This window comes from Maridesulfovibrio sp. (genome assembly GCF_965230075.1).
Taxonomy (GTDB): domain Bacteria; phylum Desulfobacterota; class Desulfovibrionia; order Desulfovibrionales; family Desulfovibrionaceae; genus Maridesulfovibrio.
The window spans coordinates 3,320,857-3,422,500 of record NZ_OZ245945.1; the positions used below are offsets into that span (position 1 = coordinate 3,320,857).

Consider the following 101,644-nt stretch of genomic DNA (forward strand, 5'->3'; position numbering starts at 1 on the left):
GTGAGTGCTGATAGCCGAAACAGCTTCTTCTTTAAATTGGGTATCTCCTGAGACAAGAAGCTTATAAAACTCGCCCCAGGAACGACAATTGCGGGACTTATACAATGCCTTGAAACGATGCTGGATCAGGTATTCCTTACCCTCGGAAATAGTCAAACCGCACATGCGGTAAATCTGTTTACGCAACAACTCAAAATCATTCTTATCCAGCTTTAGATCTTCGCGGCTCACAATATTATCTTTATCCGTTCTTGCTCAGATTAATTTTCCCGTCCCATCAGGACAACCTCGTTGGCCCATTGCATAGCAGCCAGATGACTCCGTGCTACTGCAAGGGAGGAAAGATTATTGCCCATAATCAAACTCCCCAAGTTATCCCATTCAGCTTTCTCAAGGCACTTAACAAGATCAAGGTACAACGAAACTTTATTTTGTTTACCAACCAAAGCCAGCATAAGCTCTTTTTCCACGGGCAGTTCTTTCATCAGTTCTTCCATGGGTCTACCCAACAGAACATCAAGCAGGGAAAAAAGCCCCAACATGAACATTGATTCAGATGAGAGCGGGCAATGCTTAACTTCCAAGCATACCAACTCCAGGAATTTAGCCCTTTTGATGGACAAAAATGCAAGCTCGTTACCTGTCGGTCCCGAACTCATATCAGAGAGCAGAATCATACGCAGCCAGCCAGCCAACTTCCGGTACCCTATCAATGTAATGGCCTGCTTGATGGAATTAATTTCGTTAGGTAAACCAAAGGTAGGGGAATTCATGAATTTTAACAGGCGATAACTCACTGAAACATCAGAGTTAATGGCCTCAGTCAAATCATCAACATCAAAATCATCACCACTGATGGAGCTCAGTAACTGCATGCGGTTCAGATTACTGGTAGAAACTTTCTTCCCGGGAACAATCTCCGGACGACTGAAAAAAAAGCCCTGAAAAAGATCGAAACCTAATTCCTGACAACGGCGAAACATTTCATTATCTTCAACTTTTTCAGCCAGAAGCTTCACACCCAGTTGTTTAAGATTACCTACAACGTTGGTAAGTTCTTCAGGCGATAAATCAAGACAATCGACTTTGACTATATCCGCCAACTCAATGAAAGGCTCAAAACCTTCCTGTCCGATATAGTCATCAAGAGCGAGCACATAGCCCCGGTCTTTCAATCCCTCAAGGGATTCGAGGACATCCGGTTCAGGTTGAACATGCTCTAGAATCTCGACCACGCAAACTTCAGGTGGCAAAAAATCCGCAGCCCCTTCCAGCAGCATATTACGGGGAAAGTTGACCAGCAATCTCTGACCTTCTTCAATATCGTCCTGAATCAACCCGAAACCGTCAGCAATCACCTGTGATGTAGCGGCATCCTCATCACCGACATCAGCAACATTGGTCCCTTCAGAATTACGGAAAAGGAGTTCATAGCCCCAAATATTTTTTTCCGAATCAAAAACAGGCTGTCGGGCTACAAAGAAAGAATCCAGAAAGACATCACAACATTCCACCATATGTTCACATTCCCTAAAATCGGTTAAAAAAGGATACAGTCAAGCAGTTAAAACTATACCTCACCGGAACCCTAATATCAATTAGCATTAATTATAAAGATTCCGGTATTAGGGCATCATCGGGGCAAGTGACAAACCTCTCGTTTCCTCAAAACCAAGCATCAGGTTGGCGTTGGCAACAGCCTGACCGGATGCACCACGGCAGAGGTTATCGATAGCGGCAAGAAGGATCAGCCTTCCGGTCCTCTCGTCAGGAACAACGGCCACATCACAGAACATGGTACCGCGCACCCAGCGGGTTTCAGGCAGCTGGCCTTCGGGCAGGAAACGGATCATTTTCTCATCACCGTAAGCCTTTTCATAAGCAGCGCGGATATCTGCGGCTTTCACACCCGGCTTCAGCTTGGTGTAGATGGTGGAAAGAATACCGCGGTCAATGGGCAGCAGGTGGGTGTTAAAAGAGACGGTCATATCTTCACCGGATGCAACAGCAAGCTCCTGCTCAATTTCCGGGGTATGACGGTGGGTAGTCAAACCGTAAGCACGGAAGGAATCAGCAACTTCACAGAAAAGGGTTCCCACAGCAGCCTTGCGCCCTGCTCCACTGGTACCGGATTTGGCATCAATGACAATGTCAGAAGTCTCCACCAACCCTGCCCGCAAAGCCGGAGTCAGACCGACAATAACGGAAGTGGGATAGCAGCCGGGGTTGGCAACCAGCTTGGCGCCCTTGACCTGATCACGGTAAAATTCGGGCAAGCCGTAGACGGCCTCTGGAAGCAAATCTTCACGGGTATGAGCGACCTTGTACCATTCTTCATAGGTCTCACGGTCACGAATCCTGAAGTCAGCACTAAGGTCCACAACCTTGATCCCTTTATCGTAAAGCTGTCCGCCGATGTTCATGGCTGTCTTGTGCGGCACAGCGAGAAAAACAAGATCGCAGGCTTCAGCAAGGTCCTCAACATCAGGGGCGGTAATTTCAAGTCCGCCAAGCTCCATACCGTTAAGGAAAGGATAGATATCAGCCAGTTTTTTCCCGGCCTCGGCACGTGAAGTCACCCTAACAAGCTTCATGCCGTCATGATTGCTCAAAATACGGGTAAGTTCCATCCCGGTGTATCCGGTTACTCCTACAAGTCCTACAGGTACGGCACTCATAATTATCCATCCTTGCGATAAATATTTAAGAAAAGGGCGCGGCTGAGCGCGCCCGGAATGATCGGTATATAAAGGTGTGCCCGTTGAAAAGCACAAAAGAAATGTCGAAAAAGGCGGCTATTTCTGGGTCTTCTGCACGTATTTCATGCGCAGATTGTAAAGCATCTCACAGAGGAGTCGTTCTTCATCTTCGGTCATGCCATTCTTGATCTTGTCTTCAAGCACAGCCAGCACATCAATGGACTGCTTGGCAAGTACCGGAGAAAACTCAACCTTACCGGTTGAAGGGTCAGGAACTTCTCCAAGATGAACCATGGCGGAAGAACTCATGGACATGACAAATGTAGAGAAATTAACCTCGGGAATGGGCATATCCTTGGCATACTCACTGCCGCACCCGCACTTTTTATCATCAGACATAATTGAACTCCTTGAATAATCTGCCGGATTCTAAAAATATTAGCCGCAAGATTCAAGCTTTTTAAAAAAATAAACCTCTCAAAGCTGAGAGGTTTATCCAAATACGCGAAGCCTAATAAAAGTTTTTGGAATTCTTAAACCCTTTTGCAAAAGGGTTTAAGCCGCCGGAGGCACTAATGTGCTTGTGCCCAATTACGTCCCAAACCTAAATCGACCTTCAACGGAACAGCCAAAGTGGCAATAGTCTGCATATCCCGTTGCAAGAGCTTACCGATCTCCTCGATATTCTCTTCAGGGCCTTCAACTAAAAGTTCATCATGAATCTGCAGGATCAACCTGCCGCCGAGATGCTTAATTTCCGCATTATCTGCCACCTTGATCATGGCCATCTTGATGATATCCGCGGCACTGCCCTGAATAACGGTGTTGATAGCCTGCCTGCGAGCCTGCGAAAGAACCTGCGGGCTGGTGGAATGGAGCTCCGGCAACAAGCGACGGCGCCCGGAAAGAGTGGTTACGTAACCTTTCTCTCGTCCCTGCTCCACTACGGAATCGTAAAATTGTTTAAGCACATCCAGTTTTTCAAAATACTTGGCAATAAATTCCTTGGCCTCGTTAATCTTGATACCCAGCTCGCGGGAAAGCTTCTGCGGTCCCATGCCGTAGATCAGACCGAAGTTAATGGTCTTGGCGTTGCGGCGCTCATCGGAAGTAACATCCGCCGGATCACGGTCAAAAAGCAGTGCCGCAGTGCGGGAGTGAATATCTTCATCGTGCTCAAAAGCGGAAACAAGGGCCGGATCACCGGAGAAATGAGCCAGCACACGCAGCTCAACCTGTGAATAGTCTGCTGCAGCTAAACGCAAGCCCTCCCCGGCAGTAAAGCAGGCCCGCATACGCTTGCCCTGATCCCCGCGAATGGGGATATTCTGCAGGTTGGGCCCGGAGCTGGAAAGACGTCCGGTGGCAGTTGCCAACTGGTTAAAATTTGTATGAATGCGCCCATTGGCATTAACCAGCTTGGGCAACGGTTCAAGGTAGGTGGAGCGCAATTTTTCCATCTTCCGATACTCAAGAATATCGGTGATAATTTCATGCTGCCCACTCAACTTTTCGAGTACGGAGTTGGCAGTGGAAAGAGCGCCCTTGGGAGTCTTGCCACCCGGCTTAAGGCCGAGCGTATCAAAAAGAACTGTAGCCATCTGCTGACTGGAACGGATGTTAAACGGCTCCCCGGACCGCTCATGAATTGTACGGGTCAGCTCGTTGATGCGTTCGTTTACCTCGGAAAGGAAATCCGCAAAGGCATCCAGATCAATGGTGATTCCGGCTTTTTCCATATCAGCAAGAACCGGAATAAGCGGAATTTCAAGATTTGCGGTCAACTCATCAAGGCCTGCGGATTTAATACGCGGACCAAGCACATGCATAAGAGCCAGCGCGGCCAGCCCCTGTGCATCGGGATGGACCTCATCCACTGCATCAGGCAATTCCTCCCCGGCAAAAAGCATGGCCCGCAGACGATCCCACGCGTAATTGCGCTCTTCGGGATTGAGCAGATAAGCAGCGAGGCTTATATCAAACCAGCGGGAGAGCGGAATCTGCCCCCATGCCTCATCAGCGCGCAGAAAAGATTTTACATCTGCCACCACAATTGTCTTTGCTGATTGCAGTCCGGCAACAAGCTCAGCAGCAGTGACTTTACACATCCATTCGTCACCATCCAGCCCGATGAAGAATATATTGCCTTCACGGACCAAACCGACTTCCTTGCCTGTGAAGTCAGGCAGTTCGTCTGCGGAAGTAACTTTCTTTAGTTCAAGACGATTTTCAGGTGCAGCAGGAGCCGGAGTATCTTCGCCGAACAGGGAAAACTGTCCGCCCCCGGATGCTGATTTCTTGGACTTGGCAGCAGGAGCTGAAGCTTCTGCACCGAACAGAGAAGCCTGACCGGAAGCCGACTTCTTGGAATTACCGGCAGGAACCGCAGAACCGGAGGATGCAGAAAACAGAGATTTCACATCACGCACAAGTGAACGAAATTCGTAAGTGGCCATGAATTCCGCGGCCCGGTCACCATCCACAGAACGAAGCTCGCACTGCTTGAGGTCGCAATCGAGGCAGCTACCCAACCGCATGCGGGTCAGCTCACGATATACAAAAATATTTTCCAGCTCATCCTTCATCTTCTTCTGGATTGCCGGCTTGAGCTTGTCGTAGTTGTCGCGGATTTCTTCCAGAGTCGGGTATTCAGCCATTATCTTGGTGGCGGTAACCTTGCCCACTCCCGGTACACCGGGAATATTATCAGCGGAGTCGCCTACAAGGGCCTGAAAATCAGCCCATTGTTCCGGCTCCAGCTTGGTATCTTCACGGAAATCAGCCAGCGAGGTGATCTTTTCTTTCTTCCCTGCCGGGTCCCACATGAAAACATTATTATCAAGGCACTGTTTGAGGTCCTTATCCGCACCGAGAATTACCACCGGACGATCTGCTTTATAGCGGGCAGCCAGCGAGGCAATACAATCATCCGCCTCTTCGCCTTCGGAGACTATAAGCGGCACACCGAGAACATTGAGTGCTTCTTTGAGCGGCTCAATCTGGGAACGCAGGTCGTCGGGCATGGGCGGACGCTGGGCCTTGTACTGGTCGTAAAGTTCGTGGCGGAAGTTCTTACCCTTACCGTCAAGGATGAAGACCAGATATTTCGGCTTTTCCTCTTTGATAACCTTGAGCAAGGTCCGCAACACAAAAAACATGGCGTTGGTGGGCACACCGTCAGAACGCTTTAGGTCCGGGTAGGCGTGAAAACCACGATAAAAAAATGCTGAGCCGTCAATCAGGTACAGGGGATCGCCATCAAAATTCAATTTATCTCTGAGTGCCATTATATGCCTTCGGGTTCAAACCCTGCAATTATGTGATTGGGAAAGGATCAGATGCGCTTTACGGACTTTTTGCCCTTGGTCAGCTTCTTGAGCACAAAGGATTCCGGGTCGGCACCTTCAAGAGCTTCCAGCTTGATCTCAGCCCGCGCAGCAGCCTTATGACCACCAGCGGAACCGATTTCATTGAAAAGCTTGGACGCAAATTTGCCCATATCCTTGCGCATGCCGTCCCCACGGAAAATAACCACGAGGGTATCTTCGTAGATACCGGAAACAACATCCCACGAAACACCGTGAACGCGCATAAGAAAATCAGCAAGGATAACCAGTGTATCCGGGTTCTCCACCTTGCCGATATGAGAAAAAAGGCCGGGACCGATACGGCGCAAATTGTAAAAAGCGCGGGAGAAGTAGCGCAGCCAGTCAGGATGAATTTCACTACGAGTAATACGCTTGATGAGATCCATATCCGCATATTTTGTCAGATATCTGAAAGCCTTGACGTCATCATCAATAAAGGGACGCTCAAAGCTCTGGGTATCGGTCTTGATACCGTAGAGAAGTGCAGTGGCCAGCAGTTTGGCCGGACGGATATTCAGGTTGTAGAGATACTCGGTCATCATGGTGCAGTTGGCTGCATACTTGGGCCGGATATCCACATACTCCGCATGGGGGTATGGCTCTTCCGGCAGGGGATGATGGTCGATTATCACGGAAAATTTCAAATCCTCGAAATCGGGATGGTGATGCGGCTGGGAATCGAGAATCGCAAACCTGTCGTACTGGGCCACAAGGGTGGGAATCATCCGTTGAGCCGGAATACGCAGGTAATGCATCATAGCGAGGTTATCGAGACGCTTAACCTCGTTGATATGGGCGATGCCCACCTCAGCAACCCTGCGTCCGATAATGCGTTTGAATGCCATTGCCGAAGCCAATGAATCCGGGTCGGCATTAACCACTACCAGCCAACGCTCTTCCTTATTGCAAAGGGCGAGCAAATCCTGAAGCTGATCTTCAAGCTGTTTAAAATAAGCCATAGTTACTTCTTCAGGGTCAGGGGCAACCCTGCGGCCACAAGATATACTTCATCTGCGATTGCGGCCATTGTACGGTTGAGTGATCCGAGCCTGCGAACAAAACTGCGGACTTCGCGTGTCATTGCCAACGGGCCGAGTCCCACCTCACATGACACTAAAACAACATCCGGCCCTCTCCATTCAGATAAAAGCCGGACAACCTCCCCGATCTGCTGCTCCCCGTCCGCAACTTCGGAACAGGAAAACAGCCAAAAATCCAGACTGTCCACCAGCAGGTGGTCGTATTCTTCTCTAGCCCTGTTCAGCACCTGACGCAAGTCCGCACCGGCTTCAAGAACCGGGATAGACGGATCGCGCTCCAGTCGATGATCCATAATCTGCTGCCGGAAAGCCATGTCACGGGCTTTTCCGGTAGCAATAAAGCATTTTCGGCCGAAATATTCTGCAAACAGGTCGAGGGCGTAGTCTGATTTTCCCGACTTATTGCCCCCCAGCACAAATGTAATCAAGATTTCTCCTAGGTACATGAGTACAAAAGAACGGGAAAACTATCTTTACGTACTCTATTTCCAGCAAAGACTGCAACCACAAGAAAAATTTCACAAGGTTTTACTTTATTTTTCTTGAAGTACAATAATCACTCAATAATTGCAGAGATTTAAAAAAGGATTTTTCCTCAAACACCTCTACAGTTACCGTGCCGCCCTTGCTTAGCTTTTCAAATAAAATATCGAGGGTTTCAAACCCGTCCCGATCAAGATGCTCCAACCCCAGATGACGGCCTTTCGGCCCTGGAGCATTCAGGTGCAGCATACGAACCTGACCATCAAGACCGGATTCGCGCAAAAGATCATGTTGTGCGTAAGCCAGTATGTGACCTAGATCAAGGCATATTTTCATCCCGCAATCAGCAATGTTCCCAGTGAGCCCAAACAGAGAATTTTCTTTTATATTCTCAAAAAGGACTGTCTCAGGATCTATCCCGCTGCGGGAAATAACTGCCGCAAATTCCTGAATCACCCCGGCAGCTTCAGGCCCTGCTGGCGGAGGATGGACAACATGAGCGGAAGGATTCAGATGCTCAGCCTTTTCATTGAGCGCAAGCACTATTTCTGCCACCCTGCCCCCGCCTTTTTCCCAAGGCAGGTCAAGAGGATGATGAATATGAAAAGCCAGCCCGGTATAAGCCAGCTCTTGCGGCAAATCAGCATCCGTATAGGCGAGGCAGGACTCTGTTTCAAAAAAGAGTAATGCCACCTCATCCACTTTCCCGGCCAGAAATCGGCAATTTTCAGCTATTGTACCAGGAATTACCCATGAAGGCGCAGATATTTGAAAATGAAAATCAGTATTATTCAAAAAATTGGCCATTTTTGCCGCCTTTCATTCATTAAATCTATAATATGCATCTTACTGATTATCCCAACACACCGGACAGCAATTCCTTTTTATATACGGCATAAGTATTGCTAGAAAATGAGTAGATTCAATTATGTCGGGAGAAATAAAAATGAAACGGGTCAGGAACTTTTTCCAGCATCACTTCAACCCGTTGCACATCTTCTGTAGGCTTAGAGGCGCAGGTTTAAGCGCTATGGCCGCAAGAAGAATGTCAATGGTTTATGAAAAGGTGGTTTACAAGGTTTTTCTGTTGTAGCTCAGAAACCTTACCCACTCTTATTCATCAGCACGGAACGAAAAGAAACGCCTACATATCCAACAGGCTGATTTTCTTCTCCTTCTGAACCTTTCGTGCAACCATCGCCGACTTCTTCACTTCCTCAGGAAGATTTTTCAAAAACCGGGACACGGGCAACATCAAAGTCCTTCCATACAAGGGTCTCCTGACTGCATGGGACATATAAAGATTTTTCTTGGCCCGGGTCATCCCCACGTAAAGAAGCCTGCGCTCCTCTTCGGTGTCTTCCTGCACCAGCGGCCCGTCCCCGGAAATCTTCCCGGTCAGGATATCCGGTCCGGCAAAAGGCACAATGCCGTCATCAAGCCCAGCCAGAAATACGGCTTCAAACTCCAGCCCCTTTGCTGCGTGCATGGACATGATGCGCACTTTTTCAGCCTTGTTGCGCACCTGATCCAGATCGTTCTGCATATGTATCCAATTCAATAGGCCGGACCAGCCGCCGTGCTCCTTATATCCTTTAACCATATCCCGAAAAGGCTTGCTCTCCCAGAAAAGCTGGTCAAAGGGCGGCATGTCGCTCAGATAAGCGGAAAGCCCCAACGGTCCGCGGGCAATGACTTTCTCCGGAACTTCCGGCACTTCATCATCGGCGTCCTCGGCAAAACCGAGCATCCTGCGCGCAGCACCCAGCAGCACTTCCACCCGCGGGTCATGCCAGAAAGATTCTGCTTCCGGCACACTACAGGGGATACCCTGCCGTTTGAGCATAGCCTCAATGGGACCGATCAATGCTTTGAAGCGGACCAGCACGGCAATATCACCGGGACTTAAAGTTCCGTGTTCACCTGCATCCACAAGGCTGTGACTGGTGGCCCCGATAAGCTGCTTGATGCGCTCTCCGATCCACGAGGCCTCGCGTCCGCTATCAGGAGCGGAAAAAAGATGGATTTCAGCGTCATAATCACGATGCGCCTTAAGGTGCGACGGATTATCCAAGACCGAAGCAGAGGCATCCAGCACTCCCTGTGCTGAACGATAGTTATCCTCAAGAGTTATCTGGATCAGATTTTCCCAGAATGCGCGGAAACGGTTTGCCACATCCCCGGCAGCGCCACGGAAGCCATAAATAGACTGATCCGGGTCACCGATGGCAAAGAGCCCTTCCCCGTCATCCCCGGCCAGACGCTGGACAATTGCCAGCTGCAAGGGCGAAAGGTCCTGCACCTCATCCACCAGTACGTGGGTAAAGGTACGCACATACTTGTCGGACTTCAGCTCGGAAAGCCAGAATTCCAGCAGATCGGTATAATCGACCAGATTGTACTGGTCTTTCTGGCGGGTATAATTAGCTAAAATTTCGGCAGGTCCTTCACTCAAAGGCTCCATGGTCTCACGGGCAAGGCCGATGGATTCCCATGCAGACTTAAGCTTTGCACCGGTCAGCTCAAGATTGGCTCGCCCAAAGACCCTGCGCGCAGTCTCTTCATTAAGTATGATCGGGTCATGATCAAAAGCCGAAGCCCAGTATTCAAGAGCCAGAGCGTGCAACGTGTCGGCGCGGGGCAGAACTTCATCATCGCCGAGCATGTTACGCATGCGCTCATTCATTTCCTCGGCAGCCTTGCGGGTGAAAGTCAGTGAAAGGATACGCCTCGCCCGGGTTCCCCTTTCCAACAAATGTTTGATGCGCCCCATGAGGGTCTGGGTTTTGCCTGTTCCCGGTCCGGCAATGACCAACACAGGTTCAGGTCCGGCTTCCACCGCCTTTTTCTGGGCCTCGTTAAAACGGACCACCCCGCTTTCCTGTTCCGGTTTACTTGTTTTGCGGACCTCTGCCTCAGGTTTGGGATCATCAAGATCACCCTTGGGTTTGCGGACCACAACCAGCTTCACGCCGTTGACAATCTCATCCCGTTCCTGAGCGGAAAAAACAGAAATAGTTCCGTACTGCCCGTCAAAGCCGGGATTACGGATAACCTGTCCCTCGCGCATGCGACGGATGCCCTCGGCAAGGTGCACATTATGTTTGCGCAGATCTTCAACCGGGACCTGCTGCAGGATAGAAAATTCTGAGCCGAATTCCTTGATCAGCGGAGCATAGACCCCGAGAACCCTCTTGGTCTTAGGTCCTGTTCCCACAATCTCGGAAAGAATTTCCTTGAGCGGCACCAGAGAATCAAATCCGGGCTGTCCCTTGGGCTGCTGTGCCTCCTCACGGTCAGCCAGTTCCATGACCCTTGAGTAAACTCCCATGGTCAATGGTTTGCCGCAGACCGGGCAGATGCCGCCGCGCATCTTCGATTCATGGGGATCGAGCATGATTCCGCACTTACGGTGCCCGTCCATGTGGTATTTGCCCTCTTCGGGGAAAAATTCAATGGTACCCATGAATTTATGGCCCAGCCCTTCGCCGCGCAGGGCACGGTAAATGCCTTCATAAGACATGTTACCGCTGAAAATATTTGCTTCGCGACCCAAATTCTCACCGGAATGGGCATCTGAGTTGGAGACCATGCGGTATTTATCCAGTGCGGAAATAAACCAGTTCATTTCCGGGTCTGAGGAAAGCCCGGTTTCCATAGCAAAAATTTCTGAAGCAAGATCACCGTAACATTCTTCCACGGTATCAAAGCCGGATTTGGCGCCGAAAAGCGAGAACCACGGGGTCCAGATATGTGCGGGAATAAGAAAAGCTTTGTCGTGGGTTTCGAGAACGATTTCGAGAAGGTCTTTACTGTCCAGACCGAGGATTGGTCTGCCGTCTGAATTGAGGTTGCCGATGGTGTCCAGCTTGGCGTTGAATTTCTTAACCGATTCCAGGTCGGGCATGTAGACAAGATTGTGAACTTTGCGGGTTTTGCCGTATTTTTTATAGATGGAGCTGATTTCGGTCTGGAGCATAAAGCGGGTCTGTCCGGCAAATGGACCATCCACCCAGTCGATTGATTCCTCCAGCCCCTGCGGCTCACGCAGGGAGAGCAGCCCGGAGCCGTCCTCCACCAATTGCTCTTCGATCTCGGCCACCCATTCGGGGTGGGTAAAGTCCCCCGTACCGATAACGTCAATGCCCTTTACTCTCGCCCACGCAGCCAGAAGGCGTGGGTTCAAGGCTTTGCTGGTGGCACGTGAAAATCTGGAGTGGATATGCAGGTCGGCTATAAATCTTTCCATGGTCTACCGTTCTTCCCCGTCTTGATCATTTATTGATCAACTTATCTATCTGAGCAGCACAACATCCTGTCATAACTACACATTATCATATCATCATCGAATCATCACAACCCTTTGAAGGCTTACAGGGGACACTACATGCAGCCCCAAAAGATTGCAAGGCACCCTCCACTTTGATAGGGAATTTTTAACTTAAATGCCTCCGGCGGCTGGGGAAGGGAAAACTTTTGCAAAATTTTCCCTTCCCCAGACCCCATCCCTTTCAAAACCTTTTGATATGCTTCGCACTTAGCGCACTAAGACGATCCTCGAATAAAGAACAGGCGAAGCCTTGGTAAAACGCACAATGGAGTTCATGTGAGAAACGCTACCATATATGATATTTGTGATGGTCCAATCCTTAAATGCCAGAATCCCACTGTTCCGGGCCAGAACCTGCGTAAACTTTATAAAAAACTTTTCGGTAATCCGCTTTTCAAACATTTCATCCTGCGCTGGTGCTCACACCCGGCCATTTTTCAAAGCCAAATCAGGCCTTATCAGGAGATGATGGAAGCCGCCATGCAGGCCACTTATGAAAACTGGCAGGATAAGGAATGGATTAAAACCACCTTCGCCCCGCTGGCAAAACTGCTGGACCGCATTCAGGACCCGCAGTGGCGTATCCGTGAGAAGGCCGACACCAGGCCCCCACGCATGCGAGAGAAAGAAGTAAATGAAGTGCTGGATGCGGTACTTTCGGACATTATCAGAGTCTGGGACAAGAATCCCAAGGACCCGTTTTTCCCGGTTTCCGCACAGGTGATCATGCCCGGTGATTCCATCTGCAACGGTGAGAATTTCATGAACATCATGACCGGGCTGGGTTCGTATGAATTCCAGAACATCAACCTGCTCTTCGGGCTGATGCGCTGCTTCTTGCATTCCAATCCGCTAGCCCTGAAAATCTTCCGCCGTCCATGGAAAGGTATTGCCGAACCGCTCTCCATGCGAGTTTCATGGATCACCCACCGCACCGGATTTTACGACGATATTTTCTGGGAACAGATATACAACCTTTATATATTGGAAGAACTTCCGCAGGCCGAACAGAATAAACTCAAGGAGATGCTCGAATCCCTGCTTCATTTCCTGATCGTAACCAGCATGGAATGGCTAGTTGCACCCTCTTCCGGCATCAAACATCCGGCCATCACCTGCCTGCCCAAAGACGGCAACGGACAGCCGCTCTGCAACCTCAAACCCCGTGACTGGAAAGCCAAAAAAGAGCTTGGGTTTGACGATTACGTCCCCGATGTGGACACTACTTTTCTAGCGCTGGCAATGTCCCGCAAATGGCTGGATCTAGTGGAAGAAAAGAACCTGAACGCAAATCAGGAACTTCTGCGAGCAGCCGAAGTATTCCTTGATTTCCCATGGGTGGAAATCATCAACGATTACCAAATCGGCGGCGGCAATAAGACCAACCTGCCGACTATCACCATGACCCGTCCGCTGGATTACTTCGGCTCCGTGCCGCTCTGGTTCGACAAACCGTTCAAGAAAGACAAGGAGGACGGGCGCATTGTGCGCGAGACCTTGGGTAATGAAATATGCCCCGGTCACAACATGGATATTTTCGAATCCATCCTCGCCAACCGCTACCAGTGGAAAGCTCTAGAAGGAGAAAACCTTGCCACCCTGCAACGGTTCCTGACCTTCCATCACAATGCATTCATAAGCGGTAATTTCAAGGAAGACAGCGCAGTGCGCTTCTACCTGCCGGAAATATACGTCAGCTATGCCGGACGCCTTTACGACACATGGCTGACCATTCCCAAAGATGAACGACAACTTATCGATCCTGACGGTAAGGTTGATCAAATCCGGGCCGCTGCCATGGATTACTGCAAGTACTACATGCTCGGTGCAACCCTCAATCCCTTTGACGCCTCACTGGCAGTGGCAACACTCAGCCTGCTGCGCTACCCCAATCGCGGTGACGGACTTATCGAGCGGGGCATAAAAGTTTTACACGATCACCTCGGCGAGGGCTGCTTCAGGCATCCCTACAAAGCCTACGAATGGACCATGGTCCGCCACCCCACAAGGATCATCGTCGGCAGCGAAGTAACAACATCGCTCTTCGCCATGAATGCTATCGCTTGTTACAAGCATTATATGAACTAACTATTCCTACAAACAAGCTAATAACCTAAAATAGCACAACTATAATTCATAAGCTGTTATGTATTTACATGGCAGCTTTTTCTTTATTAAAACAATAAAAAAGGAAGTATAACAACTAAGAATCAGGAGCAAATTATGCTGGCAGCATTAGCAGACAGAAATGACAAAAAGAAAATATATGCGACTAACGCTTCAGCTTCAAACACATATTACTGTCCAAACTGCAAAGAAAGAGTCATCCCGCATTTAGGACGCAAGGTCGTTCACCACTACAAACATAAACCAGGATGTAGTTGTCAATATCAGGGAGAAAAGCGTGAACACATGCAAGCTAAGTACGCTGTCTACGACGCACTAAAGCAAAGAGGACTTAATGTTGAAATGGAAAAATTTGTACAGACACTATGCCCTGAAGGTAATAGATATGCAGATATATATGTTAAAAGCCCTACAGGTGTAAAAGTAGCGATTGAGCTCCAATACTCTAACATCACAGAAGGTAATATTCTTAAAAGAACTATTGCCTACAAAAATGCAAACACATGTGTGCTATGGGTTCAAATTGCTCCTAAAAGAATCACTGACAAGCTAGAATCTAGACAAAAAAATTGTTTTGTAAGTAAACTATCCCCCACCCCACTCATGCGGTGGCTTGATGTTGTGCGCCCTACAGCATGGCTATATGAGCCAATCTCCTCCACTTTTTGGAATTTTGAATTAACCAAACACCAATTATACAAAACAGATAGAGAAGGATTTGAATATCCGTACTCATCAAAACGTTGGGTCGATACTTCTTTCACCGGGCCTTTTGATGTTACAGATCTGCTTATCCATCCAAGTTTCAATATAAAATATGAAGATAAGCAATACCATCTAGCTGAATTCAACGAAAAGTCCATACTGTAATGATTCTATAACAGGGGAAAAAAAATTAATTTGATCACTTTTCCGAATAACCACATATCTATTTTAACATACTACCATTTGATAAACGGCGGCCCATTCTTGGTTATATCCATATTGATAACCTTGTAGGCATCACGGGTCTCTTCACCCGGCCTTTTAATATTAATGATGACCGGTGCAGCTCCCAGCCCCACGGTGGTGAACTCGAACCGCCAACGCCCGAAGTCTCCCAGCAGACCGGAATCAGGTTTGATTATCTTAAATTTGTCCAGACTGACCAGTTCGGGATCAAAGGAAACCCCATCAAATTGATAGCCCCCTGAGCCGGGATTACGCATTTCGAAAGCAAGCTGTTCACCGGGCATTAATTCGAGATTAATCTCATGCTTTCCATCCATATCGTATTCGGCAACTGAGTCAGCAAAAGGGTTCAGCGATGAGCATCCGGAAACAATAAAAGTCAAAAACAGTATCGGAATCAGCCTTTTAACCGAATTAAATTTCATTATTCTCATATTTTCTGCTTTTTTGATGTGTATTTAATGTGTTCATTTTGACACTAGTGTTAATAAAATATTTTTTGTAAACAATTTCAGCAAGTTAAAAATTTGAGAAAAAACCGATTCAAGTGTAATAATATTAACCGTCTACGGCAAGGGTAAGCCGTAGAGCATAACTGTTTTTCCAGTTATAATTCTCATTTCGATGTGTGCCTAATCCAGGAATGTTCCTGTTTTTTCGGGCGCTTGGTGCTTTTATTACTGTTTTTACCTTTTTTAAGGAGTGTGAGGATGAAACGTTCATTACTGTTTCTTGCGCTAGTTGCTATTCTGAGTCTCGGCCTCGCCGGATGCAGCGCGGAAAAAAAAGAAGAGGCCCCAGCCAAAAAAGAAACCACTGAAGCAGCTCCCGCTGCCGCAGCCGGTAAAACCCTGAAACTGGCCATGGATGCCGACCCTGTCTCCCTTGACCCTCATGTACAGCTTTCCGGTGGTATGCTTCAGTACTCCCACATGGTTTTCGACCCTCTCGTACGCTGGGCCAAAGACGGTTCTTTCGAACCCCGCCTTGCTGAAAAATGGGAACGCATTGATGACAAAACCATGCGCTTTCACCTGCGCAAAGGTGTAAAATTTCACTCCGGCAACCCCTTCACCGCTGAAGATGTTGTCTGGACCATCGAACGCCTCAAGAAGAGCGTCGACTACAAAGGTCTGTTCGAACCTTTCGCTCCCGCAAAAGTTGTTGATGCCAACACCGTTGATATTATCACCAAGGAGCCTTACGGCCTGCTCCTGAACATGGCTACCTACATCTTCCCCATGGATAAAAAATTCTATGCAGGTAAAGATGAATCCGGCCAGCCCAAAGACGCTATTGTTAAAACCGGACCCTCCTTTGCAAACGTAAACGAGTCCGGTACCGGTAAATACATGGTTGCCGAACGCGAACAGGGCGTACGTGTAGTCTTCAAAGCCTTCCCCGAATACTGGGACAAATCAGGTAACGTTGACACCATCATCCTGACCCCCATTAAAAATGACGCTACCCGTGTAGCAGCCCTGCTTTCCGGCGATGTTGATTTCATCATGCCCGTTCCCCCGCAGGATCTGAAGCGCGTTGAGTCCACTGAAGGCCTGCAGCTGGTCACCATGTCCGGTTCCCGCATCATCACCTTCCAGCTGAACCAGAAACGCCAGAAGCCTTTCCAGAACCCCAAAGTTCGTCAGGCTATCGTATATGCAACCGACAACACCGGTATCGTAAACAAAGTAATGAAGGGCTTCGCTACTGTTGCCTGCCAGCAGGGTCCCGAAGGCTTTGCAGGCTACAATGCTGAACTCAAGCCTCGCTACGACCTTGAAAAAGCAAAGCAGCTCATGAAAGAAGCTGGTTACGAAAACGGTTTCGAGTGCACCATGATCGCACCTAACAACCGTTACGTTAACGATGAAAAAATCGCGGAAGCTTTCGTTTCTATGCTCGGCAAAATCGGCATCAAGGTTAACCTGAAGACCATGCCTAAAGCCCAGTACTGGGATCAGTTCGACGCACAGGTTGCTGACATCCAGATGATCGGCTGGCACCCTGACACCGAAGACTCCGCTAACTACACTGAATTCCTGCTCATGTGCATCAACAAGGAAACCGGTTACGGTCAGTACAACAGCGGTAACTACTGCAACCAGGAAGTTGATTCCCTCGTAATCGGCTCCCAGACCGAAACCGACCTTGCCAAGCGCAACGCAATGCTCCAGAAAGTAGAAAAAATCCTCTACGACGAAGCAGCATTCGTCCCCCTGCACTGGCAGAACCTGTCCTGGGCTTCCAAGGACGGTATGAACACCGAAGAAATCGTAAACGTACAGAACTTCCCCTACTTCGGCGACCTCGTCATCAAGTAGTGGAGATCACTGCATAAAACTACATTCAAAGGGAACTCCGATCCGGGGTTCCCTTTGATGCGTCTGAAACACAAGTAATTTTCAAAAAATCAATCCCGTGATCGGGATTCCAAAGGTAGTTGCTCCTTTGGCCGCCGGAGGCGAAATCACTCGCCCAAAGCGTAAAGCGCCTCAACTGTTTTCCGTCTGGAGTTAAATAAAAAATGTTTGCTTTTATAGTCCGAAGGATCGCGCAGGCGATCATTGTAATGCTGATCATCAGCTTCATCGGCTTTGCCATCAAGCAGAGTTTCGGTGACCCGGTCAGGGAGATTACGGGTGTTTCCGTATCTGCTGCTGAAAGGGAAAAAATCAGGGACGAACTCGGCCTTAATGATCCGTTCATGGTCCAGTTCGGCCGCTTCATGCAGGGGGCGGTCAAGGGTGATATCGGTAGATCTTTCTTCTACAAAAAATCTGCTCTTGATGTAATTTTAAGCAAGGCTCCAGCGACCCTGGAACTGGTTATCTGTTCCGCCCTGATCATTGTAATTTTCTCCGTACCGCTGGGTATCTATTCGGCTATCAGGCCCAAGGCCCTGTTCTCGCGGTTTGTCATGGGCGGGTCTATTGTCGGGGTATCAATCCCGGTATTTCTGACCGCGATCCTCATGATTTATGTTTTTTCAGTGGAACTACACTGGCTGCCATCCTACGGACGTGGCGAAACAGTAGACTTAGGCGGCTGGCGCACCGGTTTTCTGACAGCAGACGGATGGCTGCACCTGGTTATGCCTTCCATCGCCCTTTCTTCCATCATGCTTCCGCTCTTCATTCGACTCATTCGTTCCGAAATGATGGAAGTTCTTGAAAACGACTATATCAAATACGCATGGGCCAAGGGCTTGATGCCCAGACGTGTCTGGATTGTCCACGCTTTCAAAAACACCCTGCTCCCGGTTATCACCGTGGGTGGTGTTCAGCTGGGAACAATGATCGCCTTCACAATCCTCACAGAAACAGTATTCCAGTGGCAGGGCATGGGCTTCATGTTCATCGAAGCTGTTGAGCGTGGCGATGCTCCACTCATGGTGGCCTACCTTATGGTAGTTGGTCTTATCTTCGTAGTTGTTAACACCGTGGTTGACGTCATTTATGGACTGGTCAACCCGCAGGTCAGAATCACGGGGCAAAAATAAATGAAAACCAGATCACGCTGGCAGAGATTCAAAGAATCATATTTTCTGCACGATTTTCTGCACGACAAAGTTGCCCTGACGAGCTTCTGTATTTTGGTCGTGCTCCTGTTTATGGGTTTTGCGGCTCCCCTTGTCGCACCTTTCAACCCTTATGATGCTAACAACATCAACATTATGAACGCGGAAATTCCGCCTTCATGGCTTCCCGGCGGGGATACAACCTTCCTGCTCGGAACCGATGCACAGGGCCGCGACCTTTATTCCACCATGCTTTACGGCATGCGCGTTTCCCTGATCATCGGTATTGGTGCCGTTTGCCTTCAGGCATTCTTAGGTATTATGGTCGGACTGGTTGCCGGTTTCATGGGCAAAAGGGTGGAATCCATCCTCATGCGTGTTGCCGACGTACAGCTATCCTTCTCCACCTACATGGTAGCTATCTTCATTTCAGCCATCTTTCAGGCTGTATTCGGGGTCGCCAAGTACGAAGAAATCGCAGTTCCCTTGCTGATTCTGGTCATCGGCTTTGCTGAATGGCCGCAGTATGCGCGTACCGTACGTGCCTCCGTACTGGCAGAGAAGAAAAAGGAATACGTAGAAGCGGCAAAGGTCATCGGCCTTTCCCAAAAGAGGATTATGTGGCGCCACGTGCTGCCCAACACCCTTTCTCCTGTCTTCGTTATCTCCACTATCCAGGTTGCAAACGCTATTATGAGTGAAGCCGCCCTTTCCTTCGTCGGACTGGGTATGCCCGTGACCCAGCCTTCACTGGGCTCACTGATCAACGTAGGATTTGAGTATATCTTCAGTGGGTCATGGTGGATCACCATGTTCCCCGGTATCGTCCTTGTTTTGCTCATTCTGGTCATCAACCTGCTCGGTGACTGGGTGCGCGACTTCCTCAACCCGAAACTCTACAAGGGGTAAACAATGCAACCGCTTCTTGATGTTAAGAATTTAAGTGTCGAGTTCGCATTGCGCCAAGGCCCCCTTGAAGCAGTGAAGAACGTCAGCTTCTCCCTTAATAAGGGTGAAAGACTCGGACTGGTTGGTGAATCCGGAGCCGGTAAATCTGTGACCGGTTTCTCCATCATCAACCTCATTTCCAAGCCCGGATATATCTCCAACGGGTCGATCATGTTTGAAGGGCAGGATCTTGCGAAAATGCCTTTTGATAAAATGCGCGGAGTTCGCGGCAACCGCATTTCCATGATCTTTCAGGACCCCATGATGACCCTGAACCCGGTTCTGACCATCGGTACCCAGATGATCGAAACCGTGCTGGCCCACATGGATGTCACCCGCAAGGAAGCTGAAGAGATTGCGCTGGAAAAACTGCGCAAGGTCTACATTCCTTCCCCGCGCAAACGTTTGGATCAGTACCCGCATGAATTCTCCGGCGGTATGCGTCAGCGCATCGTCATCGCTATTTCACTTTTGACCGATCCGTCACTGATCATCGCCGACGAACCGACCACCGCTCTGGACGTCACCATTCAGGCCGAGATCATGGACCTGCTGCTGGAACTCTGTGAAACTGACAACATGGGCCTGATCCTGATCACCCATGACTTAGCTGTTGTATCGGAAGTCACCCAGCGCATCGCGGTCATGTATGCTGGCGGTATAGTGGAAACTGGTTCCACCCGTCAGGTTACCGAGACCCCGGGCCATCCATACACTCAGGGACTGATCGCCGCACTGCCCCAGTCCGGTGCAGCAGGCGACCGCCTGACCCAGATTCCCGGTGCCATGCCCTCGCTCATGAATATGCCCGCAGGCTGTCCCTTCAACCCCAGATGCCCACACTGTACTGACATCTGTAAGCAGGAACTGCCTACACTTAAAGAAAATAAATCCGGTATTTTGGTGGCCTGTCACCATGCCGACAAAGTATAGAGATTCGTCATGCCAACCGATTCCCTCGTAAAAATCAAAAATCTGGTCAAGCACTTCGACATTTCCGGCGGGCTGCTCGACCAGCTGCAAATGGAAAACGGACGCATCACACGCAAACAAACCGTCGTCAAAGCGGTCAACAATGTCAGCTTTGAGATTAAAAAAGGTGAAACCTTAAGCGTGGTCGGCGAATCCGGTTGTGGTAAATCAACCCTTGCAAGAACCGTGATGGGCCTCTATCCGCCCAACTCCGGTGAAGTGCACTATGGCGGTGAGCGCATCGACAACCTGCCTCACGCGCAGATGCTGCCCTACCGCACAAAAATGCAAATGGTCTTTCAGGACCCCTATGCCTCGCTTAACCCGCGTATGACCGTACGCCAGATCATTGAGGAGCCCATCTATTTTCACAACAAGGGCATCTCAAGGGGCGAAGCAAAGGACAAGCTGCATAGAGTAATGCGCAATGTAGGTCTTGATCCTGAATGGGCCGGAAACTACCCCCATGAATTCTCCGGTGGACAGCGCCAGCGCATCAGCATTGCGCGCGCTCTGGCTGTCGAACCTGAATTCATTGTGGCCGATGAACCCATCGCCGCACTGGACGTTTCCATTCAGGCCCAAATTCTGAACCTGCTCATGGATGCACAGGAAGAACGCAACCTGACCTACCTGTTCATCAGCCACGACCTTTCCGTTGTTGAACACATCTCCACCCGCGTGGCGGTTATGTATCTGGGCAGCCTTTGCGAACTGGGTACAGCCAAGGAAATCTTTGCCAATCCGCAACACCCTTACACAAGGGCACTGCTCTCGGCCATTCCGACTCTTGGCGGTGAGAAGAAAAAGCACATCCACCTTTCCGGTGACGTGCCCACTCCCATCAACCTGCCCACAGGCTGTGTCTTCCATGGTCGCTGCACCTTTGCAAATGATCGCTGCCGGGAGGAAGTTCCCCGCGCACGCAATCTGGAAAACGGCACTCTCTGCGCCTGTCACGCTGTGGAAGAAGGAAGGCTGTAGCCCACTAATCCGCCTTCACAGCTGACCTATACTTACAAAAGAAAAGCCCGTTAATAAAAGACGGGCTTTTTCATTATATGCTATACTGCCTGTACAAGTTTAGATTCAAATTCCTGCAGGACAACAGTATGAGCCAAGAAATGAAAGTGCTGGGGGTCTACTCTCAAAATATCAAGACCAGAATCGGAGCCGGCACGACTTCACAAAAATCCGAGCATAAAACTTACCATTACGTAATTCGTGTAGGCTACAGTAAATACCATGTGCAGCCATTGAATGAACAGGATATTCCTTCAGGTATGGTTACGGTTATCTCGGAAAAAGATTTCATAGCTCAGTTCAGCCCTGAATTATATTACTATCAGCGCAAAACTCTGCCTGCCCTGAAAACACTGCAAGCCAAAATTGCGAAAGGGGAAGAGGCTTTTGAAAACGGCAATCTTGATGATGCTGAACATGCCTTTGCCGGGGCTCTGATCCTTGCCCCGGAAAACCCTAAAGCGAATCTGGGCATGGGAACAGTCCAGTGCACAAAAGAGAATTTCGACAAACTCACAGAAATCATCCAAGTCTTGCTGAATCTGGATGCTGTTTTTCTTGAGGAACAACGTCAGGAATTCAACCTCTTCGCCATAGTACTGCGCAAAAGCAAACGGTATAATGAAGCCCTGACTTTCTATAAAAAAGCGCTCGAAATTTATCCTGAAGACGAGAACCTCCATTTCAACATTGCCCGTGCATATTTTGATACAGAAGACAAAGACAAGGCCCTTTCTCACATAGAAAAAGCACTCGAAATAAATCCTGAGCTTGAATCAGCCATGCTTTTCAAAAAATACTTGCTCAAAAAAAAGAAAAAAAAGACTAAGCCACCAACTTCAAAGCAGAAGCCCACCAATTATGACTCAGCAGAACAATGAGAAGCCGTCATTCCTAAATGTGAAACCATTGCTAAACAAAGTTCTAATCGACATTTTTTAAAAGCCTGCTTATAAACAGCAGGCTTTTAGTTTAAAACAGAGAAGAATATATTTAAAAAAAGCACTCAGCTTACTTGATATGCGTCTATTTGGGGAGACTGTTGATGGGAGATATTTTTCAGGTACTTGGTGTTTATTCCAAAAACATCAAAGATTACACCGGAGCCGGAACGACAATGCAGCGGGCCGAAAGCAAGACATATTATTATGTCACGCGGTCAGGTGTGGATAAGTTTCAGGTTCAGCCCCTCAATGATCAAAACATTCCCTCAGGTGTGGTCACCACCTTAAACAAAAAAGAATTCATCACCCAGTACGCGCCAGAGATAAAATACTACGAAAAAAAGACACTCCCTGCTCTGAAATCCCTCAGGGCCAAAATCGAAAAAGGTGAACAGAATTTTCTAAACGGCAACCTTGATGAAGCAGAGCAATCCTTTGCCAAAGCTCTTTTTCTGGACCCAGAGCACCCCAAAGCCAATCTGGGAATGGGGTCTGTGCAATGCACCAAGAAAAATTTCAAAAAGCTCTCCGGAATCATAGATAGACTTTTAAATAAAGACGAAATTTTCATGGAGAGCCAGAGGCAGGAATTCAACCTCTTTGCCATCAGCCTGCGCAAACAATCTCTTTTTGATGAGGCCATCACATTTTATGACCGGGCCATACAGATCAATCCCAATGACGAAAACCTGCACTTCAATACTGCCAGAGCTCATTTCGACGCCGGAAACAATGATATGGCGTTAAATCATCTGGACAAAGCACTTGAAATTGCACCTACACTTGAAGTAGCCTCCATGTTCAAGAAGTACATCGTCAAACGGAAAAAGAAATGATCTCGCAAAAGGAAAAACTTAAGGCTGCCTGCACTCCCGGGCTAAAAATCACCATCGAGTTAGGCGGCCTGAGCGACAAAGCACCGACAATAGTGGTCGGAGGGGATTTCATAAAATCCCTTATTGTTAAAGAGCCGATGGTCCACCATGCGGATAAATCCCTGTGGGCCGAATATATGTACCCCGGCAACGAAGCAACTGTCCGCTATATTCATGAAGGCATAGCCTCCGGGTACAAAACCGAAGTGATCAGAATGATCAGCTCTCCGGACAGGCTCCTTTTCCTGAAATACCCAAAGCGAATCGAATCATACAATCTCAGGAGACACAAAAGGGTTTCCTGCTTCATGGAAGCACAGATTGAACTCGGTGAAAAAAAGAATGTGGCCGTGCTGGAAGACCTGAGCACTAGCGGTTGCTGCATCAGCTACATAACAGACAAAAACTACTCTGACCCTGAAATCGGGGATGAAATGAAGATCTACTGTCCTTATTTCACGGAAAACGGAACCACCTTCATTCCCTGCAAAGTGCAACGCTGCACCAAGGATTCACGGAAAACAATTCTGGGCATGACCTTTGAAAAGCCCTCCCCGGAAATCCTCATCAAGATACAGGATTACGTAGCCACCATCCTTTACCACTCCTAAAAATTTCATAAAAAAAAGCCCTGCAGATCAACTTCAGCAGGGCTTTTTTTATTTGTATGAACAGATAATTACTTTTTAGTCCGGACCATCAGTCCCAAATCTTCAAGCATGGTCAGGTCATGATCAATGCCCTGACCGGATACGGTCAGGAAATCACCGACCATCAGCCCGTTACATCCGGCATGGAAAATAAATGATTGCAGGGAACGCAGAGCGGCCCTACCAGCAGCCATGCGCACTTCCGCATGAGGGTTGACCAAACGGAACATGGCAATAGTCAGCAGAATTTCCAGAGGCTGCAACGGCTCTACATCTTCCAGCGGAGTTCCCGGTATGGGAATCAGAAAATTAAGAGGGATAGAATCCACTTCCAGCTCCGCAAGAGCAAGAGCCAGCTCCACCCGCTGCTGATGACTTTCGCCAAGGCCCAGCAGACCGCCGCAACAGACTTCAAGCCCTGCCTTTTTGGCATCGCGTACCGTACGCACCCGCTCATCATAACTGTGGGTAGTGCAGACATTAGGGAAATAGCTCTCCGCCGCCTCAAGGTTATGATGGTAACGGACTACACCGGATTCATGCAATTTTTTCAAGGACTCAAAATCAAGGCAGCCCAGCGAAGCGCAATGGTTGAAACTCTTTTCGCGCATACCGTCAACAGCTTCGCAGACATGATCAAGGGATTTACCCTTAAGCGCCCTGCCGCTGGTCACGTAGCTAAAAAATTCAAGAGGTGACTGCCCTGCTTTATCAGCACAGTCCCGGATTTCCTCCACTGACATAAGCGGATAGGCCGGAGCCGGGGTGCCTTTAAAATGGCTGGACTGGGCACAAAAAGTACAGTCTTCGGAACAGTTTCCACTACGCACATTGGCAATGGAACAAAGGCTGACCTCACGGCCGAAACGGCGAGTGGTCATGGTATGTGCGGCGTGAAGGATTTCCGCCAGTTCTCCGTGGGAAGCACCGAGCACCGAAACCGCAGTATGTTCATCAATGGCACCGCCGCCGTGAACGGCATTCCACAAAGCCTGTTTCTCGTTTCTATCCAAAATATTACCCCTGAAGGCCGACGACTTCACAAATAGCGGAAGTCAGAGCCTCAAGTTCAAGATTTGAAATTACATAGGGTGGCATCACATAAACCAGTTTTCCGAAAGGACGAACCCAGACGCCGCGTTTAACAAATTCCCGCTGGATGGAATCCATATCCACGGGTACTTTCAGCTCAACAACCCCAATAGCTCCAAGGCAACGCACATCCGCCACCGCATTGGACTTAGCACAGGGAGCAAGCCCGGAACACAGCAGCCCGGTGATTTCCGCTACCCGTTCCCTCCAGTTGCTATTCAGCAAAAGATCTATAGAGGCATTAGCCACAGCACAAGCCAACGGATTGCCCATAAAGGTCGGACCGTGCATGAAGACCCCGCCCTTAGAAGAAATACCCTCGGCAACTTCCTTGGTGGCAAGGGTTGCGGCCAGAGTCATCATTCCACCGGTAATGGCCTTACCCACGCACATGATGTCCGGGCTGATCCCGGCCATTTCACTGGCAAACATGGTTCCGGCGCGACCGAATCCGGTGGCGATCTCATCGCAGATGAGCAGCACACCATGTTCGTCGCAAGCCTCGCGGACCCGTTTCAGGTATTCCGGGGAATAAAAACGCATACCCCCGGCCCCCTGAACCACAGGCTCAAGGATTACCGCCGCCAGTTCGTGGGCGTGCTTTTCAATTTTCGCTTTAAAATCAGCAAAATCTTCATCCGTGCATCTGGCGTCAAATCCGCACTGCGGGGCCTCGGCAAAAACATGTTCCGGCAGTACTGAGGTAAACATGGAATGCATGCCGTTGACCGGATCACAGACCGACATGCAGCCGATGGTGTCGCCATGATAGCCGTTGCGAATGGTCATCAGCCTGTTTTTCTCAGGCTTATCCATGGCATACCAGTATTGGATAGCCATTTTGATGGCCACCTCAACTGAAACCGAACCGGAATCAGCCAGAAAGACCTGCTGCAAAGGCTCAGGAGAAATCTGCACCAGCTTGCGAGCCAGTTCAACAGCAGGCTCATGGGTCAGTCCGCCAAACATCACATGGGGCATGGTCTCAGCCTGATCGCACAAGGCCTTAACCAAAACCGGATTATTATAGCCATGGATGGCGCACCACCAAGAAGCCATGCCGTCGATGAGTTCGGTATCATCCTCAAGGATGATCTTAACGCCCTCGGTACGCTTGGCCTGAAATGCAGTCAGAGGATTAGTAGCAGATGTATAAGGATGCCAAAGATGTTCTCTATCGAATTCGAGTATGGACATGTGAGCCTCCGGCGGCCCTGCCGGGGGCCTTAAACCCTTTTTGTAAAAAGGGTTTAAGAATCCCAAAAACTTTTATTAGGGCTTCGCCGTGTTATTTATAAAAAATCAGGAATCAAGCGCCTTATCAACTTGCTCCCAACATTTGGGATCATTGTAATCCCAATTTTCGATATATGGAATGGAAGCGATTACTTTTACTTCGGAGATTTTTTCGATGAAACGGATGTTTTCCTCAGCCATGCCGTACTCTTCGGGCGCAGGCTGGTTAGGCGAGGTCATAACCAGTCCGGAAATTTCAAGTCCGGACTGCTGCAGGGCAGCAATGGAAAGCAGGGCTTCATTGATACAGCCAAGCTTATTTTCGATGACCAGAATTACCGGATAACCAAGCTCTTTCATAAGATTAAGCATAGAAGATTCATCGCTCAGGGGAACCATTATGCCCCCGGCCCCTTCCACAAGAAGAAAATCGTCTCCTTCAAGTTCACGGACTTTCGCAGCAATCTCGACATAATCAAGCTCCACCCCGGCCAGTTTTGCGGCCAGATGCGGAGAGGTGGGCGGCTCAAAAATATACGGGCACTGCCTCTTGATATCCCAGACCGCTCCGGCAGCCTTATAGACATCTCCGTCCGGAGAATCCATGGAACCGTCAGGCAGGATTATAGCTCCGGACTGCACAGGCTTGACTGGAAGTATGGACCGTCCTGATTTCATGAAGAACCGGGCAAGGGCTGCGGTTACCACAGTCTTGCCAACGTCCGTACCTGTTCCGGTAATAAAAAAGCCGGCAGACAATTTATTCCACCTCGCCGGATTCGATTACTTCCAGCGGATCGCGATCACTTGTTTCGGCAAAAAAAAGCTCCTTGTCGTAAGGACCGAAATGGCCTTCGTCACCCACGAGAGTGAAAAATTCAATACGTGAATAGCGGCGGCAACGCTCCTCGCTGACCCGGTTGCTTACGTAGTAATTGAATTTATCCATGGAATGGGTGGACTGTCCCAGATCGATTACCCGGTCTGCGAACTCACACCACGCATGGGCCACCCACTTATCATCTTTAAAAATCCAGCCGTGGACAACTTCGACTTCATTATTCTCACTGGCAGGTTCAAGGCAATATTCATATGCGGAAGGTTGATTTCTACTCATTACAGCTATCCTTTTTCTTGGTATCAAGAGCCATTTTAATCGCGCCCAGTGCGTTACCAACTTCATGGTGAGAGGGGAAAACAGCTTCGGTATGCAGCTTTTCGGCAACTTCCGGCAGCAGTTTATGCGCGGCAGCACCAATACCCACGATGGGCAGATTTAATGAAGCGTCGAAGCTGACCAGCGAACTTGCAGCGCGCCCGGCAATGAATCCGGCCATGTTACCGCCGATCTCCTTGCGCACAATATGTTCAAGCATGGCATTTTCAATCTTGACCCTTGTCTCGGAAAGAACCATGGCTGCAAAGCCTGCTCCATCGAGATCAAATTCTTTGCCCAGAAGAACTGCAGCGGCTTCGGAAACAGACTTGTCGCCGATGTCCAGCTGTCCTTGTACATGTAGAGCATCAGTGGGAGTAAAGCCCACTTCTTCCACCAGCTGTTCGCGCACAAGTTTCTGGACCTTGCCGCCAAGGCCGATTTCACCGAGGCCGGTTCCGGACATGATCTGCCCGAAGGTGGAGGGACCGTTTTCAAAAAGATATTTCAGGACAACGTCATCAGAACCTTGCTCCGCAGAAGGGCCGACCTTAAGCAAGTGGGATTCGTGCCCTTTGCCGATCCATTTTTCCGGTGCGGGGATATCCCCAGCCATGCACAGAGGCACAACCCTGCCCGGACCGACTTCAAAATTACCGGAGCGATTGATGCGGGCAAAACTGTCTCCGCCAACACCCACGGTGAACATTTCCACCGCTTCGACATGGGTTTCCCAATCGCCGATAATGGAGCCGGATTCCTGAATTGTAGGCTGGGAATTACGGATCAGGGTAACGTCGGTTGTGGTACCGCCCACGTCAACGATGAGGGCGTCTTTTGCTGGGGAATAAATAGAACCGTAATATGCGGTTGATGCCGGACCGCTGGCAAAAGTTTCAGCAGCGCGCTGCACAGCATCTTCCATGCTCATGGGAGTAGCGTTACCACGCACAACAACGACAGAAGATCCGAGACCGCGCTCATCAAGGGCCTTGCCTACTCCGGAGAGAAATTCTTTCATTACCGGCATGAGACGGGCATTGAGTACCGCTGTGGCGGCACGTTCGGCCTGTCCGGCGCGAGTACTGATGGTATGGGAGCAAAAAACAGGTTGAGGATCAGTAAGTGAAATAGCTTTTTCTGCAATGAGTTCGTGAGCGGGATTCTTGATACTCATGGCTGAGCAGACAGCATAAACGTCCACATGTCCGGCCATATCCTGAATACCGTCCACAAGGGATTCAATATCAAGCGGATCTTCTTCCGCCCCGGTGATCTTGTGACCGCCCTTGACGTAACGCAGGGTCACCACAGGCAGCTTGAGCGCCTTGGTGGTGCCAATCATGAACAGACCGACCCGGGCGCCCTTATTCTCAACAACGGCGTTGGTGGCCAGAGTGGTGGAAACAGAAACAAGCTTGACCTCATCAGGGCTGATCCCGCTCTCCGCCATAGCCTTATCCAGAGAGGATGCCAGACCGAGGCTCAGGTCATGATGGGTGGTGGGAGACTTGGCCGTAGCCACCACGCTTGAGTCTTCGCATTTTACAACAACAGTGTCAGTGTAGGTTCCGCCTGTATCAATACCAATTGCATAACCGCTCTCAAAACTCATTGCACATATATCCTTCGCCCGCAGGAGGCATTATTATTTGCTCACAGGCCGCCCATAGCAGGCCTGACCAGTACAAATAATGCCGCTTTTGCCGATTGGCAAGGGTTAGGATATAATTACTCCGGCATAGGCTACCACTCTTTCATAATCCCCGGTTGCCTGACCTGAATTTGTATACTGCACAAGCTTGCCGGAAGTGGCACCCAGCTTTTTAACAGCAAACATACCCATAGTCATGGGCAGGACCCCGCACATGCTGATCTGGTTGGATGAAACAATGGAATAAAGATCGGAAGGGTCCATGCGAATGATCGCTTCAAGTGCCATGGAATCGAGTTTCTTAGCCTGATCTGCGGAAATAAAATGACTCATATCGGAACTGACAACGATTGAAATGGGCTCCGGGTGATTCTCCATAATATCCGCAATGGCTTCGCCCGCCTTACGCAAATTTGACGGAGAAGCTTCGGAAACGCAGACCGGAACAATCTTGATCGCCGGATTGAGGTGATGCAGAAAAGGTACAATAACTTCAAGGGAATGCTCCCGCGAATGGGCCTTTTCATTTGAAACAAACCCTGCTCCACTTTCAATAAGCTTTGCAGCCAGCTCCTCATCTACATCCAGATTGCCACCGGGGAATTCCCAACTGCCCGTATCCCAGACAGATAAAGGAGACCCCAGCCCGGTATGGTTGGGACCGAGCAGGAAAACAGTATCAGCCAGTTTGCTCTGGGCAAGTGTTTTGCCACAGGGTTCACCGGAAAACATATACCCGGCATGGGGAACCATGATCAGACGGTCAACCGGACGGTCCCCATCCACATCCGGGGTTCCCGAATACATCTCAAGTTCCTTACGAAGCTGATCAGGACTGTCCGGATAAAAACGTCCGGCAACTACGGGCTGTCTGTTCATGTTTACCTGCCTTAAAAATTATTGAAATACCGGGTCCGGTTGAAACTTGGATGCATCCTGTTCAATCTTATGGGTCGCCAGCGCGGAAGTTGCCAGACGTCCATAGAGATCACCCGGCTTCTTCTTTGCCACTTCTTCCATCAGCTTCTTCCATTCAGCAGTAGCCCCGGCCTTTTCGTAAAGCTGGGCCAGACGGAAACGGGATGATGCCCATTCCGGGTCGGAAAGCGGAATATACTTGTCGTACTCCGCTGCCCACTTAAGAGCTTCCCGGTAACGTCCGGAACTCTCCGCCGCAAAAATTGTCATCAGGATGCAATCCTTGATCTTTTCCCGGTCTCCCCCGGTTTCAAGAAGCATGGAAAGGGCTTCCTGCGCATAGACAAAAACCTTCTTCAAATCCTTCTTCTTCATGGAAGACTTAGCCATATAGTACATAGCATAAGCCCTTGAAGATTCAGGCAGAAGCAAATTAGAAGCCAGACCGGCCCAGAGCGGAGTACTGCGTTCAGTCTCGCCAAGATTTTCGTAAGCCATAGCCTGTGCGTATTCTATATGAACCTTCTGCTTTGGATCAAGTTTCCACTTATCCTTGGCAAGATTGACCAGCTCGGTGACCTTGCTCCAAGCCTGTTCATCCACATAGATGCCAAGAGCCATATCAAGGGCCATGGCTGAATACTTGGGAATTTCATCGCCCTGCAAATAACGCTCGATTAATTCCAGAGCCCTTGCAGGCTGCTCTTTTTTCCAGAAGCTGAGTGCCACACCAAGTCTGGTTTCATCATTGACATCTTTACCTTCATTATTCTTCTTGGCGTACTTGTTCCAATAACTGACTACCCGGCCATAGTTCTCGTCCTTGACCAGTTCCGGCACAGCTTTATCAAAAACCCTTGTACCAAGTTCACTGGCCCGTTCCCGTAACCCGCTACGCGGATACTTATCCAAAAAGGCCTGAACAGCCCCAAGGCAATCCCCGTACTTCTTGTTCCAGTAGTACCACATGCCCAGCTTGAGCTGGGCCAGCGGAGCAAGGGGGCTGTCCGGGAACTTCTCAATAATATGGGTATAAATTTTCTGCGGTCTAAGGTTGTAAGGGCGGTCAAAAACCTTATCCATCTGGCTCATGCTGGGATCATCATAAATACCTTCCTCAGCAAGACGCATCATGGAGACCAATCCGCCTTCTTTGTCAGGAAAATCTTTGGCGGCCTTTTCGTAAATTTCCTTGGCTGCAGTTTTCTGCCCGGTCTTTAAATAAATATCACCGATACGGGCCAAAACAATATCCGCTTCCGGGGCTTCCGGGGCAAGGTTGTAGTAAGCCCAATAATTTTCTCGGGCTTGCTCAATCTTGCCCAGCCTGTTCTGGGTATTGGCCGACATGAGTAGGAATCGCAGATCTTCAATATAAAAACGGGGCCAGCGTTTATCAATATAGTCAATAATTTGAAAGGCCTGTTCGTCATAGCCGAGGGCATCAAGAGCCTGGGCAAGACCAAGTGCAGCATCGCGGACAATCTTGCTGTCCGGATACATCTGAACCAGATACTGGAACTGATCCGCAGCCTTTTCATATTCTTTCATACCGAGGTAATACTCACCCCAATAGTAACTGATATAAGGAATGTTAGGATCGTTGGGATACTGGGACTTAAGCAGATTAAAATAGGCCTTGGCCTCGGGCATATTGCCTACTTTAAGGTTAAGCAAACCCAGATTAAGCAGAGCCATAGGAACATTCGGTGACTTGGTGTCCGCGTTCATGGCTTCCATCCACGCACTGGATATTTCTCCGAAATTGTCAGCCATGGCTTCGCGGTGCAGCTCAGTCAGGGCTTCGGCTTTTCCGTAAAGGGCACGTAAGCGCAAGTCCTGCGGCAATTCTTTCATCAGGGAAACTTCGGTAAAACCGGCAATAGCGGCTTCAATCTCACCCTCATCCAAAGCACCTTCCGCGGCAAGAAGAACGCCTTTGGCAATCTTGATCCGGTCCTCAGGACTCAGCTCCTTCTCGCCTTCAACTGCTTCCCCATCTTCTCCGCCTTCATCAAGCTGCTCAGAGTCCTCCACGGGATAGGCATCAGAATCAGATACATCCTGTTCACCCTCAACCGCTTCATCACGACCATCTGTTACATTACCGGTCTCAGGCACATCTTCCACAGTTTCCACAGCTCCCTCATCTTCAAGAGGAGGATACTCTGTGGCCTCGAAAGAATCTTCATCTTGCGGGGGAGGAGTCACTTGACCGGATGCAGAGGAATCGGGCGGTGCAATCCTGCCTGAAACCTGACCGGAAGTCTGTCCTTCATCCTGCGAAGGAGGCGGGGCAATCCTGCCGGACGCACTGCTTCCGGATTTCTGCGGCGGGGTGACTGAACCGGATGCACCTTCACCTTCGGGAAAATCTTCTTCGTACGCAACATCCTCAACAGCTGCACCTTCATCAACTGCTTCGTCAAAACCTTCGTCGACAGGTTCATCAGAAGGAGGCGGAACAATAGAACCACCTGCCGAACCTCCGGAACTGTCCGGCTCTATACGTCCGGCAACCTGTCCCCCAGCTTCTCCATTATCAGAAACACGACGGGCACTGCCCCCGGCCCTTGCAGGAAGCACGGAAGTATCAACAGGCGTGGCCTGCCCCGGACCAACCTTGGCTACAAGCGCACGATAAGTGTAGGGGACGGAATAAAATGGACGTTTTACAGGCTGTGGCGGAACCTGCTCTACCGAAGTATCTTCTGCCGCCTGCTCCAGTTCCTGTTTGAGTTGCGGAGACTCTTCGTCATCAGGCAGGTCGATCTCGTCGATAACTGGAGGTTGAGGAGGCTTTGACTCTGCCTTTGCAGCAGCTTTTTGGGCCGCGGCCTTGCGGGCAGCTTCGGCTTTTGCCTTTTTATCTGCTGCGGCCTTTTTTTGGGCAGCAGCCTTCTTTCGAGCAGCTTTTTTACGCTCGGCATCACGGCGAGCCTTTTCTTTAGGCGAACGCCATTTGGAGCCAATGGGGTCACGGAAAAACTGAATCAACATCTGGCCGTTACCCGCAGGCATGCGGATAAAACCAAAAGCACTGGTCCGGGTTCCGATGGTAATGGAACTCGATCCCACATCCAGGGATTTTACAATACGCAGGGAAGAAAGCGGAGCCGGAGTCGGCTGTTTTTCGCCCTTAAGAGCATTTTTAGGGAAGGAAATGGTAATCTGCTGCCGCCCGGTACGGGCAACTTTTCCAGAAAGATTTTTTTGGTCAAAGACAAGACGTATGGCATCCATGTCAGCCTTCGTATCAATAAAATACTCCAAGGCATGACCCGGATTAGGGCAGGCGAGCCAAAAAACGGCCGCCATAAAAAGGGTCCGGAAAACTCCGGTAAGTCGGCTAAGCGTCACAATCAACTATCTTTGCAATATTCCTGCCTACCCCTCACAAAATCCACACTTTTTTTAAAATTACTAAATTTCCAGATTCCTCTTCTTGATCTTTTCAATGAGCGTCGTGCGTTTTACCCCGAGCAGCTCTGCGGCCTTATTTTTAACGCCCCCGGCTTTTTCAAGAGCCTCAATCATGAGGCGGTCTTCGACCTTCTCCAGAAAGTCCTTAAGCCCTTTGGCTCCCTGCTCTTCCATATCCGTCAGAGTAGGCCAGTTGAATCCAACAGGCTGCATAAGCTCGGCAACCTTTTTCTTGGGTTCCTTGCCCACATCCTTCCAGATTTTTTCCGGCAGGTCATCGGGAACGATTTCGTTCTCATCGCAGAGAATGCACATGCGTTCCATGAAGTTTTCAAGTTCACGGACATTACCGGGCCAAGTATAGGAAACAAGCATATCCGCAGCATCAGGCTGAATACCGAGCTGCTCCATGTCCTTGTCTTCGCAGAAACGGCCAAGAAAATGTTTTGCCAGCAAAAGCACATCGCCGCCACGCTCGCGGAGCGGAGGCAGATGCATGGGAATTACATTGAGACGGTAAAAAAGGTCCTCACGAAATCTTCCTGCGGCAACCTCAGCTTCAAGATCGCGGTTGGTTGCAGCAACGATACGTACATCGACTTTCTTAATAGAAGTACCGCCGACCCGCTCAATTTCCTTTTCCTGCAAGACCCTCAGGATCTTAACCTGCAGGCTCAAATCCATCTCACCGATTTCATCAAGAAAAATAGTTCCGCCGTCAGCCAGCTCAAAACGGCCCGGACGGGAACGCACGGCATGGGTAAAAGCCCCCTTTTCGTGCCCGAAAAGCTCCGATTCCAGCAACTCTTTGGGGATAGCCCCGCAGTTTACCGGAACAAAAGGCTTTTCCTTTCGTTTACTGTTGCGGTGCAAAGCACGCACAAGCAGTTCCTTCCCCGTGCCGGACTCCCCGGTAACCAACACGGTACTGTCTGTGGGCGCTACCTTTGCGAGAATCGCAAAGACCTCCTTAAGCGCAGGACTGTTTCCAATTATTCCACCCAAATTAAGAGCCATTCGGCCTCCAAAATTATTCTAGTCCGGGGAACTTTTTAGCTCTGTTCCGCCTTGTGCGGATTACTCCATCATATAAAATGGCTAACCCTACACATTCACTGTCAATGAAATGACGCAAAGTCAATATGCAATTGAATTTTTCTTGTAAAAATCAAATAAAAAACAGTCGAATATCCCAATTTTAAGCTCCGCTAAAGGATAATCACTCCATATCCTCAAGTTCCCTGCCCTTGGTCTCCCGAACCATAAAGAGAACAAAGAAAAATGAGATGGCCGCAAAAAAGGCATAAATGGAATAAGTAACGCCCAGCCCGGCCCAATGTACAAGTGAAGGAAAGGATGCGGAAACAATGAAGTTAGCCACCCACTGTGCCCCGGCCCCCAACGCAAGTGCAGAGGCACGGATGCGGTTATTGAACATCTCACCAAGCAACACCCAGACCACAGGCCCCCACGAGAATCCAAAACAGAAGACATAAAGATTGGCCGAATAAAGAGCGATTGTGGCAGATGCTCCCTGCAAAACCGGATTTCCGGTAACATCAATGGGTGCATGACCGAACAGGTAGGCCAAGACGCCAAGGGTGATCAGCATCCCCGCAGATCCTACCAAGAGCAAAGGCTTACGCCCCACCCGGTCAATGAGCATGATAGCGACCAGCGTGGTCACGATGTTCACTACTCCGGTGATCACCGTAATCCATAGAGAACTTTCCTCGGAAAAACCAACACTGCGCCAGAGCATCGAGCCGTAATAAAAAATTACGTTAATACCCACAAACTGCTGCAGAACAGAAAGCCCAAGCCCAATCCAGACCACAGGATGAAGCCCCCCTTCACACCTTAGAACAGCAAATGAGGGAGCGCATTCTATCTTAAGGCTGTCCTTGATTTCCTCAATTTTCTCCAGAGTCTTATCACCAAGAACCTTTGCCAGAATCCCCTCAGCCTCTTTCTCTCTTCTGGAGGCTATTAGGTAACGGGGAGACTCAGGGATCATCAAGGCGGCGAATCCATAGAGCAATGCAGGCGGTACCTCAGCCCAGAACATCCAGCGCCAAGTCTCAAAACCGAACCAAAGTTCATTATCCGCAGATCCTCCGGCAAAACCCACCAGCATATAATTACTGAGCATAGCCACGAAAATACCGACCACAATAGCCAACTGCTGCAAAGAACCGAAGCTGCCGCGCAGGTTGGCCGGAGAAATCTCCGCGATGTAAGCGGGAGTAATAGCGCTGGCAAGGCCGATGCCCACTCCTCCGAGAAATCGCCAGAAAATAAAATCCCAGACAGTAACCGGAAGTCCGGCACCAATTCCACTGATGGTAAACAGAAAAGCCGAAAGAAGCATGGGCTTGATGCGCCCATAACGATCAGAAACCGGACCGGAAAGCAGGGCCCCGACCGCAGAACCAATCAGCGCAAGGGAAACGGACATTCCCACCAAGACCGGGCCGACCTTGAAATAATCGCCCAGCGCAACCACCGCGCCGTTAATAACCGCAGTATCAAAACCGAAAAGAAAACCGCCAAGGGCTGCGGCAGCGGAAATGAGCAGAACAAAAATGACAGAAGCAGATTGCTTGGACTCAGGGGGGGAACTTGCAGACATGCTCACCTTCTTGAAGTTGGGTAAATTACAGTTGAACAACAGTAACAAACAATACAAGCTGTTACCACACTCTCCATAGCAATGTCATCACAACTTCAAGGCAACCGACATGAAAACAAAAAAGGGAGACACCGACTGAAGCCAGTGTCTCCCATTCTTTCATCTAAAACGCGATAGCGTATCTTTATTTCTGTGTTCTCTTGGCAATCTCTTTAGCGGGAAGAATTCCGGTAGCAGCTGCGGAAACAATGTTTCCTGCAACACCGGGACCGTCACCGGCCACAAAGAGACCTTCCAACGCGGTTTCAAGCTGATCACTGGTTTCCACCTGAGTGGAGAAGAACTTGATTTCCGGTGCGTAGAGCAGGGTTTCCTCGTTGGCTACACCGGGCACTACGTCGTTAAGTTTTTCAAGACCTTCGATGAGGTTACGCACGATACGCTCAGGGAGAGCCATAGCGATATCACCGCAGGTAACGTTCTTCATGGTCGGCTCAACAAAGCTGTTGCGTACGCGGTTCCATGTGGAACGGCGACCGCGCTTGAGGTCACCGAAACGCTGAAGGATGGGCTTGCCGCCGCCGATGATGGTGGCGAGCTTACCGATGGATTCACCATAAGCCTGGTTATCGGTAACAGGCTCTTCAAGCACAACCTTGGAAAGGAAAGCGAAGTTGGTGTTCTCGGATTTCTTATCCATGTATGCGTGGCCGTTTACGCAGACAAAATCCTGATAGTTTTCAAGAGCTACGAATCCGCCCTGGTTGGTACAGAAAGTACGGACCTGATCATCGTAGGTGTTGGTGCGGATGAAGAAAGTGGGGTCGTAGATCACGGAACAAAGGTCACGCATGATGTCGCCGTGCACTTCAACACGCACACCAACCTCAATACCACGCTGAGTGATAGCGAGATCGTGTTTCTTGGCAACATTACCCATCCACTCGGAACCGACACGGCCCGGAGCAAGGATAACATTCTTGGCTCTGTACTCATTCTTCTTGGTAACAACACCGGCCAACTCGCCGTTCTCGATAAGAATGTCTTCAACATGCTCACCAGTGCGGAAAGTTACACCTCTTTCCATGCAATAATCAGCCATTCCGGCAATATGTCCGGGCAGGTTGTCACTGCCTAGGTGCTTCTGTTTGATCAGCAGCAGGTCGATACCGTTTTTAAGGGCATCTTTGCGGATGTTCTTGGCTTCATCCATGTTGGTGGGGTAAACCTGACCGTCCATGTTGAAACGGTTGAAAATATTTTCTGTTTCGTCGATGAGTTTTTTTGCCTCGGAAACAGACATAAACTGGGTAAGGTCAGTCTTGCCGAGCTTGTGAATATAGTTGAGCTTGCCGTCGGAAAAAAGGCCAGCCCCGCCCACACCGGAAAGGATGTTGCAGGGTTTGCATTTAATGCATTCCTGATCCCCGGTTATGGGACAATGTCGTTTAAGGGACGCCTTTCCCTTTTCGATGACCAGAACATCAAGGTCGGTATTCTCGCCAAGGTAATAGGCTGCGAAAAGTCCCGCAGGACCGCCGCCGACAATAATTACATCAAACTCTTTCTTCCCGTTATCTTTCGGGCTCATAATATTCTCCAGTATTGGTCTTTTTCGCCTGCTTTGCGCAACCCGCGCAGGCATGCCAATATACGCTTTTACCCAGAGAATTTCAAAATTGCAACCTTTTATTATTATTTTTCAAACACAACAAAAACCATATGGAATCAACTACTTACCACAGACAACCCAAATAATCGGTTACTGTCAAAGCAATCCCTCTTGACCCGGAGCAATTACTTTTCTACATGGATTAGTAAACCCAAAAGGAAAATTCATGAGACTGACAACAAGAAGCAGATACGGAACCCGAATGATACTGGACATCGCCACACACTGCACAGCAGGCCCGGTCCGTATTAGTGACATTGCCAGCCGTCAGGGACTTTCAACAAAATACCTTGAAAAGCTCATCCGCGAACTGAAGAAAGCCGGATTTATCGCCAGTAAACGCGGCCCCGGCGGAGGACACACACTTGCAATGGCCCCCGAAGACATCACAGTCGGCGCAGTAGTTAGAAGCCTTGAGGGCGATGCCGGACTGGTTGAATGCCTCGATAATGACGACCTTTGCAAACGGATCGACAATTGCCCTACCCGAGAAGTATGGGTGAAAGCCAGCAAGGCCATGTATGCAGCCTTGGATGAAATCTCAATTGCCGACCTGCTGAAAGAAGGCTCCTTCTGTATCAAAACCAATCCATACTAAATAACTAAAACATAAGATTTCTACCCCTGATCCGCATCCGCGCTTCAGGGGTTCTTTCTTTTTTACGTCCAAACGATTCAGCCCCCACCGAATTTCACTATACATCTTTAATTTCCCTTGCAAATAAGCCAAACAATATCCTACTCTCAATTTTATGATTTACAAACTAACCGCACTCATTGGCATTATCTGCGCTGCCGGTCTTTTTACTGCTGCCCACTTTTCCTCCCCACCGGAAAATCTGGGAATGAACGGAGGCAATCTCTCGCCGTGCCCGAACAGTCCTAATTGCGTTTCCTCACAGGAAACAGATGCGAGCCACACTACTCAAGCATTCAAAGCCGACGGTACCAATAAAGAAGTCATGAAAAAACTTAGGTCCTGCATCAAAAAGATGGGCGGTAAAATCATTACCCGCAGCGGCCCATACCTGCATGCAGAATTCAGGAGCAAATGGTTTCGTTTTGTAGATGACCTTGAATGCATATATGACGAGGCGGAAGGTAAAATTAATGTTCGCTCCGCATCACGCCTCGGCTATTCCGATTTCGGAGTAAACAAAAAACGGATAGCAGAATTGCGCATGATTTTTGAGAAAGAATAAAATTTTGCTGCAAAAGCTATTATCGAGAGTCAGAATACCATCTATCACCAACTATCAGTTTTAAATATTCGACGAATTCTCCTGCCTGAGTTTAAAAATTGAGGCTAAACCACTATCAGGAGGAGAAACAAATGAATTTCAACAAGAAGATGATGGTAATGCTCGGGTTGGCAGCTCTGCTTATGTGCATCGCAGGCAATGCCTTTGCCATGAAAGACAGCTACAATTACATGAGCCCTGCTGCTTTACAGAACGCCATCGACACCAAGGCAGATGTTGCCATTGTAGACATTCAGGTTGCCGACGAATTTAAATCACATCACATCAAGGGTGCAATCGAGACCTGCGCTTATCCGGTAAAAACAGTTGCCGACACTGAAAAACTCAACCCTGCTCTGAACGATCTTAAAAGCTCAACCCAGCCCATTGTAATCATCTGCCCGCGCGGAAAAGGCGGCGCAGAAAGAACCGTCAACTACTTCGCCAAACAGGGAATCGCTCCCTACCGTTTATTCATCCTCACCAACGGTCAGGACGGCTGGCCTTACGCGGTTAAATCTAATTAAGAACAAATCATAAAGACTTACAAAATCCCCTTCTGCCAACATTCCGGCAGGAGGGGATTTTATTTTGTAATGAACAAGCGAAGCTGTATTCCGAATATCGGATAAATTGTTGACTACACCGGAGAACTATTGTGTATTAGCACCGTAATAAGACAACTCTAATTAACGAGGAAAACAGTATGATAAAACTCGGCACAACCTACCTAATGGCAATAGCCTTTCTCCTTGCATCAGCAACAACGGCAGCAACTGCTGCTGAATGGAGATTCCCCGGAGAATTTGAAAAACAGGAAAGGGTTTACCTCGGTTGGCTGAGCAAAGAGTACGTAAAAGGGTACCACACCGACGATGTCCTACTGGAAATAGCTGAAAATCTCGCTCCATATACCGACATAACCATCTGCATCCCTGAAGAGAGCCAACGCAAACACGTGCAGTCCCTGCTGGAAAAAACTAAGCTGCCCATGAACAAAATTTCATTCCAGACCATCCCCTTCACCATGCTTTACTGGCGGGATTTCGGTCCTATCTTCACAACAGATAAGCAAGGCCGCAAAAGCATTGCCGACTTCGGTTTCAATTGCTGGGGCTACTTCCCGCAATCGGACACTCAGTCCCGGATAATGGAACGCGTTGACCGCGACATTGCCAAGCAACGCAGAATCCCTTCCAGAATGACCCGTCTGGTCAGTGAAGGCGGTGACCGGGAGCTGAACGGAAAAGGAACCATACTGGTCACTGAAGCCTGTGAATTCCAACGTAACCCCAACCTTTCACGCGCAGACATTGAAGCGGAACTAAAAGAAATACTGGGCGTCACCAACGTTATCTGGCTGAAACAAGGAACCGTTGATGACGATGCATACAATGTAAGCACCCTGCCCGGCCCGAACGGCAAGGGAGTAGCCTACCGCAGTGCCGCAGCCAACAACCACATGGACGAGTACTGCCGCTTTGTATCCCCGGACACAATCCTGCTGGCTGAAGTGAGTAAAGAAGAAGCAGCCCAAGGTCCTGTTGAAGCGGAAAACCACCGCCGCATGGAAGAAAACCTTCGCATCCTGCAAAACGCTGTTGATCAGGACGGTAAACCTTTCAACATCATCCGCATCCCCATGCCGGAAACCCTCTACTTCGAAGTAACACCTCAGGATGAAGCATATTTCGGACTGGTGTCATATCCCCGTTTTTCAGACGGCACAGCTTTCCCCGTAGGACAGTCAGTACAGGTTGTTCCGGCACAGAGCTATTGCAATTTCCTGATTTCCAACGGCGTGGTTCTGGCACAGAAATACTGGCATAAAGGCCTGCCTGAAAAAGTAAAAGAGCGCGATGCCGAAGCACTGGCGGTCCTGAAGACAGCCTTTCCCAAACACAAAGTGGTGTCCATCAACACCCTTGGAATCAACTTCGGGGGCGGCGGCATTCACTGCTCAACGCAACAGGAACCGTATACGGGTAAATAACAAAAAAACTCCCCTCGGGATTACCCGAGGGGAGTTTTTTGTTATCCAAAGTGTCGCCGCAATCGCTCTATCCTTTCGGTAAGCAACTGCGGCTGTCGGCGGAGATCAGGTGGGGAAGATTCCCCTCTGCCTCCTTACATATAATAGTAAGCACTTATTCCGACTTGGCAACACCTGAAAAGCAACTTATTGCTAATTACTGCATGTTTTTCATAAAACACTTCAAAATTTATAATTTTAAATAATATTTTCAACACAATAAAAACTTTGCATTCCGCATCAAAAATAAAAAAACTCCCACCGAAAGTTTCGGCAGGAGTTTTCTATTATCCAAAGTGTCGCCGCAATCGCTCTATCCATTCGGTAAGCAACTGCGGCTGTCGGCGGAGATCAGGTGGGGATAATCCCCTCTGCCTCCTTACAAACAAAGTAAGCACTTATTCCGGCTTGGCAATACTTGCAAAGGCACAATGATTGTGGATTGATTCAAAACTTTCCACATCAACTTGGTACCAGAGAATTTTAGGGTGTTTTTCCAGACCCATAGCCGCATTGCGAACCACATCCTCAACAAAAGTAGGATTTGCAAAACTTTTTTCCGTTACGTGTTTTTCGTCTTCCCTTTTGAGCAGTGAAAACACTTCACAGGAACCTGAAGCTTCAGCAATCTCTACCAGATCCTCAATCCAGACAAAACCCTTGGACTTGGTCTTGATGTGCACCACGGCCCTCTGGCTGTGAGCACCCTCATCACTGATGGCCTTAGAGCAGGGGCAAACAGTCATAACCGGAACTTTCACCCCGAGGGTAAACTCCAGATTATCACCGACCATCTCACCTTCCACTGTGCACTCATAGCTCATGATCCCTTTACGTCCACTGACCGGGGATTTCTTTTGCAGGCAATAAGGAAAGCTGAGTTCTGCGTGGGCGCGCTCAGCCTCAAGACGGCGCAGGATATCGCTGAGCAGATTGTAAAAGCTCTGGTAATCCAATTCTTCTGACCAATCTTCCAAAGCTTCCACAAAACGGCTCATGTGGGTGCCCTTAAAATGCGCGGGCAGGTCTACGGACAAAGCAACTTTAGCCATGGTGCTCTGGCTGCCGGACTCCCGGTCTCGCACCACAAGGGGGAGGGTCAAATCCCGCACGCCGACCCTGTCAATGGACATGGCTACTTTCGCGGGACTGTTCTGTACATCTTCCATTTTAAACGAGTTCCTCGCCGGTAGTGGTCAGGCCAAGCTTGCCGTGCTTCACACCTTTGGTAGAGATAAGGCGGTGAGCCAGTTCCTTGATCTGCTTACCATCACCTTTCAGGACCATGACTTCAAGACAGTTGTCATGGTCAAGATGCACATGCAGAGTGGACATGATCAGATCATGGCTGTCGTGCTGCAGCTCGGTCAAACGCTGGGAAAGACCGCTCTGGTGATGGTCATAGACGAGAGAAAGGGTTCCGGCCATCTGACCTTCAGCCTCATCCCATTCTTTTTCCACCAGCATATTGCGGATCAGGTCACGAATAGCCTCGGAACGGGTCTGGTAACTTTTCTCGTCACAAAGCTTGTCAAATTTCTCAAGAAGATCGGAATCAAGGGAAACCCCGAAACGTATAGTTTTACCCATTTCAAACCTCCGTAAAAATCATATGGATTTGCCGGGAACAACTTCCCGGATATTAACTGTCATTTCCGCATTGCAGCAGGCAGCCTTCTCGGTCAGCGGCAGCGCTGTTTTCCAGCCTAAAGATTCAAGTTTTTCCCAGACCGGAACTGAAACATCACGCACCGGCTCAGCCATCCAGATGGTACCGCCCGGTTTAAGCACCCGCCGGAAAAGCTTTTCCAACGGATCAAAAAATCTTTTTTCGTAGAGGATATCCCCGCCCCAGATAAAATCAAATGAATTTTCGGCAAGGGATGGTTCCCGCCAATCCATCTGCAGCCAGAGTGGCTGGACAGTTTCACTGTCCTCACTGCTGTTGATAATCGCATTGTCTTTGGCAAAATAGAGCGGCGGCAATTCATAATCAAAAGCCACAACATCCGCCCCGAGAGATTGCCCGATAACGGCGGTCAGTCCCAGTCCGCAGCCGAGATCAAGGCACTTGCGCCCTTTGATCAAATCCACATTGCGGAAGAGCCATTCTCCGAGTAAAACACTGGCCGGCCAGAGTTCCGCCCAGTACGGAAGCCGTTCATCATCACCAAATTCATCTTCACCGATTTCGTCCCAAAGGGTTTCCAGATCGGCTGTACGCTCTATCTTCCAGACCCTTCCGGCGGTCTCTACTTCTATTAATTCCCGTTCACCGGAAACATAATCTTTCAACAGGTAGTCTCCTTAATTACGCCGCAGATGGTGCTTTATCAACCGTCTGCGTATGCTTTTTTTCGCCAAAAGACAACCTTCGGTAACACGAATTATTACCCCGCAAAATTATAAAATCATTCAATTTTAATTTATGGATAATTTTACAGAATATTTTTCTGCAAATTAGCCCTGTAGAAGCCTTTTATTTCTTAAGCAGGAATGCTATCAGGGGCGAGTTATCCATATAGACACGGTCAGGAAACATAAAAATTCAGTATTCATAGAAGGAGGCCCCATGATTCCGCAGGAACTTCTTTACGCCAAATCTCACGAATGGCTCAAGGTTGACGGTGAAAACGGTGTTATCGGTATCACCCACTTTGCTCAGGAACAACTCGGCGACCTTACTTTCGTCGAACTCCCGCAGGAAGGCGATACTTTCGCAGCAGGCGACGAATTCGGTTCCATTGAATCCGTAAAAGCAGCCAGCGAAATGTACGCTCCGGTTGATTGCGAAGTAGTCGCAGTTAACGAAGCACTGGAAGACGCTCCCGAAAAAGTCAACGAAGATCCTTACGGTGAAGGCTGGCTCGTCAAAATAAAAATCACCGGCCCCACTGACGCTCTTCTCGATGCCGCAGCTTATGAAAAGGTAACTGAAGAAGAAGCTCACTAATCTGGAGCCGCTCTTTATATTAGTACACAAAATTCCCCGCCGACCGCTCACGTCAGCGGGGATTTATTTTTTATACCGGAGGACATAATGCCTTACGTACCCCATTCCCCGGAAGAAATCCGGGAAATGCTCGATATTATCGGCGTGAACTCCGTGGATGACCTCTTTGCCGAAATCCCGGCTGAACTGCGCCCCAAAAGCTTTGACCTGCCTAAAGGAAAAAGCGAAATGGCAGTTCTGCAGCAGCTGGAAAAGATGGCTGCAAAGAACACCACGGACCTGACCAGCTTCCTCGGAGCAGGTTTCTACGACCACTTCATCCCCGCAGCGGTTGATGCCCTTTCCTCCCGCAGCGAATTCTACACCGCCTACACCCCTTACCAGCCTGAATCTTCTCAGGGTACCCTGCAGGCGATCTTCGAATACCAGACTGCCATGGCCCGTCTCATGGATATGGACTACGCCAACGCCTCTGTTTACGACGGCGGTTCCGCACTCTACGAAGCGACCCTCATGGCAGTGCGCAAGACCAGACGCAGGAAAATCATCGTCAGTGAAGCACTGAATCCTATTTACCGGGTTATGCTTGACTCATACACCACCAACCTGAACCTTGAACTTGTCACAGTGCCCCACAACCATGGCCGCACCAACGTCAAGTCCATTATCGCAGCAGTAGACAAAGACACCGCAGCGGTTATCGTTCAGAACCCCAACTTTTTCGGTTCGGTGAACGATTTCACTGAAATGTTTGAAAAAGTGCATGAGCACAAGGCTCTGGCAATCATGTCCACCTACCCGGTCATGCAGTCCGTGCTGAAGACTCCCGGCCAGATGGGTGCGGACATTGCCGTCGCAGACGGACAGTCCATCGGCCAGCCCCTTTCCTTCGGCGGTCCCTACCTCGGGATCATGACTTGCACCAAAGCGCTGGTCCGCCAGATGCCCGGACGTATTGCCGGACGCACCGAAGATGAAGACGGTAAGACCGGTTACGTTCTGACCATTCAGGCCCGTGAGCAGCACATCCGCCGCCAGAAGGCGACCTCAAATATCTGCTCCAACCAGGCCCTCTGCGCCCTGCGTACATTGATCCACCTCTGCCTGCTGGGCGAGGAAGGTCTGCGCCGCACCGCAGTTCTGTCTGTTGAACGTGCCCACTATGCAGCTGAACGCCTCACCGCCATCGACGGTGTGGAAATGTTCACCAAAGGCCCCTTCGGCAACGAATTCGCAGTATCCCTCCCGGTCAACGCTTTCGAAGTAATCGACAAGCTAACCGAGCGCGGCATCATCCCCGGCTTCCCTGTGGGACGTTACTACGAAGGAATGGAAAACGTACTGCTGGTGGCCTGCACTGAAAAGACCACTGAAGAACAGATCGGCATCTTTGCTGAAATTCTGCGGGGGACAATCTAATGAAGACAGTATTTGAAAAATCCGTTCCCGGTCGCGAAGGCTGCTGGCCTGAAGAACCCAAGTCCAAAATTGAGGACTTCATTCCCGCAGAACTCCTGCGCGAAGAAGCGGGTATGCCTTCCCTTTCCGAGCTGGACGTGGTCCGCCACTTCACCCAGCTTTCCCAGAAAAACTTCGGTGTGGATTCCAACTTTTACCCTCTTGGTTCCTGCACCATGAAATACAACCCCAAGTTCACCGAACAGGTGGCTGCCATGCCCGGATTCGCCAAGCTGCACCCGGTCATTCCCCAGCTCAAGGGAGCAGGCCACCATTGTCAGGGTGCACTTGAGGTTATCCACGAAACCGAATCCCTGCTCAGCGAACTGACCGGTATGGCCGCATTCACCATGCACCCCATGGCCGGTGCCCACGGTGAGCTGACCGGGGTTATGCTCATGGCCGCCTACCACCGCGACAAGGGCAACAAGAAGACCAAGATCGTCTGCCCCGACTCCGCTCACGGAACCAACCCCGCATCCGCAGCTGTAGCCGGATACGATGTTGTTTCTGTTGAATCCAAGGACGGCATCATCACTCCTGAAGCTCTGGCTGAAGTGCTTGATGATGAAGTTGCTGGCGTAATGATGACCTGCCCCAACACCCTCGGTCTTTTCGAAACCCACCTGCAGGAACTGGTGGAAATGATCCACGAGAAAGACGCCCTGCTCTACTATGACGGCGCAAACATGAACGCCATCATGGGTAAACTGCGTGTCGGTGATGCCGGATTCGACATCGTACACCTCAACCTGCACAAGACCCTTGGTACCCCGCACGGCGGCGGTGGCCCCGGTTCCGGTCCAGTTGGTGTAAGCGAAAGAGTTAAGCCCTTCCTGCCCATTTCCCGAGTGGAAAAACTGGAAGACGGCCAGTACTACCTTTCCTACGATGAGCCCAAATCCATCGGCTACGTTGCCCCCTTCTACGGCAACTTCGGCGTATACCTGAAGGCATACGCATACATGCTCCGCCTTGGCGGTGAAGGTCTGACCCGCGCCACCGAAGGTGCGGTCCTCAGCGCAAACTACATGCGCAAACGTCTCGAAAACCATTACGAGATTCCCTACAACCGCATCTGCATGCACGAATTTGTTGCATCCGCAGTTGAGCAGGCCAAGAACGGCGTACGCGCTCTCGACGTAGCCAAGGCCCTGCTGGATAAGGGGCATCACGCGCCGACCATCTACTTCCCGCTCATCGTTAAGGAATGTTTGATGATCGAACCCACAGAGACTGAAAATAAAGAAACCATCGATCGCTTTGTAGACGATCTCATCGAGATCGCTGAAATGGCGGAAAAGAACCCCAAAGCGCTGCAGGCAGCTCCTCTGACCACCTCTGTAAAGAGACTGGACGAAACCAAGGCTGCACGCTCCATGGTGATTACTGATGACGTCAAATAGTTTCCCCACCGAAACACGCTCCTACGACCTCGTGGTCGTAGGAGCCGGTCCGGGCGGTTTTGACGCAGCCCTCGAAGCTGCGGAAGAAGGCATCAAAGTCGCGCTGGTTGAAAAAGACCTGCTCGGCGGAACCTGCCTCAATGTGGGCTGTATTCCCACCAAAATGTACCTCGGTGCAACCTCTCCGGTGGAAGAGCTTGCGGCCCAGTCCAAGGCCCGTGTTGCAAAAGGTGAAATTGAAATAGATTTCAAGGCCCTGTGCACCAAGAAGGACCGCTTTATCGCAGCTACACGCAAGGCCATGGCCCAGAAAGCCAAAAAGCTGGGTATCGATATCTATCCTGCAGTAGCCAAGGTAATTGAACCGGGTAAAGTGGAAGTTTACCACCCCGAAGAAAAGGCTGTACTTGAGTATAAAAACCTGATCCTCGCCACCGGTTCCCACCCCACTGTATTTCCCGGACTGGAGCCGGACAACGAGACCATTCTCGATAACACCGGATTCCTCGCCCTTGAAGAAATGCCCACCTCGCTGCTGGTCATCGGAGCGGGCTTCATCGGCCTTGAAATGGCTCAGATCGCGCACCGCACCGGCTGCAAGATCACCGTGGTGGATGCCCTTGACCGCATTGCTGTCTATGAGGACCCGGAAGTATCCAAAGCATTGCAAGGGGTATTCAAGCGCCACAAGTGGAAATTCAATCTCGGCGTAAAGGTTAAATCCGTTACTGCTGAAAACGGACAGGCCGTATTGCGCACTGAAGATGGAGAAGAATTCACTGCCGACAAGGCGCTCATTGCCATCGGACGCCGGCCCAATTCCGCCGGAATCGGACTTGAAGAGCTGGGTGTGGAAACCGCCGGTCCCGGTTTCGTCAAGGTCAACGAGAACCTTGAAGCCGCAGACAACGTCTACGCCATCGGTGACCTGAACGGTAAAGTCCTGCTCGCCCACGCCGCAAGCCATCAGGCAGGGTACGTGGTCCGCCGCATTTCCGGAAAAGCAGAAGGCCCCTACGAGCACGGACCTATCCCGTCCATTCTCTACGGTTCCCCTGAGACCATGCGTGTTGGCCTCATGCCCGCCGATCTTGAAGGCAAGGGCGAAGTCAAAGCTTCATCCTTCCCGCTGGTAGCCAACCCCATTGCACAGGCCTATGCCTCAACGCAGGGCTTTGTAAAAGTGGTCTGGCTGGACGGCAAAGTTGCCGGAATCACCGCGGTGGGACACCATGTCTCGGGATTTACCACCGCAGCAGCCATGATCGTGCAGGAAGCTTGGACCAAGGATGACATCCACAAGGTTGTCTTCCCACATCCATCTCTGGACGAAGCACTGCTCGGCGCACTTAAAGCAGATCAGGTTGATCCCAAATAAATCAACCGCCACAGAGACAAAAGAAAGACCTCTGCTCATTTTGAGTAGAGGTCTTTTTTATGCTTCATTTGCTACTACTATTTGCACATGCTAATATGGTTACTAGTAATCCTCTTCTCTAGCTATGGAGGGACAATGACCAGACTATTTTCCATTTTGGCGTTACTGCTTATCGCAGCATTCCCAACCAGTTCTGCGGCACGCTTAGCTATTACCTTCGCCACCCAAGACTTCTATCCATTCTCATACCAAGAGAACGGAGAAATCAAAGGTCCAGGAGCTGACATAGTTAGGGAGGTATGCAATGAGATTGGTGTAGATTATACCATAGAACTCTTTCCGTGGCGCAGAGCAATTTCCATGGCCAATAAGGGACAAGTCCAAGCACTGTTCATGGTTGGAAAAAATAGAGAACGAGATCAAGACTTCGACTTCAGCCCGCCTTTGATTGCAACTGAATACGGATTTTTCGAACGTACAGATAGGCCAATAAAATATGAAGGAATTGACAGCCTTAATAACATGACCATTGGAACTTACGGCCCATCAAACACATCCTACAACCTTGAAAAATTAGTAATATGTCCCGCTAGTAACATAAATATCGATATAACCCCGGATGACCTGACCCAGTTTAAAAAGCTGGCCAGAGGCAGAATAGATGCAGTTTACTCGAACAAAGATGTCGGAATGGCAGCTATTGAGAGGCTGAAACTCAGAAACATTGCCTATGCGGGAACTGAAAAAAAACTGAATTACTACATAGCCTTTTCCACAAACAACACACCGTCTGTACTCATAAGAAAATTTAATCTTTCCCTATCTCTAATGAAACAATCAGGTCGGTTGCAGCAGATATTGCTGAAGTATAATCTACGGGCTGCAAAATGAACCTCAAACAAAAAATTTTCATCATAATTGCTGCATGCTTGATGCTCTTACTTTCCTGCGGACCTGCAAAAGCCGGGTCAGTAGTAAGCTTTGCAACTCAAGACTTTTACCCCTTTTCATATAAAAAGGATGGTAAAATTGTCGGTCCCGGAGCAGAAATAATTCGTACCACTTGCAAAAACATAAACACTGATTGCACTCTTTGCATCCAACCATGGCGCAGATCTGTGGCAATGGCCCAAAAAGGGCTGACCCATGCCATATTCATGGTCGGCTGGAATAAAGAACGAACAGAATGGCTGACTTTCTCTCCAGCGATAATAAAAACGGAATATGGCTTTTTTGAATGCAGCGACGTTCCATTAACTTATACTGGCCCCAAGAGCCTGATCGGAAAAACAATCGGGGTCTACGGCCCTTCCAACACCTCACACCAACTTGAGCAACTGGCAAAAGAGGCAGGCGGACATGTGCGTATAACCCTGACCCCGGATGCCCTCACCCAATTCAAAAGGCTTTCCCGCTGCCGGGTTGACGCAGTCTATTCCAACCGTGAAGTCGGACAGGCTCTCATCAGGGAGATCAAAGCTAAAAACATTAAGTACAACAGCCAGAAGAAACTGAATTACTACATAGCTTTTCCCAAAAAATATGTATCGACTGGATTCGTAAAAAAATTCAGCCGGGAAATCAAACGCATGAAAGAATCCGGCGAACTCAAAAAAATTCTGGACAAATATCATATGCAGATGGCCGATTAATTAAAATCAGCCTCCCAGCACAAATCGCTCAATTTCATCAATGCGCTCCAGATATTCCTGCGTATAGATCGGGCCGTTGGCAGTGAAAGCGGCGGCGGCATTGCGGTGAACCTGACACCAATGAGCTAAAACCGGATTGGGCCAGATTCGGGAATATGTTTTGATCATATGCAGGGTATTATGGCAGACCGGGGTAAATTCTGCTGTCCGGGCCAGAAGCTCGGTATAATCCTTACCGAGATCGAGAAAAAAAGATCCGATTGCTCGTGCGCATTGATAGTTTGCGCCGGATGAAAGCATTTCCAGCAACTTACTTTCATCAAATTTCTCAGGTTGCCACGGGCGCAGCCACTCATCCGGAACAACCTCTTCTTCCGAGTAATCGATACACCCTTCTTTCAGGAACTGCTCCACTTTTCCGGCCAGCACCGACCACATGGAACCGATATGTTCCACATCACGACTGGCATGCAGCCCGGTTATGGTATTGTTTTCCTCGGTAAGTTCGAATTTAAGAAACGGGCAGTGAGCTTCAATCTTTTTTTCTGATCCAGCCCAGATTCCGGCAAAAATACGATCCAACTCAACCACAGTCAGATTATCGATTTCACTTTCCCAGCTTCTAAGAACAGGTCTGGCAGTACGCCAAAGATCAGCCCAACCATCAAGATAGGAATAAGGATCAGGACCGAAAGCCGGATAGTGCGAAAGACGGGAAACAACTATGATGGGAACCTGCGGAAAACGTTCACGCACATTACCGAGCATTTCCCGGTAACGTTTCAGATAACTGCCCGGTTTGGCCTGAACCACCCCGCAATTATCCTTCATCCATGCTTCGAATTCGGGATGATTCTGCCATGCGGCGGGATTGACGAAAAAGATATATTTGGATTCCCCATGCACAAAAAGCGGGCTGTTTTCGTGAAAAAGATTAATCACGATAAGCTGCGGCTGGGGATCTTCAGGCGTGATCATCTGGAACTGGTGCAGCAGTTTGCGGTCATGGTAATATTTTTCCAGACCGAATTTTTTATCCATAGCTGCCAATTCTTCGGGAATGATCCCCGGAGAACTGTTATACGTAAACGGAGAAGCCAGAACCCGGTAGGTGCAGGGATAACCTGACTGTTTCAGCTCCCTGCCGAGGAAATCCATTTGACAGTTTCCCAAAAAGTAAAGCATTCTGATTCCTTGATGATTGTTGGTTGACTATCAGGATTTCACTCTATTGCAGACTTTCAGTCAAGCCCCTGAAGAATGAAAGAAATAAAGATCGAAACATTTGTACTCGGTCCCCTTGAGACCAATTCCTACCTGCTCACCGCCGGGTCTGATGCCGTAGTCATTGACTGCGGGATGGAGCCCGCTCCTATGCTGCAGGCCATCCGCGAACGGCAACTCAATGTTCATTCCATTTATCTGACCCATATGCATCTCGATCATGTAGGGGGAGTATTGGAATTGCAAAAACAGACCGGAGCCGCAATCTACGGCAACCACAAGGATTTCTTTCTAAACGACATTCCGGTCAATAAAGGCGGCTCTCTCGAATATAAGGATCTGCTTGATTTTGAAGTCACTGACTTGAAACAGGGACGCAAGACCATCCTTGATAATCCGGTAATGATCTTTGAAACCCCGGGGCACACCCCCGGCAGCCTGTCCTACTTCTTTCCCGCACAAGGCTGCATCTTCGTGGGCGATCTACTTTTCATGATTTCTGTCGGGCGCACCGATCTGCCCGGAGGCAACAGCGACGAACTGCTCAGTTCCATCAGCAATAGAATTTTCATCCTGCCTGGTGAAACCAAAGTTTTCTCAGGGCACGGCCCCATGACCACCGTCAAACACGAAATGCGCAACAATCCTTTATTTGTTTAGGATTTTGATGCGCTGCGCGCTTTTTGACTAAAAGATTTCGCCTCCGGCGGCTTAAACCCTTTTGAAAAAGGGTTTGTTCCACTGTCGCTATCCCTAAGACTCGAAGCAAAACTTCTTGCCTAAGGGCTAGTGCAAGAATCCCAAAAACTTTTAGTAAGCTTCGCTGCCTTAACCTCACAAAATTACCAGCTATAAAAAAAAGAGAAACAACCCTCAGGTCGTTTCTCCTTTTCATTTAAATTAATTCCTAAGTAAAAATCTAATACTTCAAACCCAGCTGCTTTTTCAGGTAGGTGAAATCGATATGCTTTTCCACCAGATCAACGCCATGTTTGATCTTGGCTGATTCACGCAGCTTGTGACGGGAAAGGATATCTTCCATCTTCTTGGCCACGGTAAATGTGTCGTCACGGACCACGATGATGGGCGTTTCCAGCACCTCTGAACGGGTCAGAATGATGTCATTGGGGTAGAGGTTACCGGTCAGCACCAGACAGGGACACTCCCCTTCAAGGGCCACCAGTTGGACATCGGAACGGTCACCACCAACAATAACTGCAGAATTACGGTGCCTGCGGAAGTGGGTCATGAAGTTTTCCACCTGCATGGTACCGATAAGAAAACTTTCCACGGGCTGGTCGGTGCGGTTATGAGCGGTAATAATCTTTCCGCCGAGACGGTCGGCAAGATCGCCTACTTTAATTGTGCCCATGAGTGGGTCCTTGGGAATCACGCCGAGGACTTTGACGCCTTTACGTTCAAGGAACGGCTTAATCAGGGTGGTGATCTCATCCATGAAGGTCGGCGGGATGTCGTTGAGCACAACCCCGGCCAGATTATCGCCAAGGGCTTCTTTGAGGACCACCAGATAATCATAATTGAGTTCCTTCTGAAAACGGTCGATGACTACACATTTAATGCCCAGTTTCTTGACCAGATGGATACCATCCACCCCGCAATATTTACCGGAATACATGGAACCGGACCCGGCAACGAGGGTCAAGTCCTTTCCTGCACTGATCTTGGCATAGCCGTCAACAATGGGCTGCACATGGTCCTCAACCTTACCGTTAAAAGCCTGCACCTTAAAATCGTGGGTAACAACCACCGGGGTAACAACATTCGGAGGATTGGAAACGCCGAGCACATCCTGAATGAAATAAGCATCCTCATCACCCAGCCTGCCATCCACCTCAGTAGGAATAGCACCCACAGGTTTCATATAACCAAGGCTGACGCCCTGCTTTTGAAAATGCAATCCCAACCCCATGACAATCATGTTCTTACCGGAATATCCGCTTGTAGAACCAATATATAAACCGGACATAATGTCCTCCTTGTAACTAACTTACTGTCATCCGCATATTGGCGACAACTGCCCCGTCCGGGCCTGCTATTACCGGATTAAACTCAGCTTCCTGAATCTCCGGAAGATCCGAGGCCATCTGGGAAACCATGAGCAGCACATCCTCCAGCGCACCGAGATTTACCGCCGCACCGGAGCGTACCCCCCGTAAAATGGGATACGCCTTAATCTCACGGATCATTTCCTGCGCATCATTAAGAGCCAACGGAGCCAGTCGTGATGATACATCACCAAGCAGGTCCACGTGAAGGCCTGCAAGGGAAAAATTTATGAGCGGCCCGAACTGCGGATCACGCTTGAAACTGACCACAATTTCATGGGAATCCTTCGGTCCCATGGCCTGCACCAGACACCCGGTAATATAGGCATCCTTGCACCTTCTGGTCGCCCGGGTGGTAATTTCCATAAACGCCTTGCGCAAAGCCTGCGGAGTCTGGATATCGGTGATAACCAGGCCAAGCTCCTGCTTGCGGGAAATCTGGGGCGAAGCCACCTTAAGCGCCACAGGATACCCAATCCTCTTGGCGGCCTTGGCAGCCTGATTGGAAGTGCGGGCCAAAACGGTCTCTGGAACCGGAAGTTCATAAGCGGAAGCCAACTGCTGGGCATCCAATTCTACAAGTTCGGTAAGTCCGGTCTTGCGGCAGTTTTCTACAATGGACTTGGCCTTGGAGTAATCGCGCCTGAAGCAGACATCAATGGGCCAGTCTTTTTTCTGCCAGCGGTAACACCGGGTCATGGCGTCAAGAGAACGGACCGCAGCTTCAGGAAATTCATAGCAGGGAATTCCGGCAGCTCGAAGCATCCGGCGTGCCTTTCTGGTCGAATGATCCCCCATAAAACAGGTGATGATGGGCTTGTCACATTCTTTTTCCAACTCAATAATATCTGCGGCAGCTTTTTCCACGTCTTCAAGAATATTGGCAGCCGGAGTCAGGATAACCAGAATGGAATGAAAAACATCATCTTCAGCTACAGCCCGAAGTACTTTGTGATATGTATCCGCATTTGCATCCCCAAGCATATCGATGGGGTTGTACAACGAAGCATAACGGGGAAGGATTTCCTTCATTTTATCAAGAGTAGCCGAAGACGGACGGGAAATATTTAAAGTGCCCTTCTCTGCCATATCCGTGGCAAGAATCCCGGGACCGCCGGAATTGGTGACAATCGCCACATTGGAACCGCTGGGCAAAGGCTGACAGGAGAATGCATGGGCAAGGTTGAACATATCTTCAATGTCCACGGCCTGCATAACCCCGGTCTGGTTGAACGCTGCATTGTATGCGGTGGTGGCTCCGGTCAAATGTCCGGCATGGGCAGATGCTGCCCGCGCCCCGGAAGGAGTTTCCCCAGCCCGCAGCAGGATGAGCGGTTTTTTGAAAGTGGTGTCGTAGGCTGTACGCAGAAAATCCTGTCCATCTTTAAGAGTTTCACAATAGCCGACAATTACCTTGGTATCTTCATCGTTGGCGAGATAGTTGAACATGGTTGCTTCGCCAAGAACGGCCTTGTTACCAAGACTGATGAACTTTGAAAAACCGACCCCTTCGCTGTTGGCCCAGTCAAGAGCAGTGCTGCACATGGCACCGGACTGGGAAAGAAAAGCAATATTCCCCTTAAGGGTAAAATCCGGATCAAGGCTGGCATTCATACCAAGAGCGGAATTCATGAGCCCCATACAATTGGGCCCCAGAATAATCATATCATGGTTCTTGGCTGTTCTTGCCAATTGGCGTTCCAGACGATAACCTTCCCGTCCGGTCTCGCCGTAGCCTCCACTGGTGACAACTGCAGCCCGGACTAAAATTTCTGAAAGTTCGTCCACAGCCTGAATGGCATCCGCCGGAGGCAGGCATATCAAGGCCAGATCGATTCCGCGGGGTAATTGGGAAACAGAAGAAAATGAGCTAAGTCCGTGAACTTCAGCTCCTTCCCCATTGACGAGGAATATTTTTCCCTTATATCCAGAAGCAAGAAGGTTGGCAGTAATAATGCTGGCCTTATCCTGAGGATCGGCAGTAACTCCGATTACGGCTATCGCTTTTGGCTCAAACAAGGCCTTTAAACATGAATATGAGTACATTCGTTAATATAAATTCAAGCAGGTTTGTATGGTAGAAGATTTTTCTCGCCTCCAGCAAGGTATCCACTATCGATTTTCTCAAGTCAAGCATTTAGCCACGGCACTTACCCACAGTTCCTGGGCAAATGAACAACCTGAGCCTGTTGAAGACAACGAAAGACTGGAATTTTTAGGCGACGCAGTACTGGAACTCTGCGTTACAGAAGAGCTGTTTAAGCGCTTTAAAGACGCTCATGAGGGCCAGCTGACCAAGATCAGATCCAAGCTGGTCAAAGAAAAAAGTCTGGCCACCATTGCCCGTGAGCTGGACATCAACTTATTTTTGAAACTGGGAAGGGGAGAAGAAGCACAGGGTGGGCGCAACCGCTCTTCCCTGCTGGCCGATGCCATGGAAGCAGTTATCGGGGCCGTATTTCTGGATGGAGGTTATGCCGAAGCACAGAAATTCATAATGCGCATATTTGAAGATAAATGGCCTGAAACTTTCAAGATAGAAAGTTCCAAGGACTTCAAGAGCAAATTGCAGGAAGTAACCCAGGCCAGATTCAAAGAACGCCCGACCTACGTGCTGACCGGAACCAAGGGCCCGGAACATGAAAAAGTATTTATGGTGAATCTGAATCTCCCGGACGGGAAATCATTTGATTCGGAAGGTTCCAGCTTGAAAAAAGCCGAGCAAACCGCTGCGGCCAAGGCTCTGGACTATCTCGCTGAAAACGAAAGCCCATCTTAAAAAACTCATTCTCTTCAAGCTATTCTTTCCTCTAAAATGTTCAAGGACTGGGAGGCGGTGATCAATCGCCTCCACAGTCCTTAATCTTCACCCGATTATCTCAAGCGGTTTTAACCGCCAATGAGCTGCATTGCCATCTTCGGCAGTGAGTTAGCCTGCGAGAGCATCGCTACCGCGGACTGAGTGAGAATCTGGTTACGTACGAATTCGGTCATTTCAGTTGCTACGTCCACGTCGGAGATACGGGATTCAGCAGCCTGAACATTTTCTGCCTGAATGGAAAGGTTGGTAATGGTGTTTTCCAACCTGTTCTGCATGGCACCAAGGTTCGCACGAATCTTATCTTTTGAAATAATTGCCTGCTGGAGCTTATCCAGAGCCTGCTGCGCCAGAGCCTGTGTGGAGATGGAAGTCTGCACACCAAGGGCTGAAGCTGTAGAAGTACCAATTGCGATGTAATAGTAGTCTTCTGCGGAATCGTTACCTGTTCCGAAGTGAACCTTAAGCGGGCCGGTGGAATGGAGTCCGTTACCGTTATGGGTACCGGTACCACCAGAAAGGTTACCGTTGAGCAGGTGGATACCGTTGAAGTCGGTAGCATTTGCGATACGGGTAATTTCCGAGGCCATGGCCTGGAATTCAGAATCGATGATAAGACGCTGGTCGGAGTTGTAGGTACCGGTGGATGCCTGGGTTGCCAGCTCTTTCATGCGGATGAGCTTTTCATCGATTACCTGCAGCGCTCCGTCTGCGGTCTGAATCATGGAAATCGCGTCGTTGGCGTTTCTCATACCCTGGTTAAGGGATTTAACGTCAGCGCGCATAAGTTCACGAATTGCGAGACCAGCAGCATCGTCAGCTGCGGTGCCGACTCTCAAACCTGAGGAGAGGCGACGGGTTGAAGTGCCGAGGTTGCCATACGCTTCCTGCAGGTTGCGCGAGGCATGCATTGCCATAAGGTTGTGGTTAATGACTAAGGACATATCTGAACCTCCTTGTAGTTCACAAAATTCCGTTTTTGTTAACCAACCTTAAGCAGAGCGTGTGCCAAAAACATTTTTTGCATAAAATTCAATAACTTAAACATATAAATAAAGTCTAGACTTCTTTATATTCAGTTGAATAGTCAATTTTTTCCCGCCCCTTCGGGCTTTTGACTGTCATTTTTTAGAACAACGGGAAAAGCCGTCCCCACCACCGCCTAATCAACTGTTATTTATAACCTTTACCCACCAGAGTTCACAACGACTAGGCATTTACTGCCGTTGCAGGCACCTACGAAGACAAAGAGGAACATCAAGAAACACAAATGGATTAATATGACGGAAATATTTCTTTAGATAAGGAGAAATGGAATAAAAAAATGGAAACCCCGCTTCCGAAACGGCATATTCGGCAGCGGGGTTTCCGGGTACCTGTGCAGTCGGGGGAGTCAGTCCCGTCTGCGGAGGTTGTAGAAGGAGTTTCCTATATATTCAGCATCATCAGGATACCTTATTCACTTTAGCGCTTGAGCTGGATAAGCTCGCCCATCATCGAGTCTGTGGTGGTAATTACCTTGGAGTTCGCCTGAAAACCACGCTGGGTGGTGATCATGTTTACAAACTCAACCGCAAGGTCCACGTTAGACATTTCAAGAGAGTTGGAGGCGATGGAACCTTTACCACTGCTATTGGGCAACCCGGTCAAAGCATCACCTGATTCCCTTGTCTGAGTGAAGAGGTTACCGCCTTCACGGCGCAGCCCCCAGTCATTATTGAACGAGGCAATGGTCAGAACGTAAAGTTCCTGAATCTGACCATTTGAGTAACGTCCGGTCAGAACTCCGTCCCTGCTGACAGAAGTACTCTGCAAGAATCCTGCGGTGTAACCGTCCTGAGACTGGAACAGAGTGGTGGAACCTGAGCTGTAACTGGTTGTAGAGAGTGCGCTCTTCTCAGCATCACCGAAGTTAGGGATATTACTTATGTCAGTAATATTCGTACCAAGCAGACTGGCGTTTGAAACGGTTGTGGTTCCCCAACCTTTAGTGGTTCCGGCTCCCGAAAGATCCTTGTTGTTTAATCCGAAGTTCATCTCAACTGTTACCGGATCATTGCTGGCATCAGTAAAACTTGCGTTGGACCTTGACAGGAAGTTGGCAGTCAGAACAGGCAGGCCGTCCTGTGAGAACTCAGCCAGAGTCCATTCATCAGAATTTCTAAGGTCAGCAGCAGCGGTACCGGCATTACTTTTGAGGGTAAATGCAGAGACACCGGTCAGGTCACCGGCTGCGTTGAAAGTCATAGTACCGGTCATGAGCAGACCTGCTGCAGAAGTTCCGGCGAAGTTAACACCGTCATCGGAGATACGGCCGTCTTCATCCGGGTTGCAGGTTACGATGAATTCCCAGACCTTCTTACCACCAGCGTTACTGAGGGTAACCTGGTCAAAATAAGTGGTCACGTTATGTGCAGAACCGTTGGCATCATAAACCTTGATAGTAGACTGGTAGCCGTAGAGAGAATCACCCAAGGGCGGTTCAGCAGAGCCATCCCATGCGTTGAAAAGAGAGAGGTAAGGAGCAGTGCTGTCAGTTGAGCGGCTGGCTTCCTGTGAATCAAGGTTGGTGATCATATTAATAGTAGTTGTGGCCTTAGGTGCGGACTGGAAGTTCTCCAACCTGATGTCAGTAGGAACACCGATGGTACGTACAGCATTACTGGTATTCACGCTGGTACCAGTGGCAACCTGTGAATTACTTTCATCCTGTACCTGCCAGCCCTGCAGCACATAACCGTGCGGGTCGGTAAGGTAACCGTCTTTGTCAAAACGGAAGTTACCCGCTCTGGTGTAGTAGGAAGTCTCTTCCTCCTTGGGAGAGACTATGAAAAATCCGTCACCACCGATAGCGAGGTCGGTGGACTCAGAGGTAGTTTCAAAAGACCCCTGAGCGAAGTCGGCATAAATTGCCCCAACCTGAACGCCTCGACCTACCTGTGCAATACCGGTAGCAGTGGACATGTCCTGACTGATGGCATCTTCAAAGTGCATTTTGGCACTTTTAAAACCGACTGTGTTTACGTTTGCGATGTTGTTACCAAGCACGGACATCTTGTCACCGTGTGCCTGTAAACCTGTGATTCCTGAGAATAATGATGCTGATAAACCCATTAGAACCTCCTAAAGTCCTGTTGACTCGCGAATGCTTTCCTATCTCTTAAGCCGGGCCATGCCGTTGGCCTGATTAGCTTGAAGATGATTCGGAAGATTCACCTGACTCACCAGATGAATCGGACACATCCGTCGGACTTACTACTTCTCTGATGTTGAGGAAGTTGATGTAGCGACCGTCTTTAAGGTGCAGATATTGCTGCCCGCCTTCGGAAACAACTCCGGAGACTTCGCCACTGACTTCCGTCTTAACCATTACCGGACTGCCTTCAGCGTCTTCCGCTGCCATGGCGATGGAATAAACTCCGTCCGGAACATCCTTGCCTGCCCAGTTCTTTCCATCCCATTCGAACTCAAAGGTCCCTTCAGCCTTTGAACCGAGTTGAACAGTGCGGACAAGGTTTTTATTGTTATCGTAAATATTGATGAACGCATTTGCCACAGGCTCGCCGAGACCGTAGAAGACCTTACTTATCTTGCCGTTGTCACGGCTGATGGAATAACCTTCCGCTTTTACTTCTTTGCCGATGAAGCCAACTGCGGAGACCATCTGGTCCTGAGTGTTGTTATCGATCATAGTCTTGATGTTGCTGTTCACCTGAGTGAGCTGTTCAAGACTGGAGAACTGTGCCATCTGCGCCATGTATTCTTTATCTTCCATGGGGTTGGCCGGGTCCTGGTTCTGCATCTGGGTAAGGAGAAGCTTCAGGAAGTCATCCTGTCCCAGCTGACTTTTATGTGTTGGCTGATTGCTTGCTGCCATGTCGGCTTCTGCTCTGCCAAGTATGTTACTGAACCCTACGTATCCCATGACTACACCTCTTAATTTTTACTAAGCGGGCCTAAATTTATATTAAGCCACTATGTAAAGCCCGCTCTGGGAAATTTGTGCCTTCTGTTGTACAGTTTGCATTTCCTGGGCCAAAGAGGTTCCTTCTTGTCTTAAAGTCTGCCAACGCTTACGCATTTCAGACATCATTTCCTGATATTGCGCGGCGTTATGATCCTCAGCATTTTTCCAGGAAGAATCTGTCTGACCGTCTGAAATACCAGTCTGGACTTCAAGTTTTTCCACCTTGAGGCCCTGCTCTTCCAAAGCCTGCTTCACAACTTCCAGCTGCTCGGCAATAACTTTCGCTGTGTCTGGATTTTCCGCCCTGATTGTAGCCTGAACATCCTTGTTCTTGACCTGCAGCATTACGTTGACGGTGCCGAGATCATGGGGATTAAGCTGCAACGTCAGCTGCTTGCGTCCCTGACCGAGATTCTTGAAAACACCTTCCTGAATCTGCTCCAAGATGTTTGAACGGGCAGTTTTTTCCCACATAGTATCGGTCTTACCGGCCTGAGCAGACTTAACTGCATTCTGCAGAGTACCGACTCCGTTACCGAAAAGATTTCCGGTAAGAGTTCCCTCACCCTTCACAAGGGATTCATCGGAAAGCTTGCCGAAAAAATCGTTCCAACTGTCCTGATCATCAGAATCGGAAAGAAGCTGTTCCAGCCAGTGACGGTTGGAATTCTTATCATCAGCCTGTCCGGCATTCTGCTTTCCGGCATTGGTATCGCCTTTAAGGTCAGCGCCATTTTTTGAGGGATTGTTATCCTTCTGGGCAGGATTTTCTCCATTCTGCCCGTCCTGCTTAACGCTCTCGCTAACCTCTTTAGCTGCCCCCATGGAATCACTGATAACTTCAGCAGAGGCCATGCGCACAGCACTGGGAGACTGGTCAGAAGCTTTTTCCATGGCAGAGTGCAGGGAATCGGCTACAGTCTTGACCAGCTTGAGATCCTTTCCATCCTGCTCAGCCTGCTGCTGGGCAAGAGCCGACTTGAGAACAGAAAAACCTTTCTTAAAATCACCGACGGTAGCACCTTCTGTGGTGAGCAACTGGGTAACCTTTTTACCCGCATCGCCGCTGAGCTTGAACAGATCGGTCAGAGTCTTGGTTTCATCTTCAGAAAGCTGAAGCTTTTCGGAGTCAGACATGGATGCCAGCTTAGCCTGCATTTTCTCGACTACATTACCAAGCTTGCCCTGACGAATAGAGGCCAAGAGCCCCTTGGATTCATCCGGGGTAAAACCAAGCTGTGAAAATATGGAATTCAGATTCTGTTCCTGAACAGGACTGAGCGAGATCCCCTTCATGCCCTTCATCATGCCGGAGAGCTCGGAAACCAGCTGACCGTAAGTAATGCCGTTTTCGCTCATTACCTTCTCTTCAAGGTCGGCGATATCTTTCTTATCGAGGCCGTACTCTTCGAGCTCTTCCTTGATTTCATTCCAGTCTTCCCGGCTTACCGTAAGATCCTGAGGCTGCTCTTCAACAGACTGCATAGCTACATTTTCGGCAGCTTCATCAATATATTCAGCTGCGGCTTCAGGCTCGGCGTGGGAAGTTGCTTCTTCATATACAGAAGCGGCCTCATTCACGAGATTCTGAACCGGCTGGTACGCTGCCTGAGCCTCGGACTGGCTGGAATAAAGGAAATTGTCGAACATAGATGAGCGAAAAGACTCCTCAGACAGTGATGTTCTGTCCAGAAGACTGCTCAAGCCCTGATTAGTTTGTTCGTGATGTGGAAGTATTTTCATATTCTGACTCCTCGACTTAGTTGTATTCACGAGGCGTGCCAAAAATAAAAACACTTTATTTCAGCTATTTAAAAGAAAAAGACGTCCAGCTAAGATGGAACATTCTTCCCTTTTAAGGAAAATAATTCAGTGCTGTTCAGCTTTTGCTGATAATCGTAGCAAGCTGTTCATAGTAGGAAAGGACTCTGATCCACGATTCGCGACTGTAATCGTTATTTTGCAGAAAAAGTTGTATAAAACCGGTAAATTGTCGCAAGATTAGAGGGCAGGAATTCCAAAATGAATCATCCAGCGGAGCACTCCGGGCCAACCCACGACTGAACTCTTTACCCAGACGCGGCAGATGTGCCCCCATTTTAGCTGCAAGCCCCGGTTTCTGAGCAGCAAATTCTGCCCATGCCTGCTCAGGACCATCAGTGGCCCACAAGCCGAACACCGCACCAAAATACTGCTGCCAGAACTGTCCCAATGAATCCCCTGCCTGCGCCCTGCTGCCGCTCAACTGTTTTAAATCATATAAACCATTAATATTTCGCGCAGTTAGAAACATACGCAATCCGGGCATATTGATTTTCTGCAAACTGGCCCGATCTTCAACAATCATACGCTTTGCGGCCACGGCTATACGGGAAGGAGTAAAAGGAGAATGGCAATACAGTTCATCGCGGGTGCATGACCAACACCCCAGAGCGCAACTCATGGTGGAACGCAAAACAAAATGGTCGTTCTGATAAGGCCCGGTTTCCCAAGGATTCACATTACCCATAGAAAGATTGAGTACTTTCAACCCCGACCATGCAGCCAGATGCATTGGCCCGGTATCCGGGGTGATAAAAAGTTGCAGGGACTGCCCCACGGCAATCAATTCCCCAAGCTTCAGTTTGCCGGACATATCCAGAATAGGCCCTTTGCACAGACGGGCTACCTCCTGCCCCATTCCCTGCTCCATGGGGCCGCCGAACAGTACCGGTCGCAGCCCCTTAGCCAGTAGTTCTGAGCACAAATCTGCCCAAAATCGAACCGAAGGACGCTTGACCTCTTCACTTGCCCCCAAAAAAAGACCGATACGATTGGAATCCTTATGCAGGGTGCGCGGCAGAGGCCATCGAGTACTGGCAAGGTTGCTCAGGGGAACACAATCCAAGGCATTCAAATCCGCCCAATGAAAAAGGTTATGGCGGTTATTCTCAACAACACTGGCCCGGTAAAGCTGCCAATTACCCAAAATATGGGTTACCCCTTCCTTGGATGCCACCGGACCGAGTTTGACTTCAGCCTGTAGCTCCCCGGCAAGATCTGCGGCCTGACTGCGAATACTCAGGTTAACAATCATCTCATACTTGTTCTGACGCAGAACCTGTACACCTTCCCAAGGGAAATAGGTGACTCTGGGACTGATTGGCATAAGTGGACGGAAAAATTTTTCCTCGGCCACCACCCATATAGGATGGCCGGGATAGGTTCTCTCCAACCAGAGAAAGAGCGGAAATGAGAGAATCAAATCCCCCATGCGCTGCATCTGAAGAACAAGTATCGGACGTTTGGACATGGGCGCAGCTTACAGTAATATTTTATAAAATTCTATGGGCAGACACACAGCAGAAAACCCGGAACTCCATACTGAGTTCCGGGTTTTTAAATCAAAAACAATTCCCGAAAACTACTTGGTCAGCTTTGCCCAGTCCGCATTAAATGCAGCAAGCCCCTTATCAGTCAGGGGGTGTGCGGCAAGCTGGCTGATTACACTATATGGAATGGTAGCTACGTCCGCGCCGATAAGAGCAGAATCAAGCACGTGCATGGGATGCCGGATTGAAGCCACCAGAATCTTGGTAGGAAAATCATAATTATCAAAGATAGTACGGATCTGCCGGATAAGTTCCATTCCGTCGTGGGCAATTCCATCCAGACGGCCCACAAAAGGACTTACATAAGTAGCCCCGGCCTTGGCAGCCAGCAGGGCCTGCAAAGGAGAGAAAACAAGGGTCACGTTGGTCTTCACACCCTTACGGTAAAGGCTTTCAGTAACCACCAGACCTTCATTGGTCATGGGTACCTTGATAACCACGTTATCACCGAATGAAGCAAGATCTTCGGCCTCACGAATCATTTCCTCGGCACTCTCGCCCACAACTTCAAGACTAACCGGTCCTTCCACTTCCGCACAGATGGCTTCGGCCTGCTTACGCCAGTCCCCACCCTCGCGGGAAAGCAAGGTAGGATTGGTGGTTACACCATCCATCAGCCCCTGAGCCTTAGCCTTCATGATTTCCTCAAGATTCGCAGTATCCAGAAAGAATTCCATGCACACACCTCACAATTAACTTCAAACATTATTAATACTTACCCATCGAAACTGCATCTTTTCACAGTAGATATTGTCTCCAGCATAGCCCATTTTTCATTTGATAAAAAGAGCTATATTTAAAAATAACCAAGACTTAACCGGGATAAATATAAAATAAGCTTCGCAAAATACTCCCTGTTGACAACTCTTGAGGAGCGGGGTAAACACTTTCTCACTATGAACGTTTCTTACTCCAACTTTACCCTTTATTTTTGGTGGTGGCGCAGCTAATGCGTCGCGGTAGGTTACGTTCAAAAAACAGGTAACAAATAAAAGTTTTATAGAACCGCGACAGTGCAAACTGATCGCGGTTTTTTTATGCCTGCACAGCACTGTCGTAGAAAAAATTCAGGAGAGAAAAATGACTGACAACACAACTATCAATGCAGATGGCTTTTTTGGTGAATACGGCGGACAGTACGTTCCCGAACAGCTTCTTCCTATCCTGAACGAGCTGGCGGCAACATACGAAAAATTTAGAAAAGAACCTGAATTCATCAAAGAATTCCAGTATTATCTGGCAAAATATTCCGGACGCCCCACTCCTCTCTACCTCTGCTCTAACCTCACCGAAGAGCTCGGCGGTGCTAAAATCTACCTCAAGCGCGAAGATCTCAACCATCTCGGCGCGCATAAAGTAAACAACACCATCGGCCAGATTCTGCTTGCAAAGCGCATGGGCAAGAAAAAAATCATCGCTGAGACAGGTGCCGGACAGCATGGTGTAGCCACTGCCGCTACCTGCGCACTCATGGGTATAAAATGCACCATCGTCATGGGCGAAGTGGACATGGAACGGCAAAAACTGAACGTTTTCCGTATGCGCATGATGGGTGCGGATGTTGTTGCTGCAAAATCCGGTCAGAAAACCCTTAAAGAGGCTGTTGACGAAGCCCTTGCCGCATGGATCGGTGATGCAGAGAACACCTTCTACCTGCTCGGTTCCGCTGTAGGTCCCCACCCCTACCCGATGATGGTCCGCGACTTCCAGTCCGTGATCAGTAAAGAAGCCAAGCAGCAGTGCCTTGAAGACGAAGGACGCCTGCCTGATTACTGCATCGCCTGCGTGGGCGGCGGTTCCAACGCCATCGGCATGTTCGCAGATTTCATCGCAGATGAATCCGTCAAGCTCATCGGTGTTGAACCTTCCGGACGCGGCCTTGAACCGGGTGAGCACGCAGCCACCCTCTGCCTTGGTGAACCTGGCGTAATGCACGGCTTCAACTCCTACATGCTCAAGGATGAGAAAGGCGAGCCTGCTCCGGTCTACTCTATCTCCGCAGGTCTGGACTACCCTAGCGTAGGTCCCGAGCATTCCCATCTCAAGGACCTCGGCCGTGCTGAATACGTCCATGCATCCGACAAGGAAGCCACCGACGCATTCTTCAAGCTTTCACAGACCGAAGGTATCATCCCAGCACTTGAGTCCTCCCACGCACTGGCCCACGCCCTCAAGCTGGCACCGCAGCTCGACAAGGACAAAATCATCATCGTCAACCTCTCCGGTCGCGGCGACAAAGACGTTGCCCAGATCGAAGACATGATCAGCAAAGGCGAACTTACTTTACCTTAAAAGGCAGGCCTCCGGCGGCTCTTCGATGGCCAAAGAAACTTTTTGAAAAAAGTTTCTCTGGACTCTTCAAAAACTTTTAGTAAGGTTTCGCCGCTCCGCATTTTAAATTTGCCATAGATAAAGGCCGTAATATCTTCCGAGATATTACGGCCTTCTTATTTGAAATAATTTTAACGCATTACATGCGAAGCTTATTAAAACGTTTTGGGATTCTTGCACTAGCCCTTAGGCAAGAAGCTTTGCTTCGAGTCTTAGGGATAGCGACAGTGGAACAAACCCTTTTGAAAAAGGGTTTAAGGCCCCCGGCAGGGTCCCCGAAGGGCTTACATTTGGCCGTTTAATTTTTCGCCTAAGAGCCACTTAGTATACGTAGATTCAAAATCGGTCAGGATCTGAGCTATCATAGGCATGAATGATCCAATGCCGCCCTCAATACTAAATCCAGCAAGGTAGGCTTGCTGTCCGGTAAAGACCAGATCCTTCTGGACCATGATCAACGCATTCTGCGGAACCGTGACTTTATTTTTCATATTGAAACTTTTTTTACAAGCCTCAAGATCAGTTGAAATCCAGTTACGACAGAGAATGGGCCGTACTTCATAGATAGAGCAGCGGTTGTCCTTTAAAAATGGACAGGGCTGAAAATAGTTTTGTGCAAACTCCTTAAGCTGGCCGGGAACAAAATCCCCGGCAGCGGCCATACATTCCTCGGTCAACCGCACAAATTCATCTTCAGAACAATTCGCCGCCAGATGCAGCGCAATACGGAAAGCTTCTTGCGGGGTGAGTGTGATGTGGGAGGAACAGCAATAAGAGCATCCGTCTGAACAAGCGACCTTGAATTCAGGGTCCAAACTCTCCACCTGTCCCAGCATGGCACTGAAATTAGCACCAAACAGGGCAAACGCCTTTTCAGCCAGTAAAACAGGGAATTGCGGCATTTCGGGAGTAATACTTGCGCAATCAGCACACACTGCCATGCTCATATCCCGCAACAGCTTGATCATTTCCGGGTGATCTTCAAAAAAAGGAAAAGCATGAGCAAGGCCGCTGTCGATGATTTCATCAAGACTGTTTTTCATCACTCTCTCCAGAAGAAATTACTCGGTTACGGTTAGCGAGCAATATCCCCGAAATATTATGCCAGAGGCTGAACAAAGCCCCGGGCAATGCGCTCGCAATACCAAAATATTTAGTCGCCAGAGCCACGCCAAGACCGGAATTCTGCATCCCCACCTCGATAGCGAGAGTAACGCTGTCACGATGAGTGAATCCGGCCAGCCTGCCGACCCCGTACCCGGCCCCCAGTCCACCAGCATTGTGCAGGATAACTGCGACGAAAACAAGAAGCGGAAAAGAAGCCAGCATATCATGGTTCAAACCGATAATGCAGGCAATCAACATAGAGATCACAATGATGGATATAGAAGGAAAAATATGCAGCAAGGGGTCCAGTCTGCTCCGTAAAACCCTGCGCAGGACCAGACCGTCCACCAACGGAAAGATGACAATCCAAAATACGGATTTTACCATGGGCAGGAATGGGATTTCAATCTGCTGGTTAAAAATGGCATAGATAATCAGTGGGGTCAGCAGCGGAGCAAGGCAGGTGGAGACGAGAGTCATGGTCACCGAGAGAGCCACATTGGCCTTTGCCAGATGAGCAATTACATTTGAAGCCGTCCCACCGGGGCAGGCCCCGACCACCACCATTCCGATCAAAGCTTCCTTAGGCAATCCGCATAGAGAAGAAAGCCCCACTGCTAAGGCAGGCATGACCGTATACTGTAACAGCACACCCAGCCCAACCGCTTTATAATTTCGTACCGCCGCCGCAAAATCACTGAACTCAAGAGTCAGTCCCATACCAAACATGATAATGCCCAGACTGAGGGCAATATGCGGCTTCATCCAAGTAAACAGAGCCGGCTCCAGAAAAGCAATGCAGCTCAAAACCACTGCCAGCAAAAGAAAATGTTTTTCTACAGCACGACATAAAGTACTAATCATCTTCACTCCTGCGGAAACCTAATTGCAAACTTTTAGTTGCTGTAGAGCATAATCCTCCACCCTGCAAGCAAGTACATGCATACATCTTGAACATGAATATGATTTTGATATATAATAAGGTGTACACTTTTAGCATTAACCGGTTAGCTATGAATTTACACAAATCAACACAATTTCGTTTTTTGCACAGTAATGATCCGGAATGTGCACCGACACTGCTGCCTTATCTGAAAATTCACGGCAACAGATGCATGTCCTATTCGACAACACAACCGGGATTGAATCATGCTCTGCTGGGATCCAACGGTTACATTTCATGGTTGGAGGTCAACACCCTCCTACACGGAAAAAACGCGGTAGTTCTTACCGAACCGGTCGCAGCTCCAGCCCAACAATTATCCCTTATAAAAAAACTTGAGCAGCATTTGGGCAAAATTACTCTTATCCAGATCGGGGAAGATTTAGCGAAGACACTTTTTAATGAAGGATACAGCGTTTATCAAATCGGGATAGAAACCGAACTGGACATCCAAACATATTCCTTAAGCGGAAAACATAAAAGTTCACTTCGCCGATGGCACAACAAAGGACAAAAATCAGGACTTGTCGTTGAAGAAAAGAAACTTGCAGGAATGGACCAGCAGGAAGTAGCCAAACTCTGTCAGGAGTGGCTCAGTAACAGGGGAGGCAAGGAGTATTCATTTCTGACCCGCCCCATGCCTAAAATCAATGAAGAGGGAGTCCGTTTTTTCTGGACCAGAAAAAACGGAGAACTGCAGGCTCTTGCCGGGTTTGACCCCATATATTCCCAAGGCAAAACCGTGGGCTATTACCATAACTTTGACCGGATATGTTCAGGAGCGGTAAACGGAATTTCTGCATTCACACTTTTACAGGCTATGGAAAAATTCCGCTCCGAAGGCAGGGAAATCCTAAGCTTGGGCCTCTCCCCGTTATCCGGTATGGAGCAGGGCTACAGCCTTTCCGGGCCGTTACAAAGGCTTGCCCGACTCTTCTATGAATTCGGAGAAAAAGTATATCCGTTCAAAGGAAACGACAGACACAAATCTAAATTCTGCGGTAGAAGACAAAAAGTATATATCGCGAGCAATGCAAGCTGGTTCAGGACAATGATGGCGGCAGCGACAGCGTGTGGACTGGAAGTAGTGTGAACGAAACAGAAATCTGGTCAGCTGACCTGAACTTTCAACTCATCAAGATAATAACGGTATTTTTTTACTAAAGGCTTGAGGGCATCTTCCAGCCCAAGCTTGGAAACGTCCTGAATAGCCATACCAAGACGGGAAAGGGGATCAAGACAAAAATTGGCGGCTGCACCTTTAAGGCTGTGCCCCAACCGTCCAACTTCTTTCAGGTCTCCTTGCTCAAGGCTGGTTTCCATCTGATGTAATTCGTCAAACTGATGGACCACAAAATGCGGGATCAATTCCCTGAGATCATCATTGATGATAAACAAGTCTTGTCCTGCGTTCTCTCCAGAAATCATTTCTTACTCCAGAATAGTAATATCTTCGGGAAGACCACCTTTTGCGGCGACTGCCGAAACAGTGGATCTTATAGTATCCCATTTAACCGGTTTGGATATAAATCCGTCACATCCTGCTTGTGCCGAATCCTTCCGGTTAGAACTGTACGCTCTGGCGGCAAGAGCTACAATTATAGTTTTTTTCCTTTCGCTACCTGATTCGAACTCGCGCATCTGCTTCACAGCAGAGATCCCGTCCATTACCGGCAGTTCCAGATCCATGAACACAAGGTCATAACTGTTATCGGTAAAAAGCTGCACAGCCTGCAAGCCATCCACCGCAACAGTAATGTCCGCTCCGGTATCAAGGATGAAAAGTTCAAGAATCTTACGGTGGTCTTCATTGTCTTCCACCAGCAGAACATTGAGTCCATGCCCGGCCCTATGCCTGTCCTTGGAAGAATCACCCACAGAAGCCAGACAACGGATCAGGTCCGCATCAAAAACAGGCTTGATCAATGTATAATCAGCTCCGACAAGCCGAGCATTCTGCCTGTCTTCTTCTGTACACCCAGCCGAGAACATCATTGCTACGCGTCCGGGAAGCAAACCTTTCTGCTGCGCTTTTGAAAGGAAGTCAACCCCCGGCATATCAGGCATCTCGCTATCAACGAGCAGCAGATCATAAGCTTTATCAGGGTCTGCCGCAGCCGCGAGATAATCAAGCCCCTCCGGCCCACTGGAGGCCATAACCGCATCAATTCCGAATGATTGCATCCTCCGGGCCAGCACCTCACGCACAGTATAATTGTCGTCAACAAGCAGTACCCGCGTGCCGGAAAAATCCGCCACGCTACGCAACGGTTCATACACGGATTTTTTAAAAGGGATGGAAAAATAAAAAATGCTGCCCTTACCGCTTTCACTCTCAAAACGGATTTCACCATCCATGAGGACTGCCAGACGTGAAGCTGCGGCCAGCCCCAATCCGACTCCACCGTACTCTCGGGAAGTTGAACCGTCCGCTTGAACGAAACTGTCGAAAATACTTTCCCGCCGGCCTTCGGGAATACCGATCCCGGTATCACGGACTGTGAAAAGCAAACGTTCAAAATCATCACCGGACTCTTCAATACTCAGGCGAACTTCAACCTCACCGCTGGAGGTAAACTTTACGGCATTGGAAACAATATTCAGCAGAATTTGACGAACACGAACCGGGTCACCCACAACCTGTGCCGGGACCCCCTGATCAACATCACAAATAACTTCAATATCTCTAGCATTTGCGGAATGGGCCACACTCTTACATACACTCTGCACATCCCGGGAAGGGTCAAACGGAACCGGAACCAGCTCTATCTGGCCGGATTCAATCTGCACAAAATCAAGAATATCATTGATAATCTTGAGCAACAGTTCTCCGGACCCTCTGAAAATTTCAACATATCCCAACTGTTCAGGATCAAGTTCAGTCTCAAGCAACAAATCTCCCATACCAAGTATGGCATTCATGGGAGTTCTGATCTCATGACTGATCATGGCTAAAAACTGACTCTTGAACTGGCTGGCTTTTTCTGATTTATCCTTCGATTTCTCAAGCTCGCGAACAGTAAAGGAAAGCTCCTCCAGAGCAGCACTCAAATCCTTTTCAGCCCTGCGGCGGACTTCAACCTCATCACGAAGCTTATGGTTAATTTCGCTAAGAGTTTCAGTACGTTCAACAACTTTTTGATCAAGTTCAAATTGAATTTGTGCAAGCTTGGCAGCAAGACGCTCAAGGGAACCACCAAGGCTTCCGATTTCATCATCCCTGTCCAGCCCTTCAAAAACAACCACTTCTCCCTGCTCAGCGCGCTTTGCCTGCTCCGCAAGTCTTACCACAGGAGAGACAACAGTCCTGCCGATGAACAAACGCAGTCCTAAGCCTCCCAACAATGCCGCACCAAAAAGCAAAGGCAAAATACAGGTCAAGACAAAAGAAACATTGTTGGCATGGTCATCATTCAGAATTCCAACACGGACATACCCCAAATATTCTCCATCCTTGAGAATTCGTCTTTCAACATAAAGGACATTTTCAACTCCCTGCCCTTCTTCAACCTCCTGAAATCGGCTGAAAACAGCCCCATCCTGATTAAATACGGCACAAGAGACAATGCCCTTATCTGCGCAGGCATTTTTGACCAACTCTTCCAGTTTGTAATTCTGAAAATTGAGAATTGCCTCACTGCTTGAAAAAGCCAGCAAATTAGCTACAGAACGCCCCTTGGACTCAATGGAGCTTTTCATTTTTGCCTGGTGGAATTCGCTGAAAGCATACCCAAGCGACAATAGAATTGCCGCCAGTATCCCCACAAGCCCCAAGGTAATCCTGCGCTTTATCCTGAAAAAATTAGCCATCAAAAAAATCCCGTTTTACTCAGCTGAAGGTTCCACTTTGACGTTCCCCGAAATCAGATCGTTCCTCAATTTTTCGAGCTTATCAAGAACTTCAGGAGCAACCAGATGCTTACTATATTTCATTTCAGTCAACCCGACACCCTCGTTGCCCAGATTATAAACTTTGCACCCCGGCGCAAAAGTTCCTGTCAGGATAGAACGCACTTCTTTATAAACAGCCACATCAAGTCTTTTCATCATACTGGTCAGAACAACCCCTTTGGCCATGTGATCCTGATTTGAATCGACCCCGACAACCTGATTACCTGTTTTGCGGGCGGCCTGAATTACACCGTTTCCGGCGAGTCCTGCCACGGCATAAATGATATCCACCCCTGAATTGTACATCCCCATGGCCAAGGCATTAGCCTGTTTCGGGTCCTCAAAACCTTTTTCGGAATTTCCCCTGCGCACGAACTTTACATCAACTTCAATATCCCTTCCGGAGAACCTTACTCCCTGAAGGAAACCATTCAAAAACCCCTTGATGACAGGCATCTCGTTGCCGCCGATAAAACCGACCTTGCCTGTTTTGGTCTGCCATGCGCAAAGAGCTCCAACCAAGTATGACCCCATCTCCTGAGCGTAGTCGATTGAAACAACGTTTGGATATCCTTCAATATTACAATCATTAAGAACAAAAACTACATTGGGATAATCAAGTGCTATTTCTGCGAACCGCCCCTCGACTGTGGCGCTGTTGGTGACGATTATTCTGACATTCTCTTTTAGAAGAGAAAGGATAGCCTGCCTAACCGACTCAACAACGTACCCACCGCTGCGAACCAACACTTCAACCTGAAAATCCCTCTGCAACCTGCGCAAACCGGCAATGGTCATGCCGTTAAAAGAATTATCGTTTACAGCATTCCCGGCAGTGACAAAGCCAATTCTCACAACCTCAGCACGGCAAATAGAATTGTTCCCAAAAATGGAAACCAATATAAACAGGAAGACCATCATCCCAATATATACTTTTGCCCTGATCATGGAATTCACCTAAGAGAATCAAGCTTCTTCAGTTTCGTCCGGATCAAGCAAACCGCCAAGATCGGCTCCCAGAACCCGGCCGGGCCATTTGTAAAAACAATATCCGTGTTCTTCTACAAACTTCCTGATCTTCTGCTGCCCACCACGGGCGAAGGGCAATGAGGCAAAACCGATATGTTCCTTGGTCACCTCAATATCCCCGAACAGATACATCAGATTGAACGGGACCGCTTTTTCAGGATGTATCTCGGCTGGAACAACCAGATGCATAGCCTGTGAGTTGCTTCCCCGGAATACATTAATCTTCCCGGTCAATTCCTTACGTTCTTCAACCTCATCTTTGAAGAAAGGCTCAATCAAACGCTTTAGGGTTCCATCCACTTTCGCAACGGCAAGGCCGTAGTTGGTGATGGGAACCTGCTGACGGTCACAATCCCTGATCCGCCTGAGCATATCAGCCCGCTCAGCCATGCAGGCCCCGCAATGGACCACAAGCTGGTACTCAGAAAGGTCGAGAGGCAAACCGCACCCGGTTTTGGATTCAAAAATAATATTGCGGTTTGTATATCCGGCAATCCTTGCAGGAATCATCTCTTTACCAAGGTCCTCAGCTTTAGGATGGTGAGGGCAGGCCTCGACAATAAGCACCTTATCCCCGTCCTGAAGATTATCAATGGCGTTAGCACCCTGAACAAGCTGCTCCAGATTACCCTTATGACGGGCAAAAAGAATGGGAAATGTGGTCAAAGAGACATCACGCGGAATAATATCCATGACCTTCTTGATCGGTTCGGAATCAGCAATCACAAGAGCCGGACGCCGCTTATGCCCGGAAATGGTCTGGTAAAGCTCTCCTTCCTTCACAATAACTGCGATTCCCCCGGCATCAAGGATTTCACGCAGCACCTGCGACTTGGGAAGCCCCAACCTGCCTTTGGGGGAAACCGGGTCTTCGGAAACCACACAGACTACGAAATCCCCCCGGCCCATGAGGTCACGAGCCAACACGGGATCAAGCATATTTTCTTCCGGTGCAAGGGCCATGATAGACTTCTTGAGCCGCTCAATGCCTCGGCCGTCAACGGTGGAGGTAGCCACAAAGCGGACTCCGCGCGAACCGCAGAATTCCATATCAGCAAGGCTGGGCCTCCTGATATCCGCCTTATTGAAAACCATCACACAGGGAATGCCGCGATCCCGTAACAGATTGGTTAATTCCCGCTCTTCATCAAGAATACCGGAATCATCGGTAACAATAACCGCCACATCAACACTATACAGGGCATCTTTGATAGCCCGGGCTCGGTCATCGCCGGGGAGATGGGCATCAGTATCATAAATGGTCACCGGCCCCAGCGGATGAATCTCCGCCCTTGTCAGGGGATACATTTCATCTTCACTGGCCACAGGGCTGACTTCATCACTCTCAATCCCAGAAAGGGCACGTATTATCGAAGATTTACCAACATTACTTCTTCCGGCAATGGCTATGGCAAGCTTGGAACCGCTTTCAATTTCAGCAGTCATTCTTCAACCTCCGGTTCATATCTCTATCAATCTAAACAACAGTTCGAAATTCAGTATTATTAATTACTCAAGAAATAGCACTTTATGCAAAACATTTCACCCCAATTATCCCGCACCTAATTTATGCCGAAATAATTGTGCCGATGCAAAAAAAATGCGGGACCCCCTTAAGGACCCCGCAAAATATTACCCACACCCGCGAGGGTACGGTATTACTTTTTCTGATTCTTGGCAATTTTCTTCCAGGAGTCACGCAGAGTGACTGTTCTGTTGAAAACAGGCTTGTTCGGTTTGGAATCCGGATCAGCGCAAAAATAGCCGATCCTTTCAAACTGGCAGCGGAAACCGGGCTCCACATCTATAAGGGAAGGCTCTACGTAAGCGGTACGTACCTCAAGGGAATCAGGGTTGATATGGTCCTTGAAATCAGAGCCGTCCTTGTTACTCATGGGATTCTCTTTGGTGAAGAGATGGTTATAGAGACGGACCTCAGCCTCGACTGCATGTTCTGCAGAAACCCAATGGATAGTACCTTTGACCTTACGGCCGTCATCGGACCAGCCGCCACGGGTTTTAGGATCGTAAGTGCAGCGGAGTTCCACAACTTCGCCGTTCTCATCTTTAATCACATCAGTACAGGTAACGTAGTAAGCCGCACGCAGACGGACTTCGCGACCAACGGAAAGCCTGAAGAATTTCTTGGGAGCATCTTCCATGAAGTCGTCACGTTCAATGTACAGGGTCTTGGAGAAGGGAATCTTGCGGCTTCCGGCGGATTCATCTTCAGGATTGTTCTGTACTTCGAATTCCTCAACCTGACCTTCAGGATAGTTGTCAATAACCAGCTTGATGGGATTGACTACACCCATAACCCGGTTGGAATGGGCATTGAGGTCTTCACGTACGGAGAACTCAAGCAGAGCGAAGTCAACCATGTTGGCAGCCTTTGCCACTCCGATGCGTTCGCAGAAATTACGTATGGAAGCCGGAGAATAACCACGTCTTCTCATACCGGAAATTGTGGGCATACGCGGATCATCCCAGCCGGAGACATGTCCCTCTTCAACCAGCTGAATCAGACGACGCTTACTCATTACAGTATAGCTCAGGTTGAGCCTTGCAAATTCAATCTGCTGCGGACGGTAAACCCCGAGGGTTTCAAGGGTCCAATCGTAAAGGGCACGGTTATTTTCAAATTCAAGGGTGCAGATGGAGTGGGTAATCTTCTCCAATGAATCGGAAATACAATGGGTGAAATCGTACATGGGATAAATGCACCACTTATCACCGGTACGGTGGTGGTGGGCCTTCCTGATACGGTAGATGGTGGGATCGCGCAGGATCACATTGGGAGAAGCCATGTCGATCTTGGCGCGGAGAACGTGCTCACCATCTTCAAATTCACCGTTTTTCATGCGCTCGAAAAGATCAAGGTTCTCTTCAATAGAGCGGTCACGATAAGGGCTGTTCTTGCCCGGCTCAGTAAGTGAACCACGGTATTCACGGATTTCCTCAGCGCTGAGACTGTCCACGTAAGCCTTGCCATCATTGATCAGCTGGACGGCAAAAGCATAAAGCTTGTCAAAATAGTCAGAGGAATAGTGCAATCTTTCTTCCCAGTCGAAGCCGAGCCAACGGACATCCTTCTCAATGGACTCCACATATTCGGTATCTTCCTTGACCGGGTTGGTGTCGTCGAAACGCAGGTTGCAGGTACCGCTGTAATCTCTGGCAAGACCGAAATTCAGGCAGATGGATTTTGCGTGGCCGATATGCAGGTAACCGTTAGGTTCGGGAGGAAAACGGGTAGCCACTCTTCCTTCGTATTTTCCTGTTTCATTATCTTTATCAATAATCGCGGTAATAAAATTTTTACCTACATTGGACTCGGTTTTATTCTCTGACATTTATCTATATTCCTTGATTTTTTATCTTTCAGCTGCCCGGATCAAGTTTCTGCAGGCAAGCATCATTCACTAAGAATCTTATCTAAATACGAGAATTTATGCCTATGGTCAAATATCATAGAGCATACAACAGACCTCATTTTGTCCTATGCGGCAATGTTTGCAAGTGCTGAGTGAAACAATTTAAAAAATAATGTCAAAATACTGAAAGCACTCTTAAAAAAATTGTTCATGATCTTTTTTTCTGTTAAGGTGCTGAAAGCGCAACCGCATCGGATTAATTCATGATCAAAGACATGAAACAAAGGGTAAGCCCGGAACCATAGGGGAAAATTTTCTTCCGGCCTACCGCGCAAACATATATGCCAACTTTTTTTAAGGAGTCGCTATAATGAATGTAGAATTGGCCAAACCTTTTATCAAGGCAACCTCGGACATCCTTACGATGATGGCCATGATTACGCCTACAGCGGGTAAACCGTTTGTGAAGAAAGGTAATGTCGCCAACGGAGATGTAACGGGTATAGTCGGCTTTACAGGGTCAGTAAACGGAAGTATTTCAATCACTTTTGAAAAGGCCTGCGCCGCTCAAATAGTTAAGAATATGCTCGGCGACGACATTCAGGACATCATTCAGGATGTAAAAGACGCTGTTGGTGAAATCACCAACATGGTTTCCGGACAGGCAAGAGCAGGACTCACTGAAATGGGGTACAAACTTCAAGGCTCTACCCCCACAGTCATCATGGGCGACAATCATACCATTGCCCACGTAACAGCCGGACCGGTCATGGCAATTCCATTCACCACAGACCACGGCAATTTTACCATCGAATTCGGCTTCGATTAAAAATTCAGCCCGGAAGCGAAAGCTTCCGGGCTTCTTAATTATATCATCCCTCTGACGAACCATCCAAAGTCAACTGCACCTTAACCTGATTACGTCCAGCCTCCTTAGCCGCATATAAACCGATATCCGCAGCTTTAAGTAAGTGTTCCAGAGTCTTTGTCTGTTCACTATATGTTGCCACACCAATACTTACAGTAATATTCAATCCCCCGGAACGGGTATTCATTTTCGTGGCTTCAATTTCCGAACGCAATCTCTCTGCGACCAGAGTCGCCCCTTCAAGTCCGGTATCGGGGAGCAAAATAGAAAATTCCTCTCCACCAATCCTTCCGAAGACATCAATATTACGCAGTATTTTAAGCCCTGTTTTTGAAAGGCCTTTCAACACATCATCACCCGCATCATGGCCGTACATATCATTGACCGTCTTGAAATAATCAATATCCATCATTAATAGAGACAACTCACGCCCGTACCTGCGGGTTCTCTCAAGGGCATCTTCCGCACTCTCCATGAAGAAGCGACGATTACTAAGCCCGGTCAGGGAATCAGTGGTAGCTAACTTACGCAGCTTGTCCTCTGCTTCCTTGCGCTCGGTAACATCCCTGAAGGTTCCTACCACCCACCACTGCTCATCCTTACGCAAAGGAGAAAGAAGGACTTCAGCCGGAAAGACATCACCTCCCTTACGGCGCACGTTCACGGTGAAAGAACCGTAACTTGAGAGCAGGCCGTCAATATAATTATCACCATCTCCGGAAGTATCCGGCGAAAGATTATCCTCTGCAAAGAAACAGCATTGCAAACTTTCTCCGAGCATTTCATCAGCCCTGTATCCGAAAATTTTCTCCGCTGCCGGATTCCAGAAATGAACCAATCCTTTTTCATCCATCAGCACCAAAGCATCCTGCACTGAATCACTTATACTCTGAAGCATATCTTCACGGTCCTGCAAGTCCTGCAGGGCTTTTTTCTGAGTACTGATATCGGAAGTCGCCCCGCGGAAACCGGTTACAACACCTGCAGCATCAAAAACCGGAACTCCGTTGAATTCAAGCCAGATCTTACGTCCGTCACGATTGACAAACTTAAAAACCAGCCCATTAAAGCTATGCCCGAACTGGGCCGCGTCGAGAAATTCCTTGCGCACATCCCATGAAGATTCCTCATCCACAAAATCAAAAGGCGAACGCCCGATAAGCTCTTCAGCACTATATCCAAGGACATCTTCGGCCCTGCCGGTGACAAAAACAAAGCTCCCGTCAGGTCCGGTCTCCCAGATAAATTCCCCGGCAGCATCAGCAACGTCCATGAATCTTTTCTCGCTATCCTCCAGAGCCATGCGAATATCTTCACTGGCAACAGTCATGGAAGTCTGCCTCCAGAACAGGTAACCAAGCATAAAAATGAGAAAAGCCAACAGAACAAGCATGATATTGCGACGCGGTACCACTAAAGCTTCATCAGGGACCCGGGAAATAACTTTCCACCCCTCGCTGAACACAACATCCTGCCGCAAAACATAATGGAAAGATTTGCTGCTCAAAGAATCAAAGGTATAGACACCGTCAGGACCTGCAAACTGTCCATCGTTCTGCCCTTTGATATTGCTCCAAACTTCAGGAAATTCTTGCTCAAGCAGCCCTTCTTTAGGTTTGAAAAGAAATCTCCAACTATATGTTTCATCCGGGCCGACAATCCACCCGCCATCATCATTGACCAGAAATAAACCGCCGAATGACTCAGCACCAGCTTCATTAAAAATCTTAAAAAGCATATCCCCGGAAAAATTGAGAACAAGATACCCCGGCTTCATACCGTCTGTATGAACCTTTTTTATCATTCTGATTACCGGGGTGTAAGGAATGACTACCTTCCCGAATTCCATATTCAAGTCAAAACGGGAGATATAGACTTCATCTTTCAGCTTTGCTGCTTCCTTTAAGTATGGACGGTCACTTTTGTCTTGAAGATAATTTCCTGAAACGCGAAGCGGTCTCCCGGCATCGATATTAACCCTGACCAACTCCATCCCCTGCGAAGAAAGGTAGCGAAGCTGAACACACCCCTTGCACTGCGAGCCGAATACGGAAAACAGCTCTGCTATGCGTTCACGTTTCACATAAAAATCGCCCGGACCTGCCAATATTTCCTCGACAAGCCCGCCAAGGATAGCAGTATATTCTATGTCCGATTCAAGCCATGAATTAAATGCAGAAATATTACTCTTAACCAGATCAACCTCATGATTCTCAACAATATTGAGATACTGGGTCCGCTGAGTAAGCAGGGCCCATGCTGAAACTGCAAGAATAAGAACAGCTACCAAGGAAAACCGCTTGATAAAATAGAAGAATACACTGCTTGATTTTTTTGTTTTCATAAAAATAGGTATCCCGGACGGAAGTTCATTGCGAGCATAACACAAACCGATCAAATATTTCTCAATTGGAAATACACTGCCACAATAAAATATTACATTATTTCGGAATCACGTTCAACGTAATTGGCAAAACTACGAATCCTCTGGGCTGTACGCACTGAAATACCGAACCGCTCAGCCACTTGCGCCGGAGTAGCTCCCCGATCATATGCCTTGAGAATACGTTCCCGCAATCTAAGCTTCTGCAACTCATCCAGATCCGGCACAGAAACTCTCGTACCGCCCCAACAATACATCAACCTCTCTGCAGCCTCCCTGCCCAGCACACTGATCAAACCTTCGGCAGACATTGCCCGCCGCCCATCCATATCAGGAAAAATTCCAGAACCAGAAACAGTCTCCCCCCCCATCTGCATACTCCTTTACGTTTTTAAATTCACGACAAAAGAAACAATGACGGGACACTTACTATTACCAAAAAACATCATTTGCAAGCCATTTTATAAATTTATAATACCAAATGGTAAAACTTAGCAAAATACAGAAACTTATTAAGGACATTTTTATTAAAAAAAGATACATATCATTACCAAGGAGGACACATGGGTTTCTATAATGATTTAGTAGAAGGGTTGCGGAACATGATTGGTCAGAATCGCAAGTACGCCAACCCGACACAAATGGCCAAGGCGTGTGGCGTAGCTCCCAACCAGATAATCCGCTACATTAAACAGGAGCGGGGCAAGCATATTCAGGTACTGGCCCGGGTCCTTGATGAAATTGGCGCCCGAATTATTTTTCCTGAAGACAACGCTTCAAGCGGGAACGATTTCTGTAATCCCCCGAAGGCTCTTGCCCGCGCTGACCGGGATGGCGAGAAGTTAAATATTGACGAAGAGGCTCAGGGGCTGCTGGCATTCAGCATCAATTGGATGGCAGAAAAAGGGAACCCGGACTCCATGAAACTGCTCACTGTTACCGGCAATGCCATGGCCCCGCGCATTGAAGACGGCAACCATGTGCTGGTGGACGAATCACAAAAAGATTTCTTTGAAGGACGTATCTACGCAGTGCGCATTGACGAAGAAATTCTGGTGCGAAGAGTGGCAAGAGAACCGGGCAAAATCCTGCTTCTTTCCGAAAATCAGGAAATCTCCCCCGGGCCGATAGTGCTTGAAAGCAACAATCCGGCACACAACTGGGCCCCCATAGGCAGGGTAGTTTTTGTAGCCAAGGACCTTCTCTAAAAGTCACAATTTCATGATTTTCAAAAAAAAAGCTATCACGCTGTTGACAGTTTTTAATAATGACTTACTTTCATTCAATCCCTGCGGCAGGATTCTTTTTCCTACTAGCTCATGAAAGGTCGCAGTGAGTCACAGGCCAAGAGCCTGAAAGCAAAAAATAGTATCGAAATATTGGAGGAAAACTGATGAAACTTAAGCCGTTAGCAGACCGTATTCTGGTCAGACGCCTTGAAGTGGAAGAAAAAACCGTTGGCGGAATCATTATCCCCGACTCCGCAAAAGAAAAGCCCCTCAAAGGTGAAGTTATCGCAGCCGGCCCCGGCAAGGTGGATGACAATGGCTCCAGGGTCGCTTTGGGCGTAAAAGAAGGCGACGCTGTTCTTTTCGCTAAATACGCAGGCACTGAAATCAGCATCGAAGGTGTAGATCACCTGATCATGCGTGAAGACGACATCCTCGCTGTTGTCGAATAGTCAGACTGCTCCAGCAATCGCACATACGAACAGCCCAAGGGCTGCATAATTGAATACATTTCTTTATTTTAAGGAGATAACACCAAATGGCTAAACAGATTCTTTTCGACGCCAAAGCTCGTGAAAAACTGAAACTCGGCGTAGACAAGCTCGCCAACGCTGTAAAAGTAACCCTCGGCCCCAAAGGCCGTAACGTTGTTATGGATAAATCCTTCGGTTCCCCGGTCATCACCAAGGACGGTGTTTCCGTAGCCAAGGAAATCGAACTGGAAGACAAGTTCGAAAACATGGGCGCACAGATGGTTAAGGAAGTTGCTTCCAAAACCTCCGACATCGCTGGTGACGGTACCACCACCGCTACCATCCTTGCTCAGGCTGTTTTCACCGAAGGTGTAAAACTCGTTGCAGCTGGCCGTAACCCCATGGCTATCAAACGCGGTATCGACAAAGCTGTTGAAGCAATCATCGACCACCTCGAAACTCTTGCCAAGCCCACCCGCGACCAGAAAGAAATCGCTCAGGTTGGTACCATCTCCGCTAACAACGACGTAACCATTGGTAACATCATTGCCGAAGCCATGAACAAGGTCGGTAAAGAAGGCGTTATCACTGTTGAAGAAGCAAAAGGCCTCGACACCACCCTCGATGTTGTTGAAGGTATGCAGTTCGACCGCGGTTACCTCTCCCCCTATTTCGTATCCAACGCAGAAAAAATGATCTGCGAAATGGATGAGCCCCTGATCCTCATCAGCGAAAAGAAAGTAACCAGCATGAAAGAACTCCTGCCCGTTCTCGAGCAGGTTGCTAAAATGAGCAAGCCTCTGGTTATCATCGCTGAAGACATCGAAGGTGAAGCTCTGGCTACCCTCGTAGTTAACAAACTGCGCGGTACCCTCAATGTTGTTGCTGTTAAGGCTCCCGGTTTCGGTGACCGCCGCAAGGCAATGCTCGCTGACATCGCAGCCCTCACCGGCGGTGCAGTTGTCTCCGATGACATCGGTCTCAACCTCGAAGCAGTTTCCCTCGAGCACCTCGGTTCCGCAAAACGCGTTGTAATCGACAAAGAAAACACCACTCTCGTAGACGGCGCCGGAGAAGGCGAACTGATCAAAGCCCGTATCGGCCAGATCCGCAACGAAATCGAACTCTCCACTTCCGACTACGACCGTGAAAAGCTTCAGGAACGCCTCGCCAAGATCGTTGGCGGTGTAGCAGTAATCAACGTTGGTGCTGCAACTGAAACTGAAATGAAAGAAAAGAAAGCACGCGTGGAAGATGCTCTCAACGCTACCCGCGCTGCTGTTGAAGAAGGTATCGTTCCCGGCGGTGGTACTGCACTCATCCGCTGCATCGCTGCACTGGAAAACGTAACCTCCTCCGACGATGACGAATCCGCAGGTATCGACATCATCCGTCGCGCCATCGAAGAGCCCCTCCGCCAGATCGCTGGCAACGCCGGCCTCGAAGGTTCCATCGTTGTTGAGAAAGTAAAAGAAGCAAAAGACGGTAACGGCTTCAACGCTGCTATCGGCGAATACGAAGACCTGATCAAGGCCGGTGTTATCGACCCCAAAAAGGTTACCCGTATCGCTATCCAGAACGCAGCTTCCGTTGCAGGCCTCCTGCTGACCACCGAATGCGCTATCGCTGAAAAGCCCGAGAAAGCAGCTGACATGCCCGCAGGCATGCCCGGCGGCATGGGCGGCGGTATGCCCGGCATGGGTGGCATGGGCGGTATGGGTGGCATGGGCGGCATGTACTAAGCCAGCCTTTCCATCCGGCTCACAAAGCCAATTAAAAATCCCCGGCAGCCACAACGGTTGCCGGGGATTTTCGTTTTGCTCTCTATTTAGGAGGATATGAGAACTTATTTTTTCAGCCCTGCAAAAAGGGCCGCATTGTATGAAGAACGAACAAGAGGAGCGCTGTACATGTGCGGGACACCCTTGCCTTTGCCGTAGCGGGCATATTCTTCAAAAACATCAGGATGGACATAGCGCAGCACTTCGGGATGCTTAAGTGAAGGTCGCATATACTGCCCGATAGTTACAATGTCACAACCGATGTCTGCAAGGTCGTCAATCACCCCTTGCACTTCCTCATCATTTTCACCTAAGCCCACCATCAGCCCGGACTTGGCGATGGCCCCGGCAGACTTGACTCGCTCAATGAGTTCAAGACTCTGCTTGTAGTCGGCCTGCGGACGGATATCCTTATAATGCATAGGAGGAGTTTCCACATTGTGGTTGATGATATCCGGCTGGGCTTCAATGACAAAATTCAAAGCATCTTCATCCCCTTGAAAATCCGGGATGAGCACCTCAATAGAGGATTCGAGCAACTCTGTCCTGACCGCACGGATGGTGGCTGCAAAATGCGCTGCCCCGCCGTCGGCAAGATCATCACGGGTCACCGAGGTAATGACCACATGCTTAAGTCCCAACCGCTTGGAGGCTTCAGCAACCCGCGCAGGCTCAGTAGGATCGAGAGGCGGAATGTCGCCACTTTCTATATTGCAAAAGGCGCAGTTGCGGGTACAGGTATTGCCCATAATCAGGAAAGTTGCCGTATGCTCGGAAAAACATTCAAACATATTTGGACACTTGGCACTCTGGCAGACAGTGTTCAGGCTTAGGTCTTTAACCAGTTCCCGGGTAGCACTGTAAGTCTTGTTGCAGGGGATTTTGACCCTAAGCCACGGTGGAATGCGCAGATACGGTTTAGAAGGATCTTTGGAGCACATAGCAGGCCTCCTGATATTTGTAGAGCGGCCCGCACAATTGCAGACCGCTCTTAGGTATAAGCTCCGTCAAAGGAGTGGACGTCCCGGATATGGGGTCCGGAACAGGTGGCTTACTTGATTTTTGCTGCGTAATCTTCGTGATTCAGCAGCTGGCTTTTATCTGCGTCAGCATCAAGGGAGATGCGCAGCATCCAGCCGTCTTTATAGGGTGAAGTGTTCACATCTTCAGGAGCGTCTTCAAGACCTTCGTTGATTTCCTCAACAGTGCCGGAAATGGGCATGTACAAGCTGCTGACAGCTTTAATGGATTCAACTGTACCGAACTCTTCACCTGCGTCGAAATGGTCACCTGCGGAGGGCAGGTCAACAAATGCAACTTCACCGAGCTGGTCCTGAGCAAAGTCGGTGATGCCGACAACTGCGGTGTTGTCATCGTTGATGAGAACCCAAGTGTGCTCGGGATGGTAAAGGACGTCTGCGGGATAGGTAAGTTCACTCATGATTATCTCCAAAAAGTTTTTTATTCTGAAAAGTTAAGGTAATGATTAGCAACCGCGAAGCCACGCTTCACAACACTCGTAAAGGCCTTCGGCGAGGGTCGGGTGGGCATGGATAGTGTGAGCCACATCAGCAGCGGTAAGCCCTTTTTCAATGGCAAGACCTGCTTCAGCAATGAGGTCGGTGGCGTGTGCCCCGGCAATGTGGGCACCAAGAATCTTTCCGCTTTCTTTCTCGCAGATGATCTTGAACATGCCTGCGAGTTCGCCCATGGCCTGCGCCTTACCCAGTTCACGGAACTGGAAAACCTGTGAGCGGACTTCAATGCCCTTCTCAATGGCTTCTTCCTCAGAAAGACCGACAGTACCGATCTCGGGGGAGGTAAAAATACCGGAAGGAATCACGGAATAATCAAGGGCGCGTTCTTTACCGAAACAGTTATCCACCGCGCAAAGGCCTTCGTGTGATGCAACATGGGCCAACATCACCCGGGAAGGTCCGAGAATATCACCGATGGCATAAATACCCTCAGCGGAAGTGCGCATGTTCTGGTCAGCCTTGATCCAGCCGCGCTCGTCGGTTTCAACACCGGCTTCAGCCAACTTAAGACCGTCGGTGTTGGGGATTCGGCCAACAGCTACCAGCACTACATCAACTTCAATGGTGGTCTCGCCACCTTTTGCATTTTCAACAAAAGGAGAAGGTCCGAGAACACACTGAACTTTGCCATCCACAACTTCAGCGCTCTTAACGGTCTTGGCAACCTGCACCTTGATGCGATGTTTCTTGGCCTCACGCTGCAGGAGCTTGCTAATATCCTTGTCAACAGAAGGAACGGGCAGCAGGCGGTCCATGCCTTCCACGATGGTCACCTCAGAACCGAAAGCACGGTAGATAAAGGCCAGTTCACAGCCGATTACTCCACCACCGACGATAACCATTTTCGCGGGAACATGATCCAGATTAAGGGCATCATCACTATTAATGATGTGCTTGTGATCCACGGGCAGGGAAGGCAGGTCGAGAATGGATGAACCGGTGGCGATGATCACGTTATCGCTTTTGATTTCCTCGGTACCTTCTTCAGTGTGGACGAGCACAGTCTTATCGGAGCCAAGTTCTGCAGTGCCGCGCACAACACGGATCTTCAAGGATGCACAGGTCTTTTCCAGACCGCCGCAAAGCACCTTACGGACCCTTTCTTTACGTGCAACCACAGCTTCCATGTCTGCCTTAAAGCTTACAGCCTCTTCTCCGCCTTCAACTGCGATGCCGAAGGTGTTGAGCTTTCCGGCAGTCTCAAAGGCTTCAGCAGAAGATTTGAGAGTCTTGGTCGGAATGCAACCCCAGTTCAGGCAGGTTCCGCCAATCTCCGCTTTTTCAATCAGAGTAACATCAGCTCCCCGGCGAGCGGCTTCAAAAGCAGCAATATGACCGCCAGGACCTGATCCGATAATAGTGATGGATGGCATGCTTTCTCCTGTTGTGAAAATTATTACAATTCTTCGAGCTGAAGGTTGTAGGTCATGGGAAAAGCTTCATGCAGGGAAGCAGTAATCAGGCAACCCTTGCGCATGATTTTTTCCACACGATCAAAGATAAAACCGTAATCTTCATCCATGTGTACGGTCACATCAAGAGTGATGCCGGTTACACGGGCACGCTTCTTTTCATCCATACCGGTTTCAAGGGTGGCAGTTGCGGTGATGCGTTCGTACTCAGCGCCGCGGGTCTCCAGAGCCTTGGCAAGAGCGCCACAGAAACAATGCAGGGTGGAAGCTGCGAGAAGCTGCTTGGCAGTACCGCCACGCTGGTCTTCAGGAATCTGGGCATAATCAATTGAGATTTCGCCAAGAACCTGTGAATTTGTATCGATAACCTGCTTACCACCTGCACGCTCATATGAAACGGAAAGTTCAGCCATTTATATTCTCCTTTGTGATTTTTCAGACAAACTTATGTGTCGCCCCAAAGCTCTATTCGTGCCAACACAAATAAAATACATATTTTCGAATACTTACTAACAAAAATATACCCCGGACGACAGAATAGACAGTTATATTCATGAATTTTACGACAAGGATGTCGCATTGATTCAGCAAACAATCTAGGTATTCCCTTAAACTCAACGACATCCTAAAAACGACAACTATGTCGTGCGTCAACGTATAAATTCTGCAGTACTCCCATTCTCCCTGTAAAACCGCAATCTATACCCGAAAAGTATACTTTCTTAACACAACGACACATTTGTCGCGCACAAAACTGAATTACCTGCTGTAAATAAAAAAGGCCGCATAAGCGGCCTCATAAAAAAAATGGAGTAAGGTAAAAGATAAGTTGATCTTAAAAATCCAGCTTGATTGCTTTGGAAGCTGCAGGCTTTTTAGCAGGAGCTTTTTTCTTGGCAGCTTTCTCTTTCTTTCCACCAGATGAACCGCCGTCGAGGTTAAAGGACATGCTATCCTTTTTCCCTTTAGCTCCACCGGCTGAAGACTTCCCTTTCATATCACTAGCTGTTGCTCCGGGTGTGTATCCGCGCCCGAAAATCTTGGGACCCAATTTGTCTGATATCTTCTTGGCCTCACGGTTGAGGGGATTCGCTTTAAGTGCTGCGGCTGCGGCATCGTATGCTTCTGTGTACATGCGCTTGGCAAGGAACAGTTTGGCCTGACGGATATAAATACTCTCGTTAGCTCCGAAACGGCGCACAATATCCTTAATCACAGCAAGAGCCTTGTCCTGTTCAGTCATCATTTCGTAGGCCAAAAGAAGTGAAATATAGGGTCTGCTGTCAGAAGGAGTCTTCTCAATTGCCCGCTCAAGATACTCTACACCGTCAGCCGGAAAACCGGATTTAACAAGCCTGCCGCCAACGTCCTGCAACAGTCCCCTTTCCTCCGGAAAGGCCTCGGTAATTTTACGGAAATATTTCTTGGCTTCCTTGACGTTCTTTTCCATCAAGAACTTCTGCCCGGCCAAAACAAATTTATCGATCTGATTTTTCTGTTTGCGGACCTTCTCAACTGCAGCCTTTTCAAGAGCATTTTTGATGGTGTCATGAATCTTCATCAACATGGCAGCCAGTTTTTTCTCCTGCCCTTTGACATATTTCATACCCCGGGGAAGTACGCGTTTGAGTTCTTCCATAGCCAGAAGCTGCCGAAACACTTCATCAATGAGAATGCCGATTTCAAATTTCTCACGCCCGAAAACCTGACTTGATGCAAGCTCATCAAGAGACAGGCTCAACGCATGCAGACAGCGCATGTAATCCTTCCGCTGTCCGTAAGACTTAGCGCGGGCAATATTTTCTTTAATGCTCTTTGGCGAACTCATTCAGTAAAACTCCCTCTCAAACCATCATCTGCAAAAAACAGTACAGATCCGACAAACATAAAAAACTAATTTCTTAATTTTAATATATAATTGTTGACTCTATACCGTTTATTGTCAAGCACAGAGCTTTTTTTGAATTTAATAATAAATTATATCCCCGACAGGCTGCATTGACGAGGTCAAGCCCAAGAGGTAGTTATACGCCGTAACATGTTAAGGCCCGCTATCTCAGCATTACCAGATTTTAACACTCCAAAAGCGCGACACTTAAATGAACATATACCTATTCATTATCATATTTTCCCTTGCCGGGGCATGCCTGCTGGGTATTTTTGCCCGCCAGCTCAATCGCAAGGCTCTCTCCCCCGAACTTCCCGCTGAATTCAGCACCACCTTTGATGCAAACGAATACCGTAAGTCTCAGGATTATACCAAAGCAGGAATCGGCTTTGAGAACATCTCAAGCTCATTCAACACCCTGATCACCATCCTATTCATCCTTTTAGGCGGCTTCAACGCCGTTGACCTCTGGGCAAATGGTTTCGGCTATGGAAGTATTGTAACCGGGCTGATTTTTTATGCCGGACTGGCTATCCTCAGCGACCTCGTCTCCCTGCCGTTCTCCCTCTACAGCACATTTGTCATAGAAGAAAAATTCGGGTTCAATAAAACAACCCTCAAGACTTTTTTCATGGACAAACTCAAAGGCTACCTGCTGGGCGGTATCATCGGCGGAGCAATTCTCAGCGGAGTTCTTCTTTTCTTCAATGCTGCCGGATCGCTGGCTTGGCTCTGGTGCTGGCTGTTCACCGTGCTGATTACCCTCGGCGTGCAATACATTGCCCCTACATGGATTCTGCCTCTGTTTAATAAGTTCACCCCCCTTGAGGATGGCGAACTGAAAGAAAAGATCGAACAATTTGCCGCAGAAAACGGTTTCGAACTTTCCGGCATTTTCATGATTGACGGTTCCAAGCGCTCCACCAAGGCCAACGCCTATTTTACCGGGTTCGGCAAGAAGAAACGCATCGCCCTTTTCGACACACTGATCAACAATCTCTCAACCGATGAAATCGTGGCCGTGCTGGCTCATGAAATCGGGCACAGCAAGCTCGGACATATCCGCAAAATGATGACCATGAGCATTATCAATACCGGGGTAATATTCCTGCTCATGTCTTTTTTCCTCGGCAATAAGGAGCTCTTCGCCGCCTTCGGCATGCAGAATATTTCCGTACATGCCGGCCTGATCTTCTTTGCCCTGCTCTACACTCCGGTATCAATCGTACTCTCCATCTTCAGCAACATCCGCTCCCGGAAACACGAATTTGAAGCGGACGCTTTTGCAGCGGAAACCACCCGAACCCCGGAAGCACTGGTCGAAGCACTCAAGAAGCTATCGGTAAGCAACCTTGCCAACCTCACTCCGCATCCCTTTTACGTCTGGCTGGAATACAGCCATCCTCCTGTGTTAAAGAGGATTGAGGCACTTCGTAATTAGATTTGATGCGCTACGCGCTTTTGGAAAATAAGATTTTGCCTCCAGCGGCTCTCCGAGGTCCAGAGAAACTTTTTGAAAAAAGTTTCTCTGGACACTTCAAAAACTTTTAGTTTGGCTTCGCCTCTTCGTATGGAAAATTGATATGCTGCTCAGAAAAGAAAAAGAATTAGTAGTTGAGTATGGAAAAAAGCTCCTTGAATCAGGTCTGACAACCGGGACTGGCGGCAACCTGAGTGTATTTAACCGTGAACAGGGCTTGGTGGCTATCAGCCCCAGCGGATTGGATTACCGTCTTTCCACCCCGGAAGATATTGTGGTTATCGATCTGGACGGCAATATTAAGGATTCCGAGCGCAAACCTTCCAGTGAATACGGTTTCCATACTATCCTGTACAAGGAAAGAGCGGACGTAAACGCAGTGGTTCACACCCATTCAGTCTATGCCACAACTGTGGCCTGCCTGAACATGGAACTCCCTGCTGTGCACTATCTGGTAGGTTTTGCGGGCAAAAAAGTTCCCCTCGCCCCTTACGCCACTTTCGGCACTCCGGAACTGGCAGAGAATGTGATCAAGACCATCGGCAATTACAATGCCGTGCTGCTCGCCAACCACGGACTGATTACAGTAGGCAGAGCCATGGGTAATGCCTTTGATGCTGCTGAGGAACTGGAACTGGTTGCCAGAATCTACATTCAAGCACTTTCGGTTGGTAAACCCGTTATTGTCCCTGACGATGAGATGGACAAAGTTATCGATAAATTTTCCACTTACGGACAAGCCGGAGGCAAGGACTAACTATGGAAACAGGACAGCTCAGCACAATTTTCGAGATCGCATTTCCTCTTTTCCTGATCATGGACCCTCTGGGTAACCTGCCGGTATGCCTGTCCATGCTCCGAGAATACTCTCCTGCCCGTCAGCGACGGATTTTGCTCCGGGAACTCTTCTTTGCGCTGGGGATCATTATCCTGTTCATGTACTTGGGTGCCGGACTGATGAAAATGCTCAACATCCACCAGTCCACCCTACGCATTGCTGGCGGGGTGATCCTGTTCATCATTTCCATGAAGATGATTTTCCCAAAACCTGAAAGCGCTGCCGATGACACAGAAAAAGATCCGTTCATCGTGCCCATTGCGGTACCGCTCTTTGCCGGACCATCCCTGCTGGCGGCTGTAATGGTCTATGGTTCAAAAGGAGATGCCGGGGTAAATGTACTTTCCGGGGTGCTGATTGCATGGGCCATGAGTTTCATAATTATGATGACCGGACCGACTATGGCCCGGATACTGGGCAAAAGAGGACTCAGGGCCTGCGAAAGGCTTATGGGCTTAATTCTTATTCTTTTATCAGTACAGATGCTGGAAGACGGGATAGCCTATTACATTACCAATGTCCTTACCAACTAAGCGGACGGTAACTATAGCCGTCCCAGAGCGCTAAGACGTTCAAGGGCTTTTTCCAGCTCCCCGGAGCTGACTGGCTTTGCAATATAATCATCTACGCCCAAATCGGACATCCGCTTAAAATCGCTTTCCTGACCATATGCACTCATAACTATGATGGGGATTTCCCGTATCTGGGAAGTCCCCTTTCTAATTGAAGCGATAGCGTCAAAACCGTTCATCTCAGGCATCTGCAAATCCATAAGCACCAGATCGAATTCTTCATTTTCCATATGATTCAAAACTTCGACCCCGGTACTCGCAGTCCGAACTAAATGTCCCCAGCCCTCAAGCTTTTTACGCATGAAAACCTGACTGCTTATATCGTCTTCTGCAAGTATGATTCGCAAACTCTGCATGGGCGCAGATTCCTGGGCAGCAGGCCCTTTGCCCGCAGGGACTTTAATCCTGAAGCCTAACTCAGTAGTGGCCCCTTCTTCAAAATACAGCTCACCATTAATAATTTTTGCATTCTGCTCAAGGCAACCGGAATAAGAACCTCCGCTTAATGGCGGAGCACAATCATTTCCGGCAACATAAAAAGAAATCAACGCGTAATCGCCAGCTAAAGAGCACTTTATTCCGGCGGTGATATCTGATTCAGGAAAAACCTCCAGACCGCTATTTATCAAGCAAAACAGTGTCTGATTAAGAATCTTACGGTTGCAGATAATGGCATCAGGCAGCCCCGAACCTATGGTCAGATTAATTTTCCTGTTCTGAATAGCTGCGGCCGGCAGAAAAAGCTCCACGGACCTTTTAAGACAAGCAACAGGGTCTAGTGATTCAAACTTTTGTGGATCAAAATTACCGGCCAGCCCGTTCAGTGAATTATTGACAACTTCTTTGAAGCGTTCAGCTGAAACCACACATTTATGTACATACTCCCTGGCTTCAGGAGCAAGTTCCATATGATCAAGGACATGGAGACTGCCGATAATTCCGGCTAAGGGGGTTCTCATCTCATGACAAAGGGCCTGCATCAAAGCTTCGTCCCCTTCACTACTTGCAGGTTCAATAGCAACGGTTTCTTTGTCAATTCTTCGGGCACAACCAACTATGGCTTCCGGCTCATCCTGCTCATTTCGGACAAGAAAATGGCGCACATCAAGATGCAGTCTCTCACCACGCGAATTAATGGCAGGAACCTTCATGACAAGCTCACTTCCACCGGCTGCAATATCTTTAAGTCTTTCTAAAAATTGATCTGCAATCTGAGGTGCCAGATAATCGTAAATACTTGTCCCAATGCACAATTCCGGGGCAATTCCGGCAAATTCAGCAAACTTTTTACTTACTTTGAGAAAATTGCCTTCAAGATCATGGATGAACATGGTCTCAGGGGCACTATCCAAAGTTGCCTCCAGATAACGCTGTCCCCTAGCCGCTTCTTCCTGAACTCGCTCCTGTACGGAAATGTCACGGACAGTACCGGCAAATCCGCTGACATTGCCATCAGCACTATAAGTATTCTGCAGGACATGACTTAGCCTTACTTGCTTCCCATCAGCAGCCGTCAGGTCCACTTCAAATCTATAAACACCATCACCGGAAGATATTCCCGTGAGATTATTCTCCACCCCTTGCTCAGACTGAAAATGTTGCAACAGGCTTGAGAGCTCATCATCTTCTACTTTTCCGGAAATACTCTTCTCAAGATCACGGCAGCCGTCATCGCTAAATATCAGCCTGCCATTTATATCAGTGGTATAAAAACAAGCACCGCTATTCCTCAATATCAGGGAAGTCTGTTGAATCTGCCTGAACTGCTCTTCGACATAAAAAGTTTTGATTTTCCAGGCAGCAAGAGCCAGCACTCCCAGTCCGCAGGAGAAAAGTCCTAATTTCGCCCCCCAATATGAACCGGATAAAAAAACTCCGGAACCCAAAAAAAGAACAGCTACGCTACCATATAATAAAATAAATCTTATATTCTTGGACATAACCATTCCTGATCAGCCTCATTGTGGTTAAAGATGGCCTCAAAACATAGGCCACAGTTAAGATAGGAAGCATAGGCTTACTAATATTTTCAAAACATCACAACTAATGTCTCAATAATGTGACTTCACACCATTTTAGAAAACAAATTTTCCCATTTGCTAGAATATATCAAGGCTCCACCCCCCTTCGCATTATTATTGAGAAAACAAAAGTAAAGCCCGCTTCCAATCAATAGAAGCGGGCTCCGCGTAATCCTAATTCTCGGGCAGATCAAATCCACCCCGCAGCAGAGTTTACAAACTCAAAGTCATCCCCTGATCGGGATTAACTTCCGGTGCTGTCTCGGGGGAGGGAGAATCCTGCTGCACACTCTTGAGCATGGCCAGCTCTTCTACGGATAAAATTTTGTTAATATCAAGAATGATAACAAATTCATCATCCTGCTTACCCATACCCCGGATGAATTCAGTCTTGATTGTAGTACCCATTCTGGGCGGCTCTTCAATCATATTTTCGGTCAGCTCAATTACTTCCCGGACTGAATCTGCCAGCGCCCCCATTACCGTACTTTCGCCGTCAAAAGAGACCTCAACAATAATGATGCATGTGTTAATGGTATCCTCTGTCCGGCTCATTCCAAATTTAAGGCGCATATCAACAACAGGAACCGCGTGCCCCCTCAAGTTGATAACCCCCCGCATAAACTTGGGCGTTCTGGGGATTCTGGTTATGGGGGTAAGTTCCAAGACTTCCCGTACACTGGCTATATCCAACGCATAAATATCCTTGTTCAAGGTAAACGTCAGATACTGGTTAGTCGTACTATTTATCTCAGCGTTCATTATTCCACCTGCCTCAAATTTGATCATCCCTGTACATAAAAACACTACCTAATTGCTACAAGTATATATCAAGCTAGCAAAAACAACCAGTGCTTATCAGAATTTTTCAAAGTCATTGTCTGAAAAATCACTGCCCATGTCCAGAGAAACACCGCTGACATTCTCAGGCTCAGACTGGGGCTGAACCTTCGGGGCAGAAACTTCCTTAACCCGGGCCACTGGAGCAGAGACCTTAGGAGCGGGATTAGACTTTACCATAGTCCTCGCTGCGGGTAGAGCCTGCACTCTGGATCTAGGCTGGTTTCTAACCCTGAAGAAGCTCATAACCTGCTGCAATTGTTCAGCCTGACTGGACAATTCTTCCGAAGTGGAGGCCATTTCCTCTGAAGCTGAAGCATTCTGCTGTGTAACCTGATCAAGCTGCTGCACAGCCTTATTGATCTGCTCCGCACCGGAAAGCTGTTCACTACTTCCAGCAGCAATTTCCTGTACAAGCTCAGCGGTCTTCTTAATATCCGGAACAAGCTGGGTCAGCATTTCACCGGCCTTTTCAGCTACACTGACAGTACTTGAAGAAAGTTCACCTATCTCTCCAGCAGCAGCACCGCTTCGTTCAGCAAGTTTACGGACTTCAGCAGCAACAACCGCAAACCCCTTACCGTGTTCTCCGGCACGGGCAGCTTCAATTGCTGCGTTCAGGGCAAGAAGATTGGTCTGACGGGCAATTTCCTCAATAATGGAAATCTTCTCAGCAATATTTTTCATTGCATCGACAGCCTTGGTGACCGCATCTCCACCCTCTTCTGCCTGCTGAGATGATTGCAGGGCTATCTGCTCAGTCTCATGCGCATTCTCTGCATTCTGCCTGATGTTGGCAGTCATCTCTTCCATGGAAGCGGAAACCTCTTCAACACTGGCTGCCTGCTCTGTGGAAGCCTGTGACAGGTTCTCCGCAGTAGCGGAAAGTTCTTCACTGCCGGATGCGACATTCTCTGATGAAATACCAACTTCACCCACAACTGCGGATAACTTGACCACCATATCGTTCAATGATGCTGCCAGAATTCCGATCTCGTCACGCTGCTTAATGTCCAAAGTTCTGGTAAAATCACCCTGAGCCATATGCTCAGCAAAAGAAACACCTTCGCGAATAGGCCCGGTAATTATACGGGTCACAGTAATCGAAATTACAGCGCCCATGACAAGGGCAAGTGCAAGCCCCCCCAGAATCATGGAGAAGGAAGAGGTAATGACATCCTGTGCCGAGACCTGCTGTTCATCCATCAGGACCTGACTGAGATTCAAGGCATCTGCTCCAACTTCAGCCATACCCTTCAACTCTGTTCCTTGAAGATCAACTTTCTTAACAATAGAATTGAACCCGTCAAGATAGTCACGGGCTGCACTTTCAAGCTCGCCTACATTCAGATCAGAATTGGAAGCAACCCAGCTATTTCCACGAAAGGCATCGCATTCATTAATTACTGAATTGAGCAAGGAGCGAGTCTGGCTTACATACTCATCCTTACCTGTGCGCAGGTAATTTGAAAAAGTAAATCGGCTGGTTATAAATTTCTTCTCAAGGTCTGAAATAGTAGAGTAGGCTTCAAAAACATTCGCCATATCGAGACCGACAGAGGTTCCGTCCATTCCCACTTCCATGGCTTTCCTTGCACGCTCCTCAATTCTGGAGACTGCTGAATCTAGCTTGCCAACAGCTGCAACACAATTGCTTATCGCTTCCGTCTTTTCATGCTCATACTGAGCATATCGATCAAAGATTTCACCATACTTTGCGGCCTTAGCCGCAACTCCGGTTACGTCATTAAGACCTTTACCGGAAAAAATGGCTTTATTGGCAGATATATTTTTCCCAATCTCACCAATAGAACTGTGAAACTTATCTTCAAACTCAGCAGTTCCCCGCAAGGTATAATAGAGAACCATCAATCTGGAATTATACATGTCAGTGACTGCTTTGCTAACAACATCGGTTCGCTTGGCTTCGTCTGCAACCTTAGACAGTCCGTACCAGCCAACAACTCCAACAACTGCTGTCAGCAACAGAACTACAACAAAACCCCCGCCAATCTTCCATCCAAGTTTCAAATTCTTGAACATCTGATGTCTCCTATTTGCCAGACACAACTACAACTCAATTGCGATTAACAAAATAACAACACTACCAACATTCTACAAACAGCCGCATGTTCCACATTACATTCTGTTTACAGCACAAATTTGACATTTAAGATACAATTTGCATTATATTCACGAAACAACATTCAGCTCAAGCACTACTTTCCAAGATGTTCCTTAACAGCTCCTAAAACCGCTTCAAGTTCCATGTAAACTTTAGGCATTAATTGTCTGGCCCTGTCCAAATCACCTTTCCGTGAAGCCATCTCTATTCTTTCAGCCAGCAGAGCAATAGCATTAGCCCTTATCGTTGCGGAAATTCCTTTCAATGCATGCGAATATTTCACAACAAGAGCTTGATCGCCGTTTCTAACAGCTTCAGCTAAGGATTCAGTCCTCGCAGGTGCGTCTACCATATATACTTTTAATATCTCGCTCCCTAGTTCACGATCTCCACCAAGATGACTGTAGAAAGCCTGCTCATTAAATACTACTTCAGACATGGTTGCCCTCCGCTAATGTAATAATTCCAGACTTGCTTCTAGCATAATCAAGACCAATTAACCAATTTATAAAACAGGGGAATTTCCAGCTCAACTTTGCGTTTGAAAAAACGGGTCTGACCGGTCTTTGCAGCAAGCGCATTTGCATTTTCCAATTCCTTAAGCCCTTCCTGCATTCTAAAAACCTTTAAACTGGTGACAGCCACTTCTGCGCTGATTCTCCAATCTTCAGGATAATGAAGGGATAGATGCGATAGAAAACCGAGCCTGCTGGGCTCCCCGCCTTTAACTCCATTGAAAATGGAATCGAGCCTCCTGTAGATTTCTTTGTCAGATGAATCCCTGTAAAGAGCGGCAAAATAGCAATCAGAAGCACACGATGGGATATCCTTAACTTCATTAAAAGCAACTCCGGAACGAATGCGCAGCCCATTCCTTAATGAAGCATCCCCCCAAAGTTTCAACAGATGCACCTCATCTTCCGGTTTAACCACAGCCTCAGGCCTGCTGGAAGCGTTAAAGGAATACCAGAAATGCTTTGCAACCTCCCATAAACCGAGTTTCATAGCACTGAGAGAAGCGCTCATATTGAAATAACAATCTGCCGAGCTAAGGCTTTTATCCAAATAAGGACGGGCAACACCCATAAAAAGATCACTCAACCGTGATCGGGCAAAAGTTCTAAGCAACGCAACATCGCGCAGCTCACTTCTATCAAATGCAAGCAGGCTCTTCAGCAGATGATCCCAATCAACATTATAGCCTCCTGATTCTCCCAGTAAAAATTCACTCATACACAACAGGAGTTCAGCCCGCTCTTCAGGAGCATTGCGAACAGGTGTATTTTTGACAATTTCATAAATTGCAGCGGCTCTGGATTCAGGGAGATGGTCTTTCAACACTCGGGCGTAAGCAGCCATACCAAACGAACCACTACGTGAAGGATCTTTTTCAAAGCGATCTATGATTTCCTTCAATTCAAGGACGTCATTATAGACCTCAATCTCTTTTCCGATCTCAAACAGTTCCTCAAGCCCGCCGCCAACTTCAGGAGTAACAACAGCGCATCCGCACGATGCAGCCTCAAACAAACGAAAGTTAACTTCCCCAAAAAGGGCTTCATTAGGAGCAATCCTAGTATTTCTGTATAGCTCCATCATTTGCCGATAATTTAAATTATCTTGAAAATTGAGATTGTACTGAGACTTTAAGAACTCAACGAACCAAAGCCGGGAACGTCTATGCGAAGTTACCCTACCGACAAAACTCAAATCGTGTTCCCGTCTGCTATGGGGGATTATGCCGCCGCCAGTCCCGGCTCCTGAAATACTTCCCATCCAAGGCAACCACTCAACTTTTGCCTTACAAACTTTCCGAAGCTCCGGGACATACTTTTTCTGAGTTGTCAAAAGGCAATCAAAAAGATCAGCATAGAAAATATGCCAGAACATATTCATATGCGTATCCACAGACCAGAAAACCTTGACGCAATCCAACGCATGAAGACCGGTCAAAAATAAACGACGCCCCAAGGATTCCTGCTGTAGAATTAAATCCGGCTCAAACTTCATCTCATCAAGCTTGGCAGGAAGATCAAGTTTTCCTTCCTGACCATGAATCTGCTCAACCTCAAAACCCATTTCAACAAATGCTTTTACAAGTGGCGGAGTGCAATTAATCAAAAAAAGTTTATGCATGTGGAAGATATACGCTAAGCATGTGCATCTTGAAAAGATAAATCAGGCCTGAGTACCCCCTGGTTTTGATTGAACTCTAAACAAAGATAATGAATATCAAAATCAATACAGCAACATAGTAATAATCTCAAGCAAAAATTTATCCTAAGAAACGGCCGCAGTTTCCAGATGAAAACTGCAGCCTGATAATCACAACTTATGTGCAAGCAATGCTTCCTGCGCCTTTCATTTTGGCAGCCTGTAATAAGCGCTCAGCACCCGAGATCATTTCTTCTAATGAATCAGCAGAACTTGTATTAACTCCGATGGAAACGGTCACCTTAATCTTATACTCTCCAATAGCAAAAGCATCCTTTGCTATATTAGCGGATAACTCCTTGAAAACAGATTCCACATAATCAAGCTTCATATCTGCACATAAGACACAAAAGGCATCACCGCCATAGCGGCTGACTACATCACCTTTTCTAAACCGGTTGCGGATAATTTCAGCAACGAACCTGATAACCTCATCACCGACCAACTGCCCATAAGTTTCATTGCAGGCTTTAATATTATCGATATCGATCATCACAGCGACCAATGAAGCTTCAGAACGTTTCTGCTGGGCAAACAGCTTCTCTCCGTATTTAAAGAGAGCTCTACGGCTGAAGACATCAGTCAGAACGTCATTATCTGAAATACGTTTGATAGTCTTAACATACTCAGCACTGTCTAGAGTATTGTTCACCCGGCAGTAAAACTCCTCCGGTTCAAATGGCTGTCTAATATAATCATTCGCTCCACTTTTTAAAAATTCTGCCGATGATCCAGAGCCCCCTCACAAGCGAAGCCAATTATGGGCAAATTTACCTTTGAATGATTCTTTCGAATTTCCTTAATCGTAGTCGGCCCATCCATAACAGACATTTGATCACCAGTTATCACAAGATGAACATCTTCGCTGTTAATTAGTTCTAGTGCTTCATTTCCATCGGAAGCTTCTAGAACCTGAAAATTGTTTACAAGCAATAAATCACGGCAGAGTTCACGGGTAGTACTTGATTCATCAACAACAACCGCTTTCCTTGAAATATTTTTCCTCAGCCGATCCACAAGGTTTACTACATGCTGAATGTCATCAAAATTTACCTTCTGCACATAATCAACGATCCGCTTGGACCACATGGTGGCGCGCAACTCTTCACTAATTTCTCCAGTGAACACAATTGATGGGATATTATATGAAACAACTAAATCGATGACTTCTCCGTTTGGAGCGTCAGGGAGGACAATATCGAGAAGAGCCACAAAAAAATCATCAGTAGTGTTTTTTAGATATTCAGCGGCACTGGCATAGTCGCTAAATAGCATTATCTCGACATCTAGTTTCGCAAGTATGCTTCTCTTCAAAATACCTGCAAAAGTAATACTATCTTCGACAATTAAAACTTTACTCGGCCGAGTAGCTCCGGAAGACCTATTCTCTGGTGACATATGTGCCTCAATCTCTTTTTTAAAACCAATTGTGCTGTGATGCTCCAACCTACGACTCCGTAAAGGAATACCTTAATAATAACACAAACTGGGAATTCCATTCTAGGACATTTCTTAATGACCTGGATCAGAACAGTCAATTAATGGTGGAACAGCTTGAAAGTAATTTGGAAGACAATACCCACTTAAGCACCGCGCAAAAAAAAGACCAGACATATTACATTACTCACAGCTATACATATTTATCGGAATTTTATATAATTAAAAAACCATCAACAGAATATCATGCGTTTAAATACGCTTTTTACTGAATCCACCTAATGTAAAAAAACACACCCCGCACTCATCAAGAGTCCGGGGCTAAAAAACTCATCTTCCCCAAACGCAATAAAGCCCCCTTGAATTAACAAGGGGGCTTTGAAATAAAAAGCTTGCGGCGACCTACTTTCCCACTGGCTACCCAGCAGTATCATCGGCGATGGAGAGCTTAACTTCCGAGTTCGGAATGGGGTCGGGTGTGACCTCTCCTCAATGGCCGCAAGCAAATTTGCTTGCTCTTTTTGAGCAAAATATATTGTTTAATAGAGAAGAATTTACCCCTTACTTTAACTAGTAGAAGTTAAAGTTAAGGGAAGAGAAGAAAAATAAGTCGCACGATTTATTAGTACTGGTCAGCTGAATGCATCGCTGCACTTACACCTCCAGCCTATCAACCAGGTGGTCTACCTGGAATCTTTAGATGCTAAAGCATAGGGATAACTAATCTTGAGGCAGGCTTCCCGCTTAGATGCTTTCAGCGGTTATCCCTTCCGAACTTAGCTACCCTGCAATGCCGCTGGCGCGACAACAGGAACACCATAGGTTCGTCCACCCCGGTCCTCTCGTACTAGGGGCAGACCCTCTTCAATTATCCTACGCCCACGGTAGATAGGGACCAAACTGTCTCACGACGTTTTAAACCCAGCTCGCGTACCACTTTAATCGGCGAACAGCCGAACCCTTGGGACCTGCTTCAGCCCCAGGATGTGATGAGCCGACATCGAGGTGCCAAACCGCGCCGTCGATGTGAACTCTTGGGCGCGATCAGCCTGTTATCCCCGGCGTACCTTTTATCCTATGAGCGATGGCCCTTCCATGCGGAACCACCGGATCACTAAGACCAACTTTCGTTCCTGCTCGACATGTCTGTCTTACAGTCAAGCTCCCTTATGCCTTTGCACTCGACGGCTGGTTTCCAATCAGCCTGAGGGAACCTTTGCAAGCCTCCGTTACTTTTTGGGAGGCGACCGCCCCAGTCAAACTACCCACCAGACACTGTCTCTAGGCCGGATAACGGCACTAGATTAGAATTCAAGACTATCAAGGGTGGTATTTCAAGGTTGGCTCCACCGACACTAGCGTGCCGACTTCAAAGCCTCCCACCTATCCTACACATGATAGCCCTAAACCCAATGTCAAGCTATAGTAAAGGTGCACAGGGTCTTTCCGTCTTACCGCGGGTAACCGGCATTTTCACCGGTAATTCAATTTCACTGAGTCTCTGGTTGAGACAGTGGGGAGATCGTTACGCCATTCGTGCAGGTCGGAACTTACCCGACAAGGAATTTCGCTACCTTAGGACCGTTATAGTTACGGCCGCCGTTTACTGGGGCTTCAATTCGGAGCTTCGCCGAAGCTAACACCTCCTTTTAACCTTCCAGCACCGGGCAGGCGTCAGTCCATATACATCGTCTTACGACTTAGCATAGACCTATGTTTTTAGTAAACAGTCGCCCCCCCCGATTCTCTGCGGCTCCAAACAGCTCATTAAGTGAATCAAGTCACCGTCTGGAGCATCCCTTCTCGCTAACTTACGGGATCATTTTGCCGAGTTCCTTAACCAGAGTTCTCTCAAGCGCCTTGGTCTACTCGACCCGACTACCTGTGTTGGTTTGCGGTACGGTCAACAAATGCTAAACTTAGAAGATTTTCTAGGCAGTCTGGAATTACTCACTTCAAACGTAAAGTTACGGCATCGTGTCTCGGCCTTAAAGGAAAACGGATTTGCCTATTTTCCAAGCCTACGCACTTACACCGGCATATCCAACAGCCGGCTGAGCTATCCTACTGCGTCCCTCCATCGCACACATTTGCTGGTACGGGAATATTAACCCGTTTTCCATCGACTACGCCTTTCGGCCTCGCCTTAGGGACCGACTAACCCTGGGAAGATTAGCTTTACCCAGGAAACCTTAGTCTTACGGCGAACAAGTTTCTCACTTGTTTTATCGTTACTCATGCCAGCATAATCACTTCTCATTAGTCCAGCAAACCTTCCGATTCACCTTCATCCCATCTGAGAACGCTCTCCTACCGATGCGTCAAAGACGCATCCCGTAGCTTCGGTACCATACTTAGCCCCGTTACATTTTCGGCGCAGAATCGTTAGACCAGTGAGCTATTACGCTTTCTTTAAAGGATGGCTGCTTCTAAGCCAACCTCCTGGCTGTCTATACAACTCCACCACCTTTTCCACTGAGTATGGATTTGGGGACCTTAGCTGACGGTCTGGGCTGTTTCCCTTTCGACTACGGACCTTCGCACCCGCAGTCTGACTCCCAGGATATATCTTACGGCATTCGGAGTTTGAT

The 101,644-nt window shown here is 48.5% G+C and carries 84 protein-coding genes and 2 rRNA genes (2 of these 86 running past the window's edge); 31 read left to right on the forward strand and 55 right to left on the reverse strand.

The genetic code is table 11. The features are described from left to right. From ACO05Z_RS15085 to ACO05Z_RS15125, 9 genes are all read right to left on the reverse strand, one after another. A protein-coding gene (locus ACO05Z_RS15085; RefSeq protein ID WP_421903011.1) for a CheR family methyltransferase crosses the window boundary here: on the reverse strand, positions 1-231 show its start. The gene continues 621 nt to the left of window position 1, outside the view; the window shows 231 of its 852 coding nt (coding positions 1-231); it begins with the start codon at positions 229-231; its stop codon lies off the left edge, out of view. Positions 232-260: 29 nt separating this feature from the next. After that, positions 261-1,517: an EAL and HDOD domain-containing protein gene (locus ACO05Z_RS15090; RefSeq protein WP_421903012.1), complete on the reverse strand. Its 1,257-nt coding sequence runs from the start codon at positions 1,515-1,517 to the stop codon at positions 261-263. 108 nt (positions 1,518-1,625) lie between these two features. Continuing rightward, positions 1,626-2,678: an N-acetyl-gamma-glutamyl-phosphate reductase gene (gene argC / locus ACO05Z_RS15095; protein WP_421903013.1), complete on the reverse strand. Its 1,053-nt coding sequence runs from the start codon at positions 2,676-2,678 to the stop codon at positions 1,626-1,628. A gap of 117 nt (positions 2,679-2,795) precedes the next feature. After that, the gene (locus tag ACO05Z_RS15100) at positions 2,796-3,098 is read right to left on the reverse strand and encodes a DUF1844 domain-containing protein (RefSeq protein ID WP_421903014.1); all 303 of its coding nucleotides are present in this window, start codon (positions 3,096-3,098) and stop codon (positions 2,796-2,798) included. Between the two features lie 173 nt (positions 3,099-3,271). Next, a complete protein-coding gene (gene polA / locus ACO05Z_RS15105) occupies positions 3,272-5,986 on the reverse strand; it encodes a DNA polymerase I (protein ID WP_421903015.1) in 2,715 nt (904 codons plus the stop codon). A gap of 47 nt (positions 5,987-6,033) precedes the next feature. Next, positions 6,034-7,026 (reverse strand): DHH family phosphoesterase, encoded by a 993-nt coding sequence (locus tag ACO05Z_RS15110; RefSeq protein ID WP_421903016.1) that lies wholly within the window; start codon positions 7,024-7,026, stop codon positions 6,034-6,036. A 2-nt stretch (positions 7,027-7,028) separates the two neighbouring features. After that, positions 7,029-7,535 (reverse strand): bifunctional adenosylcobinamide kinase/adenosylcobinamide-phosphate guanylyltransferase, encoded by a 507-nt coding sequence (locus ACO05Z_RS15115; RefSeq protein WP_421903017.1) that lies wholly within the window; start codon positions 7,533-7,535, stop codon positions 7,029-7,031. A 100-nt stretch (positions 7,536-7,635) separates the two neighbouring features. Beyond that, positions 7,636-8,397, reverse strand: coding sequence for a cobamide remodeling phosphodiesterase CbiR (gene cbiR / locus ACO05Z_RS15120; protein ID WP_421903018.1), 762 nt, complete (start codon positions 8,395-8,397; stop codon positions 7,636-7,638). 337 nt (positions 8,398-8,734) lie between these two features. Further along, a complete protein-coding gene (locus ACO05Z_RS15125) occupies positions 8,735-11,839 on the reverse strand; it encodes a UvrD-helicase domain-containing protein (RefSeq protein ID WP_421903019.1) in 3,105 nt (1,034 codons plus the stop codon). A gap of 357 nt (positions 11,840-12,196) precedes the next feature. Here ACO05Z_RS15125 and ACO05Z_RS15130 point away from each other — a divergent pair, with 357 nt between their 5' ends. Further along, positions 12,197-14,008 (forward strand): hypothetical protein, encoded by a 1,812-nt coding sequence (locus tag ACO05Z_RS15130; protein ID WP_421903020.1) that lies wholly within the window; start codon positions 12,197-12,199, stop codon positions 14,006-14,008. Between the two features lie 135 nt (positions 14,009-14,143). Beyond that, positions 14,144-14,917, forward strand: coding sequence for a competence protein CoiA (locus tag ACO05Z_RS15135; RefSeq protein ID WP_421903021.1), 774 nt, complete (start codon positions 14,144-14,146; stop codon positions 14,915-14,917). 71 nt (positions 14,918-14,988) lie between these two features. On the opposite strand, the gene ACO05Z_RS15140 is transcribed toward ACO05Z_RS15135, so the two are convergent. Beyond that, positions 14,989-15,432, reverse strand: coding sequence for a hypothetical protein (locus ACO05Z_RS15140; protein WP_421903022.1), 444 nt, complete (start codon positions 15,430-15,432; stop codon positions 14,989-14,991). A 276-nt stretch (positions 15,433-15,708) separates the two neighbouring features. On the opposite strand from ACO05Z_RS15140, the gene ACO05Z_RS15145 reads away from it, so the two are divergent. The 8 genes from ACO05Z_RS15145 to ACO05Z_RS15180 all read left to right on the forward strand — a co-directional run bounded on the left by ACO05Z_RS15145 (position 15,709) and on the right by ACO05Z_RS15180 (position 23,891). Next, on the forward strand, positions 15,709-17,322 hold the full coding sequence (locus ACO05Z_RS15145; RefSeq protein ID WP_421903023.1) for an ABC transporter substrate-binding protein: 1,614 nt from the start codon (positions 15,709-15,711) through the stop codon (positions 17,320-17,322). A gap of 203 nt (positions 17,323-17,525) precedes the next feature. Further along, positions 17,526-18,500: an ABC transporter permease gene (locus tag ACO05Z_RS15150; RefSeq protein WP_421903024.1), complete on the forward strand. Its 975-nt coding sequence runs from the start codon at positions 17,526-17,528 to the stop codon at positions 18,498-18,500. Beyond that, positions 18,501-19,427: an ABC transporter permease gene (locus ACO05Z_RS15155; RefSeq protein WP_421903025.1), complete on the forward strand. Its 927-nt coding sequence runs from the start codon at positions 18,501-18,503 to the stop codon at positions 19,425-19,427. A gap of 3 nt (positions 19,428-19,430) precedes the next feature. Continuing rightward, complete coding sequence (locus ACO05Z_RS15160) at positions 19,431-20,399, forward strand: ABC transporter ATP-binding protein (RefSeq protein ID WP_421903027.1); 969 nt, start codon at positions 19,431-19,433, stop codon at positions 20,397-20,399. Between the two features lie 9 nt (positions 20,400-20,408). After that, the gene (locus tag ACO05Z_RS15165) at positions 20,409-21,422 is read left to right on the forward strand and encodes an ABC transporter ATP-binding protein (protein ID WP_421903028.1); all 1,014 of its coding nucleotides are present in this window, start codon (positions 20,409-20,411) and stop codon (positions 21,420-21,422) included. 128 nt (positions 21,423-21,550) lie between these two features. Then, positions 21,551-22,342: a tetratricopeptide repeat protein gene (locus tag ACO05Z_RS15170; RefSeq protein ID WP_421903029.1), complete on the forward strand. Its 792-nt coding sequence runs from the start codon at positions 21,551-21,553 to the stop codon at positions 22,340-22,342. 164 nt (positions 22,343-22,506) lie between these two features. Further along, positions 22,507-23,241: a tetratricopeptide repeat protein gene (locus ACO05Z_RS15175; RefSeq protein ID WP_421903030.1), complete on the forward strand. Its 735-nt coding sequence runs from the start codon at positions 22,507-22,509 to the stop codon at positions 23,239-23,241. Further along, positions 23,238-23,891, forward strand: a complete 654-nt coding sequence (locus tag ACO05Z_RS15180; protein ID WP_421903031.1) for a PilZ domain-containing protein — start codon at positions 23,238-23,240, stop codon at positions 23,889-23,891. Before ACO05Z_RS15175 ends, ACO05Z_RS15180 begins: the two co-directional genes overlap by 4 nt. A gap of 68 nt (positions 23,892-23,959) precedes the next feature. Here the strand turns inward: ACO05Z_RS15180 and bioB are convergent, their stop codons facing one another. The 10 genes from bioB to ACO05Z_RS15230 all read right to left on the reverse strand — a co-directional run bounded on the left by bioB (position 23,960) and on the right by ACO05Z_RS15230 (position 37,632). After that, entirely contained in the window at positions 23,960-24,943 is a 984-nt protein-coding gene (gene bioB, locus ACO05Z_RS15185) for a biotin synthase BioB (protein ID WP_421903032.1), read from the reverse strand. Positions 24,944-24,947: 4 nt separating this feature from the next. Next, positions 24,948-26,219 (reverse strand): adenosylmethionine--8-amino-7-oxononanoate transaminase, encoded by a 1,272-nt coding sequence (bioA, locus tag ACO05Z_RS15190; RefSeq protein WP_421903033.1) that lies wholly within the window; start codon positions 26,217-26,219, stop codon positions 24,948-24,950. Between the two features lie 105 nt (positions 26,220-26,324). After that, positions 26,325-27,017: a dethiobiotin synthase gene (gene bioD / locus ACO05Z_RS15195; protein WP_421903034.1), complete on the reverse strand. Its 693-nt coding sequence runs from the start codon at positions 27,015-27,017 to the stop codon at positions 26,325-26,327. A 1-nt stretch (position 27,018) separates the two neighbouring features. Further along, positions 27,019-27,375 (reverse strand): hypothetical protein, encoded by a 357-nt coding sequence (locus ACO05Z_RS15200; protein WP_421903035.1) that lies wholly within the window; start codon positions 27,373-27,375, stop codon positions 27,019-27,021. Continuing rightward, positions 27,368-29,029, reverse strand: a complete 1,662-nt coding sequence (locus tag ACO05Z_RS15205) for a hydantoinase/oxoprolinase N-terminal domain-containing protein (protein WP_421903036.1) — start codon at positions 29,027-29,029, stop codon at positions 27,368-27,370. Before ACO05Z_RS15205 ends, ACO05Z_RS15200 begins: the two co-directional genes overlap by 8 nt. A 105-nt stretch (positions 29,030-29,134) precedes the next feature. Further along, on the reverse strand, positions 29,135-29,947 hold the full coding sequence (amrB, locus tag ACO05Z_RS15210) for an AmmeMemoRadiSam system protein B (RefSeq protein WP_421903037.1): 813 nt from the start codon (positions 29,945-29,947) through the stop codon (positions 29,135-29,137). Between the two features lie 18 nt (positions 29,948-29,965). Next, the gene (locus tag ACO05Z_RS15215; RefSeq protein ID WP_421903038.1) at positions 29,966-33,304 is read right to left on the reverse strand and encodes a tetratricopeptide repeat protein; all 3,339 of its coding nucleotides are present in this window, start codon (positions 33,302-33,304) and stop codon (positions 29,966-29,968) included. A 105-nt stretch (positions 33,305-33,409) separates the two neighbouring features. Further along, positions 33,410-34,426, reverse strand: coding sequence for a sigma-54 interaction domain-containing protein (locus tag ACO05Z_RS15220; RefSeq protein WP_421903039.1), 1,017 nt, complete (start codon positions 34,424-34,426; stop codon positions 33,410-33,412). Positions 34,427-34,628: 202 nt separating this feature from the next. Then, a complete protein-coding gene (locus tag ACO05Z_RS15225; protein WP_421903040.1) occupies positions 34,629-36,041 on the reverse strand; it encodes a sugar porter family MFS transporter in 1,413 nt (470 codons plus the stop codon). Between the two features lie 184 nt (positions 36,042-36,225). After that, entirely contained in the window at positions 36,226-37,632 is a 1,407-nt protein-coding gene (locus tag ACO05Z_RS15230; RefSeq protein ID WP_421903042.1) for an NAD(P)/FAD-dependent oxidoreductase, read from the reverse strand. Positions 37,633-37,879: 247 nt separating this feature from the next. Between ACO05Z_RS15230 and ACO05Z_RS15235 the strand changes: the two genes are divergently transcribed. From ACO05Z_RS15235 to ACO05Z_RS15250, 4 genes are all read left to right on the forward strand, one after another. Beyond that, positions 37,880-38,311, forward strand: a complete 432-nt coding sequence (locus tag ACO05Z_RS15235; protein WP_421903043.1) for an RrF2 family transcriptional regulator — start codon at positions 37,880-37,882, stop codon at positions 38,309-38,311. Between the two features lie 247 nt (positions 38,312-38,558). Beyond that, on the forward strand, positions 38,559-38,915 hold the full coding sequence (locus ACO05Z_RS15240) for a DUF1499 domain-containing protein (RefSeq protein WP_421903044.1): 357 nt from the start codon (positions 38,559-38,561) through the stop codon (positions 38,913-38,915). Between the two features lie 131 nt (positions 38,916-39,046). Then, positions 39,047-39,481, forward strand: a complete 435-nt coding sequence (locus ACO05Z_RS15245) for a rhodanese-like domain-containing protein (RefSeq protein WP_421903045.1) — start codon at positions 39,047-39,049, stop codon at positions 39,479-39,481. 179 nt (positions 39,482-39,660) lie between these two features. Continuing rightward, complete coding sequence (locus ACO05Z_RS15250) at positions 39,661-40,947, forward strand: agmatine deiminase family protein (RefSeq protein WP_421903046.1); 1,287 nt, start codon at positions 39,661-39,663, stop codon at positions 40,945-40,947. Positions 40,948-41,384: 437 nt separating this feature from the next. On the opposite strand, the gene folE2 is transcribed toward ACO05Z_RS15250, so the two are convergent. Genes folE2 through ACO05Z_RS15265 form a run of 3 tightly spaced genes read right to left on the reverse strand, consistent with a single transcriptional unit; the run spans position 41,385 to position 43,281 of the window. Next, positions 41,385-42,155, reverse strand: coding sequence for a GTP cyclohydrolase FolE2 (gene folE2 / locus ACO05Z_RS15255; protein WP_421903047.1), 771 nt, complete (start codon positions 42,153-42,155; stop codon positions 41,385-41,387). Between the two features lies 1 nt (position 42,156). Then, the gene (gene nikR / locus ACO05Z_RS15260) at positions 42,157-42,576 is read right to left on the reverse strand and encodes a nickel-responsive transcriptional regulator NikR (RefSeq protein ID WP_319778624.1); all 420 of its coding nucleotides are present in this window, start codon (positions 42,574-42,576) and stop codon (positions 42,157-42,159) included. 18 nt (positions 42,577-42,594) lie between these two features. Further along, on the reverse strand, positions 42,595-43,281 hold the full coding sequence (locus ACO05Z_RS15265; RefSeq protein ID WP_421903048.1) for a class I SAM-dependent methyltransferase: 687 nt from the start codon (positions 43,279-43,281) through the stop codon (positions 42,595-42,597). A 277-nt stretch (positions 43,282-43,558) separates the two neighbouring features. On the opposite strand from ACO05Z_RS15265, the gene gcvH (ACO05Z_RS15270) reads away from it, so the two are divergent. From gcvH (ACO05Z_RS15270) to ACO05Z_RS15295, 6 genes are all read left to right on the forward strand, one after another. Next, positions 43,559-43,939, forward strand: coding sequence for a glycine cleavage system protein GcvH (gene gcvH / locus ACO05Z_RS15270; protein ID WP_421903049.1), 381 nt, complete (start codon positions 43,559-43,561; stop codon positions 43,937-43,939). Between the two features lie 87 nt (positions 43,940-44,026). Then, entirely contained in the window at positions 44,027-45,358 is a 1,332-nt protein-coding gene (gcvPA, locus tag ACO05Z_RS15275) for an aminomethyl-transferring glycine dehydrogenase subunit GcvPA (protein ID WP_421903050.1), read from the forward strand. Next, positions 45,358-46,803 carry an aminomethyl-transferring glycine dehydrogenase subunit GcvPB gene (gene gcvPB, locus ACO05Z_RS15280; protein ID WP_421903051.1) on the forward strand — a complete coding sequence of 482 codons (1,446 nt, stop codon included), beginning with the start codon at positions 45,358-45,360 and terminating at the stop codon, positions 46,801-46,803. The genes gcvPA and gcvPB overlap by 1 nt, the downstream gene beginning before the upstream one ends. Beyond that, positions 46,790-48,181, forward strand: a complete 1,392-nt coding sequence (locus ACO05Z_RS15285) for a dihydrolipoyl dehydrogenase family protein (protein ID WP_421903052.1) — start codon at positions 46,790-46,792, stop codon at positions 48,179-48,181. Before gcvPB ends, ACO05Z_RS15285 begins: the two co-directional genes overlap by 14 nt. 135 nt (positions 48,182-48,316) lie before the next feature. Then, positions 48,317-49,072 (forward strand): substrate-binding periplasmic protein, encoded by a 756-nt coding sequence (locus ACO05Z_RS15290; RefSeq protein ID WP_421903053.1) that lies wholly within the window; start codon positions 48,317-48,319, stop codon positions 49,070-49,072. Further along, entirely contained in the window at positions 49,069-49,833 is a 765-nt protein-coding gene (locus tag ACO05Z_RS15295) for a substrate-binding periplasmic protein (protein WP_421903054.1), read from the forward strand. Before ACO05Z_RS15290 ends, ACO05Z_RS15295 begins: the two co-directional genes overlap by 4 nt. Before the next feature lie 6 nt (positions 49,834-49,839). On the opposite strand, the gene ACO05Z_RS15300 is transcribed toward ACO05Z_RS15295, so the two are convergent. After that, positions 49,840-51,018: an SGNH/GDSL hydrolase family protein gene (locus ACO05Z_RS15300; protein WP_421903055.1), complete on the reverse strand. Its 1,179-nt coding sequence runs from the start codon at positions 51,016-51,018 to the stop codon at positions 49,840-49,842. Between the two features lie 75 nt (positions 51,019-51,093). Between ACO05Z_RS15300 and ACO05Z_RS15305 the strand changes: the two genes are divergently transcribed. Further along, positions 51,094-51,717, forward strand: a complete 624-nt coding sequence (locus ACO05Z_RS15305) for an MBL fold metallo-hydrolase (protein ID WP_421903056.1) — start codon at positions 51,094-51,096, stop codon at positions 51,715-51,717. Between the two features lie 259 nt (positions 51,718-51,976). On the opposite strand, the gene ACO05Z_RS15310 is transcribed toward ACO05Z_RS15305, so the two are convergent. Both ACO05Z_RS15310 and ACO05Z_RS15315 read right to left on the reverse strand, forming a co-directional pair. Beyond that, positions 51,977-53,044 (reverse strand): phosphotransacetylase family protein, encoded by a 1,068-nt coding sequence (locus ACO05Z_RS15310; RefSeq protein ID WP_421903057.1) that lies wholly within the window; start codon positions 53,042-53,044, stop codon positions 51,977-51,979. A gap of 16 nt (positions 53,045-53,060) precedes the next feature. Next, positions 53,061-55,142 carry an acetate--CoA ligase family protein gene (locus tag ACO05Z_RS15315; protein ID WP_421903058.1) on the reverse strand — a complete coding sequence of 694 codons (2,082 nt, stop codon included), beginning with the start codon at positions 55,140-55,142 and terminating at the stop codon, positions 53,061-53,063. Positions 55,143-55,197: 55 nt separating this feature from the next. Between ACO05Z_RS15315 and rnc the strand changes: the two genes are divergently transcribed. Continuing rightward, on the forward strand, positions 55,198-55,902 hold the full coding sequence (rnc, locus tag ACO05Z_RS15320) for a ribonuclease III (protein WP_421903060.1): 705 nt from the start codon (positions 55,198-55,200) through the stop codon (positions 55,900-55,902). A 110-nt stretch (positions 55,903-56,012) separates the two neighbouring features. Here the strand turns inward: rnc and ACO05Z_RS15325 are convergent, their stop codons facing one another. The 6 genes from ACO05Z_RS15325 to fsa form a co-directional block, all read right to left on the reverse strand. Next, entirely contained in the window at positions 56,013-56,885 is an 873-nt protein-coding gene (locus ACO05Z_RS15325) for a flagellin (protein WP_421903062.1), read from the reverse strand. Positions 56,886-57,405: 520 nt separating this feature from the next. Next, a complete protein-coding gene (locus ACO05Z_RS15330) occupies positions 57,406-59,055 on the reverse strand; it encodes a flagellar hook protein FlgE (RefSeq protein WP_421903063.1) in 1,650 nt (549 codons plus the stop codon). Between the two features lie 73 nt (positions 59,056-59,128). After that, positions 59,129-59,866 carry a flagellar hook assembly protein FlgD gene (locus ACO05Z_RS15335; RefSeq protein WP_421903064.1) on the reverse strand — a complete coding sequence of 246 codons (738 nt, stop codon included), beginning with the start codon at positions 59,864-59,866 and terminating at the stop codon, positions 59,129-59,131. Between the two features lie 42 nt (positions 59,867-59,908). Next, positions 59,909-61,651 (reverse strand): flagellar hook-length control protein FliK, encoded by a 1,743-nt coding sequence (locus ACO05Z_RS15340; protein ID WP_421903065.1) that lies wholly within the window; start codon positions 61,649-61,651, stop codon positions 59,909-59,911. A 136-nt stretch (positions 61,652-61,787) separates the two neighbouring features. Further along, a complete protein-coding gene (locus ACO05Z_RS15345; protein WP_421903066.1) occupies positions 61,788-63,200 on the reverse strand; it encodes a glycosyltransferase family 9 protein in 1,413 nt (470 codons plus the stop codon). Positions 63,201-63,311: 111 nt separating this feature from the next. Beyond that, positions 63,312-63,956 (reverse strand): fructose-6-phosphate aldolase, encoded by a 645-nt coding sequence (fsa, locus tag ACO05Z_RS15350; RefSeq protein WP_421903067.1) that lies wholly within the window; start codon positions 63,954-63,956, stop codon positions 63,312-63,314. A gap of 403 nt (positions 63,957-64,359) precedes the next feature. Between fsa and trpB the strand changes: the two genes are divergently transcribed. Beyond that, complete coding sequence (gene trpB / locus ACO05Z_RS15355; RefSeq protein WP_421903068.1) at positions 64,360-65,571, forward strand: tryptophan synthase subunit beta; 1,212 nt, start codon at positions 64,360-64,362, stop codon at positions 65,569-65,571. A 323-nt stretch (positions 65,572-65,894) separates the two neighbouring features. Here the strand turns inward: trpB and ACO05Z_RS15360 are convergent, their stop codons facing one another. Further along, positions 65,895-66,653, reverse strand: coding sequence for a YkgJ family cysteine cluster protein (locus ACO05Z_RS15360; RefSeq protein WP_421903069.1), 759 nt, complete (start codon positions 66,651-66,653; stop codon positions 65,895-65,897). Then, positions 66,637-67,581 carry a bile acid:sodium symporter family protein gene (locus tag ACO05Z_RS15365; RefSeq protein ID WP_421903070.1) on the reverse strand — a complete coding sequence of 315 codons (945 nt, stop codon included), beginning with the start codon at positions 67,579-67,581 and terminating at the stop codon, positions 66,637-66,639. Before ACO05Z_RS15365 ends, ACO05Z_RS15360 begins: the two co-directional genes overlap by 17 nt. Positions 67,582-67,832: 251 nt before the next feature. Between ACO05Z_RS15365 and ACO05Z_RS15370 the strand changes: the two genes are divergently transcribed. Then, positions 67,833-68,753, forward strand: coding sequence for a phosphatidylglycerol lysyltransferase domain-containing protein (locus ACO05Z_RS15370; protein WP_421903071.1), 921 nt, complete (start codon positions 67,833-67,835; stop codon positions 68,751-68,753). Positions 68,754-68,770: 17 nt separating this feature from the next. Here ACO05Z_RS15370 and ACO05Z_RS15375 read toward each other — a convergent pair whose 3' ends face one another. The 5 genes from ACO05Z_RS15375 to ACO05Z_RS15395 form a co-directional block, all read right to left on the reverse strand. Beyond that, positions 68,771-69,088 (reverse strand): Hpt domain-containing protein, encoded by a 318-nt coding sequence (locus tag ACO05Z_RS15375; RefSeq protein ID WP_421903072.1) that lies wholly within the window; start codon positions 69,086-69,088, stop codon positions 68,771-68,773. 3 nt (positions 69,089-69,091) lie between these two features. Further along, on the reverse strand, positions 69,092-71,470 hold the full coding sequence (locus tag ACO05Z_RS15380; protein ID WP_421903073.1) for a response regulator: 2,379 nt from the start codon (positions 71,468-71,470) through the stop codon (positions 69,092-69,094). A 15-nt stretch (positions 71,471-71,485) separates the two neighbouring features. After that, complete coding sequence (locus ACO05Z_RS15385; RefSeq protein WP_421903074.1) at positions 71,486-72,499, reverse strand: BMP family lipoprotein; 1,014 nt, start codon at positions 72,497-72,499, stop codon at positions 71,486-71,488. An 18-nt stretch (positions 72,500-72,517) separates the two neighbouring features. Continuing rightward, the gene (gene hydF / locus ACO05Z_RS15390) at positions 72,518-74,026 is read right to left on the reverse strand and encodes a [FeFe] hydrogenase H-cluster maturation GTPase HydF (RefSeq protein ID WP_421903075.1); all 1,509 of its coding nucleotides are present in this window, start codon (positions 74,024-74,026) and stop codon (positions 72,518-72,520) included. Positions 74,027-74,238: 212 nt separating this feature from the next. Next, on the reverse strand, positions 74,239-75,933 hold the full coding sequence (locus tag ACO05Z_RS15395; RefSeq protein ID WP_421903076.1) for a glutamine--tRNA ligase/YqeY domain fusion protein: 1,695 nt from the start codon (positions 75,931-75,933) through the stop codon (positions 74,239-74,241). A 391-nt stretch (positions 75,934-76,324) separates the two neighbouring features. On the opposite strand from ACO05Z_RS15395, the gene ACO05Z_RS15400 reads away from it, so the two are divergent. Next, positions 76,325-76,783 (forward strand): chemotaxis protein CheX, encoded by a 459-nt coding sequence (locus ACO05Z_RS15400; RefSeq protein WP_421903077.1) that lies wholly within the window; start codon positions 76,325-76,327, stop codon positions 76,781-76,783. A 43-nt stretch (positions 76,784-76,826) separates the two neighbouring features. Here the strand turns inward: ACO05Z_RS15400 and ACO05Z_RS15405 are convergent, their stop codons facing one another. Continuing rightward, entirely contained in the window at positions 76,827-79,166 is a 2,340-nt protein-coding gene (locus ACO05Z_RS15405) for a diguanylate cyclase (RefSeq protein WP_421903078.1), read from the reverse strand. Between the two features lie 92 nt (positions 79,167-79,258). Next, complete coding sequence (locus tag ACO05Z_RS15410; RefSeq protein WP_421903079.1) at positions 79,259-79,576, reverse strand: helix-turn-helix domain-containing protein; 318 nt, start codon at positions 79,574-79,576, stop codon at positions 79,259-79,261. A gap of 192 nt (positions 79,577-79,768) precedes the next feature. Here ACO05Z_RS15410 and ACO05Z_RS15415 point away from each other — a divergent pair, with 192 nt between their 5' ends. The 3 genes from ACO05Z_RS15415 to groL all read left to right on the forward strand — a co-directional run bounded on the left by ACO05Z_RS15415 (position 79,769) and on the right by groL (position 82,649). After that, entirely contained in the window at positions 79,769-80,413 is a 645-nt protein-coding gene (locus ACO05Z_RS15415) for a S24 family peptidase (protein WP_421903080.1), read from the forward strand. A gap of 185 nt (positions 80,414-80,598) precedes the next feature. Next, entirely contained in the window at positions 80,599-80,886 is a 288-nt protein-coding gene (gene groES, locus ACO05Z_RS15420) for a co-chaperone GroES (protein ID WP_421903081.1), read from the forward strand. An 86-nt stretch (positions 80,887-80,972) separates the two neighbouring features. Continuing rightward, positions 80,973-82,649, forward strand: a complete 1,677-nt coding sequence (gene groL, locus ACO05Z_RS15425; RefSeq protein WP_421903082.1) for a chaperonin GroEL — start codon at positions 80,973-80,975, stop codon at positions 82,647-82,649. 104 nt (positions 82,650-82,753) lie between these two features. On the opposite strand, the gene lipA is transcribed toward groL, so the two are convergent. The 5 genes from lipA to ACO05Z_RS15450 all read right to left on the reverse strand — a co-directional run bounded on the left by lipA (position 82,754) and on the right by ACO05Z_RS15450 (position 87,466). Then, positions 82,754-83,629, reverse strand: coding sequence for a lipoyl synthase (gene lipA / locus ACO05Z_RS15430; protein ID WP_421903083.1), 876 nt, complete (start codon positions 83,627-83,629; stop codon positions 82,754-82,756). A 110-nt stretch (positions 83,630-83,739) separates the two neighbouring features. Then, positions 83,740-84,129, reverse strand: coding sequence for a glycine cleavage system protein GcvH (gcvH, locus tag ACO05Z_RS15435; protein ID WP_421903084.1), 390 nt, complete (start codon positions 84,127-84,129; stop codon positions 83,740-83,742). A gap of 45 nt (positions 84,130-84,174) precedes the next feature. Continuing rightward, positions 84,175-85,599, reverse strand: coding sequence for a dihydrolipoyl dehydrogenase (lpdA, locus tag ACO05Z_RS15440; protein WP_421903085.1), 1,425 nt, complete (start codon positions 85,597-85,599; stop codon positions 84,175-84,177). Between the two features lie 23 nt (positions 85,600-85,622). Further along, on the reverse strand, positions 85,623-86,051 hold the full coding sequence (locus tag ACO05Z_RS15445; RefSeq protein ID WP_421903086.1) for an OsmC family protein: 429 nt from the start codon (positions 86,049-86,051) through the stop codon (positions 85,623-85,625). Between the two features lie 422 nt (positions 86,052-86,473). Next, on the reverse strand, positions 86,474-87,466 hold the full coding sequence (locus ACO05Z_RS15450; RefSeq protein WP_421903087.1) for a tetratricopeptide repeat protein: 993 nt from the start codon (positions 87,464-87,466) through the stop codon (positions 86,474-86,476). A 271-nt stretch (positions 87,467-87,737) separates the two neighbouring features. Between ACO05Z_RS15450 and ACO05Z_RS15455 the strand changes: the two genes are divergently transcribed. From ACO05Z_RS15455 to ACO05Z_RS15465, 3 genes are all read left to right on the forward strand, one after another. After that, on the forward strand, positions 87,738-88,967 hold the full coding sequence (locus ACO05Z_RS15455) for a M48 family metallopeptidase (RefSeq protein WP_421903088.1): 1,230 nt from the start codon (positions 87,738-87,740) through the stop codon (positions 88,965-88,967). A gap of 142 nt (positions 88,968-89,109) precedes the next feature. Continuing rightward, a complete protein-coding gene (locus ACO05Z_RS15460; RefSeq protein WP_421903089.1) occupies positions 89,110-89,763 on the forward strand; it encodes an L-fuculose-phosphate aldolase in 654 nt (217 codons plus the stop codon). A gap of 2 nt (positions 89,764-89,765) precedes the next feature. Further along, complete coding sequence (locus tag ACO05Z_RS15465; protein ID WP_421903090.1) at positions 89,766-90,377, forward strand: MarC family protein; 612 nt, start codon at positions 89,766-89,768, stop codon at positions 90,375-90,377. Between the two features lie 11 nt (positions 90,378-90,388). On the opposite strand, the gene ACO05Z_RS15470 is transcribed toward ACO05Z_RS15465, so the two are convergent. The 9 genes from ACO05Z_RS15470 to ACO05Z_RS15510 all read right to left on the reverse strand — a co-directional run. Continuing rightward, positions 90,389-92,356 carry a response regulator gene (locus tag ACO05Z_RS15470; RefSeq protein ID WP_421903091.1) on the reverse strand — a complete coding sequence of 656 codons (1,968 nt, stop codon included), beginning with the start codon at positions 92,354-92,356 and terminating at the stop codon, positions 90,389-90,391. Between the two features lie 294 nt (positions 92,357-92,650). Continuing rightward, positions 92,651-93,199, reverse strand: a complete 549-nt coding sequence (locus ACO05Z_RS15475) for a chemotaxis protein CheW (RefSeq protein ID WP_421903092.1) — start codon at positions 93,197-93,199, stop codon at positions 92,651-92,653. Between the two features lie 96 nt (positions 93,200-93,295). After that, positions 93,296-95,320 (reverse strand): methyl-accepting chemotaxis protein, encoded by a 2,025-nt coding sequence (locus tag ACO05Z_RS15480; protein WP_421903093.1) that lies wholly within the window; start codon positions 95,318-95,320, stop codon positions 93,296-93,298. A 176-nt stretch (positions 95,321-95,496) separates the two neighbouring features. Further along, a complete protein-coding gene (locus tag ACO05Z_RS15485; protein WP_421903094.1) occupies positions 95,497-95,841 on the reverse strand; it encodes an Hpt domain-containing protein in 345 nt (114 codons plus the stop codon). Between the two features lie 47 nt (positions 95,842-95,888). Further along, positions 95,889-97,412 (reverse strand): glycosyltransferase family protein, encoded by a 1,524-nt coding sequence (locus tag ACO05Z_RS15490; RefSeq protein ID WP_421903095.1) that lies wholly within the window; start codon positions 97,410-97,412, stop codon positions 95,889-95,891. A 322-nt stretch (positions 97,413-97,734) separates the two neighbouring features. Continuing rightward, entirely contained in the window at positions 97,735-98,268 is a 534-nt protein-coding gene (locus ACO05Z_RS15495; RefSeq protein ID WP_421903096.1) for a GGDEF domain-containing protein, read from the reverse strand. 59 nt (positions 98,269-98,327) lie between these two features. Further along, positions 98,328-99,062 carry a response regulator gene (locus ACO05Z_RS15500; RefSeq protein ID WP_421903097.1) on the reverse strand — a complete coding sequence of 245 codons (735 nt, stop codon included), beginning with the start codon at positions 99,060-99,062 and terminating at the stop codon, positions 98,328-98,330. A 380-nt stretch (positions 99,063-99,442) separates the two neighbouring features. Next, a 5S ribosomal RNA gene (rrf, locus tag ACO05Z_RS15505) occupies positions 99,443-99,557 on the reverse strand. A 97-nt stretch (positions 99,558-99,654) separates the two neighbouring features. Continuing rightward, positions 99,655-101,644, reverse strand: a 23S ribosomal RNA gene (locus tag ACO05Z_RS15510); it runs 944 nt beyond the window's last position.

Bases quoted from the DNA above. Each gene is read 5' to 3' on its own strand.
- ACO05Z_RS15090 (WP_421903012.1), bottom strand. From the start codon at position 1,517: ATGGTGGAATGTTGTGATGTCTTTCTGGATTCTTTCTTTGTAGCCCGA.
- argC (WP_421903013.1), bottom strand. From the start codon at position 2,678: ATGAGTGCCGTACCTGTAGGACTTGTAGGAGTAACCGGATACACCGGG.
- ACO05Z_RS15100 (WP_421903014.1), bottom strand. From the start codon at position 3,098: ATGTCTGATGATAAAAAGTGCGGGTGCGGCAGTGAGTATGCCAAGGAT.
- polA (WP_421903015.1), bottom strand. From the start codon at position 5,986: ATGGCACTCAGAGATAAATTGAATTTTGATGGCGATCCCCTGTACCTG.
- ACO05Z_RS15110 (WP_421903016.1), bottom strand. From the start codon at position 7,026: ATGGCTTATTTTAAACAGCTTGAAGATCAGCTTCAGGATTTGCTCGCC.
- cbiR (WP_421903018.1), bottom strand. From the start codon at position 8,397: ATGGCCAATTTTTTGAATAATACTGATTTTCATTTTCAAATATCTGCG.
- ACO05Z_RS15125 (WP_421903019.1), bottom strand. From the start codon at position 11,839: ATGGAAAGATTTATAGCCGACCTGCATATCCACTCCAGATTTTCACGT.
- ACO05Z_RS15135 (WP_421903021.1), top strand. From the start codon at position 14,144: ATGCTGGCAGCATTAGCAGACAGAAATGACAAAAAGAAAATATATGCG.
- ACO05Z_RS15140 (WP_421903022.1), bottom strand. From the start codon at position 15,432: ATGAGAATAATGAAATTTAATTCGGTTAAAAGGCTGATTCCGATACTG.
- ACO05Z_RS15145 (WP_421903023.1), top strand. From the start codon at position 15,709: ATGAAACGTTCATTACTGTTTCTTGCGCTAGTTGCTATTCTGAGTCTC.
- ACO05Z_RS15150 (WP_421903024.1), top strand. From the start codon at position 17,526: ATGTTTGCTTTTATAGTCCGAAGGATCGCGCAGGCGATCATTGTAATG.
- ACO05Z_RS15155 (WP_421903025.1), top strand. From the start codon at position 18,501: ATGAAAACCAGATCACGCTGGCAGAGATTCAAAGAATCATATTTTCTG.
- ACO05Z_RS15160 (WP_421903027.1), top strand. From the start codon at position 19,431: ATGCAACCGCTTCTTGATGTTAAGAATTTAAGTGTCGAGTTCGCATTG.
- ACO05Z_RS15165 (WP_421903028.1), top strand. From the start codon at position 20,409: ATGCCAACCGATTCCCTCGTAAAAATCAAAAATCTGGTCAAGCACTTC.
- ACO05Z_RS15170 (WP_421903029.1), top strand. From the start codon at position 21,551: ATGAGCCAAGAAATGAAAGTGCTGGGGGTCTACTCTCAAAATATCAAG.
- ACO05Z_RS15175 (WP_421903030.1), top strand. From the start codon at position 22,507: ATGGGAGATATTTTTCAGGTACTTGGTGTTTATTCCAAAAACATCAAA.
- ACO05Z_RS15180 (WP_421903031.1), top strand. From the start codon at position 23,238: ATGATCTCGCAAAAGGAAAAACTTAAGGCTGCCTGCACTCCCGGGCTA.
- bioA (WP_421903033.1), bottom strand. From the start codon at position 26,219: ATGTCCATACTCGAATTCGATAGAGAACATCTTTGGCATCCTTATACA.
- ACO05Z_RS15200 (WP_421903035.1), bottom strand. From the start codon at position 27,375: ATGAGTAGAAATCAACCTTCCGCATATGAATATTGCCTTGAACCTGCC.
- ACO05Z_RS15205 (WP_421903036.1), bottom strand. From the start codon at position 29,029: ATGAGTTTTGAGAGCGGTTATGCAATTGGTATTGATACAGGCGGAACC.
- amrB (WP_421903037.1), bottom strand. From the start codon at position 29,947: ATGAACAGACAGCCCGTAGTTGCCGGACGTTTTTATCCGGACAGTCCT.
- ACO05Z_RS15215 (WP_421903038.1), bottom strand. From the start codon at position 33,304: ATGGCGGCCGTTTTTTGGCTCGCCTGCCCTAATCCGGGTCATGCCTTG.
- ACO05Z_RS15220 (WP_421903039.1), bottom strand. From the start codon at position 34,426: ATGGCTCTTAATTTGGGTGGAATAATTGGAAACAGTCCTGCGCTTAAG.
- ACO05Z_RS15225 (WP_421903040.1), bottom strand. From the start codon at position 36,041: ATGTCTGCAAGTTCCCCCCCTGAGTCCAAGCAATCTGCTTCTGTCATT.
- ACO05Z_RS15230 (WP_421903042.1), bottom strand. From the start codon at position 37,632: ATGAGCCCGAAAGATAACGGGAAGAAAGAGTTTGATGTAATTATTGTC.
- ACO05Z_RS15235 (WP_421903043.1), top strand. From the start codon at position 37,880: ATGAGACTGACAACAAGAAGCAGATACGGAACCCGAATGATACTGGAC.
- ACO05Z_RS15240 (WP_421903044.1), top strand. From the start codon at position 38,559: ATGAACGGAGGCAATCTCTCGCCGTGCCCGAACAGTCCTAATTGCGTT.
- ACO05Z_RS15245 (WP_421903045.1), top strand. From the start codon at position 39,047: ATGAATTTCAACAAGAAGATGATGGTAATGCTCGGGTTGGCAGCTCTG.
- ACO05Z_RS15250 (WP_421903046.1), top strand. From the start codon at position 39,661: ATGATAAAACTCGGCACAACCTACCTAATGGCAATAGCCTTTCTCCTT.
- folE2 (WP_421903047.1), bottom strand. From the start codon at position 42,155: ATGGAAGATGTACAGAACAGTCCCGCGAAAGTAGCCATGTCCATTGAC.
- nikR (WP_319778624.1), bottom strand. From the start codon at position 42,576: ATGGGTAAAACTATACGTTTCGGGGTTTCCCTTGATTCCGATCTTCTT.
- gcvH (WP_421903049.1), top strand. From the start codon at position 43,559: ATGATTCCGCAGGAACTTCTTTACGCCAAATCTCACGAATGGCTCAAG.
- gcvPA (WP_421903050.1), top strand. From the start codon at position 44,027: ATGCCTTACGTACCCCATTCCCCGGAAGAAATCCGGGAAATGCTCGAT.
- gcvPB (WP_421903051.1), top strand. From the start codon at position 45,358: ATGAAGACAGTATTTGAAAAATCCGTTCCCGGTCGCGAAGGCTGCTGG.
- ACO05Z_RS15285 (WP_421903052.1), top strand. From the start codon at position 46,790: ATGACGTCAAATAGTTTCCCCACCGAAACACGCTCCTACGACCTCGTG.
- ACO05Z_RS15290 (WP_421903053.1), top strand. From the start codon at position 48,317: ATGACCAGACTATTTTCCATTTTGGCGTTACTGCTTATCGCAGCATTC.
- ACO05Z_RS15295 (WP_421903054.1), top strand. From the start codon at position 49,069: ATGAACCTCAAACAAAAAATTTTCATCATAATTGCTGCATGCTTGATG.
- ACO05Z_RS15300 (WP_421903055.1), bottom strand. From the start codon at position 51,018: ATGCTTTACTTTTTGGGAAACTGTCAAATGGATTTCCTCGGCAGGGAG.
- ACO05Z_RS15305 (WP_421903056.1), top strand. From the start codon at position 51,094: ATGAAAGAAATAAAGATCGAAACATTTGTACTCGGTCCCCTTGAGACC.
- ACO05Z_RS15310 (WP_421903057.1), bottom strand. From the start codon at position 53,044: ATGTCCGGTTTATATATTGGTTCTACAAGCGGATATTCCGGTAAGAAC.
- rnc (WP_421903060.1), top strand. From the start codon at position 55,198: ATGGTAGAAGATTTTTCTCGCCTCCAGCAAGGTATCCACTATCGATTT.
- ACO05Z_RS15325 (WP_421903062.1), bottom strand. From the start codon at position 56,885: ATGTCCTTAGTCATTAACCACAACCTTATGGCAATGCATGCCTCGCGC.
- ACO05Z_RS15330 (WP_421903063.1), bottom strand. From the start codon at position 59,055: ATGGGTTTATCAGCATCATTATTCTCAGGAATCACAGGTTTACAGGCA.
- ACO05Z_RS15335 (WP_421903064.1), bottom strand. From the start codon at position 59,866: ATGGGATACGTAGGGTTCAGTAACATACTTGGCAGAGCAGAAGCCGAC.
- ACO05Z_RS15340 (WP_421903065.1), bottom strand. From the start codon at position 61,651: ATGAAAATACTTCCACATCACGAACAAACTAATCAGGGCTTGAGCAGT.
- ACO05Z_RS15345 (WP_421903066.1), bottom strand. From the start codon at position 63,200: ATGTCCAAACGTCCGATACTTGTTCTTCAGATGCAGCGCATGGGGGAT.
- fsa (WP_421903067.1), bottom strand. From the start codon at position 63,956: ATGGAATTCTTTCTGGATACTGCGAATCTTGAGGAAATCATGAAGGCT.
- trpB (WP_421903068.1), top strand. From the start codon at position 64,360: ATGACTGACAACACAACTATCAATGCAGATGGCTTTTTTGGTGAATAC.
- ACO05Z_RS15360 (WP_421903069.1), bottom strand. From the start codon at position 66,653: ATGAAAAACAGTCTTGATGAAATCATCGACAGCGGCCTTGCTCATGCT.
- ACO05Z_RS15365 (WP_421903070.1), bottom strand. From the start codon at position 67,581: ATGATTAGTACTTTATGTCGTGCTGTAGAAAAACATTTTCTTTTGCTG.
- ACO05Z_RS15370 (WP_421903071.1), top strand. From the start codon at position 67,833: ATGTCCTATTCGACAACACAACCGGGATTGAATCATGCTCTGCTGGGA.
- ACO05Z_RS15375 (WP_421903072.1), bottom strand. From the start codon at position 69,088: ATGATTTCTGGAGAGAACGCAGGACAAGACTTGTTTATCATCAATGAT.
- ACO05Z_RS15380 (WP_421903073.1), bottom strand. From the start codon at position 71,470: ATGGCTAATTTTTTCAGGATAAAGCGCAGGATTACCTTGGGGCTTGTG.
- ACO05Z_RS15385 (WP_421903074.1), bottom strand. From the start codon at position 72,499: ATGATCAGGGCAAAAGTATATATTGGGATGATGGTCTTCCTGTTTATA.
- hydF (WP_421903075.1), bottom strand. From the start codon at position 74,026: ATGACTGCTGAAATTGAAAGCGGTTCCAAGCTTGCCATAGCCATTGCC.
- ACO05Z_RS15395 (WP_421903076.1), bottom strand. From the start codon at position 75,933: ATGTCAGAGAATAAAACCGAGTCCAATGTAGGTAAAAATTTTATTACC.
- ACO05Z_RS15400 (WP_421903077.1), top strand. From the start codon at position 76,325: ATGAATGTAGAATTGGCCAAACCTTTTATCAAGGCAACCTCGGACATC.
- ACO05Z_RS15405 (WP_421903078.1), bottom strand. From the start codon at position 79,166: ATGAAAACAAAAAAATCAAGCAGTGTATTCTTCTATTTTATCAAGCGG.
- ACO05Z_RS15410 (WP_421903079.1), bottom strand. From the start codon at position 79,576: ATGGGGGGGGAGACTGTTTCTGGTTCTGGAATTTTTCCTGATATGGAT.
- ACO05Z_RS15415 (WP_421903080.1), top strand. From the start codon at position 79,769: ATGGGTTTCTATAATGATTTAGTAGAAGGGTTGCGGAACATGATTGGT.
- groES (WP_421903081.1), top strand. From the start codon at position 80,599: ATGAAACTTAAGCCGTTAGCAGACCGTATTCTGGTCAGACGCCTTGAA.
- groL (WP_421903082.1), top strand. From the start codon at position 80,973: ATGGCTAAACAGATTCTTTTCGACGCCAAAGCTCGTGAAAAACTGAAA.
- lipA (WP_421903083.1), bottom strand. From the start codon at position 83,629: ATGTGCTCCAAAGATCCTTCTAAACCGTATCTGCGCATTCCACCGTGG.
- gcvH (WP_421903084.1), bottom strand. From the start codon at position 84,129: ATGAGTGAACTTACCTATCCCGCAGACGTCCTTTACCATCCCGAGCAC.
- lpdA (WP_421903085.1), bottom strand. From the start codon at position 85,599: ATGCCATCCATCACTATTATCGGATCAGGTCCTGGCGGTCATATTGCT.
- ACO05Z_RS15445 (WP_421903086.1), bottom strand. From the start codon at position 86,051: ATGGCTGAACTTTCCGTTTCATATGAGCGTGCAGGTGGTAAGCAGGTT.
- ACO05Z_RS15450 (WP_421903087.1), bottom strand. From the start codon at position 87,466: ATGAGTTCGCCAAAGAGCATTAAAGAAAATATTGCCCGCGCTAAGTCT.
- ACO05Z_RS15455 (WP_421903088.1), top strand. From the start codon at position 87,738: ATGAACATATACCTATTCATTATCATATTTTCCCTTGCCGGGGCATGC.
- ACO05Z_RS15460 (WP_421903089.1), top strand. From the start codon at position 89,110: ATGCTGCTCAGAAAAGAAAAAGAATTAGTAGTTGAGTATGGAAAAAAG.
- ACO05Z_RS15465 (WP_421903090.1), top strand. From the start codon at position 89,766: ATGGAAACAGGACAGCTCAGCACAATTTTCGAGATCGCATTTCCTCTT.
- ACO05Z_RS15470 (WP_421903091.1), bottom strand. From the start codon at position 92,356: ATGTCCAAGAATATAAGATTTATTTTATTATATGGTAGCGTAGCTGTT.
- ACO05Z_RS15475 (WP_421903092.1), bottom strand. From the start codon at position 93,199: ATGAACGCTGAGATAAATAGTACGACTAACCAGTATCTGACGTTTACC.
- ACO05Z_RS15480 (WP_421903093.1), bottom strand. From the start codon at position 95,320: ATGTTCAAGAATTTGAAACTTGGATGGAAGATTGGCGGGGGTTTTGTT.
- ACO05Z_RS15485 (WP_421903094.1), bottom strand. From the start codon at position 95,841: ATGTCTGAAGTAGTATTTAATGAGCAGGCTTTCTACAGTCATCTTGGT.
- ACO05Z_RS15490 (WP_421903095.1), bottom strand. From the start codon at position 97,412: ATGAAGTTTGAGCCGGATTTAATTCTACAGCAGGAATCCTTGGGGCGT.